Below are 111,081 nucleotides of genomic sequence, written 5' to 3'. Positions count from 1 at the left end.
CAGCGAGTGGTATGCCGACAGCCAGAAGCTGCTGCGGCGCATGACCGGGGTGCGCTGCCTTGCAGGGCGGACACAGCTCGCCAAGGTGCTGAAGCATGCCCGCAAGGAGGCGAAGCAGCACAAGGTGAATGCCCTCGTCTTCGTCGGAGACTGCATGGAAGAGGATGTCGACGCGCTGGGCCAGCTTGCCGGTGAATTGGGGCTGTTGGGCGTGCCGTGCTTCATGTTCCACGAGGGGCACGAGGCGCTGGCCCGCCGTGCGTTCGAGCAGATTGCCCAGCTTTCGGGCGGCGCATGCTGCCGCTTCGACGCGAACAGCCCGCAGCAGCTTCGCGACCTGCTCTCCGCCGTCGCCGTCTTCGCCGCCGGGGGACGCAAGGCCCTGGGGGACTACTCGAAGGCCCGGGGCGGCGTGGTGAAACAGCTCACCTATCAGATGAAGTGACCCCGTGATCGCGTATTTCGTTCTCGGCATCGCGCTCCTTGCCGGTCTCTACCTGCTGGCGAAGTGGTTTTCGCAGGCGGAGCCGGGCGATGTCCTGAAGGCGCTGGCCTGGACCTTGGGCATCCTGGGCGTCATGGCCGGCCTGGCGCTTCTGTGGGCGGGACGCTACCAGCTTGCATGGATTGCCCTGCCCGCCCTGTTCGCGCTGGCCAGCCGCTGGCGCGACATCCGCAACGCCATCAAGTCCGCGCGCGGCCCCGGCCAGGGGCAGACCAGCACGGTGGAAACCCGCTTCGTCCGGATGACGCTGGAACATGACACCGGCGTCATGTCCGGCGTCGTGCTGGAGGGCAGCTACGAAGGGGCGCAGCTCGAAGACCTGGAGCTTGAGGACCTGATCGCCTTGTGGCGCGAGGCGCGTGCCGAGGATGCACAATCCGCCGCCGTCCTGGAAGCCTACCTCGACAAGCTGCATGGCGACGCCTGGCGGGAGGCGCCGGGCGATCAGGGTGCTGGCGCACAGGCCGGCGCGGCGGCTGGCGGTGGCCCGATGGGCGAGGAGGAGGCGCTGGAGATCCTGGGCCTGTCGAAAGGCGCATCCAAGGACGAGATCCGCCGGGCCTACCGCGACCTCATGCAGAAACTCCACCCCGACCACGGCGGCTCCAACTGGTTCGCCGCCAAGTTGAACGAGGCGAAGCGGGTACTGACGGGGGAATAAACCCCTAGCCCAGCTTCTTTCGCAAAAGCTCGTTCACCATTTTCGGGTTTGCCTTGCCGCCGGTGGCCTTCATCGCCTGGCCGACGAACCAGCCCATGACCTTCTGGTTACCGTCCTTGACCTGCTGCACCTGCTCCGGGTTCTCGGCGATCACCTTGTCGAGGATGGCTTCCAGCTCGCCGGTGTCGGTGATTTGCTTCAGGCCCTTTTCCTCGACGATGGCGCCGGCCTTCTTGCCGGTTTCCCACATCTCCTCGAAGACGTCCTTTGCGATGCGGCCGGAAATCGTGTTGTCGGCCATCAAGTCCAGAAGCTCGCCCAGCATGGCGGCGTTCACCGGCGCCTCGTCCAGATCGACGCCCGCCTTGTTCATGGCGCCGAAGAACTCCCCCGTCACCCAGTTGGCCGCCGTCTTGGCGTCACGGCCGTTGGCGACATCCTCGTAGAAGTCCGCCGTCTCGCGCTCGGCCACCAGAACGCCGGCGTCGTAGGCGCCAAGGCCGTAATCCTGAATGAAGCGCTGCTTCTTCTCGTCCGGCAGTTCCGGCATGTCCGCCTTGATGCGCTCCACCCAATCGTTCTCGACGATAAGCGGCAGCAGGTCGGGGTCCGGGAAATAGCGGTAGTCGTGCGCCTCCTCCTTGCCGCGCATGGAGCGGGTCTCGCCCTTGCGCGGGTCGTAGAGGCGGGTTTCCTGGATGACCTCGCCGCCCTCCTCGATCAGCTCGATCTGGCGGGTGGCCTCGGCCTCGATGGCGTGCATCACGAAGCGCACGCTATTGACGTTCTTCACCTCGCAGCGTGTGCCCAACCCCGCGCCCGGCTTGCGCACCGAGACGTTGATGTCGCAGCGCAGCGAGCCCTCGGCCATGTTGCCGTCGCAGGTGCCGAGATAGCGCAGGATCGAGCGCAGCTTCTGGATGTAGGCGCCGGCCTGCTCGGGGCTACGGATATCCGGCTTGGAGACGATCTCCATCAGCGCGACGCCGGAGCGGTTCAGGTCGATATAGGTCTTGCCCGGCTCCTGGTCGTGCAGCGACTTGCCGGCGTCCTGCTCCATGTGCAGGCGCTCGATACCAACGGGGATCACCTCGCCGTCGGGCATGTCGAGGTAGACCGTCCCCTCGCCCACCAGCGGCTCCAGGTACTGGGAGATCTGATAGCCCTGCGGCAAGTCGGCATAGAAGTAGTTCTTGCGCTCGAACACCGAGTGCCGGTTGATCTGCGCGCGCAGGCCCAGGCCGGTCTTGATCGCCTGTTCGACGCAGAAGCGGTTGATGACCGGCAGCATGCCCGGCATGCCGGCATCGACCGGCGAAACCTGCGAATTCGGCTCGCCGCCGAACTCGGTAGCCGCGGCGGAGAACAGTTTCGACTTCGAGATGATCTGCGCGTGAATCTCCAGGCCGCAAACGACCTCCCACTCACCCGTGTTGCCCGCGATGCGATAGCTGGCCATCGTCCTTACCTCCCCGCCACGAACGCCGGCTCGTGGGTGAACTGCGCGGCGTCTTCCAGAACGCCGCCGACGCGCAGCACCGTTTCCTCGTCGAACGCCTTGCCGATGAGCTGCAGGCCCAGCGGCAGGCCGTCGCCGCTCAGTCCCGCCGGGACCGAGATCGCCGGCAGGCCCGCCAGGCTGGCCGGCACGGTGAAGACGTCGTTCAGGTACATCGCGATCGGGTCGTCCACGAGGTCGCCGATAGCGAACGCCGCCGAGGGCGCGGTCGGGGCCAGGATGACGTCGACCTCCTTGTAGGCGTCGTGGAAATCCTGCGCGATCAGCGTACGCACCTTCCGCGCCTTGTTGTAATAAGCATCGTAATAGCCGGCCGAGAGCACATAGGTTCCGATCAGCACGCGGCGCTTCACCTCGCGGCCGAAGCCGGCCTCGCGGGTCAGCTCGTACAGCTCCTCCAGCGACCCCGCGCCTTCCGCGCGCAGGCCGAAGCGCACGCCGTCATAGCGCGCCAGGTTCGACGACGCCTCCGCCGGGGCGATGATGTAGTAGGCCGGCAGCGCGTAGTGGGTGCGCGGCAGGGAGATATCCACCGGCTCGGCGCCCGCGTCCTTCAGCCACTGGATACCCTGCTGCCACAGCGCCTCGATCTCCTGTGGCATGCCCTCGACGCGGTATTCCCTGGGGATGCCGACCTTGAGGCCACGGATATCGCCGGTCAGCGCCTGCTCGTAATCCGGCACCGGCAGGTCGACGCTGGTGCTGTCCTTCTCGTCGTGGCCCGCCATCGCGCGCAGCATGATCGCCGCGTCCCGCACCGAGCGCGTCATCGGCCCGGCCTGGTCCAGCGACGAGGCAAAGGCCACGATGCCCCAGCGCGAGCAGCGGCCATAGGTCGGCTTCATGCCGACGATGCCCGCAAACGAAGCCGGCTGGCGGATCGAGCCGCCAGTATCCGTCCCCGTCGCCGCCAGCGCCGCCCGCGCGGCCACCGCCGCCGCCGAGCCGCCGGAGGAGCCGCCGGGCACCAGCGGCCGGTTGTCGCCCTGGCGGCGCCACGGGTTCTCGACCGGCCCGTGATAGCTGGTCTCGTTCGACGAGCCCATGGCGAACTCGTCCAGGTTCGCCTTGCCCAGCATCACCGCGCCGTTGCGCCAGAGGTTGCCGGTCACCGTCGATTCGTACGGCGGCTTGAAGCCGTCGAGGATGTGCGAGCCGGCGGTGGTCAGCACGCCCTCGGTACAGAACAGGTCCTTGACGGCGAGCGGGATACCCTCGACCACCCCGGCCTCGCCCTTGGCGCGGCGGGCGTCCGAGGCCTCGGCCATCTTCAGCGCCTTGTCCGGCGTCTCGGTGATATAGGCGTTCAGCGAGCGCGCCGCCTCCACCGCCTGCACGTGCGCCTGGGTCAGTTCCTTCGACGAGACCTCGCCCTTGGTGAGCAGGTCGCGCGCCCGGGACAGGGTGATGCCGGTCAGTTCGCTCATCGTCTACTCCACCACCCTGGGCACGACGAAGAAGCCGTGCTTGCTTTCCGGCGCGTTCGCGACGATGTCGTTCTGCCGGCGGCCGTCGGCGACCTCGTCCTCGCGCATCTTCAGGTTCATCTCGACGACACTGGTCATCGGCTCGACGCCGTCGGTGTCGAGTTCGCCCAGATGCTCCACCCAGCGCAGGATGTTCGAAAGCTCCTGCGTCAGGGCCTCCTGCTGCTCCGGCTCGACGCGGATGCGCGCCAGTTTCGCGATCTTGGCGACGGTGTCCTTATCGACCGCCATACGCTCGTCCCCTTCTTGTACGGAAGGCCGCGGCAGCAAACGAAATACGGCGCCACGGCGCGGGCGCGCGGACCCTAGCACCAGGGCATGAGGCTCGCAAGATCGTGGGGCGCCTCCACGACGGTGGTGCGGAAGCGTTGCGGCCAGGCCCGCGGCAGGCTAGCGTCGCGCCGCCATGCCCATCGTCGATATCCGCGACCTGCCCAAGCTGCTGCCCGCCCGCGCCCGTGTCCTGGGCCTGGACCTGGGCAGCAAGACCATCGGCCTTGCCATTTCCGACCGCGACCGCCGCGTGGCCTCGCCGCTGGAGACGATTCGCCGGCGCAAGTTCACGCTCGACGCGCAGGAACTGGCCCGGATCTGCGGTGAGCGCGAGGTCAAGGGGCTGGTGCTGGGCCTGCCCGTCAACATGGACGGGACCGAGGGGCCGCGCTGCCAGTCCACCCGGCAGTTCGCCCGCAACCTTGTCGAGCAGGCGGGCGTCGCCATGCCCATCGCCTACTGGGACGAGCGGCTCTCCACCCAGGCGGTCGAGCGCTTCCTGACCGACGAGGCCGACATGACCCGCAAGCGCCGGGGCGAGGTCGTGGACAAGATGGCCGCCGCCTACATCCTACAGGGTGCGCTGGATGCGTTGGCGCGGGATGCGAATATAAATAGGCCGTAATCTATAGAAGTCATTGAGAGCAATCGGAGAGATAAGGAAGATCAATTAATCTCAATTATTTCTAATTTATCAAGCTAAAGCTCAGTAATTTTCACAATAAACGCCCCAACATATAAACTCCGGGCCAGATCCATTCACCCCCTCCAGTATCTGGAAACTTTAAATATCTCGTCTCAATTGGAAAATATGATGCATAAAAATCTATATTTTCGATATCTTTACCTATTGCAACTCTCTCTTTTATAATTGTATTGATATTTTTATTTTTTAATTCGTATGGTTTTATTTTTACTGTAACAAAAATAAGCGCCATACACTGGTCCGATTCGCCTTCAATTTTTTGTGCATCACATATTGCTTTTTGCCATGCACCTTCGAGACCTTTGTTCACACCTCCTGTTTGCCACACTTGCTTTGCTTCAACGCTGAGCGTCTTTTCACCAAAAGCAATCCATATATCGGCTCGCCCCCATGATGTCTTCCCAGAGTATTTCTTTTCAACCGTATATTCCTCTAAGGCAACTCCATCCTTTTGCTGCCAAGCTGCACCCGCCAATAATGAAATATTTGCTCTCTCAGTACTGGAATATGGGGGATCAATATATCCATATAGATTCTTATGTGCATCTATATAAGAACGTATATTTTCTCTCCAGGTATCTATAATTGGCGTCATCCAAATTAAATCTGAGTGAATGCTAGTTTCAAAAAGATCAGATGTCATTATCCGAGTGCTCCCGCCAAAGGTGATATGGATAAGTCGATATATTACCTACCACTTTCGGTATAAATTCTAAGCAAACAATAGAAGATTGCAAGGGGGCTGCTGCCTGCAATCCAGTCACTAAACCACATCCCCCCGCTTCGCGCCCATCGCCTTGACGAGCGCTTTCAGCCGCTTCTCCATCGCATCGCCCGGCGCCACGGAGCCGTCGGCCGGCAGGCGGACGTTCAGCCGGTCGCCGTCCCAGACCAGGGACGCGCGCCCGAGTAGTTCGCGGGTTCCGCCGCTCACCGTGATGCCGAGGCGCATCGCCAGGCCGAGGATCTCCGCGCGTCGTGCCTGTCGTGCGGACATCAGTTGCAGCGGCGTCTCGGCGTTTGGCCAGTCGGCCTTGCCGCCGTATCGAATGAACGCGGCATAGCCCAGGCACGCCCGCTCGCCATGATCGATGGCCAGAAGCGGCAGGCGCAGGATGCGGTAGAGCGCCTGCACGGCCCGATAGTCCGGATGCTCGCGCCAGGCGATGTCGGCCAAGTGCCCCGCCGCCTTGCGCAGGCGCCGCTCCTCCGCCGTCTCATCGTCGAACAGTGGCGCGGTCCAGGCGAACATCTCCTCGCCAAGGTCGCCGAATCGCCCCTCGCTTTCGGCCAGTTCGGCAGCAGCGACGAGCAGCGGGTCCTTCTCCTGTTCGTCGCGGGGCAGCAGGTCGTAGACATGGCCCTCGCGCAGTCCGAAGGCCGAGAATGTCACCCGTTCCGGCTGCATGCGCCGCAGCACCTGCGCCAGCAGCAGACCGGCATAAGGGAGCGTATCCAGACGGCGCTTCGAGACGCCGCGGATCCTGGCCAGCGAATGCGGGCTGAGCCGGGAGACGATGCGCGCCATGTCGCGGGCTGTCCGGCGGGTCAGACTGTAACCGTGGATCACGTGCAGCGGATAGTCCGTCTGCTCCATGTGGATACGAGCCAGCGCCCGCCACGCGCCGCCAACCGGGTAGAAGTGCTCGCCCGCGCAATCGCCCAGCCAGCTTACCTGATCCAAGTGCCGCTCGATCTCCGTCAGCGCCGCCTCGCGCACACCGTCGGCCACTTCCATCAGCCGCAAGGGGCCCAGGGGAAGCGTTACCGCATCCGACATCGCCCCATCGCGAAGACGCACGAGTTCCAGGCTGCCCCCGCCCAGGTCGCCCATGACCCCTTCCGCCGCCGGATTGCCGGCGATGACGCCAAGCGCGGCCAGGCGCGCCTCCTCCATCCCGGGCAGGACCGTGACGGGTGCGCCGCAAAGCTGCTCTACCTCGGCGACGAAGGCGGGCCCGTTCTCCGCGTCGCGCACGGCGGCCGTCGCCAGCAGGTCGAAGCGCTTCACCCGCATCGCCCGCGCCAGGCGGGCGAAGCGGTCGAGGTTGCGCAGGGCGAGATCAAGGCCTTCCTCGTTCAGTCGCCCGGTGCGGTCCAGCCCCCGGCCAAGGCCGCAGAGCACGCGTTCGTTGAAGACCGGCAGCGGCGCGCGGCATAGCCGGTCGAAGACGACAAGCCGGATGGAGTTCGAGCCGATATCGACAATGGCAATACGGCCGCTCCCGTGCGCTTCGGCATCAGGTGCGTGCGGAACCGTGCGAAGCGCCTCGCCTGGCGGCATGCAGTCGTGCCCTCAGGATTTCTCCAGGACCAGCCGCGGGGCCTTCTTGGCCTTGCGCAATGCGCTGCCACGGCCGGACAGACTGGGATTGGTCATGAAATAGGTGTGCGCGCTGAATGCATCCGGGCCGAGCGAAACGCGGGTCCAGGAGCCGTCGGGCTCCATCACCCAGGATTGCGCCTCGTCCTTCAGGTTGGCGATCATGATCTGGTCAAGCACCTGCTGATGCACCGTCGCATTCTCGATGGGTACCAGGGTTTCCACCCGCCGGTCCAGATTGCGCGGCATCCAGTCGGCGCTCGACATCATGACGCGCGCCTCGGGCGAAGGCAGGCCGTAACCGGCGCCGAAACAGACGATACGGCTGTGCTCCAGGAAGCGACCGACGATGCTCTTGACCTGGATGTTCTCGGACAGCCCCGGCACCCCGGCCCGAAGGCAGCAGATACCGCGCACGACAAGATCTATCTGCACGCCCGCCTGCGAGGCGCGGTAGAGGGCGTCGATCACCTCGGTATCCACCAGCGAGTTCATCTTCGCCCAGATCGCCGCCGGACGGTCGGCCTTGGCGTGGCCGATCTCCTCGTCGATGTATTTCAGCAGCGTCTGCCGCAGGTCCAGTGGCGATATGGCGATCTTGTCGAGCGGCGCCGGCTTGGCATAGCCGGTCATGTAGTTGAACAGCCGTGCGGCATCCAGGCACAACGCCGGGCTGCAGGTGAAGTACGACAGGTCTGTGTAGATCTTGGCGGTGATCGGGTGGTAGTTGCCGGTGCCGTAGTGGCAGTAGCTGCGCAGCCCCTTCCCTTCACGGCGCACCACCAATGACACCTTGGCGTGCGTCTTCAGGGTGATGAAGCCGTAGACGACCTGCACCCCGGCGCGCTCAAGATTACGCGCCCACTGAATGTTGCGCTCCTCGTCGAAGCGGGCCTTCAGCTCCACCAGTGCCGTCACCGACTTGCCGGCTTCGGCCGCTTCGATCAGTGCGGCGACGATGGGGGAGTCCTCGCTGGTGCGATAGAGCGTCTGCTTGATCGCCACCACCGCCGGGTCGTGCGCCGCCTGTCGGACGAATTGCACCACAACGTCGAAGGACTCGTAGGGGTGGTGGACTAGGATGTCCTTCTGCCGGATCGCCGCGAAGCAGTCGCCGCCGAAATCGCGGATACGCTCGGGGAAGCGCGGGTTGAACGGCTTGAACACAAGGTCGGGCCGATCGTTGACGATAAGCTGCCCGGTGTCCGACAGCCCGATGAGGCCGTCAAGTTCGAAGACGTCCTCGGCGTTCACGTTCAGCTCGCGAACGATGAAGGCGCGCAGGTCCTGCGGCATGTCATCGTCGACGCTGAGGCGGATGACCGAGCCGCGGCGCCGGCGCTTGAGGGCGCTTTCAAACACGCGGACCAGATCCTCGGCCTCCTCCTCGATCTCGATATCGCTGTCGCGCAGCACCCGAAAATAGCCCAGGCCAAGCACCTCCATGCCGGGGAACAGCTCGTCCAGATGGCGCTCGATCACCTGCTCGATGCGGATAAAGCGAATCTCGTCGGTGTCGTCGCGCGCGGGCAGGCGGATGAAGCGTTCAAGCTGCGGTGGCATCAGGACGAGGGCGTCGATTTGCTCGTCGTTCTCCTTCCGGCGAAGTTGCAGCACCATCGAGAAGCCGGCGTTCGGGATGAACGGGAAAGGGTGCGCCGGATCGACCGCGATGGGGGTGAGAACCGGAAAGACCTCCTCCCGGAAATAGGTTTCCAGCCAATCTCCCTCGGCCTCGCTCAATTCAGAGCGTTGCAGGACGGCAAGACGGGACTCGCGCAGCAGGTTGCGCAGCGAGTTCCAGCACGTCTGCTGGCCCCGTATCAACTCGATGGCACGGCGGTTGATGGCCTGTAGCTGCTGGGCCGGGGTCAAGCCATCGGGGCTTGGCGTCGTGACGCCGGCGCGCACCTGCCCCTTCAGGCCGGCGACGCGAACCATGTAGAACTCGTCCAGGTTGGAGGCCGAGATCGACAGGAAGCGCAGCCGCTCCAAGAGCGGATGGTTCTGGTTCGTCGCTTCCTCCAGGACACGGGCGTTGAACTCCAGCCACGACAGCTCGCGATTGATGAAGCGGGTGGGCGAGCTGACGTCGATATGCGGGATGGCTTCCTGCCGCTGTTGCCGCCCGTCGGTCGCGCTATCGGCCACGGCTGCCTCACTGCGCTCCCGGGCTGGTTGTTGCGTTTCGTCCACGGTTTCTCGCTCTCTTGGCCAACGCCCGACCATATTCATGTAGGTTAGCATGGGCAGGTCTCAAAACGATGACCTTCGCCTTGCCCATTCACCGTCAAGTGCCAGGTTGTCGCGACCCAGCCGGCCAGGGAGCCTGATTGTGCGAACCGTCTATCTGCTCAGGCACGCCAAGTCGAGCTGGGAAGACCCGACGCTGGCCGACCACGACCGGCCGCTGGCCCCGCGCGGCCGAAAGGCGGCACCGCGAATGGGGGCGTATCTGCGGCGTGAGGGCCTGGTGCCGAACCTCGTCCTCTCCTCCACGGCGCTCCGAGCCCGGCAGACTTGGGAACTTGTCGCGCCGTCGCTGCCGCCGGACATCCGGGTCGAATTCCGCAAGGAGATCTATGGCACGGACCCGGTCGAACTCCTCGGAATTCTGCGCACATCCCCCGACGATGCGGGAACCGTCATGCTGATCGGCCACAATCCCGCCCTGGAGGATTGCGCCGCTCGGCTCGCAGGCGCCGGCGACCCGGCGGCGCTCAAGCGAATGGCCTCGAAGTACCCCACGGCGGCGCTGGCGGAGATCGCTTTCGACGCCGATCGATGGAGCGTCATAGAACCAGGGACTGGGCGTCTCACGCGCTTCGTGCGGCCGAAGGACCTTGACTGAGGCAGGCCGCCTTGCCGGATCGCCTCCGCTTACTTCCAAGGTTTCTTCGCCTTGGAGAAAACGTCCCACGTCGTTTCGAAGGCGGAAAGCTCGCGCTGCACCTGCGCCTCGTGCCAGCCGTGGACGAGTCCCTTGCCATAGGCGATGGTCGCGGCATCCGCATCGCCGGCATCCAGGAGCCGGCGCTCCAGTTCATCCAGAAGACGTTGGCCGGTCGCCGCGTCGTTGACGATTCCAAGGCGCTCCTGAATGCCTTCGACGCTCTTCAAGTAGGTCTTCATCGTCTTCTTCGGGAACAGGCTCGCGAAAAACTCCCCGGCATAGCGAAGCTTCTTTCCGGCGATGCGAAGCTCGTGCAGCTCCGCCTCGTTCAGCTTGCGGTATCGCTTGCCCAGCTTGCCGACCTTGCGGGCGCGCTTTTCGAGGATCGCGCAGGCGAACTCCTCGACCGGCCTATCCGCCGGGTCCGCCTCTCCGCTGACGGGCGGCAGGCGCCAGCTTCCGCTGTCCAGGCAAAGCTCCAGATACAGTAGGAGCCCAGTATAGCGGTCGGAACCAATGGCCGTGCGCGCCACCTCATAGGCTTTGCCACGCGCGTCCTCCGCCGCCGCCTGCAGGTGCTCCAGGCTGTCCTCCGCCGGCAAGCGCTCGCGCAGTGGTGCCAGCGTGTCGGCCAGGAAGACGTCCCAGTCGCGCGCCGGTCCCAGGTTGCCCTGCATCCAGCGCAACTCGTCGCGCAGCATGGTGTAGGCCTGTGCTGCGAAGACCGGCCTGAACGCGGTGACGAGCGCCCGCAGCCTGCGGATGGCGACGCGCATCTGATGCACGCCCTCCGGGTCGCCGCCGTCCAGCACCGCGTCCTCGTTGGCGCGCATATGCAAAAGGCAGGCGCGAGCCTGTGCCTGGAACGCCTGCGCCACTGTCATGCCGGACTTCAGCAGCGGCTTCTCTGCCTTCCGCGGCTTGGGCCGCGCGGCCGTGTAAAGGCCATAGCCGCGCGCCGCCTTGCTGTGCCGCTCCAGACGGAACGGCACTTGGCGGTGCAGTAGCATCGCCAACTCGTAGAGCCGCGAAGGATGTCCATTGCGAAGCTCCAACTCCGCTTCGCAGAGGTCGACACCCTCCCCGCCGGAGACGATCCGCCCCTGATCGAGCGCCAGCTCGATCTCGCTGTCGGCCATGGCAAGCGGGATCACCTGCCGCTCGAATTCGGTGGTGAACACGGACTCCAGCTCGTGCGCCAGGTTTTCGCGCCTGAAAAACGCCTGCAGCCCCTCGTCCTCGATCAGGGCGAGGTCCGGCGCGGTGCCGTTCAATGGCGCCTCGAACTCGCGCAGGTGCTGCAAGCCATTCGCGTTGACGAGGCCGTTGGGCCGGCCCTCGCCGTTCGGCGGCGCCTTCAGCGTCTGCACCCGCTCGCCGCCGTCCTGGCGAACACGCAGCGCCATGCCGTGACGCATCAGCGTCAGGTCGGGCGTATCGTAATAGGTGCTGTCAAGCTGCTTCCGGCGGGCGTGGGCGGTCTTCAAGCTGCGCACGAGCCCATTGCGCGCCAAGCGCTTCAGGTCCCGCGGCGCCATCGCCAGCTTCAGCTCGATCTCGTCTGACATGATGGCGTGAAGATCGGCGCCGCCCCGCCGAAAGTCAACGAAGCCGCAGTCGGGGTTGGAACGCGCCTACAGCGTTCCCGGAAACGACCCGCCATCGAGCAGCAGGTTCTGGCCGGTGATATATCCCGCCTGGGCGCTGCAAAGGTAGGCGCAGGCGTCGCCGAACTCGGCCGGGTCGCCGAAGCGCCGCGCCGGGTTCGTGCTCCGCCGCGCGTCCGCCACCTGTTCCAGCGACTTGCCTTCCTTGCGGGCCTCGGCCTCGATGGTGGAGCGCAGGCGGTCGGTCTCGAACGGGCCCGGCAGCAGGTTGTTGATCGTGACGTTGTGCTTCACCGTCTGCCGCGCCAAGCCGGCGACGAAGCCCGTCAGGCCCGCACGCGCGCCGTTCGAGAGACCCAGGATCGGGATCGGCGCCTTCACGGCCCCCGAGGTAATGTTCACGACCCGGCCGAAGCCGCGTGCGATCATCCCATCCACGGTCGCCTTGATAAGCTCGATCGGGGTCAGCATGTTGGCATCCAGTGCGGCGATCCAGTCGTCGCGCTCCCAGTCGCGGAAATCGCCCGGCGGCGGACCGCCGGCGTTGTTCACCAGAATGTCGGGCTCCGGGCAGGCGGCAAGCGCGGCCTCGCGACCTTCGGCCGTCGTGATATCCGCCGCCACCGGCGTCACGGACGCGCCCGTGTCAGCCGCTATCTCGCGCGCCGCCGCCTCGATGTCCGCCTTGGTCCGCGAGACAATGGTAACGCCCGCACCCTCACGTGCGAGCGCGTGGGCGCAGGCCCGGCCCAGCCCACGGCTGGCCGCGCAAACCAGCGCCGTTCTACCCGCTACCCCCAGATCCATGCTTGTCTTCTCCCATTTCCCTGGCACCGTCATCCGGCGCTTCATCGACATTCGGCGCGAGGCTATCCAGCACACCACGAGCCAGCGGCACGGTGATCTCCCGCCTCGCCTCCAACGAGATGTCGTCAAGCGCCGCAACCAACCGCCGCGCGTGAGCGAAAGACCTTTCGATCCGTGGCATCAGGTAACTCAGAACCTGCGGCCCGACGCGTAGCTGGCGGTCGCTGAACAGCTTCACCAGTACCGCTGCGAAAAGCTGGTCGTCCGGCAGGCCCAACCCGACGGCGGGGGCAGCGGCCAAGCGCGAGCGCAAGTCCGGCAAACGCAACGGCCACTCGGCGGGCCGTCGACGGCCGGTCAGCAGCAAGTGCCCCTGACGCTCACGAAGCATATTATAAGTGTGAAGAAGCTTTCGCTCCATTTCGCATTGCGTCGCCTCGTCACCCAGCACATCTTCGATACCGTCCACGATGGCCGCCGCCGTATCGCCCAGCAGTGCCGGCGGCTCGTGCGCCAACAGCGCATCGTGATCAAGCCGGACAGCGCCCGAACCACGCTGCCAGACACTGGCCAGGTGCGTCTTGCCGCTTCCGGCCGGGCCGTACAGCAACAGGGCAGGCTGCGGCCACTCGGGCCAGCGGTCGATCCAGGCGACAGCCACCTCGTTCGCTTCCGCGACGAGGAAGTCCTCGCGTCCCAGGGCCGGCCGGTGCGGCAAGTCCAGGGCCAGTTGGCGCGCGATATCGCTCACCCCGCCTGCCCTCCCTCGCCGCCAGCCGGCGGCACGCTAGTGACCTTGGCGCGATACTCGTTAACGACGAAACGTACGCCGACACCGACAACCGCCGCAGTCGGCACCGCGATCAGCACGCCGACGAAGCCGAACAGCAACCCACCGGCCAGCAGCGCGAATATGACCCAGACCGGGTGCAGACCGACCCGCTCCCCGACGAGGGTAGGCTGCAGGACATTGCCCTCGATGAACTGGCCCACGAAGAAGATGCCGCCGATGACGCCGATCATGATGTACGAATCGAACTGCAGCAGCGCCATCCCGACCGCGGTAATGAAGCCGAGCACCGCGCCGACGAACGGCACGAAGGACACCAGCCCCGCCGCAAGTCCGATCACCAGTCCGAAGTTCAGCCCGGCGAGCGTCAGCGAAATGGCGTAGAACGCACCCAGCAGCAGGCAGACCGTGCCGACCCCGCGCACGAAACCGGAGAGCGTCCGGTCGACCTCGCGAAGCTGCTCCCGGATCGTCTCGGCATAAGCCGGCGGCAACAGCGAATCCGCCTCTTTCAGCAACCGCTCCCAGTCGCGCAGCAGGTAGAATGTCACGATGGGTGTGATCAGCAGCAGCGACATCAGGTTGAACAGCGCGAAGCCACCAGAAAGCATGTCGCTGGCGATGCTGGCGGCCCAGGAAGACAGCCGCTCTTGCGATCCGGCCAGGCCCTCGCGCACCTTGTCAAGCACGGTTGGATCGACATTCGCCTGAAGGATCTGCCCAAGCACGACGACGCGTTCGCGCAAGATCCTTAAGTATTCAGGAAGGTCTCCAAGGAACTGCGCGATCTCGCTGACCACCAGCGGCACCAGGAGCGCCAGCAACAGGGCAACGGCGAGGATGAATGTCAAAGTGACGATCGCTGTCGCCCAGACGCGGGAAACGCCCAGCCGCTGCAAGCGGTCGCACACGGGATCGAGGAAATAGGCGACTGCCATGCCGATCACGAAAGGCGCCAGGATCGCATTGAAGATCCAGATCAGCGCAAGGAACGCGGCCAGCCCTATTCCCGACCAGAGAAGCTGCCGGCCCGCCGTCATTCGCTGTCCTCAAGCGCGAAAATGCGCCTGCCCCAGGTCCAGACGTAGGCCGCGCCCGAAGCGAAGGTGGTCGCGGCCACGATGTAGGTAGCAACCACCGTCACGTCGGCAATCGCCAATCCGAGCCCGAGCTTGGCCAGCACCAGCCCCACCAGCACGATCTGGGCGGCCGTGTTCGCCTTGCTAATCTTCAACGGCTCCACCCGAAGTGCCTGCGTCAGCGTGTGATAGAGCATCGCCCCCGCGACGATCAGCGCATCGCGGAACACGACCAGGATGACGAGCCAGACTGGTACCTGTCCCATATGGCCGAGACTCAGGAAAACAGCGACGATAAGCGCCTTGTCCGCCATCGGATCCAGATACGAGCCGACGCGCGAAACCGCATTCAACCTCTTCGCCAGGAAGCCGTCCAGCGCATCCGAGATCCCGGCGCCGACGAGCAGCCAAAAAGCCGGCGTATAGCGGGATTCCAGGATCAGGTAGACCATCACGGGCACCGCCAGGATACGGATCAGCGTGACGCCCGTGGGCAGCCAGTAACGCGCCCCGAGACCCGTCACTGCATCCTGTCCTCTTCGGAGTCCGCACCTTCCGATTCCCCTGCCGCTTCCGGGCCCCGCTCGATGGCCGTTTCCGGGTCTCCGCCGTCCACTTCGCCACCATTGCCGGAAACCGGTGCACTGCTGGCAGCCGAGCCGGCGGCGGTCAAGGTCCAGCCGCTGGCACCACCCTCCTTCAGCGTCAGGTCACTCTGCGCGAGGGCAAGACGAAGCTGTTCCGTGTCGCCATAGTATGTCAAGTCCACCTCGGCCAGGTCGCGGGTCATCAGGCGCAGGCTGGCCGCGCCGATCAGCGGGATTGATTCCAGCCGCCGGCGCACGCTCACCCACTCGTCCAGTCCGGCGATGGGAACCTCCACGCTCATGCCCTGCTCGGCCTCGAAGCGCAGCAGGTTGGCGCGCTTCCACGCCTCTTCCACCTCGCGCGCGACCTTTGCGACCGCGCGGCCCAGCATGTCCTCCAAGCTCTCTCCCTCGCGCTGGCGGACGTTGTCGACGAAGGTCCGTTCCTGCGCCGCCGTGCCGATTCGGCTGGTGATGATCTGCGCGCTAGCTTGGCCGGCCTGGGCGTCACCGGCAGGGATCGCCTGGGTCACGAGGACATCCCCGGCGCCGTGACGCTCCTCGATCCGGTCAAGCGCGGCACCGTCGTTGTCCAGCGCCTCGGCGGCCGAGATCGCACGGATGTCCGCCAGATCCCCGAACGGAATCACGAACGGGACCAGCCCCGTCGACGGAGCAGCCGCCGCCCACGCCGCCCGCCAGGGATTCGGTTCTTCCCAGAGAACCGCATCGCCAGCCGCACCATAAAGTGCGAGTACCACGACGGGCTTGCTCTGCGTTTCCGCGAACGTGACCCCACGACCGCGAAGAAATCGGCGTACCGCCTGCGGCTGGAAGCGGATCCTCAACTCCGCCAGATAGCGTACCGACGAGGTCCGCTCGTCGAACACCTCGAAATCCCGGACCATATTGGCAATGCTGTCGTATGACGGCACCGACACGCTCGACGCCCGCTCTTCCGGCACCAGCCGGTCGATCAGCCGCCGGAAGGCTGCCTCGTGCCCGCGCGCAAGCGCCCGTTCGCGCGCGGCGGCCGCGGAATCGGCCGTCACGTCAACGGCGACCCGCTCGATCGTGTAGACATCCGTCTCGGCCCTGACGACGTCCGCATGGAAAACGGCGAATATCAGGGCGAAGAGTGCGAAGAAGCCAATGCGAAAGCGGGGCAGCGGCATTGCAAAGCGTCCCGGAAAAAGTATTGTCGCGCCACCTGGGCGGCTGCCATCGTCGCCATTAAGGCGGCTCTGTTCAAGGCCGCGCAGCGTTAGCCATACGCCAAGCAAGGGAGCGAGGCCATAACCAGCCGCACCTACAAGGCCGCGGGCGTTGATATCGACGCAGGCAACGCCCTCGTGGACGCCATCAAGCCGCTGGCCAAGGCCACCGCGCGGCCCGGCGCCGCCGCCGGCTTGGGCGGTTTCGGCGCGCTGTTCGACCTGAAGGCCGCCGGATTCCGCGACCCCATTCTGGTTGCCGCAACCGATGGCGTCGGCACGAAGCTCAAGCTGGCCATCGAATCGGGCAAGCACGACACCGTTGGCATCGATCTCGTGGCGATGTGCGTCAACGATTTGGTGGTGCAGGGCGCGGAGCCGCTGTTCTTCCTGGACTACTACGCGACGGGCCAGCTCGACGTCCCGGCCGGCAAGGCCATTGTCGGCGGCATCGCAACCGGCTGCCGGCGCGCCGGCTGCGCCCTCGTCGGCGGCGAGACGGCGGAAATGCCGGGCATGTACACCAGGGGGGACTATGACCTCGCGGGCTTTGCCGTCGGAGCGATCGAGCGTGGAAAGGGCCTGGACGGCAGCGGAGTCCAGGAGGGCGACGTCATTCTGGGCCTCGCATCCAACGGCCTGCATTCGAACGGCTTCTCCCTGGTCCGAAAGGTCGTGGCCGACCTTGGCCTTCCCCTTGACGGCCCCGCACCGTTCGAGGCGGGCAGCAGTCTGGGAAGTGCGCTTCTTGCGCCGACGCGGATCTATGTCGGACCGTGCCTTGCCGCGGTCCGCGCCGGCACGGTGAACGCGCTGGCCCACATCACCGGCGGCGGGTTACCGGAGAACCTCCCGCGCGTGCTGCCCGAAGGGCTGGGCGCCGATCTCGATGCATCCGCGTGGCCGCTGCCGCCGGTCTTCGGATGGCTGCTGCGCCAAGGCGGCGTTCCGGCGGACGACCTGCTGCGCACCTTCAACTGCGGCATCGGCATGGCCGTGGTCGTACCACCCGAGGCCGAAACCCGTGCGACGGCATTGTTCGGCGCCAACGGCGAAACGATCTATCGAATCGGCCGCGTCGTCCGGCGGCCCGCGGATGCGCCGCGCGTATCCGTGGCAAACTTGGAGGCGGCATGGCGCGCGTGAAGGTCGGCGCCCTGATTTCCGGGCGCGGCAGCAATCTGCAGGCGCTGATCGATGCGGCGCAGGCACCCGACTATCCGGTGGAGATCGCCTGCGTCATCTCCAACCGCCCGGATGCCGCTGGCCTCGACCGTGCCGAAGCCGCCGGCATTCCCGCCGAGGTGGTGGATCACACGCTGTTTCCCACGCGGGCCGGTTTCGAAGGGGCACTCAGCGAGTCGCTCGTTTCCGCGGGCTGTGAGCTGGTCTGCCTTGCCGGCTTCATGCGCGTGCTGACGGCAAGCTTCGTCGAGCTGTGGCGGGACAGGCTGATCAACATCCATCCCTCGCTGTTGCCGGCGTTCCCCGGCCTGGATACCCACGCGGCCGCGTTGGCGGCGGGGGTGAAGATCGCCGGCTGCACCGTCCACTTCGTGCGTGAAACAGTGGACGCCGGGCCGATCATCGGCCAGGCGGCTGTCCCCGTCCTGCCGGGCGACGACGCGGACAGCCTTGCTGCCCGCGTACTGGGTGCCGAGCACCGGCTTTATCCGCATTGCCTGGGATTGGTTGCCAGCGGCCGCACGCGGATCGTCGGTCAGCGCGTCGAGATTACCGACGCGGCAACGAGAGACGAGATGCTTGTCAATCCGCCGTTGTGACGACCGTCCGCCCAGGCTTGCGAGCGCGGTGCGCTCCGGGTAAGACAGCAACGACGAGAGGGATCACGCCATGTCCGCCGAGACGCCGGAGAACAAGGGAGAGGACGAGAAGATGGCCACCACCAAGCAGGACCCGATGCTGCGCGAGCACGAGAGGAGCTATCAGGGTTTCGTCAAGCTGTTGAGCTACTCGGGAGCCGCAACCGTCGTCGTGCTGATCCTGATGGCGCTGTTCCTGCTCTGACGCAAAGGTCGGGCTGCTATGACAAAAGGCGGGGCCGGCATCGATCCGGCCCCGCTTTTTGGTTCCAATGTCAGCTAGTTAGCCGACGATATCGATGTTCGAGAAGAAGAATTTGATCTCCTCCCGCGCGGTCTCGGGGCTGTCGGATCCGTGCACGGAGTTGGCCTCGATGTTCTTCGCGAAATCGGCGCGGATCGTGCCCTGATCGGCCTTCGACGGATCGGTGGCGCCCATCACCTCGCGGTTCTTCTCAATGGCGTTCTCGCCTTCCAGCACCTGGGCGACGACCGGGCCGGACGTCATGAAGGCGACCAGGTCGTTATAGAACGGCCGCTCCTTGTGCACGGCATAGAACGCCTGGGCCTGCTCGGTGGTCAATTGCAGGCGGCGCTGCGCTACGATGCGCAGGCCGGCATCCTCGAAGCGCTGGTTGATCTTGCCGGTAATGTTGCGCTCGGTCGCATCGGGTTTGATGATCGACAGCGTCCGTTCGACGGCCATTGGCTCGCTCTCCTCAATTCGGTTTCTGATTCCGGTGGCAAACGCTTGGAAAATTTGCGGCCTTATAGACGCACACGCGCGTCCGGGCAACCGCGCGAAGGTGATGCTGGGACGCTTCCCCGTCGGACGCAGGTCATGGTACACGGCGCGGCATCATGTTGAGCATTCAGGATCTGACATACCGCGTCGAGGGACGCCCACTGCTGCAAGGTGCCAGCCTTACCGTCAATGCCGGTGAGCATGTCGGCCTTATCGGCCGGAACGGCAGCGGCAAGTCGACCCTGCTGAAGCTGATCGCGGGCGAATTGCAGCCGGACGGCGGCAACATCCAGCTTGCAGGCGCCAACCGCGTCGGCCGCCTGCGCCAGGAGGCTCCCGCCGGTCCGGACAGCCTGCTCGACACCGTGCTGGCCGCGGATACCGAGCGTACGAGCCTGCTGGCCGAGGCGGAGACAGCGACCGACCCGCACCGGATCGCCGAGATCCACGCGCGCCTGAACGACATCGATGCGCATGCCGCGCCGGCGCGCGCCGCGCGCATCCTGGCCGGCCTGGGCTTCGACGAGGCGGCGCAGCGGCGGGCCTGCGCCGAGTTTTCCGGCGGCTGGCGCATGCGCGTGGCGCTGGCCGCCCTGCTGTTCTCCCAACCCGACGTGCTGCTGCTGGACGAGCCGACCAACCACCTCGACCTGGAAGCGGGCATCTGGCTGGAGGGCTATCTGAAGACCTGGCCGGGCACGATCCTGCTGGTCAGTCACGACCGCACCCTGCTCAACAGCGCGGTTGGCAAGATCTGCCATCTGGAACAGCGCAAGCTGACGCTTTACCAGGGCGGCTACGACACTTTCGAGCGCACGCGGCGGGAACGGCTGGAGCGCCAGCGCGCGCTGGCCGAGCAACAGGAGGCGGAGCGCAAGCGCATTCAGGCCTTCGTCGACCGCTTCCGCGCGAAGGCCAACAAGGCCCGCCAGGCGCAGTCGCGCCTGAAAATGCTGGCGCGCATGCAGCCCATCGCGCCCGTGATCGAAGACAAGTCCATCCACTTCAACTTCCCGCAACCCGAACAGCTTCCCCCGCCACTGGTGGCGATGGACGGGGCAAGCGTCGGCTACGCGGCGGATACGCCGGTGCTGCGAAATCTTAACCAGCGCATCGACCAGGACGACCGGATCGCGCTGCTGGGCCGCAACGGCAACGGCAAGACCACCTTCGCCCGCCTGCTGGCTGACCGGCTGGCGCCAATGGGGGGCAAGATCACCAAGCCGCCGAAGCTGCGGATCGGTTACTTTTCGCAGGATCAGGCGGAGGAACTGGACCTCCAGGCGACGCCACTCGACCACATGGCCAAGGCGCTGCCGAACGCACAACCGACAACATTGCGCAGCCACCTGGGGCGCTTTGGGTTCGGTGAGGACAAGGCGGAGGTCGAGGTCGGCAAGCTGTCGGGCGGCGAGAAGGCGCGGCTGCTGTTCGCGCTGATGACCCGGGACGCCCCGCAGATGCTGATCCTCGACGAGCCGACGAACCATCTGGACATCGAGGCGCGCCAGGCCCTGGTCGAGGCGCTGAACGCCTATGAAGGCGCTGTGATCCTGGTGACCCACGATCCGCACTTGCTGGAATTGGTGGCCGACCGGCTGTGGCTGGTGGCCGACGGCATGGTACGCACCTGGGACGGTGATCTGACGGACTACCGGCGTTATCTCCTCGATCAGCGGCGCGAGGCAAAGGCGGACGCGCGCGACAAGGGTAAGGCCGACGGGGACCAGACGCTCAGCAAGAAGGACCGCCGCCGTCAGGCTGCCGAGAACCGTGCGGCGACCGCGCATCTGCGCAAGCGGGCAAAGGACGCAGAGCGTGATGTCGAACGCCTGAACGCCCGGAAAGCCGAGTTGGAGGCGAAGCTGGCCGATCCGTCGCTCTACGACGGTCCGGCGGAGAAGGCACAGTCACTGCAGATGGACCTCGCCAGGGTTGGCGACGAACTGGCCAAGGCCGAGGATGCGTGGCTGGAGGCGCAGGAAGCGCTGGAAGGCGCGGACTGACACCGGCCCAAGCTCAGGAGCCGGTCAGGCTCATCAGATCGTAGATGGTGCCGCTGGAATTCCCCTCCGCCTCTTCCCAGCGGTCCACGTAGATGCCGACCAGCACCAGATCGATGTCTTTCCCGTTGGACGTCGTGGGTAGCAGCAGGCGGTGCATCCGGTAACCCTCAAGCTCGGGATTGTCGGGCGTGAACACGCTGTACTGCGGCGCCTGCTTGCGCACGCAGGTCAGATAGGGTCTCAGAATCTCGCCCCGTGCATACTCCGGCACGACGTCATCAAGATACTTGCCGGAAAAGTCCGCGCCGTCATACTCGACAAGCCTGCGGCCTGCCAGGCGGACCTTCATGTGCGGTTCCGCTGTCTGCCCACCCTGTATCTCGACAAGGCCTATATGGCCGATCCAGGGCTGAAGGTCGGTGAACCGGAAGTCGCCGTGTGTCGGAAGCCTCCGGGTGCCCCGTCGAAACCGCCAGCGGTCCAGCAGGGACGCAAGCTGCTCGTGATAAAGCATCAGGGATTTAGGGGTTGCCTCATCCTTTTACCGGCCGGCCAAGATCCCCAACAGGCCTTGCAGCCGCCAATGCACCTGCGCATCGCTCAATCCGAGGCGGGCGGACAATTCTTCGATGGAGACACCTTTAACCAACCCTTCGACCAGCGCCCGATCGGTATTCGAGATCTCCACGGATATCACCCGTCGCCGCCAGCGAATCCTACCGGTATAATGGTACAACCAAATAGCCGGCATTTCATTCCCTAAACGCGATACAAATTACCTTTTTCGGGTATTAAAGGCAGATTTCGGGGCAGTGGAGACATATTGTCGCCCGTGAATCGCCCGGAAACAGCGATTACGCGTTGTGCGCCGCGACGAATTTCTCGAAGACGGGGCGCATGCCGGAAAGGTCGTAACCTTCCTTCGCCGCCTGCTTCAGGACCTCGTCGATGTCGCGCCTGTTGTGCGCAGTCTCGACCAGCGCCCAAAGCGCCGCCGAGCGCGCGCCGCTCTTGCAGTGCGCCAGCACGGGACCCGGCCCTTCCTCGACCGCCTTGCGGAACGCTTCCAAAAGCTCCGAATCGAGGTTTTGCGGCGTCATCGGCAGATAATGGTAATCCATGCCGGCGGCTTCCGCGGCCTTGCGGTTCTCGTCCGAAGTGGGCTGTTCCGGCCCGCCCTCGCCGTCCGGGCGATTGTTGATGATGGCCTTGAAGCCGCGCCGCGCCGCTTCCGCGATGTCCTCAGGGGTGAGCTGGCCGGCGGCCGAAAACTTCTTGTCGAGCATCCGAACGTTCAACATCTGAAACCTTCCCGAGATGATAGGGCCTGAAACGACGATTCGCACCAGAGGGTGCCGCCAGTGTCGCTGGCGCGCAATGCGCCGATTACACCAGGGACGAGATGCCCGGCGGCCCGGCGTCAGGCGCCCTTCTGCCAGCGGCCGCTCTCATCCTGCTTCCAATAGGTAAGCTGGTGTCCGGCCTGCTTGTAGTCCTTCCAGCGCCGCCGGGCGGCGGCAACGGCTTCGCCGTCGTTACCGTCGAACATCTCGGCAACCAGATCGAAGTCGCCGACATGGGCGCTCGCGGCCCCATCGGTCAGGAACAGCACATTGGCGTTGTTGGCGTTCGCGTCCTCGGCGGAAAGCCAGATCGGCTGATACTCGGGCCGCCCGTCGCGGGGCGAGCCGTGCGGCAGGAAGGAGCGGTCGTCATAGGTCCAGAGGTGCGCGGTCAAGGCCTCGACCCGGTCATCCGACGAAGCCAGCACCAGGGCCCGCCAGCCGCGCTCCAGCGTCTTCTCCAGAAGCTGCGGCAGGGCGGACTCCAGGCTGGTCCTGGTCAGGTGGTAGAAGCGAATCTCGGTCATGACGGGCCGTTACCATCGCCTGCCGCTGTTGCCGGTCGCCCGGTTATAGCAGACGCTGGCCAGCCGTGCAGATCCAGCGTTCGCGGCTGTTACGCCTTCGCCGCGTGAACTCGCCAATGCCGGCGGTAATAAGGGGCGCGCGACCGCCCTACTCCGCGGCCTCCCGCACGCCCTTGCGCGCGGTGATAAGGCCATAGGCGGCTGGCTGGCGGTGACGGTCGAAGTTGAAGACGCTTTCCTTGTAGGATGTACAGAGGTCGAGGTCGCAGCGCGCGACGGCCAGCTCGTCGTTCGTCGTCGCGCACATCGCCACCGTTTCGCCGGATGGCGCGATGATCTGGGTGCCGCCGATCATCGGCACGCCCGCCTCGTTCCCCGCCTTCGCCACACCCACGACCCAGGTCGCGTTCTGATACGCCCCGGCCTGCATCACCAGCGTATTGTGGTGAAGCGACAGCGCGTCGTGTTCCGGCGCGGGCGGATTGTGGACCGGCGTGTTGTAGCCCAGCATGATCATCTCGACACCCTGCAGGCCCATGACGCGGTAGGTTTCGGGCCAGCGGCGGTCGTTGCAAATGCACATCCCCATCACGCCGCCGAAGGCATCCCACACCGGGAAGCCGAGGTCACCGGTCTCGAAGTACCGCTTCTCCAGATGCTGGAAGGCGCGCCAGGGCTCGTGCTCGGCGTGGCCGGGCAGGTGGATCTTGCGGTACTTGCCGACGATTCGCCCCTGCTTGTCGACCAGAATCGACGTGTTGAACCGACGGGTTCGGCCGCCCTCCTCCGCCAGCTCGGCATAGCCCAGGTAGAAGCCGATCCCCAGGCGCGCGGCCTCGTCGAACAGGGGCTGCGTTTCTGGTCCCGGCATCTCGCGCTCGAAGAAACGGTCGATCTCCGCTTGCTCGGCCATGAACCAGCGCGGGAAGAAGGTGGTGAGCGCGAGTTCAGGGAACACGACGATGTCGCAGGACATGCCCGCCGCCTGGCGCATCAAGGCGAGCAAACGGTCGACCACCTCGGCGCGCGAATGCGCAAGTTCGATGGGTCCAAGCTGCGCCGCGGCGACCGTGACGATGCGTGACATAAGGTTCCTCCGTCCTTGGCGGCGCCTACTCGGCCAGTTCGAGCAGGGTGTGAAGCATCACGTTGGCCCCGGCTTCGCAGTCCTCGGGCTTCGTGTATTCCTGGATGTTGTGGCTGATGCCGTCGACACTGGGCACGAAGATCATGGCGGTGGGGCAGATCCGCGCCATGATCTGCGCATCGTGGCCAGCGCCGCTGGCGATGCGCCGCGTCGAATAGCCAAGCCGCTCCGCGATGCCGTGGATGCGGTCCACCATGCCCGTGTCAAACGGCGTCGGGTCGAAGCGGGCCAGCGTGCGGCGCGCGACCGCCGCGCCTTCGCGCCCGGCGATGTCGTCGACGAAGGCCTCCAGCTTCTGTTCGGCCTGTTTCAAAAGTTCGTTGTCAAAGTTGCGCAGGTCGGCGGTGATCTTCGCCTTCTGCGGGACGACATTGACGAGGTCGGGCTCCACCTCGAACACGCCGACGGTGGAGACATGGCCGTTGCCTGTCTCGGCGGCCAGCCGGCGCACATAGGCCGCTACCTCCGCCGCCACGTACCCGGCATCGCAGCGCCGGCTCATCGGTGTCGTCCCCGCGTGCGCGGAGCGGCCGGTGAAGGTGTACTCGGTCCACGAGATGCCTTGGACGCCCTCGACCGCGCCGATAGTGCGGCCCTCGTCCTCCAGGATCGGGCCCTGCTCGATATGCAGCTCGACGAAGGCGTGAACCTCGTTCCCGCCGACCGGCGCGTCGCCGATGTAGCCGATCCGCTCCAGGTTCTCGCCGACCGTCGAACCGTCGATGCCCTCGATGCCGTAGGCTTCCTCAAGCGGCAAGCCACCCTGATAGACCAGACTGCCCATCATGTCGGGCGAGAAGCGCGCGCCCTCCTCGTTGGAGAATAGCGTGACGGCCACCGGACGGCGCGTCTCTATGCCGGCATCGTTCAGTGTCTCGATCGCCTCAAGCCCGGCCAGAACGCCGAGATTGCCATCGTACTTGCCGCCGGTGGCGACGGTGTCCGTGTGCGAGCCGGCCATCACCGGCGGGCCATCCTCGCGGCCGGGCCGCGTCGCGGTGACGTTGCCGAACCTGTCGATGCGGATGTCCAGACCCGCCGCGCGCATCCAGCCCAATACGATGTCGCGTCCTGCCTTGTCTTCGTCGCTGAACGCCAGCCGGCAATTGCCGCCGCCTTCCAGCGCACCGATCTGGCCCAGTTCGTCCAGCCGCCGCAGAAGCCGCTCTGCGTTGATACGCAGGTTCTCGCGCGTCATGCCGCCGTCCTCGTGTTGTGTCCGGGTTGCCCGACGATTTCGCGATAAAGTTCGGGATCCGTGTCACCCTCGCTGCCGATCAGCAGGACATCGCTCTCCGGTCCCAGACCGAGCTGCCCGGCGACGTCCGGGTCGCGCATCGCCGCGATCAGCCCCAGCAGGCCGGCGACAGCGGACTCCCCGGCCACCAGCGGCGGATCGCCGTCCGCCCCACGGGCCAGCAGGCGCATGCAGGCGGGAACACCGGCGTCCGATACCTCCATGACATCGTCCGCGCCCTGATCCAGGATCTCCCAGGCCAGCAGCGAAACCTCGCCGCACGCCAGACCCGCCATCACGGTATCCAGGTCGCCGGCAACCGCCGTGGGGTGGCCCTGGCGCATGCTTTCGAAGATGCAGGCGGCCTTGTCGGGTTCGACCACGACCGCGCGCGGGCGATCCGTCCCCCAGGTCTCCCAGAACTGGGAAATCACCGCGGCCGGAAAGCCGCCAACGCCGCCTTGTACGAACAGGTGGCTGGGGCCGTCGCCTTCAAGCTGATCGACGATCTCGTCGGCCATGACGGTGTAGCCCTGCATCACGTCGCGGGGCACGTCCATATAGCCTTCGTAGGAGGTGTCGGAGACCACGAACCAGCCGTTCTCCGCCGCTGCGCGGGCCGCGTGCTTGATCGAATCGTCGTAGTTCCCGGCGACCCGCTCGACGCGCGCGCCATAGCGCTCGATCGCCTGCTTGCGGCCCTCGCTAACGGTGGCGTGGATGAAGATCGTGCAGTTGCAGCCGAAGTTCCGCGCGCCCCATGCGACCGAGCGGCCGTGGTTGCCGTCGGTGGCGCAGGTCACCGTGATATCGCCGGTGACGTCGGCGTGCGTACGCGCCAGCAGATCCTTGGAGGTGACGCCGCTGATGCCCTTGCGCCGCTCGATCTCCCCGATCAGCAGGCGCATGACGGCATAGGCCCCGCCCAGCGCCTTGAAACTGTTCAGTTCGAAGCGCCGCGACTCGTCCTTGTAGCGGACCCGTCCCAGCCCCAGCGCCTTCGCAAGACCGGGAAGATCGACCAGCGGCGTGGGCGCGTAGCCGGGCCAGGTCGAAATTTCGGCCCGCGCCGCGCGGCAGCCCTCGGCGCTCAGCACCGCGCGCTGACGCTCGCCATAGGCCACGGCGCCTGCCGCGCGAGGGTTGTGGAAATACCTGTAGTGGAAATCGGGAATGTCGATTGGCATGCGTCTATCCGGTTCCTCCTGCGCCGGCCGGTGGGGCAGGACGCATCCTTCGCCCTGCCCCGCCCGTTCCGGCCGGTTCTAGTTGTTGCTCGCTGTCTCTATGGCGCCGAGGAAGGCTTCCATCATCTCGGTCCCCTCGGCACCGAACTTCTCGGAGATCAGTTCCTTCACGGCGGGCAGCGCCGCGTCCCGGAAGCGCGCCTTCTCCTCCGGGCTCATCGCGTAGACCTCCATGTTCGCTTCCAGCGCCGGCAAGCCGCGCTCCTTCGAGGATTCGATGATCCGGTTCAGCCCGCGCCCGGCGACGATAGCGGAATGTGCGGCATAGTCGATGACGCCGCGCTCATGCTCCGTCAGCGAATCGTAGAAGTCCTTGTTGATCGCCCAGACGTATGGCGTGAAGAGATGGCCGCTGAGCGTCAGGTAGGACTGCACCTCATTGAAGTTGGCGAACGCGATGATCGGTACCGGATTCATCTGACCGTCGGCCACGCCGGTCTGCAACGCGGTGTAGACCTCGGACCAGGCGATTGCCGTGGGCTGGGCACCAAGGGCGTCAACCATGGTCTTGTGGGTGTCGAGACCCATGGTGCGGATCTTCAACCCATCCATGTCCTCCAGCGACTTGATCTGCCGCTTGGAGTTGGTGAAGTGGAAGAAGCCGCCGGAATCGCCGAAGCCCAACACCTTGATGCCGGTCTTCTCCATGATGTCCTTGGACAGCCGTTCGCCGAACGGTCCGTCGAACACCTCGTAGGTGGTCGAGATGTTGGGGAAGGCGAACGGCACGTCGAGGACGCTGATCATCGGGTAGGTGGAGGCGAAGCCGCCGACCGAGTGAATGCCCGACTGGATGACGCCCGACTTCACCTGCTGCACCACCTCGGCGTCCTTGCCAAGCTGGCCGGCGGGAAAGGTCTGCACGTCGATGGAGCCGTTGGTGCCGGATTCCACCAGACTCTCGAACACCGTCGCCATGGCGCCGGTGGCGTTATCGAAGGGATCGTCCTTGTTCAGGTGATGCAGCTTCAGCGTCTTCTCCGCCGCCCCGGCATTGCCAGGAGCGCCGAGTGAAAGCGTCACCGCGGCGGCCGCGGCAAGCAGGGTCCCGGCAAATCGTGTCCGTTTCATTTCCACCTCTCCTTCTTCTGCTTGGAAGCCTCCTCGCCTAGAACCCCAGGAGCCTTGGCACCCAGAGCGTCAGATCCGGCCAGTAGGCGACCAGGACGAGGACGGCCACCTCGGCCAGCAGGAAGGGCCAGAGCGCGGCGCTGATGCGCTCCACGCGCTCGCCCGTGACCGACGAGAGAACGAAAAGGCAGGCCCCGACGGGCGGCGTCATCAACGAGATGTTGAGCGTCAGGATGATCATGATCCCGGCGTGCACCGGGTCCATGCCGATAGCCTGCGTCAGCGGAACCAGCACCGGCGCCAGGATGATCAGCGCCGCGTTGATGTCCATGAACATCCCGATCATCAGCAGGAGGCCGAGGATCAGGCCGATGACGACCGACGGCTCCTGCGAGATCGCCATCATGCCCTGCGCGATCGCCTGCGGGATCTGCATGAAGGTCATCCACCAACTCAGGATCGAGGCTGAGGCGATAATCAGGAACACGACGCCGGTCATCCGGGCCGTGCGCATCAGCATCTGCACCATGTCGTCGAAGCTGAGCGTGCGGCTGACGAGGCCGACGACCAAGGCGTAGAACACCGCGATGGCGGCGGCTTCCGTCGGGGTCACGATGCCGCCAAGAATGCCGCCCAGGATGATCAGGGGCATGAGAAGCGCGACGATGCTTTGGCGGAAGCTTGTCAGGATCAGCCGCAGGCTGGGCCCTTCGGCATTCTTCGGCAGGTTCAGGCGGCGGCCCAGCGCAACGATTACGGCCATGCAGAGCAGCGCGATCAGCAGCCCGGGCAGAATGCCGGCGGCGAAAAGCCCGGCGATGGACACGCCCATCAGCGAGCCGTAAATCACCATCAGGTTCGACGGCGGAATCGTGGGGCCGATGATCGAGCCCGCCGCCGTCACCGCGCAGGCGAATGGCCGCTTGTAGCCCTGCTTCTCCATCGCCGGGACCAGCGTATTGCCGAAGGCCGCCGCATCCGACACCGCCGCCCCCGTCATGCCCGCGAACATCACCGAGGCGATCATGTTCGAGTGCGCCAGCCCGCCGCGCAGATAGCCGACAAGCGCTTCCGCGAATTCGACAAGGCGGCGCGTGATGCCGGTGCGGTTCATGATCTCGCCGGCGAGGATGAAGAACGGCATCGCCATGAAGGTAAAAAGGTTCAGGCCCTCGAAGAACTTCGTGGGCGCCATCGCCAGGAAGTTGGCGCCGCCGATCTGCAGCAGGCCGATCACCCCGGCAATCCCGAGTACGTAGCCGATAGGCAGGCCAAGTAGCAGAAGCCCGAAGAATGCGACGGCGACCGTGACGACCATCAACTCACCCCGATCTCGGCCGGCGCCCGCACGCGGCCGCTCGCGGTGTCCCGGATTGTCGCCAGCAGAATCTGCAGTGCTGCTAGCCCGGCGGACACGGGAACGGCGGCGAACGGCACTACCATGGTCATGCCGAAGATGGTTGCGTACTGCTCCATCCCGTCGACCGTCATGCCGACGCCGTAGTAGACGAGGAAACCGAAGAACCCGAATCCGATGGCGTCCAGGCCCAAACGCAGCGCCACGGCCGCTCTCGCCGGAAGCATGTGATAGAAAAGCTCAAGCCCGATATGTTCGCGTCGGTACACGCCCGCCGAAACGGCCAGCAGCGCCGCCCAGATCATCACATAGCGCGCCAGTTCTTCGTTCCAGGTGATGCCAAGCTCAACCAGATAGCGCGATACGACGCCCAGCCAGACGATCACCACCATTGCGGCGATGAGCGCGGCACAGGTCCGCTCGACAAGTCGATTCACCATCCCGCCGACCCGGTGGGCCGTCTCGGCGGTGTTTTCATGAAACGTATGTTTCATATCCGAAACCACAGAGCGTTCCCAGGAGATGCCTTTTCCGCAATGGCAAGATCATCTATGATTCTGCACATGTGTGCATGCTGCGGTCAAGCATTATGAAACGCGTTTTTCATTGCAATGAACGGGATTCCGATGCCCGCTGAGACAGTCGATCAACGCATTCTCGAAAAATACGACGAGCTCTCGCCCCAGCAGCGTCGCCTGGCCGACGTCGTGCTTGAGACCGGCGGGGACCTCGCGCGCTGGACGGCCAGCGAGTTGGCCGAGCGGGCGGGTGTCTCCAAGGCGACCGCCGCCCGTCTGTTTCAGGCGCTCGGCTATTCGGATTTCGAGGAGGCGCGCCGCGTGGCGCGGCAGTCCCTGCCATGGGGCTCGCCGCTGCGCGGGCTTGGCGAGGCCGGCCCGCCCGGCGAGCGGGACCGCGCGCAGACGCATTTCGCCCGCGACATGGAGAACCTGCGCCGAACCGAGGCTGCCCTGGACCGCGAGGCGATGCAGCGCGCGGCGGAATGGCTGGCATCGTCGAATACGATCTGGGTCGTGGGCTTCCGCAACAGCTTCGCACTTGCCCAGTACGCGCGCAGCGTGCTGCATTCGCTGAAGGCCGATGTGCGCTTCGTCCCGACTCCCGCCTTCGAACTGGCGGAGGACCTCTCGGCAATGCGCGGCGGCGACGCGATGCTCGTCATCGGGTTCCGGCGCCGGCCGAATGCTCTTGTCGAAATCCTCAACGTCGCGGCGGAATGTGGTGTGGGCTCCGTCCTGCTGACGGACCTCAGCGCCGCGCTGACGCCAAGGCTTGCCGGCATCACGTTACGCTGCCACACGCGCGGGCCAGGCCCGTTCGACTCCTATGCCGCAGCAATGAGCGTACTAAACCTACTGATGTCACAAGTGTCGGAAGAACTGAAAACCGCTGCCTCTCAGCGCCTGTCCAGGATCGAGGACCTGCACAGTCGGCTCGGTGACCTGCGGGCACCCGGACAGAACGAGGACAAGGATTAGGCGGGACAGGCTACCGGCCCGGCACCAGGCATATAACCGGGCCGGCAACCCGTTTATGGCCCCTACTCAGTCCGACATGCTGGCCCGAACGCCGTTCTCCGCCGCATGCGTGGGAACGAGCGCGCGTACGAGGCTTTGCATGTCCAGCACGCCGACCTGGTTGCCGTCTTTCATGACCCGGTAGCTGGCCGAGGTGTCGCCGCGCGACTTCGCGATCACGTGCTCCAGGGTATCGTCGTGGTCGACCTCACCGGCGATGCAGTCCACCTCACCCTCATTGGCCTCCATGACAGAACGAACGCGGAGCACGCGGGCCCGGTTGATGTCGCTGACGAAGTCCTCGATGTACGGATCGGCGGGGTTCAGGAGGATGCCCTGGGGCTCGCCCTGCTGGATGACTTGGCCATCGTTCAATATGACGAGATGATCCGCCAGCTTCAGCGCCTCGTCGAGGTCGTGGGTGATGAACACGATCGTCTTGTGCAACTCGTTCTGAAGTTCCAGCAGAAGGTTCTGCATGTCCGTCCGGATCAGGGGGTCGAGCGCCGAAAACGCCTCGTCCATCAGCATGATTTCCGAGTTCGACGTCAGCGCCCGGGCGATGCCGACGCGCTGCTGCATGCCGCCGGAAAGCTGGAAGGGATGATGGTCGCCGTAGCCGCCAAGGCCGACCCTGTCGAGCCAGCGGTTCGCTTCCGACTCGTACTCCTCCCGGCTGTAGCCCCGGATCGCCATCGACATGCCCGCGTTTTCGAGCACGGTACGGTGAGGCAGAAGGGCGAACTTCTGGAACACCATCGACATGCGTTCCTGGCGAAGCTGTCGCAGCGCCTCCTCGCCATAGGCCAGGATGTCGGCGCCATCGATCCGGATCTCGCCCGCGGTGGGATCGATCAGGCGGTTCAGGTGGCGGATCAGCGTGGATTTGCCGGATCCGGACAGGCCCATGATAACCGTGATCTCACCGGCGCGGATGTCGATATTGATGTCGCTCAGACCCAGAACGTGCTGACGCTGCTCAAGCAACTGCGGCTTGGTCATGCCCCCGCGCACATCTTCCAGCGCCGCCTGCGGATCGCTCCCGAAGATCTTGTAAAGGTTACGGATGGAAACCTTGACGTCGTTCGTCATCGCTGGCCGTCCTTACTGATTCTGCGTGGCGTTGATCCGGGCGAGCGAGGCCTTGGTCACGCGATCGAGGATCACGGCCAGAAGGACGATACCAAGCCCGGCCACCAGTCCGACGCCGAGTTCGAGATTGCGGATACCGCGCAGCACCAGCACGCCCAGTCCGGGCGCCGACACCAGCGAGGCGATCACCACCATCGCCAGCGACATCATGATGGTCTGGTTCACACCCGCCATGATGTTCGGCAACGCCAGCGGAATCTGCACGCCGAAGAGCTTCTGCCGCTCTGACATGCCAAAGGCGTCCGCGGCCTCGATCACATCCTTGTCGACAAGGCGGATACCCAGGTCCGTAAGGCGGATCACCGGCACGATGGCATAGAGGATAATCGCGATGCCGTAGAGCTTCGATTCGGTCACACTGAACAGGAAGATCAGCGGGATCAGGTAAACGAACGGCGGCAATGTTTGCAGCATGTCGAGTATGGGGATCGTACTGCGCTGCATGGTGTCGCTGCGCGACATCGCGATCCCGATCGGCACGCCGAGTATCACGCACAAAAAGGCGCAAACGAATATGATCGACAGCGTCTTCATCGCATAGTCGTAATGGTCGATGAAGGCGAGTGCGAAAACGCAGATCGCAACAAAGCCGACCAGCTTCGAGGACTTCGTCACGGCAAAGACGACGCCAAGCAAAATCGGAATAACGATCCACCAGGGCGCCGAGAGCGAGACGTAGAGCGCTCCGTCAAGCAACCAGCTCAGCGGCTGGGTCAGTGGATCCAGAATGAACTTCAAGCTGTCCTTGACGGCCAGGAAACCCTCTTCGAGGCCCTTCGTCATATTGCGGGTCTGCGGCATTGCCGAACAGGCCTCGTTAAGCGCGTCGAGGGACGGGAACGGCAATTCCCAGATCGACGCGCCCTGGTCCGCATCCTGGCCAGCCGCCTGGCCGAGGAGCTGATCCATGGTCATCGGGCCTGACTTGGACTCTCCGTCGCACCATTCGCGCAGACCGAGAGAATCGAAAATAAAATCGTAGCTCGCCATGTCTTGGATTTCCCCTGCAGGCCTTCGAGCCCCCGCACCTGCAATTGTCGCATAGAGATGGGGCGGGACCGCTTATCGGCCCCGCCCCGGAAAGGCGCCTTAGTTGAGGACCTTGGACAGTCGCTCGCGCGCGTCGTCGCTAAGCCAGCCCGACCAGACGTCCTTGTTGTGGGTCAGAAAATAGACCGCGGCCTCCTCGGCAGAGGCGTTGTTCTCGTCCTTCCAGGCGAGCAGCGAGCTCATGGTCGAGGTCTTGAACGTGACATTGCTCATCAGCTCGGCGATCTCCGGCTCGCGCTCCTTGAAGTCCGTGGTGATGCTGGTGAGCACCGGGGCCGCCGGGAAGTCCGAGACGCCGGGGTTCTCGTTATCCTGGCTCCCATTGGCCTTGTGGATGTCCTCTTTGTACTCGCCAAGGTCGACGCGCGTCATGTCGAACTTGCCGAGCGGCACCGTCGGCGCCCAGTAGTAACCGAACCACGGATTGCCGTCCTGATAGGCCGATGCCATGGACGTCGCCAGCGTTTCGCCCGAACCGTGGTTGAACACCTCGATCCCGCTCTCTTCAAGGTCGAGGGCCTCGATCAGGTTGTCGCTGACGACGCGGCAGCCCCAGCCGCTCGGGCAGTTGTTGAAACGCGCGCCGACCAGTTCGGGGTTGGCCATGACACCCTCGATGGTCTTCAGCTCGGGGTGCTCCTCGGCGAGGTAGGTCGGGATCCACCAGCCTTCGACGCCCCCCGGATCCAGGACCTGCGCCACGCGCTCGACCTTGCCCTGCTCCTCAAGCTGCAGATATGCCTCGCCGGTGGAGTTCAGCCACAGCTCGGTCACGATGTCCGGCTCGCCATTCTCCGCGAGCGACGTCACGGCCGGCACCGTATCCGAAGGAACCACGGTAACATCGCAGCCGTAGCCCTGTTCCATGATGAAGGAAGCCACAGTAGTCACGACCTGGGCCGATGCCCAGTTCATCTCGGTGATCGAAACCTCGCCGCACTCCGCCTGCGCCGCGGCCGGCGCGGCCAGCAGGCCCAGTGTCAGCCCGATGACGGATTTCCTCATACCTATCCCTCTCTCTCTTCTCTTTTGATTTGTCCGGCAATGCCGAACAACGACGCGCAAGCCCCGCTCGCGCACGGCTGAAAGCCGGCGTGGTTCAAGAACCGCAAGCGTCCGGAATTCGCACCCCGGCCTGGCGACAAGCCCGCATCGCCACGCATTCGCCCCCTACTAGGCCTGCGGCAGCAAAATCATCACCTCGATTGTGCAGCGACGCTTCGGGTGCGGAACTCCAAACACACCGATACTCGCGCTGCCATTCGATTAGACACCCCGCCTCCCCCCGAAGGAGACAAACCTACCGCGCCCGATTAGACCAGAAGATGTTCGAATTGCAAGAACGTCAAATGCCGGGCATGCGAACCGCAGGCCGACGCCTATACGTATCGCCAGATCCAGGCGCCCTCAAGGACGCGAGAACGCGGCCTCGCCCTGTCTTTCGTATGCATCGCCCATGAACCTCCCGGACACGTGTTTTGATCTTGAAGCGATCATTATAATTTGCGTTTTCATTCCTGCGGGCGCCCGCCCTGTAAATTTAACAACGGCGGATTCCGACGTCCGCCGACTTCCCGCCAAGCTCCACCACCGCCCGGACGATACGCTCCGCCGGCCGCATACCGGCAAGCGCCCTGCTGTCGACGCAGCGCCGCGCTCACGGCCCGGTCAATGTCCTCGCCCTCCGCGCGGGCGATCTCGGCGATCTGCTCAGCGGATGCCGGATCCAGGATGCCGTCACGCGGCGCGAGGAACGTTATTTGGCCGAGCACTTCGGCGGCGCATACAGAACCTATACGGCCGCCACGCCGCGCTGGCTGGCCCTGCAGCCTGCCTGGCGGGACACGTAGCAGTTGGAGGTCAAGCCAAAACTCGTGCTCACGACGTTCCGTGACACCTGCGTGATGCTGCTGGCGATCCCAGCACTGGAGGTGATCGAGATGCTTCACGACCTGGGCTATCTTCCCGTGGTGATGCACCTGCCTTGATCAAGAGGCCTTTCGCGCGCCTGGATCTTGCCGCCAAGCCGGTGAGATAGAGTCTCGGCAGCTCATCGGGCCGAAGTTTCCGCGACGCTGAGCGGCGAGTTCCAGCGCAAAAAGACATTATTAGGCTGCTGTCGCGTTCGGCTGGCCGGTTCAGGGTCAGCCCGCAGCCGGCAGGCTCAGCACGGCGCGCACGCCGCCGAGCGGCGAGTCCTCCAAATGCACGGTGCCGCCGTATAGCTCAGCCAGCTCCGCGACGACTGCAAGACCGAGACCGGAGCCGGCGACGCCTTCGTCCAACCGCCGTCCTCGGCTGAACACTTCCGCACGCCGGACCTCCGGTAAGCCAGGGCCGTCGTCGTCGATCCACACCGCCAAGTGACCGTCACTGGTTGCATCCGCGTGAACCCGGACTTCACCAGTCGCCCATTTGCAGGCGTTGTCCAGCAGATTGCCCGCCATTTCGTCGAAATCCTGGCGCTCGCCGCGAAATGCCGGGGCGTACTCCAGCTCGGAATCGATATTGATGCCGCGCGCCTCGTAGATCTTACGCATGGTGCGCACCAAACCTTCCAGGGCTTCCCGTACATCGGTGCGCACGCCTGGCACCCTGACGGACGCGGCTGCCCGGGCCCGCACGAGATGGTAATCGACCCGTCGCTGCATGAGCTGCACCTGCTCGCCGATCCGTCGGGCCAGTTCGTCCTTATCGCCGTCATGAAGCGCCACGGCCTCGTTCGACAGCACGGCAAGCGGGGTTTTGAGGCTGTGCGCGAGGTTGCCTGCCTGGGTACGGGCGCGAGCGACCACCTCCTCGTTCTGATCGAGCACCGCGTTCAGGTTATCCACAAGCGGCTGGATCTCGTCGGGATAGCGTCCCTCCAGCCGCCTCGCGCGGCCACTACGCACTCTGCCGAGCGCGTTCCGCAGACGGCGGAGGGGACGCAGGCCGCCAGCGACCTGCACCCCGGCCGCGCCGGCCAGACCCAGGCCGAGAACGCCGAGCGACAGCGCCAGCGTGCGCCGGAACCCGGCAAGAGCACCTTCAAGGACGGTGGCATTTTCGCCAACCGCAAGACGAAGTCGGCCCTGCCGGCGGGGTAGTGTCACCGACCGCTCGTAGACCCTCAGCGGCATGTTATCGGGTCCCGTCAGTCGATGTCGGTGTATTTCGCCGTCCAGCAGCGTGTCCCGCGGCAGCGCGAGAACGCGGTCCCAGAGCGAGCGGGAGCGCAACAGAATCTCCCCGCGAGCCGTTTCGACTTGCCAGTAGAGTCCGGAATAAGGCCTCTGGAATTGCGGCTCGCTGAGCCGTGCGGTCAGTTCGATGCCGCCTTTGTCGCCGACCGCGAGGTTGGCGGCAAGCTGGTTCAGTGTCACCTCGAACCGCCGGGCCTCTTGATCTTCCAGGTGGTTCTCAAAGAGCCGCGACAACGCCACGCCGGCAACGACAAGTGCAATAGTGACCCAGACCACGGCACCGGCAAGCAGCCGGAAGCTCAGGGAACGCGGGAAGATCACGGCGCCTCCAGTCGATAGCCAAGGCCGCGCTCCGTCTTGATAATCTCGCGGCCCAGCTTCTTCCGCAGCCGCCCAACAAATACCTCGATGGTGTTTGAATCCCGGTCCATGTCGTAGGCGTAAACATGCTCGCTCAATTCACTGCGCGAAACTGTCTCACCGACGTGGTGCATCAGGTAAGCGAGCACGCGATACTCATGCGCCGTCAGCGTGACCGGCGCACCGTCGACCGTGACCCGGTTTGCGCGCGTGTCCAGGACGAGAGGGCCGCAGCGCAACTCGGCGGCACCGTGTCCGCTCGCGCGCCGAATCAGCGCGCGGACGCGGGCCAGCAGCTCCTCCATCCGGAACGGTTTTGGCAGATAGTCATCGGCGCCGGCGTCGATCCCTTCGACCCGCTCGGTCCACGCGCCGCGCGCGGTGAGGATCAGGACCGGCACATCGTTTTCGGCCTCGCGCCAGCTTCGAAGCACACTGAGACCCCCGACACCGGGGAGGCCAAGATCCAGGACGACCGTGTCATACGTTTCTGTGGCGCCGAGGAATTCGGCCTCCTTGCCGTCGACCGTGGCGTCAACGGCATAGCCCGCCTGCTCGAATGCCCGGACAAGCTGCTGGCGGAGCTGGTCATCGTCCTCCACCACCAGGACCCGCATCAGTCGTCGCCCTCCTCCTCGCGCTCATGGCGTCCCGCGTGTTCGAGGTCGTGGCCCCGCGCCAACAGGAGTTCGCCCGTTCGGGCGTCGTAGTACAGCTCGGTTACGTCGCCGCCAGGCGCCAGCATCGTCACTTCGTAGATCAGTTGCCCATCGAATGGTGCGTCGTCCGCCCGTTCCAGTTCCACCTCCAGGATCTGGCCGCTGAAGTCGCGCTGCACTCTCGTCAGGATACTTCCAAGTGGAAGGATCTCACCGCGCTCCACTGCCCTGCGCGCGAAGTCGTGGTCATCGGCAACAAGCGGGGCCGCGCCAAGAAGCGCGACCGTCAATATGAAGGGAACGAGCGTCCGAGCAAGCCATGCCATGCAGCGATTTATAGCCTACGACGACCTGAACGTGAACTGAACATGCCGTTCAGAGCCGGTTCAGGTCGTCTATCGCAGGATCCAAGCCGTGCGATCGGACGATCCGACGCCCAGCACGGGAAAAGGAGTAAACCATGATGAATTTCGGCAAGGTCATCGCCTTTGCGCTGATAGCCGGCGCGGTCGCCGTGGGTGGAACAGCCTTGGCCCAGCAGACGGGGAAGGTGAACGTCACCGGCATACGATTGGCCGCGTCCGGTGAGAGTGACGGCAACGGGCCCGAAGCCGGCAAAGGCGAACGCTTCTCCGTGCCGCAAGTCGCCCAGCGGGTGAGCGAGCAGGGCTATACCGATATCACCGAGGTCGAACTCGAGGACGGTAACTATGAGATCAAGGCTCGCGACAAGGAAGGCCGCTGGGTGGAAATCTACGTCGACGGCAGGACCGGCAAGGTCATGCATTCGGAGGTCGACTGATGGCGACGGCGGACGTCGGTCCCCGCGCGGACACGGCGGCGGCCGGCTCGGTGAAGGTGTGGGACCCGCTCGTGCGGGTCCTTCATTGGAGCCTGGCCGGGTGCTTCGCCCTCGCCTACGTCACTGGCGAGGAGATCCTGAGCCTGCACCAGGTGGCTGGCTACGGGATCGTCGCCATCGTCGGCGCGCGCGCTCTCTGGGGCCTCGTCGGACCGCGCTATGCCCGTTTCGACGATTTCGTGCCGGGGCCGGGCCGTCTGATCGGCTACCTCCGCGACCTGCTGGCCGGGCGCCCCAGGCGCTATCTGGGACACAACCCAGCCGGCGGCGCCATGATCGTCGCGCTGCTGGCCGGCCTGCTGGGGACCGGCGCGAGCGGTATACTGACGCTGTATGGCGGCGATGCCTTTGAGGAGTTGCACGAGGTCGCAGCAAATATAACCCTCACGCTGGTGTTACTGCATATCGCCGGCGTGATCCTGTCGAGCCTGCTGCACCACGAGAACCTGGTCCGCGCCATGATCACGGGTTTCAAGCGTGTCTAAGTCGCAATCCTCCGCCAGCGGCGGCCTGACCACCCGCCGCTGGCGCTCGCCACAAGTTGTACGTTCCTTCGTCCATCCAAGAAGCATCACACCGCCAGATGGCCTGCCAATCTCTCGGCCTCTTCCAGGTCTTCGGGGCGGTTGGTGTTGAAGAAGGGATCGATGGTCCCCTGCCCGGTTTCCGCAGGCGGAAACGGCACCGTGGCCAGGCGGTATCGCGCGGTCCAGACGTCCACCTTGCGGATGTCCTCTTCCACCATCGCGTGGTGCAGGTCGTCGCGAAGGTCGACGGGCCAGAGGCCGAACACCGGATGGCTGCGCCCCTCGCTGGCGGCACAGGCCATGTCGGCCTCTTCCGTCTTTACCGCGTCCAGGAAGCGGGCGACGAGATCGGCCGGCAGGAACGGCGCATCACAGGCGAAGGTCGCGATCCAGCGGCACGCGGGCGCATTCTCCGCCGCCCAGGTCATGCCGGTCAGCACCCCCGCAAGCGGCCCGGCAAAGCCCTCCACCACATCGGGCGCCACCGGCAGGTCGAAACCGGCTTCGCGGAAGCGGGCCGGATCGCCGTTGGCGTTCAACACCAGGGCATCCACCTGGGGACGCGCGCGCTCGACGATATGCGCCAGCAAGGGCCTGCCGCCCAGCGGGCGAAGCGCCTTGTCGCCACCGCCCATGCGCCGCGACTGACCGCCGGCCAGCAGGACGCCACAGACCCGGTCGTCCGCGGAGGTCCGCTCAGTCATTGCCGCGGCTGCTCTTGCGCTGATGCTTGGGGTCCTCTTCGCCGGCCTCTGCGGGATCGACGTCGTGCACGATGCGCTGTTCGCCGGCCAGCACGATGAAGCGCCGGCCCTTGGCCCGGCCGATCAGCGTCAGGCCCGCCTGCCGTGCCAGATCGACACCCCAGGCCGTAAAGCCGGAGCGCGACGCCAGGATCGGAATGCCCATCTGCACCGTCTTGATCACCATCTCAGAGGTCAGACGCCCGGTGGTGTAGAAGATCTTGTCGGCGGGCGAGATGTCGTGCAGGTACATGTAGCCGGCGATCTTGTCGACTGCGTTATGGCGGCCGACGTCCTCCATGTAGAGCAGCGGCCTGTCCTCCTGGCACAGCACACAGCCGTGGATCGCGCCGGCCTCCAGGTACAGGCTGGGGGTGGCGTTGATCTTCCTCGTCAGCGCATAGAGCCAGGACGTCTTGATAACGGCGTCCTTCGGCAGATCGATCTCGTCGAACTTCTCCATCAGGTCGCCGAAGACGGTTCCTTGCGCACAGCCGCTTGTGCGCGTCTTCTTCTTCAGCTTCTCCTCGTAGTTCGTCTCGCGCGCGGTGCGCACGACGACGACTTCGAGTTCATCGTCGTAATCGACACCCTCGATCCGGTCGTCGGGCCGAAGCATGTTCTGGTTCAGGAGGAAACCGACGGCCAGATACTCCGGGTAGTCGTTCACGGTCATCGCGGTGACGATCTCCTGGCCGTTCAGGTAGATCGTCAGCGGCCGCTCCATCACCACCCGCGTTTCGATGGCGTTGCCGTCCTGGTCCTGGCCCTGCACCCGCTCGGTCAAGCGCGGGTCGGAAGGGTCGGGGCGAATCAGGAACTCCGCCAGGGTGCGCGCGTCCGCCGCCTTGGGCCGGGCGCGCTTGACGGTCCTGACCTCCGTGTCCGGCGGCGCTCCGGCATCGCTGGCCATGTGAACCTCCCTGGCAGTTGCCGCTAAAAAAGCGCATCTCTTCGGAATATGCTGGCATCGGCGGTTCCGCACAAGCCACCGGTGGCGCGGCGTGCTTGACCGGGGCAACGGCCCTGACGCAATCTCCGCCGCACTTCAACCTGCAGGGCCTTGGGATCATGCAGCTTCGACGTTTTGCCGGCACCATCGCCGTTACCGCTTTCGCCACCGCGGGCGCATTCCTATTCGATGGCACCGCCATTGCGGAAGAGCGGGAGGCGTCCGTTGCCGTGACGGCGATCGTGGAGCACCCCGCCCTCGACGCGGTGCGCGACGGCGTGCGCGACGAGTTGGCGGCGCAAGGCTACAAACAGGGCGAGAACCTGCGCTTCGTGTACGAGACGGCGCAGGGGAACCCGACAACGGCGGCACAGATCGCCCGCCGCTTCGCCGGCGAGGATCATGACGTGATCGTGCCGATCTCCACGCCCTCGGCGCAGACGGTCATCGCCGCGACCGAGAGCGTTCCCGTCATTTTCGGCGCCGTGACCGATCCCGTCAGCGCGCGCCTCGTGGCCTCGCTCAGTGAGCCCGGCGGCCGCGTGACCGGCGTCAGCGACCTCTCGCCCGTCGCCAAGCAGCTCGACCTGATCCGCGAGGTCTTGCCAGAGGCAAAGGCGGTGGGTGTGCTGTACAACCCGGGCGAGGCGAACTCGGTGAAGATCCTGGAACTCCTGCGCGAGCACGGTCCGCAGCGCGGTCTCCAAATCGTCGAGTCCGCCGCGCCGAAGTCGGCGGAAGTGCTGGCCGCCGCGCGCAACCTCGTCGGCAAGGTCGATGCCATCTATGTGCCCACCGACAACACCATCGTCTCGGCCATCGAGTCCGTCGTGAAGGTCGGCATGGATAACGACCTGCCGGTGTTCGCGGCCGATACCGCGTCGGTGCCTCGCGGGGCCGCCGTGGCGCTGGGCTTCGATTACTACGATCTGGGCCGGCAGGTCGGGACCATTGTCGTGCGTGTGCTGGAGGGTGCCAACGCCGGCGACATTCCGGTGCAGGGCGTGGCTACCACACAGCTTTCCCTGAATCCGAAGATGGCTGCCGAGATGGGCCTGGATTTCCCGCAGGCCGTTCTGGACCGCGCGGACGAGATCGTCGAGTGATGAGCGGGGGTCCCGCGCGGCGATGAGTACGGTCGCCTTCCTGGGCGCGATTGAAATCGGGCTGGTCTACGGGCTGGTCGCCATCGGCGTGTTCCTGTCGTTCCGCGTGCTGAACTTCCCCGACCTGACGGTGGACGGCAGCTTCCCGCTCGGCGCGGCCACGGCGGCGACGCTGATCGTGACGGGATACGACCCGCATCTTGCGACGGCCATCGCCCTCGTCGCTGGTGGCCTTGCGGGCTTGGTGACGGCGTTCCTGAACCTGCGCTTCGGCATCCTGCACCTGCTGGCCAGCATCCTCACCATGACGGCGCTCTACTCGATCAACCTGCGCATCATGGGTAAGCCCAATCTCGCGATCATCATGGAGCCCACGGTGCTGTCGCCGTTCGAAGGCGTGGCGCTCTCGGCCAGCATCCTGAAGCCGATCTATGGCGCCGCCGTAGTGGCGGCCGTCGTCATACTGATCGCGTGGTATCTGCTCACCGACAGCGGCCTTGCCATGCGCGCTGCGGGCGCCAATCCGCGCATGGCGCGCGCGCACGGAATCGCCACCGCCCGCATGACCTATGCCGGAATGGCGCTGTCGAATGCCCTGGTCGCGCTGGGCGGCGCGCTGTTCGCGCAGATGAACGGCTTCGCCGACATCACCATGGGCACCGGCACCATCGTCGTCGGCCTGGCGGCCGTGATCGCGGGCGAGGCCATCCTGCGGCCGAAGGGGGTCGTCATGGCCATTGTCGCCTGCATCGTCGGCTCGGTGATCTACCGCCTTGCCGTCGCGCTGGCGCTCAATGCCGAGGTGCTGGGGCTGGCACCCTCGGACCTGAACCTGCTGACGGCCGTACTGGTGACCGTGGCCCTGGTGCTTCCGGGCGCCCGCAACCCGGTGAAAAGCCTGCTGCAACGCACTGGCCGGCGGGGTGCGGCGCCATGATCAGCCTGAGCGGCATAGAGGTCGTCTTCGGTGCCGGCACGCCGTTGGAGAACCGGGCGATACGCGGTATCGACCTGGACATTCCGGAGGGCACATTCGTCTCGGTCATCGGATCGAACGGCGCCGGCAAGTCCACGCTCCTCAATACCCTCTCCGGCGAGGTGCGTCCCAGCGCCGGCCGCGTGCGCATCGACGAGCTGGACGTCACCGGCTGGCCGGCGGCCCGTCGCGCGGGGCTGGTGGCGCGCGTGTTCCAGGATCCGATGGCGGGAAGCTGCGCCGACCTGACAATCGAGGAGAATCTCGCGCTGGCCGCCAGCCGTGGTGAGCGGCGCGGGTTCGGCCTCGCCCTGGGCAGGCAGCGGCGCGAGACGTTCCGCGCGCAGTTGAGCCGCCTTGGCCTTGGCCTGGAAGACCGGCTCAGCGACCGCATGGGCCTGCTGTCCGGCGGGCAAAGGCAGGCGGTCAGTCTGTTGATGGCCACGCTGCAACCCGCAAAGATCCTGCTCCTCGACGAGCACACGGCGGCGCTGGACCCACGCATGTCGGACTTCGTCCTGCGCCTGACGCACGAGCTGGTGGAGCAGCAGGCGCTCACCACCCTGATGGTCACGCACTCCATGCGCCAGGCCCTGGATTTCGGCACCCGCACCGTGATGCTGCACGAAGGCCGCATCGCCCTGGACGTCGCCGGGGACGAGCGGCACCGCCTCGGCGTCGACGACCTCGTCGCCCGCTTCGCCCAGGTGCGCGGCGAGGAACTGGACAGCGACGCCCTGCTTCTGGGGTGAAGGCTTTACCGACAGCGGGCCCGGGATGCGGATAACCGCCCCTTTTGCCGATCCTACTCAGGCGGATTGCGCGGTGGCGCCGGGGCGAAGACGCCTCCCGGTCGGCCCCGTAAGCGCGTAGCGTTCATCGCGCTGGATCAGGCCGCGGGTGGTTTCGCTGGCACCAGGGACCAGATCCAGCACCTGAAAGCGACGGGGTTCGACCGGGCCGGGCAGGACGAGCCCGGCCGGGGTCGCCGGCATGAAGCCGAATGGACCATAGTACTCCGGCTCGCCAACCACGACGCACATCCGGTCGCCACGGCGTAGCGCGGTATCCAGGCCATGGCGCACCAGCGCGCGGCCGATACCGCACCCCCGCATCTTCGGGTCGACGGCAAGCGGCCCCAGCAGGATCGCCGGATCGTCCTCGATCAGGATCGGCCAGAAACGCAGGGAGGCCAGCATGCGGCCATCGTCGTCGGTAGCGACGAAACAAAGGTCCGGCAGCGGGGCGATTCCCTCGCGCAGCCGATAGACGGTCTTCTGCTGCCGGTCATCGCCAAAGCTGGCGTCAAGCAGGGGTTCGATGGAAACGGCATCCTCGGGCCGTTCCTGCAGAATATGGAAATGGATCATCCGGGGCAGTCCATGGTCGGCGCCGGCATTCCGGCGCTGGCTCGTCGGCGGCGCGGCGGTTCCGCACCCTGTGACGTCCCCCGTGCCGTCGCTGCCCCCGGGCATGATCAGGTCGCCTATGCGCCTGCCAAGGTGGCCGCCAACACACGACGGGGCCGCGCCGCACCCGCGAAGGTGTGCGCATCGCCTCTTCGTCGTCGCTGTCTCAAGCGGTTCACCGTCATTCCAGTAACCTCAATGTTCAGCCGCGATACACTAACCGTTCGATTGAGAGCGTACCACAACCATAACGCGAATCAACCTTATAGGTATCTCGCGCGGACCTCTGATCCTATTCCAGCCCTTCGTCCCAGTACGGCTCGGCGCCAAAGCGTTCGGCCAGGAAATCGACAAAAACCCTGACTTTCGGTGACAGGTTCCGGCTGGCCGGAAACACGGCATAGATAGCACCTCGCCGGGCCCGGCACCAGTCGGGAAGCACTTGCTCCAGCCTTCCCGCGCGCAGATCGTCGGCGATCAGGAATGTCGGCTGCATCACCACGCCGGCCCCGCCGCGTGCCGCAGCCAGCAAGGCATCGCCGTTATTGATCTCCAATCGGCCGGTAACGGGCACCCGGACCTCCCCGTCCGGGCCGTCGAAGCGCCACTCCCGACCCCAGGCAAGGTAGCTGTAAATCAGACACTGGTGGTTCGCCAGATCGTGCGGGTACTGCGGCCGGCCATGCTTTTCCAGATAGCTCGGCGCGGCGGCCGGCGCGCGACGCATCGGCGCCAGACGCTTGGCGATCAGGCTGGAGTCCGGCAGTTCACCGATACGAACCGCCATATCGAAGCCTTCCTCGACCAGATCGACGGTGCGGTCGTTCAATTGCAGATCGACCGAGAGTTCCGGATAGCGTAGCAGGAATTCGGGCAACGCCGGTGCCACGTGAAGCTGCCCGAACGACATCGGCGCGTTGATTCGCAGGGTCCCGCGCGGCGCCGAGGCCAGATGGCTCACCGCCGCCTGCGCTGCTTCCGCATCGGACACGAGCTGCCGGCAGCCCTCGTAGAAAGCGGCCCCCGCCTCGGTCAGCGACAGGCGGCGCGTGGTCCTGTTCAACAGCCGCACGCCCAGGCGATCCTCAAGCCGGCTGACCTGCTTCGACACCGCCGACTTCGACAGCCCCAGCGCCTGCGCCGCACGGGAAAAGCCGCCCTCTTCGACGACATGGGCGAAAATGGCCATTCCGGTCAGGTGTTCCAGCATTGAGGCACTCTCCGTCGTTTCTCTACGGAAACAATTATGTGCATTTATCCCATATTATCCGTACAGAAAAAACCGATTATCTTCGCGGCATGGGTACGAACACGGATAAGCAAGGAGCCGGACGACGATGGCCAACATCCTGATTCTCTACTATTCCAGCTACGGTCACATCGAGACGATGGCGAACGCCGTGGCCGAGGGCGCGCGCGGCGTCGCCGGCAGCGAGGTGACGATCAAGCGCGTGCCGGAGCTTGTCCCTGAAGAGGTGCAGCGGAAGTCGGGCTTCAAGACCGACCAGGCCGCCCCGGTACTGAACGACGTGAACGAACTGGCCGACTACGACGCAATCGTCGTCGGCACGCCGACGCGCTTCGGCAACATGGCCAGCCAGATGCGCAACATCTGGGACCAGACCGGCGGCCTGTGGGCCAGCGGCAAGCTGATCGGCAAGATCGGCAGCGCCTTCACCTCCACCGCCTCGCAGCACGGCGGGCAGGAAACCACGCTGACCTCGATCCACACGACGCTGCTGCACCACGGCATGGTGATTGCCGGCGTCCCCTATTCCTGCCCGGAATTGACGAACATGGAGGAGATCACTGGCGGCAGCCCCTATGGCGCTACCACACTGGCCGGAGCCGACGGCAGCCGCCAACCCAGCGACAACGAACTGACGATTGCCCGATTCCAGGGCCGTCACGTCGCCGAGTTGGCGGCAAAGTTGCACGGCTAAACGCAAAAGGCGCGGACAACGCGGGAGACACGGCAATGATCGAGCTTCGTCCCTTCGCCGAACTGGGCCGCTTCGACACCGACTGGCTGGAAGCGCATCATCACTTCAGTTTCGGCCACTACGTTGATCCAGAGCGCATGGGCCTGGGGACGCTGCGGGTCTGGAACGACGACACGATCCAGCCCGGCACCGGCTTCGATCGGCACGGTCACCGGGACATGGAAATCATCACCTATGTCCGCGAGGGCGCGATCACCCACGAGGACCACCTGGGCAACCAGGGGCGGACCGAAGCCGGGGACGTGCAGGTTATGAGCGCGGGCAAGGGCATCATCCACGCCGAGTACAACCGCGAGCAAAGCGTCACCCGGATCTTCCAGATCTGGATCGAGCCGGCTGAGCGGCGCCTGCGGCCACGCTGGGAGCAGCGCCGCTTTCCCCAGTATGACCGGGCCGGCGAGCTCGTCCCCCTGGCCTCGGGCAGGCCGGGCGACGACGAGGCTCTCCCGATCCACCAGGATGCGGCCATCCTCGGCGCCACGCTGATGTCCGGCCAGCGCATCACCCATCGCCTGGGCCGGGATCGCAAGGGCTATCTGGTGCCGGCAACCGGGCGCATCCTCGTCAACGGCAAGCCGGTCGACGCGCGCGACGGCGTGGCCGTGTGGGATGAAGATGCCTTGGAGGTCACGGCGGAAGCCGATAGTGAGATCCTTTTGGCGGACGTTCCCTGAGATCGGAAGCGGCGCTGACGCCTGCTGTCACCGGGAATGTGGCCACGCGGTCCCTGAAAAGATCAACCCCTCTGCCCGCGCATGGGCAGAGGGGTTTCATCATGTCCATCGGCTTGTCAGCCGCCCGGAAAGATCTAGGCCGCCTGTTCGTCCCGTTCGCGGGAGCGGGTGATGTACGCGCGCGCCGCGTGCTCGGCACAATACGGCTTGCCCGGGACGGAATCGGCGCCGCAGAAGTGGAAATCCGCATCACCAGGATCGCCGATCGGCCACAGGCAGCCGGAGCCGCGCCCGACCGGCTGCTTGGGTTCGACCGGCGCGGCGCGGCGCTTGCCGTTGGATGCGACGGCACGCACCTTGGCCCGCTGGGGCTGAGAGGGCTTCGCCTCGGCAGCGGGCTGCGGCTTCGCCGCCTTCGGGCTCGACGGCGCCGGCTGCGTCTTGGCCTCGCTATTCTGCTTGATCGGCGAAGGCCGGGAAGGCAATTTGAGGCGGTGCGCCTTGCCTACCACGGCATTCTTCGAGATCCCCAGCCTCTTGCCGATATCCGAGGCGCTATGACCCGCTTGCCATAGGCGGGTAAGCTCTCCAATCCGTTCTTCGGTCCAACTCATGCCTTGCGCAGCCCTCTTACGTTTTGCAACGCGCCACCCGTATTTAGACGCTAGATATAGGGTACCACCAAGTGCGACATACGATATAGGGGATGCATTCGCGTGTCGAGTCGAGAATCGGCCTGGATGGCGAATTCTCGCCGCCAAAACCGTTGCCATCGCCGCACCGGACGAAGCGCGCCTTCTATCGGAGGATTATGACATGATCCTGACCGTCACCGATTTTGGCCTGGAAGGGCCTTACCTCACTCAGATGAAAGCGGTTCTAGCGCGCGAAGCGCCTGGCGTCACGGTCTACGATCTATTCGCCGAGGCCCCGGCGTTCAATGCCCGGGCCACGGCCTATCTGCTTGCGGCCTATGCAAGGGAGTTCCCGCCTGGAACCGTGTTTCTCTGCGTCGTCGATCCGGGCGTGGGCGGCGCACGCGAGGCCGTGGCCATCCAGGCTGGTGGGCAGTGGTTCGTCGGCCCGGACAACGGGCTGATGGCGATTGCGGCGCGGCAGGCTGGCGGTGGCGAGGCCTGGCGGATCGACTGGCGGCCATCCGGCCTTTCGGCCTCGTTCCATGGCCGGGATCTCTTCGCGCCGGTCGCCGGCCGACTGGCGCGCGGCGACACGCCGCCCGGCGAAGCAGTCGATCCGGCCAAGCTCGTTGGAAGCGACTGGCCGGACGATCTAGCCGAGGTGGTCTATATCGATCACTACGGAAATGCCATGACCGGGCTGCGGACGTCGTCGCTGTCCGCCGAAGCCGCCACGGTCGAGGTGGTGGGGCGGCGGCTCGGGCGCGCACGGACGTTCTCCGATGTTCCCGTCGGGACAGCGTTCTGGTACGAAAACGCCAATGGCCTGCTGGAGATCTCGGTCAATCAGGGCCGGGCCGAACAGGCACTGGGCCTGGGTCCCGGCACGCCCGTGACCATTCACCAATCGACTTGAGAGCGCGGGACAGACAATGCCGATCCGAAGCGCCATGACACGCATTCCGCACGGGTTGGCGATCTCGTTCGCGGCGATGGTAGCCGTCATCACCGTTTCCAACATCGCCGTGCGCTTTCCGATCAACGACTGGTTGACGTACGGCGCCCTCACCTATCCGATCGCCTTCCTTGTCAGCGACCTGACGAACAGGGCCGTCGGTCCTGCGCGCACCCGCCGTGTCATCTATGCCGGCTTCGCGGTCGCCGTCATCCTCTCCGCCCTGCTATCGACGCCCCGCATCGCCGCCGCCTCGGGAACGGCCTTCCTGCTGGCGCAACTTGCGGACATCGCCATCTTCGACCGGTTGCGCCGTCGGGCATGGTGGGTGGCGCCGCTGGCCTCCTCGCTTCTCGCCTCGGCCTTCGACACCGCCCTGTTCTTCACGCTGGCGTTCGCCGGGACCGGCCTGCCCTGGGTGACCTGGGGCATTGGGGATTACGGGGTGAAGGCAGGGATGGCCCTTGTCATGCTGATCCCCTTCCGCGTGCTGATGCGGGCGGTGGGGGCTGGCCGTGGATTACCTGCCCGCAATTAAACACCCAGCGGGTCAACGACAGCCTTGAGCGAACTGTTGATCCCGTCGCAAAATCAAGAGAGTTCGTCGCGGTCCGGAGAGTGACCGGCGCACCAACGCGCTTGTGTCCGAACTAATGGTTCACTCGTATGCCGGAGCCGGGATTTGCTCCGAACTGGGGAGGATGCTTAGATGCGCCTGGTAATCGAGAAATCGGACTTTCAGCGTCTTTCCACGACGACACAGGACGAGCTGCTGCGCACTCTTTCCGGCCGGGCCGGCACGGCCGGCGCCGCTGCGAACGGGGCCGGCGCCGCGGTCGCTGGCGCCGCAAAGAAACCCCGCTTCCGCTGGCGCAAGCCGGTCGACCTTACGCCGGATCTCACGGCGCGGCTGATGCACGGCCTTTCCGACAGCCATAAGGAGCGGCTGAAGCTGTTCGCGGAAAACGGCGGGCGTGTCAGCATGAAAGAGTTGCTGGAGTTGACGGGCGATAGCGATGTGCGCGCCCTGTCCCATTTCGAGGGCGCGCTGACGCGCCGCCTTCGGCGCCTCGTAAACGACACCGAAAAAGCCGCCTACCTGATCGGCTGGGACTACGATTCCACAAAGTGGAGCGAGGACCGCACGCAGATCGTTGACGGCATTTACTACGTTTCGGATGCTACGGTTCGCTGCCTGCGGGAGTACTTCGAACTGGATTGAGAGGACAGCGCCCGGCCAACACGGTCGGGTGTCCGCGCTTGCGGCTAGTTGGCCAGCAGCCGTCCGATCCAGGTCGGCAGGGCAAAGGCCGCGCCGTGGATGCGGGGATTGTAATAATCCGCGCGCACCCCGCTTTTCGCAAAGCGCGCCGCAATGGCATTCGTATCGGCGGAGCCAAGTTCCAGCCCATTCGAGCCCCATGTCAGCGCCATGAATCCGCCGGAATACGTGGGCACCACCGTCAGATAGGCGCCGGCATTCGCGAACGCGGCTGCGATCCGCTCATAGCTGTCGCGCAACTCCTCGGCCTGCAGGAACGGGCAGCCTGTCTGGCAGACCAGCACACCCCTCTCGGCCAGCGCGCGCTGGACAAGCTGGTAAAAATCCTGGGCAAACAGGCTTTGCGCCGGCCCGACCGGGTCCGGCCTGTCGGCGATTACAAGGTCATAGCTGCCGGGTTCCGCGCGCTTCAGGAACTCGAACGCATCCTCGGCATGGAAATCCAGTCGTGGATCGTCGAAGGCGCCGTTGTTCACGTGCGCGAAATGGACCCTGCAATGCTCCACCACGCGGGCGTCGATATCGACCAGGTCGATGTGCTCGATGCCCTTGTGCTTCAATATCTCTTCCGCAACGGCGCCGTCTCCGCCCCCGACAATCAAGGCACGCGACATACTATCGTGTTCAAGAATCGGCAGATGCGTCAGCATCTCCGAATAAGCGGATTCGTCCTTGTCGGTGATCTGCACGATGCCGTCCAGCGCCATGACACGACCATTGGCAACAGTATCGAAAATCTGGATATGCTGGAATTCGGACCGTTCATCCACGAGCGGCTCTCCGGACAGGTGCATTACCTGTTCGAATCCCTCGTGGAGGGTCTCGCGAAAAGTTGCCATGACACACTCCCGGCTGCTGGGGCCGCGTTATTTAGCGGCGCCCTCATTGCCGGTCAAGTACGCCACGCGGCGGCGCGGTCGTGTGGTACAATTTCATATTTCTAGAATTAACTTGCGCGATAAGTCGGCACGCGCCATATTGCCATTTATGAACGTCGATGATCTTTCAACATGCCTTGAAAAGCTGGGCAATCCCACGCGCCTGCGCATCTACCGCCTGCTTGTGCGCGCGGGCCCCGATGGGCTTCCAGTCGGTCGCATTCAGCAGCACCTCGGCATCCCGGCATCGACGCTGTCGCACCACATCTTCCACCTCGTCACCGCCGGGCTGATCCGCCAGGATCGCGAAGGCCGCGTACTGCGCTGCCGCGCCAACTTCGAGCGGATGGACGAGGTCGTGCGCAGCCTGACCGAGGAATGCTGCGCGGACGTGACCGACCAGACGGGCTGATCCCGACCCGCACGGCCTTACGCTTCCAACCATAGAATCCGCCGACGTCACAGTTGGAATATGCCATACTGAAAGCTACAGGGCTTGCCCGAACGGCACGCTCCGCCTGGAACCGATGCGCTGTCTACAGCGTTCGTTCGTGGGAGCAAAGGCCAAATGGGATGCCGCGGGACAGATTGAGTTCCAGCGCCGCAGGCGCGCTGCTCGGCTGTGCGCTGGGCGATGCGATCGGCGAACTCGCCTTCAGCCATGCCGCGGAGGAAGAACTGGCAAACGCCATCTCCGCGCAGCCCAAGCTCATCTACACCGACGACACGGCGATGACCATCGCGCTCGCTGAATCGCTGATCGAGGAGGGCGGTATCGATCAGCAACGTCTGGGCCAGCGCCTCGCGGACCATTTCGCCGAGGAACCCTGGCGCGGTTACGGGCCCGGCCCACCGAAGATCTTTCGCAAGGCACGCAATTCCAATCTGACCTTCACGCAGGTCGCTCGCGATCTCTATAACGGCGAAGGTTCGCTCGGCAACGGCGCCGCGATGCGGGTAGGGCCGGTCGGCGTCGCCTACCGCGATAGGCCGGAACTGTGGGACGCGGCCCATGCCAGCGCCGAGGTCACCCATGCCCACCCGATTGGCCGTGACGGTGCCGCCGTCCAGGCGTTAGCCGTTGGTGTCGCCACCGCGCACGCCCTGCACGGCAGGCGGCTGGACCCGCTGGTAACCGCGGAAAGCCTGGCGAGTGCGGCCGAAACCAACCTCATCCGCGAAAAGATGGAGGCAGTCGCGCGCCTGCTTGCCGAGGGCGCACCGCCGCCCAAGGTCGCCGATACGGTCGGCCGCAGCATCGCGGTGCACGAGTCCATGCCGTTCGCAATCTATGCATTCTTGAAGACGCCGCAGAGCTTCCAGGAAAGCCTTCATTGCGCCATCCTCAACGGTGGCGACGTCGATACGCTGGGCGCCATGACCGGCGCCATATCGGGCGCTTATCTCGGAATTGACGCGCTGCCTATCGGCTGCCGGATCAAGGTGGAGAACGGCGCATACCTGGAAACGCTGGGAAAACGCCTCGCCGAAGCATTTCCAGCATAACGCCCGGCTTCAGCGGGCCCTGAAAGCAACCACCCGCCGCGCCTCCCGCTCGGCTACGACGAGCGGCAGGCCGCCCGCATAGCCGCGCTTGGCCGTGCAGATGAGATAGCAATGCTTGCCGGGCTGGCGCAGGATACAGGCCACCGTTTCGCCCGCACGCGGGTCGGGCTCACCGACATTGCTGCGATAGTGCGTGCCATCGTGCTCGTACTCCAGTGCGGCGTAGGCTTGCGGCTCGATCTCGCCCTTGAGCGCGGAGGCGAGCCGCTGGCGCACCTCGTCCATCCGCCGTGCCGCCGCTTCCGGCGATTCGACGCCGGGCAGGAAGAACGGCGGTCCGGTCTCCACGGCAGGTGACGCCTCGGTCTCGGACTTCGTGCCATCCCTGTCGCGGCGCTTGCGGAAGAAGCTGAACATGGCCTCAAGTTGCCACGAACACGCCAGGGCGGAAAGTCCACGCGCGTAACGCGTCAGCCTTCCTGATCCAGCATCCGCTCGGCGCGGACGCTATCGCCCTCGTCCATGCGCTCGCGCACGGCCTCGGCAAGCTCTTCCGCCGCCGAAACGCCGTGCCGGGCGGCAAGCGACAGCCAGGCCAGCGCCAGCGCATCGTCACGATCAATACCGCGCCCCTCGAAGAACAGCGCGCCGACATGGAACTGGGCACGGGGATAACCTGCCTGCGCCAGGGGCAACCACCGCCGGAAGGCGCCGCGATAATCGGTGCACTCGTAGGCCAGCACGCCTTCGGCCAGGGTCTTCGTCTGCTCGGAAACCGGATCCGTCTCGGTGAAGGCGGACGCTTGCGGGGACAATGCAGGTAAGTCCTCCGTTGCCGGCAGCGCCTCGGCCAGCGCGCGGCAGGCGCTTTCGCTCACGCTGCGCTGGGCGACGCGCGTTGCCTCCACCTGTTCGGCGGAGGCCTTGGCGCGCGCCTCGGCCGCATCGAGTTTCGCTTCCAGTTCGCGAACCTCGCCGGCAAGCTCGGCTCGCTCGCGTTCCGCGGTTTCCGCCCGGCCAACCGCCTGCTTCAGGCGCTCCCGCAAGGCCTGCAGCTCCGGCCGCGCCACCTCCCCGTCCTGGCCATTCTCGGATTCGGCTTCGAGCGCGGCCAAGTCGGCCTTCAGAGCGGCCGCGCGCTTGCGCGCGGCATCACGCTCCTTCAAATGCAGGTCGCGGGCGTCGCGCAATCGCTCAAGCTCGCCCGCGAGGCCGTCGTCCGATTCCGTGAAGACGATCCTGGCTTCGGGTCGTGCGCCACCGCCTCCGATCACGAAGCCCGTGGCAAAAGCCGCGGCCACGAAGAGCAGCGCCGTCAGGGTCCAGGGCAGCCAGCCACGCAGCATAACTTCGATCCAACCCTATCCATCAGCACAAAAACCCCCGACCGATCGTGGTCCCTGCCCCACCATCGCCATTGTAGGGAGCTATTGGCCGCCTGGCGACCACCCAGTGGTTAAAAAGCACCACGCCAAACCGCCGTTTTGGCGAATACGCACACGCCCCGCCGGCGCGACGTTACGGCGTCTTCGCGAACAGTTTCTTTTTCGGAGAGATTGGTGGGCCAGGAAGGACTCAAACCTTCAACCTGCCGATTAAGGGTCGGGAGGAGCGCTCTATGATCGGAACGTGCGGCGCCGCATCTTTCGGGAAGGTGCCGACGAGCCTGGGATCGTCAACCACCTCCACCTGGCGGCGGAAAGGGAGGAAACCCGACCTGATGTAGAAGCCGAGAGCGCCGGGATGGTCCATCGTACATGTGTGCAGCCAAAGCTGACTGATCGGCCGCGACCATGCCCGCTCGATCGCGTGGTTCATCAGCCAGCGCCCCGCGCCCCGTCCAAGCATCTGCGGCGTGACGCCGAAGAAGCTCAATTCGCAACAGTCCCCATCGCGAAAATCCAACTCCAGCAAGCCCTCGTCCGCGCCATCACAGTCCAGCGCATAAACCTCAACGCGGGGATCCTTGATCGTTTCCGCCAGCTCGGCATCGGAAAGGTCCAGCCGCGAGAACCAAAGCCACGCTTCGCCGATCCGCCGATAGAGATCGCGGTACCAGTCGATGTCCGGCTCGGCGACGTAACGCAGGCTCCACGACGGTTCCGAAATGGCGGGCCTGAGTTCCGCGCGCTCGCGCATCTCCAGCGATGTCACCACCGCTGCGATCTTGCCGGCGGGAATGTCCGTCAAGCTGTCGCACAACGCCATCGAAGCTCCCTTTCCAGCGCCTGTTGAACACTGCCCGAGGTATAAGGTTGCGCATACGAAGCGGCAAGCGCTTGGCGCCAATATCCCCTAGCGCTGCTGTGTTTGCCACTCCGGATGGATCCAGACCGGCGCGTCGTCGGGGGGTAGCGGTTCATTGCCGTGGATGGCATCGGCGATCTTCTCAGCCAGCATGATCGTCGGCGCGTTCAGGTTGCCGGAAACGATGGTCGGCATGATCGAGGCATCCACAACGCGCAGCTTGTCGACTCCGTGCACGCGGCCGGTATCGTCGACAACCGCCATGCCGTCGAAGCCCATGGCGCAGGTGCAGGACGGGTGGTAGGCGCTTTCGCTTTTCCGGCGGACGAAAGCCTCGATATCGGCGTCTGTCTTGCAGTCGGGCCCGGGAGCAATCTCCTCCCCGCGCAGGTCGTCGAAGGCGTGCTGCGCCATCACCTCGCGGGTCAGCTTGACGGCATCCCGCATCTCGCGGCGATCACGCTCGCTCATGTTGTAGTTGAACAGGATTTCCGGCGGCACGCGCGGGTCAGTCGAGCGTGCACGCACATGGCCGCGAGCATCCGGGCGCATCGGCCCGACGTGCGCCTGATAGCCGTGGTAAGGCGCGGCCTCCGAACCGTCGTAACTGACCGCCACGGGCAGGAAGTGGTACTGCAGGTTCGGATGCTCCACCCCGGCCTCGGAGCGGATGAAGCCGCCAGCCTCGAACTGGCTGCTGGCGCCTGGGCCACTGCGGAACAGCAGCCATTGCAGCCCGACGAAAGCCTTTCGCGGGTAGCGGGTCGCGGAATAGAGGCTAACGGGCCGCTTGGCCTTGTGCTGGACATAGACCTCGATGTGGTCCTGCAGGTTCTCGCCCACACCCGGCAGGTCGGCCACGACGGGCACGCCCAGCTTCTGCACCAGGTCGGCGGGGCCGACGCCCGACATCTGCAAGAGCTGCGGCGACTGGATGGCACCGGCGCACAGGATGACCTCCCGCTCTGCCAGCACCCGCGTTTCGCGGCCCTTGCGGACATAATCCACGCCCGTCGCCTTCGTGCCCTCGAACGCCACGCGGGTGGTCAGCGCGCGGGTGCGGATCGTCAGGTTCGGGCGCTTACTGGCCGGCCGGAGATAGGCATTCGCCGTGGACCAGCGCAAGCCGTCGCGCGTCGTACGGTCCATCGGGCCGAAGCCTTCGTTCTTGTAGCCGTTCATGTCCGGCGTGTAGGGATAGCCCGCTTCCTGGCCTGCCTGGATGAATGCCTTGAAAAGCGGGTTCTCGCACTTCCCGCGCGTCACGTGGAGCGGTCCGTCGCCGCCGTGGTAGTCGTCGGGACCAAGCTCGTGGGTCTCGGCCTTCTTGAAGTACGGCAGGCAGTGGCGATAGGCCCAGCGCTCCATCCCGTTGGTGCGCGCCCAGCGGTCATAGTCCCGCCCATGACCGCGGATATAGGCCATGCCGTTGATGGAGCTGGAACCGCCGAGCGTACGCCCGCGCGGGCAGTACATGCGGCGGTTGTCCATGTAGGGTTCCGGCTCGGTCTCGAACGCCCAGTTGAAGCGCGTGCCCTTCAGCGGCTCGGCGAACGCCGCCGGCATGTGGATGAACAAGGACCAGTCCGGCGGTCCCGCCTCCAGCAGCAGCACCGAGACATCCGGATCCTCGCTGAGCCGATGGGCCAGCACCCCGCCGGCCGAGCCGGCCCCGACAATGACGTAGTCGAAGACTTCGCGCTCGCTCATCAGAATGGCGCCTCGCAATCGCCGGTGGCCACGTAAACGCTCTTGAGCTGGCTGTAGTATTCGATGGCCTGCCGGCCGTTCTCGCGGCCCAGGCCGGAACGCTTGACGCCGCCGAAGGTCATCTCGATGGGCGTGACATTGTAGTGGTTCACCCAGCACACGCCGGCCTGCAGCCGGGCCGCGACCCGGTGGCCGCGATCCAGATCGCTGGTGAACACCCCGCCGGCCAGGCCGTACTCGGTGTCGTTCGCGCGCTGAATCGCCTCGTCCTCGTCATTAAAGGTCAGCACCGACATAACGGGGCCGAAGATCTCCTCGCGCACGATCTTCATCTGGTCGTTGCAGCGGTCGAAGATTGTCGGCTGCACGTAGTAGCCGCGTGCCAGCGCCGGGTCGTGCGGGATGCCGCCGCCGGCGACCAGTTCCGCCTTGTCGGTGTCGCGCCCGTGCTTGATGTAACCCAGGACAAGATCGCGGTGCGCCGCCGAGATCAGCGGGCCCATCTGCGTTTCCGGGTCCGCCGGATCGCCCAGGCGGATCTTCTTCGTCCGTTCGACCAGCTTCTCCATGAATGCGTCGTGCACCCGCTCGTGCAGGAAGACACGCGTGCAGTTCGTGCAGACCTCGCCCTGGGTGTAGAAGTTGCCCAGCATGGCGCCGGACACCGCGTTGTCGAGATCGGCGTCGTCGAACACCAGCAGCGGGGACTTACCGCCCAACTCCATGGTGACGTGCTTGAGGCTGGAGCCCGTGGCCTCGGAGGCGACGGTCCGGCCGGTGCCCGCCTCCCCCGTCAGCGAGACCTTCGCGATGCGCGGATGGCGTACAAGAAGCTGGCCGGTCTCGGCAAAACCGTGAACGACGTTGAAGACGCCCGCGGGCAGGCCCGCCTCGGTGAATATCTCGGCAAGGCGCAGCGCCGACAGCGGCGTAAGTTCCGCCGGCTTGAAGATCATGGCGTTGCCGCAGGCCAGCGCCGGGGCCGACTTCCAGCACGCGATCTGCAGGGGGTAGTTCCAGGCGCCGATGCCCGCGCAGACGCCCAGCGGCTCCCGCCGGGTGTAGACGAAGGCGTCGTCCACCTCCAGGTACTCGCCGTGCAGCGTCGCCGCCAGCCCGCCGAAATACTCCAGGCAGTCGGCGCCGGAATCGACGTCGGCTTCCGGCGTCTCCGACAGCGGCTTCCCGGCGTCGAGCGTTTCCAGCGCCGCAAGCTCGTCACGGTTCCGGCGCAGCAACTCGGCGGCACGCTTCAGCACCCGGCCACGCGCCGTTCCGCTCATCGCGGACCATTCGCGAAAGCCCTGCTCGGCAGATGCGACAGCGCGTTCGACATCCTCCGCGCCGGCCTGCTGGACCGTGGCGATGACCTCGCCGTTGGCCGGGTTGATCGTCTCGAAACGATCCGCCGACACCGCATTGGTGAACTTGCCGGCGATGTAGAGTGTCTGTTCAGGCAAGCTCGGCATGCTTCGCATCCCTCTTGATTCGCGCACAATTGGCGAGTTGCGTTTCCAGAAAATCACGGGCGAAGCCGTGGGCCCGGTGCCGGTCGAGTTGCGATTCGCCCAATGCGTGGCGCAGCGACAGGCCATCGACGAAGATCGACAGGCCCGTGGCGATCCGGTCCGCATCATCGTCCGGCACGATGTCGCGCAGCGCGTACATCAAATTGCTTTTCAGGCGGGTGCGCAGCACCGTCTGCATCCGGCCAAGCTGCGGCTCCCCGTGTGCCTGCCCCCAGAAGGCGACCCAGGCCGACACCTTCGCCGGGGAGAAACACCGCTCGGAGAAGTTCGCCGCCAGAATAGCCTGGAGCCGCTCTTCCGGCGTACTGACACCGTCGAGACGTCCAGCCAACTCCAGCCGCAGTTCCTCGGCGATGAAGCGCATGGTCGCTTCCAGCAGGCCCGCCTTGTCGCGGAAGTAGTGTGCGACCAATCCCGGCGAGATCCCGGCGCGCCGCGCGACGCGGCCAAGCGTCGTCTTCGGAAAGCCGACCTCGTGGATGGTCGCGATCGTCGCCTTGATGAGCTGGCGCTGGCGGATCGGCTCCATCCCGACCTTCGGCATATCGAATTCTCCACCCTATTGCAGGCCGGCACCGCGCCCCGCTGCATCCGTCTGGGGATATAGCCGTTTTTGATTGAACGTTCAATCAAGAATCGTATACTGGCTTCCGCATTCCTCAAGCACATTTTTGCGGATGAGCGTGCTGTAATACTGGACGAGAAGGGCCAAAACCCTGACCGTGGCCGCGTGACCAAACAGAACAGGGGCATGGCAGCCGCTCATCATGACGACGCGGCCCGCCGTGCAAACATGGAAAATATAGGGAGGAGGTTGCTGATCATGTCGCTGAAACGCTGCCTTGCCACCTGTGCGGTGGCGCTGATGGCTGCGCCCGCCGCGTCCCAGGCCGCGGGCGACCCGGAGGCGTGCAAGACCGTCCGGCTGGAGCAGGTGAACTGGACCGGCGTCACCGCCAAAACCGAGACGCTTGCCTGGATGCTGGAGCAGCTTGGCTACGAGACGGAGAACGTCACCGCCTCGGTGCCGATCATGTTCCAGTCGCTGGCCAACAACGACCGCGATGCCTTCCTGGGCCTGTGGCTGCCCACGCAGCACTCCATGGTCGAGGCGTTCATGAAGAAGGGCCAGATCGACATCGTTGCCAAGAACCTGGAGAACGCGAAGTATACCCTCGCGGTGCAGGACTATGTCTACGAGGCCGGCGTGCGGCACTTCTCCGATCTGGACAAGTACAAGGAAAAATTCGAGGGCAAGATCCACGGCATCGAGGCCGGCAATGACGGCAACCAGTTGATCCTCGACATGATCGCCGACGATGCCTACGGCTTGGCTGACTGGGAACTGGTGCCCTCGTCCGAGGCCGGGATGCTGACACACGTGCGCCGCTCGCTACCGAAGAAGGGCTGGGACGTCTGGCTCGGCTGGGAGCCGCATCCGATGAACCTGAACATCGACATGAAATTCCTCGATGGCGGCGAGGACTACTTCGGCCCCAACAAGGGCGGCGCGACAGTCTATACTCTGACGCGCACCGGCTATGCCTGGGAGTGCCCGAACGTCGGCCAGCTTCTGGAGAACTATCAGTTCACGCTGGACGAGCAGAACATGATGGGCGACTTCGTGATCAACCAGGACATGACCTATCTTGAGGCCGGCCAGAAGCTGATCCGCGAGAAGCCCGAGCTTCTCGACCGCTGGTTCTCGCGTGGTGGCACCTACGCTTCCACCGGCGTGAGCACCTTCGACGGCGGCTCCAAGGCAAAAGCCGTGGTCGCCGAAGCGCTGGGCATCGAGTAGCGGCCGGTAAAAGCGTAAACCGATCGGGCCCTTCCCAGCCATGAGGAAGGGCCCGATTTCCGCGCGTCACTGGCCATTCCACACCGGCCCTGCTACGACAGCGAAATGGTGAGAATTTCGAAGGCCAGGCCCTCCTCGGCCTATCCGGTAACTATCGTTCAGCCATGCTGCAGATCATCGCCGCCATCCTGCCTGTCTTCCTGCTGATCTTCCTGGGCGTCTGGTTGCGTGCACGCGGCTTTCCAGGCGACGGCTTCTGGGGCCCGGCGGAGCGCCTGACGTACTTCGTGCTGTTCCCCGTGCTGATCGTCACCACGCTGGCAAAGGCGGACCTGGCGGGTCTCTCCGTCCTGCCGATGGCGGCGGGGATCGTCACGACCCTTGTTACCATGACGGTCCTGCTGGTCGCGCTGCGCCATTACCTGGGCGTGGACGGGCCGGGGTTTACCAGCCTCGTCCAGGGCGCGATCCGCATGAACACCTACATCTGCCTCGCCATCGCGGCGGCGCTTTGGGGCCACGCCGGGGTGAGCGTCGCGGCCATTGTCGTGGCCGTGATGGTGCCCACCGTGAACGTGCTGTCGGTCACGGTCCTGGCGCGGTTCGGCACGCAAGGCCAACCAAGCCCGGGCCGTGTGCTGAAGCAGCTTGTAACGAACCCGCTGATCGTGGCGGCGGTGGGGGGCGTCCTGCTGAACGTCAGCGGCCTGCGCCTGCCGCCGGTCATCGGCCCCATGCTCGAAATCCTGGGCCGTGCCGCCCTCCCGTTGGGCCTGCTGGCGGTTGGCGCGGCGCTGGATTTCAGGGCAGCACGGGCGAATGCGCGGCTGATCGCGCAGAACACGCTGACCAAGCTTGCCCTGACGCCGGCCATCGCGGCGGTCATCCTGTGGGCCTTCGGGGTCGAGGGGCTGACGGCCTCGGTCGCGCTGTTGTTCCTGGCCTCGCCCACCGCCACCTCCTCCTACATTCTGGCGCGGCAGCTCGGCGGCGACGCCGTGCTGATGGCGGGGATCCTGACCGCGCAGACGGGTGCGGCGATGATTACGCTGCCGGTGGTCTTGACCCTGGCCGGCTAGGCAGCGACAAGAGCGCGGCTTCCTGCGGACGATCAAGGACTTGGGCAATGACTGCACCGCTTGCCGGGCTACGCGTATTCGACCTGACTCGCATTCTCGCCGGGCCGACGTGCACACAGCTTCTGGGCGATCTCGGCGCCGAGGTCATCAAGATCGAACGGCCTGGCGAAGGCGACGACACCCGCAAATGGGGACCGCCCTACCTGAAGAACGCCGACGGCAGCGACAGTTCCACCAGCGCCTATTACCTCTCCAGCAACCGCAACAAGCGCTCGCTGACGCTCGACATCTCCAAGCAGGAGGGGCAGGAACTGGCGCGCCGCATGATCCGCGAGAGCGACATCCTGGTGGAGAACTTCAAAGCTGGCGGGTTGAAGAAGTATGGCCTCGCCTACGACGACGTGAAGGACATCGCCCCACGGCTGATCTACTGCTCCATCACCGGGTTCGGGCAGACCGGGCCATACAGCGATCGCGCCGGCTACGACTATCTGGCGCAAGGCATGGGCGGCATCATGAGCCTGACCGGCGAGCCCGACGACGAGCCGATCAAGGTGGGCGTGGGCATCGCCGACATCATGTGCGGGATGTACGCATCTTCCGCCATCCTGGCCGCGCTGCACAGCCGCGCGCAAAGCGGGGAAGGCCAACACATCGACTTGGCGCTCCTGGACACCCAGGTGGCGTGGCTGACCTACGAGGGGCTAAATTACCTGACCAGCGGCGAGGTGCCGAAGCGTCGCGGCAACGAGCACCCGAACATCGTGCCCTACAAGACGATGCCGTGCACCGACGGCTACGTCATCCTGGCCGTGGGCAATGATGGGCAGTTCCGCCGGTTCTGCGAGTTCGCCGGCCGCCCGGAACTGGCGGACGATCCACGCTTTGCCACGAACGCCAGCCGGGTGCGCAACCGGGAAGAGCTGTATCCCATTCTGGACGAGTTGACCCGCCGCAAGAGCCAGAAGGAGTGGGTGGATGGCCTTTCCGCACTTGGCGTGCCGTCGGGGCCGGTAAATACATTGGATCAGGTGTTCGCCGACCCGCAGGTGCGCCACCGCGAGATGCAGGTCCAGATGCCCTACGACGGCAGCCAGGGCGGCAAGGTCGATCTGATCGGCAACCCCATCAAGTATTCGGGCACGCCCGTCACCTACCGCCGGCCGCCGCCGAAGATGGGTGAGCACACGGAGCCGGTGCTGGAAGAATTGCTCGGCCTCGACGCGGCCGAGATCCGCCGGCTGCGCGAACAGGGCGTGATCTAGACCGTATGCACGCCAGATCGCGTGCGTAGGCGCTTGCGACTCGCCCCGGCCGGTGACATAGTGCCGCTTTAATGAACGCGCCCAGCCGATCCCTCGACAACGCCAGCGGACATCGCCGCCACCTTCTCGGAATCGCCGGGATGGCGCGCGCGGAAATCGTGGCGCTGCTGGACCTCGCCGACGGCTATGTCGAGGTCAACCGCGCCGCCACCAAGAAGTCCAATCTTCTCTCTGGCCGCACGGTCATCAACGTCTTCTTCGAAACTTCGACGCGCACCCGCACGTCGTTCGAACTGGCGGGAAAGCGCCTTGGCGCCGACGTCATCAACATGGAAATCGCCTGGTCGTCGATCAAAAAGGGCGAAACCCTGATCGACACCGCGATGACGCTGAATGCCATGCATCCCGACGTGTTGGTGGTCCGCGCGCCCGATTCGGGCGCCGTCAAGCTGCTGTCGGAGAAGGTGAACTGCGCCGTCGTCAACGCCGGCGACGGCAGCCACGAGCATCCCACGCAGGCCCTTTTGGACGCGCTGACGATCCGCCGCCGCAAGCGCCGGCTGGAGGGGCTGCGCGTGGCGATCTGCGGCGACGTCGCGCATTCAAGGGTGGCGCGCTCCAACATTCATCTGCTGAACACCTTGGGAGCGGAGGTCCGGGTGATCGCACCGCCGACGCTACTGCCCGGGGGAATCGAAAAAATGGGCGTGCGGGCGTTCACCGACATGCCGAAGGGACTGGAGGGCTGCGACATCGTCATGATGCTGCGCCTGCAGACAGAGCGGATGCAGGGCTCCTATGTACCCTCGATCCGGGAGTATTTCCGCTTCTACGGGCTTGATTACGAAAAGCTGGCGAACGCCAAACCGGATGCGCTCATCATGCATCCGGGCCCGATGAACCGGGGCGTGGAGATCGACACCGTCGTCGCGGACGACATTGACCGCTCCGTCATCCGAGAGCAGGTGGAGATGGGCGTGGCCGTGCGTATGGCGGTGCTGGACAGCCTGACGCGGGCTTTCGACTCCTCCCTGAAGGCGGGTGGATCCGCATGAAGGTCAACGGTTCCACCCCGCCGCGCATCGCCTATATCAACGCCCGTCTGCTCGATCCCGACAGCGGGCTGGACGCCCCTGGCGCCCTGCTGACCGAGAATGGCCGCATTGCCGACGTCGGCGCCGGTCTGTTCGACGCGGGTGTACCGGAGAACGCCGAGGTCGTGGACTGCGGAGGCGCCTGCCTTGCTCCCGGCCTGGTCGATATGCGCGCCCAGCTTGGCGAGCCAGGCCAGGAGCACAAAGAGACGATCCACTCCGCCGGGCGTGCGGCCGCGTCCGGCGGCATCACCTCGATTGCCGCGCTGCCGAACACCAACCCGGTCATCGACGATGAGGCCGGGCTGGAGTTCGTGGCCCGCAGGGCCCGGGAATCCAAGCTGGTCAAGGTGTACGCGTACGGCGCCCTCACTCGCGGCTGCAACAGCGAGGAGATTACAGAGATCGGCCTGTTGAGCGAGGCCGGTGCCGTTGGCTTTACCGATGGCGTGCGCGCCATCGCGAATGCCCAGGTGATGCGCCGCGCGCTCAGCTATGCCAGCGTCTTCGACACCGTCCTGCTGCAGCATCCGATCGAACCGTCGCTCGCGACGGGCGTCATGAACGGCGGGGAACTCGCCACCTACCTTGGTCTGGCGGGCAGCCCCGCAATGGCCGAGGTTATCATGGTGGAGCGCGACCTGCGCCTCGTGGAGATGACGGGCGGCCGTTATCACGCCAGCCACGTGACGACAGCGGCGGCGCTGGACGTCATCCGCAAGGCGAAACAGCGCGGCCTTCCCGTGACCTGCGATACGGCCCCGCACTACTTCACTCTCAACGAGTCGGCGGTCGGCGACTACCGCACCTTCGCCAAGGTTTCGCCGCCGCTGCGCAGCGAGTCCGACCGTCAGGCCGTGGTCGAGGCCATCGCCGACGGCACCATCGACGCCATCGCTTCCGACCACAACCCGCAGGACCAGGACTCCAAGCGCCTACCCTTCGCAGCCGCCGCCGACGGCATCGCCGGCCTGGAGACGCTGTTCGCGCTGTCGCTTGTACTGGTGCACGAAAGCCGTTTGGACATGCTCGGCCTGCTCCGGCGGCTCACCAGCGGGCCGGCGGCCATCCTTGGTCTGGAGGCCGGTCGCCTGCGGCCCGGCGCGCCGGCCGATTTCATCGTCTTCGACCCCGATACCCCCTGGACGATCGATCCCGACAGCTTTCTCGGCAAGTGCAAGAACTCGCCATTCGAGGATCATCCGGTGAAGGGCAAGGTCTTCCGGACCGTGGTCGACGGGCGGCCAATCCATGTGGCGGATACGGGCAACGAAGCCTACACCTGAACGTCCCGGCCTCCTCGCCCGCTTGACACCGATCCGCCAGCGCGCGAAGCAGGGCGCATGCCCGATCCGATTTCCTGGGGCCTTGCCGGCCCGTACCTCTTTGCCGCTTTCGTGCTCGGCTATCTGCTGGGCTCGGTGCCATTCGGCCTTGTGCTGACCCGGCTTGCCGGCTTGGGCGACCTGCGTCAGAGCGGCTCGGGCAATATCGGCGCCACGAACGTGTTGCGCACCGGACGCAAGGACTTGGCGCTCGCCACCCTTATCCTGGACGCCGGCAAGGGCGCGGCGGCGGTGCTGATTGCCTACACCTTCGGGCCGGATGTGGCGCTGATGGCCGCTTACGGCGCGGTACTGGGCCACCTGTTCCCGGTGTGGCTGAAGTTCGCCGGCGGCAAGGGCGTGGCCACGACACTGGGCGTGCATCTTGCGATGGCCTGGCCGATGGGTGCCGCCTGCTGCGGGGTCTGGCTGCTGGTTGCCGTCGTGACGCGCTATTCGTCGCTGGCCGCGCTGGTTTCGGTGGCCAGCGCCCCGGCCTTCGCATGGTGGCTGATGGGCGATCTGCAGCTTGTTCAGTATGCCGCCGTCATCGCCGTCGTGGTCTGGCTGCGCCACCATGCCAACATTCGCCGCCTGCTGTCCGGCACCGAGTCGAAGATCGGCCAGAAGTCGAAACGTTAGCTGCACTTCTCGATTGACGCCCGTCAATTGCCCCATACAATCGCGTGTATGTCGAATCGGATCCGCCCTTCGCTTTCCCGCGCCGAAACCATCGACTGGCTGCGGCTTCTGCGCACTCAGAACGTTGGTCCGGTAACATTCCGCCAGCTTATCGGCCGCTTCGGGACCGCCGATGCCGCGCTGGACGCCCTGCCTGAGCTTGCCCGCCGGGGCGGGCGCCGGGGCAACATCCGCATATGCTCGCGCGCGGCCGCGGAGCGGGAGCTGCGGCGCCTGCAGGATCTGGGCGCCGACATCCTGGCCATCGGGACAGAGGGATATCCACCCCGTCTTGCGGCCATCGACGACGCGCCGCCGCTGCTCTTCATCCGCGGCCATGCCCAGCTTCTGGAGCGTCCGGCGGTCGCCATCGTGGGCGCGCGGAATGCCTCGGCGAACGGCCGGCGAATGGCGCGGGAGCTTGCCCACAAGCTCTCGGAACAAGGCCTCACCGTAACATCGGGGCTGGCACGGGGAATCGACGCGGCCGCGCATGCGGGCAGCTTGAACCATGGCACCTGCGCGGTGATGGCCGGCGGCATCGACGTCGTCTACCCGCCGGAACACCAACCTCTCTACGACTCGATCATCGAACAGGGTATCGCCGTCTCCGAAACCGCCGCGGGGACAGAGCCGCAGGCTCGTCATTTCCCGCGCCGCAACCGGCTGATTTCGGGCCTCGTCGTCGGCGTCGTGGTGGTGGAGGCGGCGCTACGCTCCGGCTCGCTGATCACCGCCCGCCTCGCTTCCGAGCAGGGGCGCGAGGTTCTGGCCGTGCCCGGCAGTCCGCAGGACCCGCGTTCGGCGGGCTGCAATCACCTTCTCAAGCAGGGCGCGGCTATCGTGGAAAGCGCTGTCGATGTGTTGGATGCGCTTGGCCCTCAGCTTCGCGCCGACCCGGCGGAACCCGCCGGACTGGAGTTCGGGATGAGCGGAGTGGCACTCGAGGATCTGGACGAGAACGAGCTTGCCAGGGCACGCGCCGAAGTGCAGGAGTTGCTGGCTTTCACGCCTGTGCCGGTTGACGAAGTGATCCGGGAGTGCCAATTGTCGCCGTCAGTCGTGACGACGGTGCTGCTGGAGCTGGAACTCGCCGGACGCTGCGAGCGCCACCCAGGCAACCGCGTTGCACTCTTGCAGGAAGACAGGCTCGAAGCTTCCTGAGTCCTCCCGCCGTTGAATGGCAACGGGCGGGTCACCACCCTGGTGTGCGAATGAACGTCGTCGTTGTCGAATCTCCGGCGAAAGCCCGGACCATCAACAAGTACCTCGGTCGGGACTTCCAGGTCCTGGCTTCCTACGGCCATGTCCGTGATCTGCCCTCCAAGGACGGTTCCGTCCGTCCCGACGCCGACTTCGAAATGGACTGGGAAGTCGACAGCCAGTCGGACAAGCGGCTGAAGGATATCGTCAACGCGGTGAAGCAGGCCGACGCGCTCTACCTCGCGACCGACCCGGACCGCGAGGGCGAGGCGATCTCCTGGCACATCCTGGAAGAGCTGCGCCGCCGTCGCGCGCTTTCGGGTGTGACCGTCAGGCGGGTGGCGTTCAACGCCATCACCAAGGATGCAATCAAGGATGCGTTCGAGCATCCGCGCGAGCTGAACCAGGAGCTTATCGAGGCTTATCTGGCGCGGCGCGCGCTGGATTATCTGGTCGGTTTCAACCTGTCGCCCGTGCTGTGGCGGAAGCTGCCGGGCAGCAAGTCGGCGGGCCGGGTTCAGTCGGTCGCGCTCCGCCTCGTCTGCGAGCGCGAGGCCGAGATTGAAGCCTTCCGCCCGCAGGAATACTGGACCATCCAGGCACAGCTACGCACACCTGAAAAGGCGCCCTTCACGGCCCGGCTGACACACCTGGACGGCAAGCGGCTGGACAAGTTCGACCTGCCGAACCAGCAGGCCGCGGACACCGCGAAGGAGAAGCTGGAGCAGGCGGGCCAATTCCGCGTCGCCTCGGTCGAGCGCAAGCAGACCCGGCGCAACCCGCAACCGCCGTTCACCACCTCCACCCTACAGCAGGAGGCGTCGCGCAAGCTGGGTTTCGGCGCCAGCCGCACCATGCGCGTCGCCCAGCGGCTGTACGAGGGCGTGGAGACCAGCGGCGAGAGTGTCGGTCTCATCACCTATATGCGAACGGACGGGGTGCAGATCTCCAACGAGGCGCTGGAGGCCACGCGCGACCTGATCGGACGGCGCTACGGCAGCGATTACCTGCCGGGCAAGCCGCGCGCCTACTCCACACGCGCCAAGAACGCCCAGGAGGCTCACGAGGCCATTCGGCCGACAGACCTTTTCCGCACCCCGGACGAGGTCGGCCAATACCTGGATGACGATGGCCGGCGGCTTTATGACCTGGTCTGGAAGCGCACGGTCGCCAGCCAGATGGAAAGCGCGCGCCTGGACCAGGTGACCGCCGAGATTGCGGTGGACTACGACCTGGCGAAGCTGCGCGCGACCGGCTCCACCGTCGTCTTCGACGGCTTCTACAAGCTCTATCGGGAAGGCCGCGACGACGCCGGGGAAGGCGAGGACGACGAGCGCCGCCTGCCACCGCTGACGGAAAATCAGGACGTATCGCGCGAAAAGGTGGAAGCGGAGCAGCACTTCACCCAGCCGCCGCCGCGCTATTCCGAGGCGAGCCTGGTGAAGCGCCTGGAAGAGCTGGGCATTGGCCGGCCGTCCACCTACGCGACCATCTTGCAAGTGCTGCAGGACCGGGACTATGTGCGGCTGGAGAAGCGGCGCTTCGTGCCGGAGGACCGTGGGCGTCTGGTGACCGCGTTCCTGACCAGCTTCTTCGACCGCTATGTCGAGTACGACTTCACCGCCAAGCTGGAGGAGCAGCTCGACGACATCTCCGGCGGCCGCGCCAACTGGAAGCAGGTGCTGCGCGACTTTTGGGAACAGTTCCACAAGGGCGTGGAGAGTACGCGCGGCCTCAAGATGGCCGACGTGATCTCCGCGCTGGACCAGGAACTTGGCCCGCACTTCTTCCCGGTCGATCCGGACAACCCGGAGAAGGACCCGCGCGCGTGTCCGCAGTGCGGCGGGCGCCTTGGCCTCAAGATCGGCCGTACCGGCGGCTTCATCGGCTGCGGCAACTATCCGGAGTGTACTTACACGCGCCCGCTGGTTGCTCCCGCGCCCGGCGAGGCGCCGCCGGAAGGCGACACCGGCCCGCGCGAACTTGGGACGGAGCCGGAAACCGGCGATTCGGTGGTGCTGAAGAAAGGCCCGTTCGGCCCTTACATCCAGCTTGGCGAGGGCGACAAGAAGAACAAGCCGAAGCGGGTATCGCTGCCCAAGGGGCTCGACCCCACCGCCGTCGACCTGCAAACCGCGCTGGCCCTGCTCAGCTTGCCGCGCGAAATCTGCAAGCACCCGGAGGATGGGGAGCCGGTGCAGGCCGGTATCGGGCGCTACGGCCCCTATATCAAGCATGGCAGCGCGTATGTGTCCCTTCCGGACGATGACGACGTACTCACGGTCGGGCAGAACCGCGCCCTCACCATCCTGGCCGAATCGCCGAAGAAACGCCGCGCCCGCCAGCAGACAGAGATCGGCGAGCACCCGCGCGAGGGCGGTCCGATTACTGCAAGCGTCGGTCGCTATGGCCCCTACGTAAAGCACGGCCGGACGTTTGCCTCGCTGCCCAAGGGCACGGAGCCGGAGTCGGTGACCTTGCAGCAGGCCGTGGACCTGCTGGACGAGCAAGCGAAGAAGAAGGGCAACGGCAAGACCAAAAGCGCCGCCGCCGGCAAGACCACGAAGGCGAAGAGCACGAAGGGCAAGACCGCCGCCTCAGCCTCGTCGAGCAAGACCAAGACGAGTGCAAAGACCAAGGCGGCGGGCAAGTCGGGCGCGGCGCCGAAGGGCGGCAAGAAGACAGCGGCGAACGCATCGTCGGACAGCAGTTCCTGAATGCGCCCGCGCGAAGCGACCCGGCGGAGATAGGCCTTGGCCAGGGCGACACGGAAAGCCGGCCCCCTGCCCTCGCGTGACGAGTTGCTGCGCTATATTGAGGAGAGCGCGCAGCCGGTGGACAAGCGCGATATCGCCCGTGCCTTCCACCTGAAGGGGGCGCAGCGCGTGCAGCTCAAGGAAATGCTGCGCGAGCTGCTTGCAGCGGGCGATATCGAACAGGGCGAGAAGAAGCGCCTTCGGCCTGTCAACGCGCTGCCAGAGATCTCCGTTCTCGACATCGCCGACCGCGACCCGGATGGGGAGTTGCTGGCCCGTCCGGCACAGTGGAAGGGCGAAACCTCGCCGCCGCGCATCTATGTCGTGCCCGAGCGGGGCTGGGCGGCGACCTTGCATACTGGCGCCCGCATCCTGGCCAAGCTGAGCAGGATCGAACCCGGCGTTTACGAGGCAAGACCGATCCGTGTCCTGGCGGGCTCTCCGAAGCGGGTGCTCGGCATCTACGAGCGCGGTGAAAGGGCCGGCCGGCTGCGTCCCACCGACAAGCGGGTGAAGCAGGAATACATCCTGCGCAAGGAAGATGCCGCCGGAGCCGAGCCCGGCGAGTTCGTCCTTTGCGAGGTCAAGCCCCACCATCCGCGACTGGGTCAGCGTGAGGTGCGCGTGGTGGAGCGCCTGGGCGACACCGCCTCCCCCAAGGCCATCAGCCTGATCGCGATCCACGAGAACGATATCCCCGTCGAGTTCCCCGAGAAGGCGCTGGAGGCCGCGAACGAGGCGCTGCCTGTCCGCCTGGGCGACCGCGAGGATCTGCGGGAGCTTCCGCTCGTCACCATTGACGGGACCGATGCCAGGGACTTCGACGATGCCGTCATGGCGGCACCCGACGACGGGGACGATAATCCGGGCGGTTTCCGGATCATGGTCGCAATCGCCGACGTCGCCCACTACGTACGCCCGGACGGCGCCCTCGACCGCGCCGCGAGGGACCGCGGCAACTCGGTCTATTTCCCGGACCGCGTCGTGCCGATGCTGCCGGAGGGACTGTCGAACGGCTGGTGCTCCCTGCGTCCCGACGAGGATCGGGGTTGCATGGCGGTCGAAATCCGCATCGGCCGCGACGGCAAGGCGCTGGAGCACCGCTTCATGCGCGGGCTGATGCGCTCCAGCGCGCGGCTGACCTACGAGCAGGTGCAGGCCGCCAGGGACGGCAATCCCGACGCATTGACAGCGCCATTGCTGGAGCCGGTGATCGAGCCGCTGTACGGCGCCTTCGAGGCCTTGCTGCGGGCGCGCGAGGCACGCGGAACCCTGGATATCGACATCGCCGAGAAGCAGGTGATCGTCGACGAGACCGGCAACGTGAAGGCCATCGAACCGCGCGAGCGGCTGGATTCGCACCGGCTGATCGAGGAGTTCATGATCGCCGCCAACGTCGCGGCGGCCGAGACGCTGGAGAGCCGCGGTCAGCCCTGCATGTACCGCGTGCACGAGCCGCCGGATCCCGACAAGGTGGACGCCTTGCGGGAAACGCTGCGCAGCTTCGACCTGACGCTGGCGTCCGATCAGGCGGCGCGGCCCGAGGCCTTCAAGCGGATCCTGGCAAAAGTCGCGGGCCACCCGGAAGCGGCGATGGTGAACCAGCTTGTGCTGCGCTGCCAGAGCCAGGCCTACTACAGCCCGGACAACCAGGGGCACTTCGGCCTGGCGCTGCAGCGCTACGCCCACTTCACCTCGCCGATCCGCCGCTATGCCGACCTGCTCGTCCACCGTGCCCTGATCGACGGCCTGAAACTGGGCGAAGGCGGGCTGGGCCCCGGCGAGGCGGAGGCCTTCGCGGAAATCGGGGAGCACATCTCGTTCACCGAGCGCCGCGCGCAGGGGGCGGAGTACGATGCGATCGATCGTTTCACGGCCGCCTACCTGAAGGACCGCGTTGGGACGGAGCTACTGGGGCGCGTCGGTGGAGTCACCCGTTTCGGTCTGTTCGTGACGCTTCAGGAAACTGGCGCCGATGGCCTAATTCCCATCGGCACCCTGCCGAACGACTTCTACCGCCACGACGAGAAGGCCCATTGCCTGGTGGGCAATCGCTGGGGACGTGTGTATCGCCTGGGCGACAAGGTGAAGGTGCGCCTTGCGGAAGCCGATCCGGTCACCGGCGGCATCGTCCTGGAGATGATCGAGGTCATCGAATCCGCTGGCGGCGAATCGATCGAGACCGAGCCGGTGAGTCCGGGCGGTCCCGGCAAGGGCCGCCGCCGGCAGGCCGCGCGGACATCGAAGACGGCCCGCAAATCCGCGCGGAAGGCCAAGCAGGCGAAAAAGGCGGCAAAGGCCGGGAAGTCCACGAAACCCGCCGGAAAAGCCAGTTCGCGCAATGGTCACGCATCGAAACAGAAGCAAGGCGAATAGCGGCGACACCGCTGCCTTCATGCCGCGTTAACGGGTCTTTGACCGGCGGTCCGTCATGCTCGCGCCATATTTGCCTCCCTAATACAAAAATGCGTTGGAAGAATGGCCAAAGAGATTTAATTATTAAGAGACGGGTGAGCGGCCGAAAGTAGTGCGGATGGCGACACCAAAGGGGAAGCCGAACCGGTTGGGGCGGACCGGTATGGCGCCGCGGAAATTGCCGGCGCGCGCAGTCCGGATTGCGGCGTTCTCCATGCTGGTTCTGGCGGTTGCCTGTGCCGGCAAGGAACAGAATACCGTATCTGGCGAGTACAATTCGTTCGAGGCGACACGTCTGTTTTCCGTCGGCTATCACGACATCGCCGACATCTATATCGAGGAAGTGGCGATGGCGGACCTCGCCGTCGCCGGACTACGCGAAGTCGCCGAGATGGACCCCACCGTGGCGGTCGAGCGGCACGGCGACGATCTTTCCATGCGCGTCAAGGGCCGCGAGACGCATGTCTTCCCGCTGCCCAAGAGCGAGGATCCGGACCGCTGGGGCAGCATGACGGCATCGGCGCTCGAAGCCGGCCAAAGCTATTCGCCCACCCTGCGGAACAAATCCGCGGAAGAGCTATACGAGTCGATGTTCGAGGGGATGTTGGTACACCTCGACCCCTATTCCCGCTATGCTGGCGCGGACCGGGCGCGGGAGAACCGCGCGAACCGCGATGGCTTCGGCGGCATCGGTGTCCGGATCGGGATGGTTGACGCAGGTATCGAGATCCTCTCGGTAATGCAAGACAGCCCCGCAAAGTCAGCGGGCCTCGCAGAGGGCGATGTGATCGTCGCCATCGACGGCGAGCCGGCAGCCATGCTGGGGCGTGCGGAGGCTGTCGAGAAGCTGCGCGGGCGCATCGACAGCCGCGTGGCGCTCACGGTGCGCCGCGAGGACTTGGAGTATCCTGTTCAGATCGCCGTTCGCCGCGGCCACATCGTACCGCAGACGGTAGAGTACCGGCGCGAGGGCGATACCGCCTACATCCGCGTCAGCGGCTTCAACCAGAATACGGCCGAGTCGATGCGCCGGGTCATCGGGAAAGCGCGCCGAGATATCGGCCCGGACCTTGCCGGCTTCGTCCTCGATCTGCGGGACAACCCCGGCGGGCTACTGGATCAGGCGGTCGATGTCTCGGACCTCTTCGTGCGCGAAGGCCGGATCGTCTCCACCCATGGCCGGCATCCGGACAGTCATCAGTACTTCGACGCGGATCCAGATGACCTTGGCGAAGGGCGGCCAGTGGTGGTTCTCGTGAACGCCGCGTCCGCATCCGCCTCCGAGATCGTGGCGGCTGCCCTGCAAGACTCCGGCCGCGCCGTGGTGATCGGCAGCACGTCCTTCGGCAAGGGAACAGTGCAGACCGTCCTGCGCCTGCCGAACCGCGGGGAACTCACCCTGACCTGGGCCCGCTTCCATGCGCCATCAGGATACGCTCTCAGCCGGCGCGGCGTGCTGCCCGATGTCTGCACAAGCGGCAAGGCGGAAGACTTCGATGACGTTCTTGCCGACCTGCGGCACAGCCGGATGACGCGGCAAACCCGGACACACTCGGCGGCTTACGGCGACGGTCAGGCGGGCGAAGAAGCGCTTGAAGCACTGCGGGCAAGCTGCCCGGGCCGGCGTGCGTCACCATCTCTCGATCTGGATGTCGCGCTGCGGCTGATCCATGATCGCGAGCTTTACCGCACCGCTGCCGGTACGGTTCCCGCTAAACTGGCGCAGGTCCACCACTGAGTTCCCTACCCGCGCAAGCCGACCTCAAGCCCCGGCCCACCGTTCGCCCGAAGGATGCGGCCGGGCTCATCCTGCTGCGCGGAGACCTCACAGAACCGGAGGTTCTGCTGGGACGCCGGCAGCGGAACGCGAAGTTCATGCCCGGCGTGTTCGTCCCGCCCGGCGGCCGCCTGGACCATGCGGATCTTCGGCCGAGCGGCTACACGGAAACCATGCCTGCCCAGCCACCCGGCATCGACCGGGCCACCAGCCTGAAACTGAAGGCCTTCGCCCGGTGCGCGCTTCGCGAGACGTTCGAGGAAACGGGCCTGCTGATCGGCGAAGGCATGACCGAGGACGTGCGCTTTCGCATGCCGAGGTCAGCTACAACCACTCCCTGGAGAAGCTACCTCCGAGCCGGCCGACATCCGGCATTCGACCGGATGTATCTCCTGGCTAGGGCGATCACCCCGACCGCTTCGCCGATCCGCTTCCATACCCGCTTTTTCCTCTGCAACGGCGACGCAGCCACCCAAGTCGGTACGGGCGACGGCGAAATCGAAGCGGTCGACTGGATCGCGTGGCGAGAGTGGGAGGCGTTGCCGATGGCGGAGGTGACACAGCTTGTCCTCACGCTGGCACGCGATCTGCGCATCGCCTTGGCGCAAGGAGGCACACGGCCCGTGGAACGCCTTCTCTGGCGCGGCGACCGGCGGGTCTCCTGCAAACCGCTTGGCCGTGCTTGACAGCGTGCAGCCACTCAGTATGTTCGCGCAGCAGAACAGCCTCGATTCAAGGACGCAGAGTTATGGCCAAGCCAACGACGCAGCAGATCAAACTGGTGAGCACCGCCGACACCGGCTATTTCTACGTGACGAAGAAGAACACGCGTGCCACCACCGAGAAGCTGCAGCTCCGCAAGTACGACCCGAAGGCGCGCAAGCACGTCATCTTCAAGGAATCGAAGATGAAGTAAGCCGGTGCGGCACACGGACTGCGTGATGGGGCCGCCGTTTTCGGCGGCCTTTTCGTGTTCACGTCGCCGGCTTGCGGGCTATCAGATCGATCAGGGCGGACAGCCCGTCGTGCCCGCTACCCTCGTGGATGACGTCGTCGTGACTTTCGAGACGCTCTATCTCGAAGTCGCCGAAGGCATCGCGTAGCAGTTCCTCGGTGTACATGTTCTCGGCGAACGGCGGTCCGCCGGTGCCGTACTCTATCTGCTCCGGCCGGTAGCCCTGGAGGATCAGGAGGCCGCCCGGCCTCAGCGCACGCTTTATTCCCGCGAAAAGGCGCGCGCGAAGGTCCGGCCCGGCGAACTGGATGAAGATGGCGACGACAACGTCGAAGGCCGCCTCTCCCATTTCCCAAGTGGACAGGTCGCCGTGGCGGATATCCAGATCGACGCCGTGGGCCGCTCCCAGTGCCTTCGCCTTCGCGATCCCGCGCCGGGAAATATCGACCGAAACCACCTCCAGCCCCTGCCGCGCCAGCCAGACGCCATTCCGGCCCTCCCCATCGGCAAGCGCAAGTGCCCGAAGACCGGGCTTCAAGCGTGCGGCTTGAGCAGCCAGGAAGGCATTGGGAGACACGCCGAAGCGATATTGCTCGCCGGCATACTTCTCGTCCCAGAATTCGCCAGCATCGGGAAAACTCATCGGGATGCGACCTCGCCGTACGATGGGTAACGAGTGTGCCGGGTGGGAAGGCCCCTCGCAAGCGGCCGCGTCATGCCGCCGCACCGGGGCTCGCGACAGGCGTTTCGGAAGGGCGCGGCCAGGGCCAATCAGAGCCCGGTCTTCACCGCCTCGGGCGAGAGCACCTCAGTTCCATCGGCCGAGACGACACGATTGCGTCCCTCCGACTTCGCGCGATAGAGCGCTTGATCCGCGCGGTCCAGCACGTCCTCGGCCATTTCCTCGGCATTGGTGGTCGCCGCGACGCCGATGGAAACGGTCACGGGCAGGCTGGTCTCGCCGCCCGCGACCCTGAATTCGTTCTCGACGACGCGGCCGCGCACGCGCTCAGCCACGCACTGGGCCGCGTCGCTTCCGGTATCCGGCATGACAATGACGAATTCTTCACCGCCATAACGCGCCACCAGATCGACGCTGCGCAGGTTGTCCTGCAGCGCGGTCGCAAGCTGTTGCAGCACCTCGTCACCCGCGTTATGGCCGTAGGTGTCGTTGATCTGCTTGAAGTGATCGACGTCCAGGATCGCCACCGCTACCGGCTTTCCCGTCGCGCCGATCCCCATCAGCTTGCGGTCCAGGTGCGTCGTTAGGTAACGCCGGTTGTAAAGCCCGGTCAGCGCGTCCGTGAACGCCATCGAGACGCTTTTCTGGATTCGCGCGCGCAAGCGGTCGTGATAGCGGCGGCGGCGCACCTGCGTGCGGGCCCGCGCCAACAGCTCGCCGCGATCCAGAGGCTTCACCAGATAGTCCGTGACGCCAAGGTCGAGACCCTTGGCAAGGCGTGGAAGATCCATGTCGTCCAACAACAGCAGCAGCGGGACGTGCCGCGTCTCTTCCTGCGAGCGGAACTGCGAGCAAAGCCGCAGGCCGTCCTCACCCTTCAGGTCGATACCGACGATGATGAGGTCGTAGCCGCCCTCGCGCCCTTGCTCCAGCCCGGCACGCCCGGTGTCCACATGATCCACCGTATGCCCGGCTTCGCGCAGGTACTTGCACGTCCGCTCAGCAGTATATTCGCTGCTTTCGACGGTCAGAATTCGGGCAGGGGCGTCGTCCAGGTCGTCGCCGGCGTCGGCAACGCCAAGCTGGCCGGACGTCTCCTGGCGCACCCGCAACTCGTCCATCATCATCTTCAGGCGGACGAGCGAGCGGACGCGCGCGAACAGCGCAGTGTCGTTGACCGGCTTGGAGAGGAAATCGTCGGCCCCCGCCTCCAGCCCGCGCACGCGGTCGGAGATCTCCGACAATGCCGTCACCATGACGACGGGGATGTGGGCGGTGCCGGCATCCGCCTTCAGCCGCTCGCAAACCTCGAAGCCGTCCATCCCCGGCATCATCACGTCCAGCAGAATGATGTCGGGCGCTTGCTCGCGCGCCACTTCCAGCGCCTGCGGCCCGTCCGCAGCCGGGATTACGTCGTAATACTCGGCCGAGAGCTTGGCTTCGAGCAGCTTGACGTTTGCGGGGATATCGTCGACGACAAGGATGCGTGCTGTCATGCGGGTTGCGGCGATCCGGTCCGATCCGAGTTACTGAGAAAACGCTCGACGGTCGCGAGGAAGTCTGCCACCGAGATCGGCTTGGCGATATAGGCCTCGCACCCACCTTCACGGATCTTATCCTCGTCGCCCTTCATGGCGAACGCCGTGACGGCGATGACGGGGATCGACTTCAGGTTGTCGTCCTCCTTGATCCACTTGGTGACCTCCAGGCCGGAGACTTCCGGAAGCTGGATGTCCATCAGGATCAGGTCGGGGTGGTGTTCGCGGGCGATCTTCAGCGCCTCCATGCCGTCCTTCGTCTGCAGGATGGCATAGCCGTGCGCTTCGAGCAGGTCGTGGAAGAGTTTCATGTTCAACTCGTTGTCCTCGACCACGAGCACCGTTTTGGTATTCCCGTTGTTCATGCAGGCATTCCGATCTCTGGTCCCGATGCACCGCCTGTGTAGCAAGCCGCGCGCGCGTTTGTCATGATCACAATCATGCCGGTGCCGCGCGCCTATGCCCCTGGCACAGCCTATTTGATACAACCTGCAGGGTTAATGCTTGGTATATCCAATAATGTTAATCGGTATCGACCTTGGTGGAACGAAGATAGAGGGCGTCGCCCTGGACCACGACGGCGCGTGCCGCGCTCGCCGCAGAGTGCCGACTCGGCGAGGTGATTACAATGCCACCATCGCCGACGTCCGCGGCCTTGTCGATGCCATCGAAAGCGACCTGGACGCACGGGCAAGCGTCGGGGTCGGTATTCCGGGCGCGATTTCCCCAGCCACGGGCCTCGTCAAGAACGCCAATTCGACCTGGTTGATCGGTAAGCCCCTCGAGCGCGATCTGGCCCGCGCACTGGACCGGCCCGTACGCCTTGCTAACGACGCTGACTGTTTCGCCCTGTCGGAAGCCACCGACGGTGCGGCCGCAAACGAATCGCCAGTTTTCGGCGCCATCCTAGGCACGGGTGTCGGGGGTGGCATCGTGGTTCGCGGACAACTCATTTCCGGCCCTAACGCGATCGCGGGCGAGTGGGGGCACAATCCCCTGCCCGCGCCACGGGACGACGAGCGCCCCGGCCCACCCTGCTACTGCGGGCGCAGCGGGTGCATCGAGACCTTCCTCTCCGGTCCGGGGCTGGTCGCCGACTACCTTGCGAACAGCGGCCGCGAGGGGGATGCAAGGATGGTCGCCATGCGCGCCGGGGCGGGTGAAGCGGCAGCCAAGGCAGCCCTGGATCGCTACTGCGACCGTCTCGCCCGCGCGCTGGCGGGCGTCATCAATATCCTGGACCCGGCCGTCATCGTCCTGGGCGGCGGCCTCTCGAACCTGGCACACCTCTATGAGGAGTTGCCGGAACGCCTGCAGCCCCATGTCTTCTCCGACCGCGTCGACACGCGTATCGTGCCGCCGGTGCACGGCGATTCCAGCGGCGTGCGCGGCGCTGCCCGACTATGGCGGGCGGATGAACGGGCAGAGGCTGTGCGCACGCTCTCGGAGGTGGATCAATGACCGAGGCGACGCCGGCCCTGTGCCGGGATTGCCTGACATTGTTCGAGGACACGCCGGCCGAGCGCTGTCCCGAATGCGCCTCGCCCCGCCTGTTCGCCCACGGTGAATTGCCGACGTTGTCGCTGGCGCATCTCGACTGCGATGCGTTCTTTGCCAGCATCGAGAAGCGCGACAACCCCGAATTGGCAGACAAACCGGTCATTGTCGGCGGCGGCCGACGCGGCGTCGTGGCCGCCTGCTGCTATGTGGCGCGCATCTACGGCGTCCGCTCCGCGATGCCGATGTTCAAGGCGCTGGAGCGCTGTCCCGACGCCGTCGTTATCCGCCCGGACATGGACCGCTACCGCGCCGCCGGGCGGCGCGTGCGCGAACTGATGCAGGACATCACACCGCTGGTCGAGCCGCTGTCCATCGACGAGGCCTTCCTGGATCTCTCGGGGATCGAGACGCTGCACGGCGGCCGGCCCGCGCGGAGCCTGGCCCGGCTGGTGCTGGACATCGAGCGCGAGCTTGGCGTCACCGCCTCCATCGGCCTCAGCTACAACAAATTCCTCGCCAAGATCGCCTCGGACCTGGACAAGCCGCGCGGCTTCGCCGCCATTGGCCGGGCCGAGGCGCTGGATTTCCTGGCAGAGAAGCCCGTGGGCATCATCTCCGGCGTCGGAAAGGCGATGCAGGCCTCCCTCTCCCGCGACGGGATCACCCGTATCAGCCACCTCCGCCGCTACGAGGAAATCGACCTGATTGCCCGCTATGGGGCGATGGGGCGGCGCCTGTACAGCTTCGCGCGCGGCGTGGACAAGCGGCAGGTAGAGCCGAACGCACCGACCAAGAGCATCTCGGCGGAAACGACGTTCGACACCGATGTCGCCGACGCGGACGAATTGCTTTCGCGCCTGTGGCCGTTGTGCGAAACCGTGGCCGCGCGGCTGAAGAAATCGGGACTGGCCGGGCATGGCGTCACACTGAAGCTGAAGACACGCGATTTCCAGACGCTGACCCGCTCGCAGCGCCTGCAGGACCCGACCAGGCTTGCCGACCGGCTGTACCGGGCGGCGGAACCTTTGCTCCGCAAGGCGGCGGACGGGCGCAGGTTCCGGCTCATTGGCATCGGCGCCCACGATTTGGTGGACGCGGCGCTGGCCGATCCGCCGAGTCTCCTGGACCCCGACATCGGCCGGCATGCCAAGGTGGAAGCCGCGATGGACCGGGTTCGCGGGAAGCTGGGCGCCGATGCAATCGTGAAGGGTCGCGGTTTCAAGACGTGAAGAAAAATGCCGGGCCGCCCTTGTGGCGACCCGGCGACGCAGGAGATGTTGCGACGTTTTCGCCGCTCTTACAGGGAGAGGCGAGCAGGATGACGCCACGGGCCACGTGGCTTGGGGGATCAGCCCGAGGCGATCCTGCCCTAAGCGGCCCGCAGCGTCGCAGCCACGGTCGAGCCGATTTCCGAGGGGTTCGGCGCGATACTGACTCCGGCGTCTTCCAGCAGGGCGGACTTTTCGGCCGCACCCTCGCCTGCGGCGCTGATGATGGCGCCCGCATGGCCCATACGCCGCCCCTTCGGCGCGCTGAGCCCCGCAATATAGGCGACGACCGGCTTGGTAACGTGCTCGCGAATGTAATCCGCCGCCTCCGCTTCCTGCGGACCGCCGATCTCGCCGATCATGACGATGGCTTCCGTCTCGGGATCGTTCTGGAACATTTCCAGCACGTCCTTGAACGAGCTGCCGTTGATCGGATCGCCACCGATACCGACACTGGAGGACACGCCGATGCCAAGCTCCTTCATCTGCGCCGCCGCCTCGTAGCCCAGCGTACCGGAACGGCCGACGATACCGACATTGCCCGGCAGGTAGATGTGATCTGGCATCAAACCCAGAAGAGCCTTGCCGGGACTGATGATACCGGCACAGTTCGGGCCGATAAGGCGCAGCCTGCGCTCCCACTTGTAGCGGCGCAGGTAGCGCTTCACCCGCATCATGTCCTGGGCCGGAATGCCGTCGGTGATGGCAACGCACATCCGCAGGCCGGCCTCCGCCGCCTCCATCATCGCATCGGCCGCGAACGGCGGCGGCACGAAGATGATCGAGGCTTCCGCGCCGGTCTCAGCCACGGCCTCGGCCACGGTGTCGAAGACTGGGCGATCCAGATGCCGGTCGCCACCTCGACCGGGCGTGACACCGCCCACCAGGTTGGTGCCGTAGTCGATCATCTCCTTGGCGTGGAAGGTGCCAATGCGGCCCGTAAAGCCCTGGATGAGGACCGGGGTCGTTTCGTCGAGCAGCACGCTCATCTCACACCGCCTCCGCGTATGCGGCCGTCTTGGCCGTGGTAGCGACGGCGGCGACGGCCTTCTCCGCCGCGTCCGCCAAGGTCGTCGCCGTGATGATCGGCAGGCCGCTATCGGCGAGAATCCGCCGGCCCTCCTCGACGTTGGTGCCGGCGAGGCGAACCACCAGGGGCAGGTCCAGGCCAGTCTTCTCCAACGCCTGCACGAGGCCCTGGGCAACCCAGTCGCAGTGATTGATGCCGGCGAAGATATTGACCAGGATCGCGCGCACATTCTCGTCGGCGCGAACGATCTGAAACGCCTCGGCCACGCGGTCCGGCGTGGCCCCGCCGCCGATGTCGAGGAAGTTGGCCGGCTCGCCGCCCGCCAGCTTGATCATGTCCATCGTGGCCATGGCCAAGCCCGCGCCGTTGATCATGCAGCCAATGTTGCCGTCCAGGCCGACATAGCTGAGACCCCGGTCGGCTGCCGCCGATTCGCGCGGGTCCTCCTGCGAGCGGTCCCGCATGTCGGCGATCTCCGGCCGGCGGAACAGCGCGTTGTCGTCGAAGGACATCTTGCAGTCGAGGGCAAGCAACTCGTCGTCGCGGGTGACGGCCAGCGGGTTCACCTCCACCATCGTCGCGTCAAGGTCACGGAACGCGCGGTAGCAGCCCATGACGGTCTTCACCACCTGCTGCACCTCGACGCCCTTGAAGCCCAGCCGGAAAGCCAGATCGCGCGCCTGGAACGGCTGCAGGCCGACGGCAGGCTCGACGACGATGCGGTGGACGCTGCCCGGACGGCGCTCGGCGATCTCCTCGATCTCCATGCCGCCGGCGGCGGAAGCGACGATCATGACCCTCTCCGAGGCACGGTCGAGAACGAGGCCCAGATAGTATTCGCGGGCAATGGCCTGCGCCGCCTCGACGTAGAGACGATAGACCACCTTGCCCTGCGGGCCCGTTTGCTCCGTCACCAGGGTCTTGCCAAGAAGCGAATCGGCCGCCTCCCAGAGGTCATGACGGTCGTTGCACAGCTTGATGCCACCGGCCTTGCCACGGGCGCCGGAGTGGATCTGCGCCTTCACGACCCAGCTCTCGCCGCCGATCTCCCGGGCGCGGTAGGCGGCCTGCTCGGGGCTGTAGGCAAGCCCGCCGCGCGGGACCGGAACGCCGAAGCGGACCAGGAGCTCCTTGGCCTGATACTCGTGGATATCCATCGTGCTGCCCTCGTTTTCCGGCGCTTACTGGGCCGCCGCGGCGATGCTCTGCTCGCCCGTCGCGGTGGCGCGGAAATGCTCCTGGGCGGCGGCCACGCCCGAGCCCGCCTCCACCGGGATGCCGACGTCGCGCAGTACCATCTCGGTGCCGGCGAGTGCACTCAGCACCATGACCTCGTTGATGGCGCCAAGGTGGCCGATGCGGAACACCTTGCCGGCGACCTTGGTGAGGCCGGCGCCGAGCGACAGGTTGTAGCGGTAGTAGGCGTGGCGCACGACGGCGGCACTGTCGATGCCCTCCGGCACGTAGATTGCGCTGACAGTGTCGGAGTACCAATGCGGGGTCGCGGCGCAAAGCTTGAGGCCCCAGGCGTTCACCGCCTGGCGTACGCCCTCGGCCATGCGGTGGTGCCGGGCAAAGACATTATCCAGGCCCTCGCCCAGCAGGTAGTCCACCGATGCCCGCAGTCCGCGCAGCAGCGTGGTCGCAGGCGTGTACGGGAAGTAGCCGCTGGCGTTCGTGCGGATCATGTCCTCGAAGTCGAAGTAGCAGCGGTTCAGCTTCGCCGACTTGCGCGCTTCCAGCGCCTTCTGGCTGACGCACACGATGGCCAGGCCGGTGGGCAGCATGAAGCCCTTCTGCGAGCCGCTGACGGCGACGTCGACGCCCCACTCGTCCATGCGGAAGTCAATGCTGGCGATCGAACTGACGCCGTCGACATAAAGCATGGCCGGGTGGCCGACGCTGTCGAGGGCGGCGCGCACCGCCGCGACATCGCTGGTGACGCCGGTCGCGGTCTCGTTATGGCAGACCAGCACCGCCTTGATGCGATGCTCCGTATCGGCGGCCAGCGCCTCGGCGTAGCGAGTCACCGGCACGCCTTCGCCCCAGGGTACGTCGATGGCCTCGACCTCCAGGCCGTGACGCTGGCACAGGTCCACCCACAGGTTGGAGAACTGGCCGAAGCGAGAGGCAAGCACCTTGTCGCCAGGTGACAGCGTGTTGGTGATCGCCGCTTCCCAGCCGCCGGTGCCCGAGCCGGGAAACAGGAAAACCTGGCCCGTTTCAGTCTGGAAGACCTTCTTCAGGTCCTCGAACAGCGGCAGCGTGAACTCCGGGAAGTCCGGCGCGCGCATGTCCTCCATCGGAAGATCGACGGCACGGCGCAGACTGTCCGGCACGTTCGTGGGACCGGGAATGAAAAGGTGGTTATAGCCGGGCATGGCGTTGCGACCCCTGCTTTTGCTTGTGGCGTTCGTTTCGAATGTTTTCCGTGAGGTTCCGGCGCGCACGGCGCGTCAGACTGCGTCGTAGACGCTGGCCTCGACCTCGCGCATCGCGCTGGCATAGCTTGCGGCGCTTGCGGGGAGAGCAGCGCGGCCACGGCCGGGCTCGCCGCCGATCACGACGGTCACCCGCGTTCCGGGGTGAAGCCCGGACAGCAGTTCCGCAAAGCGCAGGCGCCCGTGCTGCTCGCCCAGATCGAGGCGGATCGCGGTGGCGGCCTTATCGGTCAGCGTCGTCATGGCATCTCCTCCCAACCCCGCCTTCGGGACATCCGGCGGTAGTGGAGGAGATTGCGCAGGGCACGGGAAAATGACCACACACCACGCGTCAGGGTCCGAAAATCCTTCGGGTGGCAGACAACCTACCCGCATGGGTGGCCGGCTTACCATGCTCTTCGGTAACGGCCTCCCACCAGCCCGAAACCCGCGGTTTGCCGGGCGTAGCGAAGGGATTTCCACGTTGTCGGAATCTGATGGAAACCCGCCGTGGCCAGTCAACCATGCCTGATGAAATAGGGGAGAATTATTACCTTCACCGGAATTCGGGGATGGGAAGGCCCGTACCGCGCGGGCCGGGGCAACGCTCATGAATCGACCGATCGACATCGTCATCGCCGACAAGAGCAACCTCGTGCTCGCGGGGTTGCGCCAGCTGTTCAGCGAGGACGGCCGGTTCCGCGTGGTCGCCACGGTCAGCGACGGCGAGCAGTTCCTGCAGGTGAGCGAGGACGAATCGTTCGATGTGGGTGTGGTCGGCTGGGTAATGCCGCATCTCGACGGCCGCGACGTGCTCGCCCGCCTGCGCGACCGGCAGTCCACGGCTGCGATCGTGGTCTATACAGGGATTCTCGATGCCGACGTTCCGCGCCAGGTGATGGCCCTTGGCGGCGCGGCCTTCTGCTCCAAGCGGGAGTCACCGGAGCGGCTGATCGAGATCGTTGCGGCCGTGGCACAGGGCCAGATGGTGTTCCCGCGCCTGGACGTGCGCGCGCTTTACAATGACCCCTTCGATCAGCTCACCGAACGCGAGATGCAGCTTCTATCGGCGCTGGCCCAGGGTTCGACCAACGGCCAGATCGCCAAGCATCTGGGGATTTCGCTGAACACGGTGAAGTTCCACCTCAAGAACCTTTACGAGAAGCTGCGCGTGCAAAACCGCACCGGCGCCGTCGCACTCTACGTCGGCAATCAGGTGCGGATGCGCTGAACTGTCTCTGCCATTGCGCGCCACCTTCAGGAAAGCCGAGCGTATCTTGGCCGTAGCGCGCTTCTCCGCTAGGCTGCTTAAGCCATGAAATTCCCGCGAGTAATCCGCCTTGACGCCTCCGACCCGCGCGTGTTCGAGCATGCGGCACAGCCGGGCGAGCCGGCCGTGCCCGGTGGCTTTGCGTTCGCCGACGTCGATCCAGACACGCTGGAACGGAAGCAGGCCCTGGCCTTCGCCAGTGGCTGGCTGGGCACGGAAAGCTTCGGCCGTGCGACCTTCGTCGAGGTTGCCGAGATCGACGAGGCGACGTTTTTCCAGGTCATCGAACGGCTGGCCCGGCATTTCGTCGAACACTACGGCGCGCCCGATCTCGCTGCCGCCCTGCCTGTTGCGCGGGAAGAGGCGGATTATGCCGCCGAACTCTGCGAGCACAAGCTGCACACGCTGCTGGCCGTGGAACGCGAGCCCGGTCCCGACGGCGTGCGCGAAAGCTTCAAGGTGATCCAGCCACACCGTGCCCAGGATCACGCCAGGATTTGGGGCATCGCCGAGGACGGCGAGCCGTCCGACTGAGGCGCTCCCGCGCCGCGCGCCACTGCGCTAACCGGTCTCCACGACGCCGCTTGGCTGCTGCTGCGTAATGCAGTGCAAGCCGCCGCCACCGTGGATGATGTCCAGGGCCGGCATCTGCAGCAGCTTCCGGTTCGGGAACGCCTTGCCGATTGCCTGTGCGGCCGGGTCGTCCTTCGGATCCTCGAACGACGGGACGATGACGGCGCCGTTGGCAAGGTAGAAGTTGATATAGGACAGCGCGAGCCTCTGACCGTCGTCGCCTTTGCGGGCCGCCGGCTGCTCGATCTGGATCACCTCAAGCTTGCGGCCCCGTGCGTCCGTCGCCGCGCGAAGGCGGTCGAGATTGTCCTGCAGGACCGCATAGTTACCATCATCCGGGTCCTTGCTGGTCAGCGCCAGCACCACGCCAGGCCGGGCAAAGCAGGCCAGGTTGTCCACATGCCCGCCGGTATCGTCGTCCTGCAGGCCCTCGCCAAGCCATATAACGGTCTCGATTCCCAGCAACTCGCGCAGTTCCGCCTCGACCTCGTCGCGCTGGCGGCCGCCGTTTCGATTGGGGTCGAAGATCACCGATTCCGTGGTCAGCAGCGTCCCGTCGCCGTCCGTGTGGATCGCGCCGCCCTCCAGCACCAGCGTGCTTTCGTAGGCGGGTATATCCAGGCGCTCCAGCAGGGCGGAGGCCATCGCCGCGTCGCGGTCGTAGGGCGTATAGCGCTCACCCCAGCCGTTGAAGACCCAGTTCACGCCGGCGACGTTGCCCGCCCCGTCGGCGACGAACGTCGGGCCGGTATCGCGCAGCCACGAGTCGTCGTGGTCCATTGGCAGGCAGCCGATACCGTCGCCGCACAGCAAGCTGACATCGGCAACGTGTTCCGGATCGGCGATGACGGTGACAGGCTCAAACTGGGAGATGGCTCGCGCCGCTTCCGCATAAGCCTCGCGCGCGGCGTCGATCCGCTCGCCCCAGAGGTCTTCGCGCACCGGCCACGCAATCCAGCAGCGGCTGTGCGACTCCCACTCCGCCGGCATGAAGAAGCCGTCCTGACGCGGCGTTCGCGGCTTTGCCACGTCTCCTCCCCTTGGCTGCATGCAGACGGCACTGTAGGGGCGCGGCAACGCCTTGGCAACGCGCACGATTTTTTCCGACAAGCATGCCGGATACCCGGCCGTCGCATGCGGGGGGACAACCCTGGATCGCTTGAAACTCTAACCCTCGATCGGTTCCGGGAGGCCAGAGCCGAGGTAGGGCGTCCGCATCAGGTCGTCGCCGCCGGCCACGCTCCCAGGACGTCCGGTGAAGCCGCGCGCGGCCCGCATCGGCGCGAAAGCGGCAACGTCAGCCGGCTCCGGCTTAGTGTCACGCGGCGCGGCGGTTGCCAAGCCCCGCCCCTCCAGCGCGGACGCCAAGTATTCAAGTCGCCCGGGGAGAACCATCGGATCGCTGCTTGCCGACGGGTGGGCGGCAACGCGCGTTCCGGTTTCCGGCAGCGGCTTCAGCGTTGCGACCACCGCGGGTTCGTAGTCGGGCCGGTCCTTGCAGACCTCTCCTTCCTCCACGATGCCGATCAGCCGGCAGTCCTGTCCGGCCACCTCGGAAATCGCGTGATCGGTCATCGTCTTGCCGCTGGCCAGCCAGCTTACGCCGTCGATCGCGGTGGTCGCGATCGTGACCGCCGGCGGGATGCCCGCGCAGCCGGTCAGCAGCAGCCCGGTTGTCGCGGCCAAAAGAGCTTTCGCCAAGCCCTGCTCCTCGCGTTGTCCCCGGTTTCGAGAATAAACCGAGGGGTAAACGTCATTCAACAGGGCAAGAACTTAAAATCAATTAAGATCCGGCAGCCGTCTTCTTCTCACCCTCACCGGACTGCGATTGCCGCTTCGGCGGTAGTGCGACTTTGAGATGAAGTTCTTTCAACCTCTCTTCCGGTATTTCCGCCGGAGCACCCATCATCAGGTCTTCCGCCCGCTGGGTCATCGGGAAAGCGACGATTTCGCGGATATTCGGCTCGTCCGCCAGCAGCATGACGATCCGGTCGATGCCCGGCGCGCAGCCACCATGCGGCGGCGCACCGTACTTCAGAGCGCTCAGGAGGCCGGAGAAGCGCTCCTCCACCTGCTCGGGCGTGTAACCGACGATGCCGAAGGCGCGGTACATCACCTCCGGCAAGTGGTTCCGGATGGCACCGGACGACAGCTCAATCCCGTTGCAGACAATGTCGTACTGCGTGGCCTTGATGGCCAGCGGATCCTCGTGTTCCAGCGCGTCGAGGCCGCCCTGCGGCATGGAGAACGGGTTGTGCGAGAACTCGATCCGGCCGGTTTCCTCGTCCAGCTCGTACATCGGGAAGTCGACCACCCAGCAGAACTTGTAGGTATCCTTCTCGATGAGGTCGAGTTCCTGGCCCACCCGCGTGCGGACGACGCCGGCGAAATCCTCGGCATCCGCCTTCTTGTCGCAGACGAAGAACACCGCATCGCCGTCGCCGACGTCAGCGGCCTCCTTGATCATGTGCAGGCGGTGCTCGTCCAGGTTCTTCGCGATGGGCCCCTTGGCCTCGCCGCCCTCGGCGAAGACGATATAGCCGAGGCCCGGCTTGCCCTCGTTCTGCGCCCAGGCGTTCAGTTTGTCGAAGAAGCTGCGCGGACGCGCCGCCGCGCCGGGCGCGGGGATGGCCCGGATCTCGGCGCCCTTCTCGATGGCCTTGGCGAAGATGCCGAAGCCCGAGTTGCGGAACGGCTCCGTCGCTTCCGCGATTTCGATCGGGTTGCGCAGGTCCGGCTTGTCGGTGCCGTACTTCAGCATCGCCTCTTCATAGGGGATGCGCGGGTACGGCGGCTTCGTTACCGAGCGATTGCCGGCGAATTCCTCGAAGACGTCGGTCAGCACCGGCTCGATCGCATTGAAAACGTCGTCCTGGGTGACAAAGCTCATCTCGAAGTCGAGCTGGTAGAACTCGCCCGGTGAACGGTCGGCGCGGCTGGCCTCGTCGCGGAAGCAGGGCGCGATCTGGAAGTACTTGTCGAAGCCCGCCATCATCAGGAGCTGCTTGAACATTTGCGGCGCCTGGGGCAGCGCGTAGAACTTGCCCGCGTGCAGCCGGCTGGGCACCAGGAAATCGCGCGCGCCCTCGGGGCTGGAGGCCGTCAGGATCGGCGTCTGGAACTCGCGGAAGCCCTGCTCCGTCATGCGCCGACGGATGGACGAGATGACGTCCGAGCGCAGCTTGATGTTGCGGTGCATGCGCTCACGTCGCAGATCCAGGAAACGATAGCGCAGGCGCACCTCCTCGCCGGCGTCCTCGTCCGAGTTGACCTGCAGGGGCACCTGCGCGGCCGTCGAGAGAACCTCGAACGCTTCCATCCGCAGTTCCACCTCGCCGGTGGGCAGGCGCGGGTTGATGGTCTCGTCCGAGCGCTTGACGACCGTGCCGGTCACCTTGATCACGCTTTCCACGCGCACCCGCTCGATCTCGGGGAAAAGCTCGCTGGAGACGTCGGTGACCACCTGCGTGACGCCGAAGTCGTCGCGCAGGTCCACGAACAGAAGCTGGCCGTGGTCGCGCTTGCGATGAACCCAGCCGGAGAGGCGGACGGTCTCGCCGACGTTGCCGGCGCGCAGTTCGCCGCAGGTGTGCGTGCGGTAAGGATGCATGTCCTTCGCCTTGATTCTCGGTCGTTCCTGATGATCTTGAGCCGCTCGGGCGCGGGCAAGAGACAGCGCGGCCGCCGCGATGTCAAGGGCGCGGGACAACCCTCGCCATATAGCAACTTCGGGTTTCGCCGCGGCGATTATCGACATATATATACGATAATGACGCTAATCACCGACAACGACTCACTGGCCACGTTCTGCGCCCGACAGTCCGAGGCGCCCTATGTGGCCGTCGACACCGAGTTCCTGCGCGACAGCACCTACTGGCCGAAGCTGTGCCTGATCCAGCTTGGCGGTCCGGACGAGGTAGCCGCGGTGGACGCGCTGGCCGAGGGCATCGACCTGACGCCGGTGCTGCGCCTGCTGGCCGACACCGGCATCGTCAAGGTGTTCCATTCCGCCCGCCAGGACATGGAGATCTTCCACCAGCAGATGGACGGCGCGCTGCCGGCGCCGATCTTCGATACCCAGGTCGCCGCCATGGTCTGCGGCTTCGGGGAGCAGGTCGGCTACGACACGTTGGCGCGCAAGGTGACGGGCGCCAGGATCGACAAGTCCTCGCGCTTCGCCGACTGGTCCCAGCGCCCGCTGACCGAGCGGCAACTCGACTACGCGCTGGCCGATGTGACGCACCTGCGGGAGATCTACCGGACGCTGCGTAAGCAACTCGACGAATCTGGCCGCGCGGCCTGGCTCGACGAGGAGATGGCGCAGCTTACCAATCCGGCAACATATGACATGGATCCAGAGACAGCATGGCGCCGGCTGAAGCCGCGATCCTCCGACCGGAAATACCTGGCCGTGCTGCGCGAGATGGCGGCCTGGCGCGAGCGGGAGGCGCAGCGCCGCGACGTGCCTCGCAACCGCGTCCTGCGCGACGAGCAGATCCAGGATATTGCCGCGCACACCCCGCGCACGCCACAGCAACTGGCCCGCACCCGCGGTCTCAGCGGCGATTTCGCCCGCGGCAGGGTCGGCACGGGCGTCTTGGAAGCGGTCGAACGCGCGCTGGCTCTGCCACGGGACGAGCGTCCCTTGCCGCCGCGCAAACCGGACATGCCGAACGGCCTGGGGCCGACGGTGGAACTCCTGAAGGTGTTGCTGAAGGCGCGCTGCGAGGCGAACGGCGTGGCCCAGAAGCTGGTCGCGACCTCCGCCGACCTGGAACAGATCGCCGCCGATGACAGCGCCGACGTCCCGGCCCTGCACGGCTGGCGCTACGAGATATTCGGCGCCGACGCGCTGGCCTTGAAACGCGGCCAGATTGCCCTCGCCGCCGACAGCGGCGCGGTGCGCATCATTTCACTGATGACTCCAGAGGCAAAGCAGGCCGCATCGTCCTGATACGGCTGCACGGGCCCGTCCCAGAATCGCCTAGGGGTGGATAAGCACGCCGTAGTCGCTTGCGGCCGGTGGGACACGACGGGGCTGCTCGGTCTTCGCCCGATAAAGCGCCTTGTCGGCCATCGAGATCAGCAGGTCGCAATCGCTGTTCGGGCCGTACTTCGCATGGCCGACACTTGCACTGAGCGGCACATGCACGTCGCCGCAGTCCACCATCAGGCCGGATAGCTTGTCCTTGATGGAGTCGATCCTGGGCTTGACTGCCTCGGTGCAAGCGTCGGCCAGTAGCACCGCGAACTCATCCCCGCCAAGCCGGGCCACGGAATCGGTTCCACGCACGTTGTTCTGCAGCAATTGCGCCACGACGATCAGCGCCGCGTCACCGGCCGGGTGCCCGTAGGTGTCGTTGATCGCCTTGAAGCGATCCAGGTCGCACAACAGAACCATGCCGGTTTCGCCGCTACGCCTGGACCGCGCCAGCGCCCGTCGCAGCTCCGCCAGGAAGCCTCGGCGGTTCAACAGTCCCGTCAACTCGTCGGTGACGGACAGGTCCAAGAGCTGCTGGATACGGGCATCCTGTTCGGCCAGCCGCCGCTGCGCCTCTTCGGCGGCCGAGAGAAGCGCGTCCATGGCTTGACGGATAGGCTCATCGACGTCGCGATTGTCGGCCAGAGTGCGCAGGGATGCCGCCGCCTCGGCAAGATCCGGCGCCGCCTCGTCCTCCGTTCCGACCAGAGCCAAGGATGCATCCTGTGGCACTGTCGTCCTCCCCTCACAATCGTCCCCCGCCGGATCGACAAGCAAAGGTCGTGCCACAAAACTGTCACAGCTTGTGTCGGGCGTGCGGCATCGAGTCGATACAAGGGGTTGACGCGCCCTCGCCCATGCTCAGACAAACATGCCCGCTATGGAAAAAGTAGCTCGGCAAATTTTTCCTTACATTAGGTTGAATTTGCCTAGAAAACTTCGCCTAGTCAGATTCTCAGGCGACGCGATCGGGCGGTTCCTGTCCGGCGAAGAAGGCATCCAGGTTATCCAGCACCTTGAAGCCCATTGCGTTGCGTGTCTCGACCGTCGCGCTGCCGAGGTGCGGCAGCAGATAGGCGTTGTCCAGCTTGCGATAATCCGGGTGGATATTCGGCTCGCCGACGAAGACGTCCAGCCCGGCGGCGAACAGGCGTCCGCTGCGCAGCGCCGCGATGAGTGCGTCGTCATCGACGACATCGCCGCGCGAGGTGTTGATCACCACGGCGTCCGTCGGCAATCGCTCTATCCGTTCCGCGTTCAGGAAGCCTTGCGTCTCAGGGGTGGCCGGACAGTGCAGCGACAGGATATCGGACACCGCCAGCAGGCTTTCCGGCGTGTCGTGATAGGTCGCGCCGCGCGCTTCATCGGGCGAAAGGCGCCGACGGTTGTGGTAGTGGACCTTGAGGCCGAAGCCCTCGGCCCGACGGGCGACGGCCTGGCCGATCCGGCCCATGCCGAGGATGCCGAGGCGCTTACCCGACAGCTCCACCCCCATAAGCTGGGTGGGCGTCCATCCGTGCCAGTCGTCGCCGCGCAGCATTGCCTGGCCTTCCCAGGCGCGGCGGGTCGCGCCGAGGATGAGCAGCATGGCGATGTCGGCCGTCGCCTCCGTCAGGACGCCAGGGGTGTTGGTCACGACAAGGCCGCGGGCCTTCGCCGCATCCAGGTCGACGTGATTGGTGCCGACGGAGAAGCAGCCGATCGCCTTTACCGACCCGGGCAAGCGGTCGATAACCTCGGCCGTGACCTTGTCCGGCGGGGTCACCACCAGCGCATCCGCGCCTTCCGCACCCGCAACGATGTCGTCCGCCGACAGCGCGCGATCGGAATCGTTGATGCGCGGCGTATAGCCACGCCGCAGCCGCGCCTCCACGGCGTCGGGGACGTTGCGTGTAACAAAGACGACTGGCGTATCGGCCATGGCCCAGGCTCCCCCAAATCAATTCGTTGCGAATTCAACGCCATTTGCGCAGTTCATACGGACTGCTAGGCTTGATCGCGAATAACACGCCAGCACCGCCTATGAAGCGCATGCCCGCTTGCGGCGTTGGGCAGCACGGGAGCGACGATGAGCCGGATTCCACCACGATATAGCGGGCGGATTCGCCTGGTGGCCGTTGCGCTAACGACTGGCCTCACGGCGGTGGCCGGACAGGCGTCGGCAGGCACAGCCGAACTGCTGGCGCATCGTGCGGTCTACGACGTGGAGCTTGCCGCCGCCCGCGCGCAGAGCGTCTCAAGCGTGGACGGCACGATGGAGTTCATCTGGAAGGACGTCTGCAACGGCTGGGCGATGGAGTATCGTGCTCATTTGTCCGTGAGCTTCGCAGAGCGTGGAGGTAGCGACCTTTCATGGGCGTTCAGCGCATGGGAATCAGACGACGGCCAGCGTTTCCGCTACTTCCTCCGCCGCTTTCGCAACGGCGAGGAAACCGAGCTTGTGCGTGGCAAGGTAACCCTGAAGCCCGAGGGTGGCGGAACCGTGCACCAGCGCGAACCGGAGGAGCGCACCTTCGATCTGCCGAAGGACACAATGCTGCCGAAGGCGCACACGGAGGCGGTCCTGGCCGCCGCACGAAGCGGCGATCAGTTCATGTTCCGGCATGTTTTCGATGGAACCGGGGAGGACGGCGGCCTGTTCGCCGTCAACGCGGTGGTTCTCGAGGATATGAGCGAGCAGCCGAGCGAATTGGATACGTCGCTGTTGCGCGATGTCCCCTCATGGCGCGTACAGCTTGCTTTCTATCCGCCCGACGAACGGAACGGCACGCCAGAGAGCGAACAAACCATTCGCCTGTACGACAACGGTGTCGTCGGTAATCTCAAGATCGACTACGGCGATTTCACCGTGGATGGGACCTTGAGCGAACTGGAGCGGCTGGAAACCCCAGATTGCGGCTAACCGGCCGACGCCGGAAAATCCGCTGTAACGGTCCAACCGCCCCGGTAAGTTCGGTTCTCAGGTGTCCAGGAAGCTGCGCAGTTTGCGGCTGCGGCTGGGGTGCTTCAGCTTGCGCAGGGCCTTCGCCTCGATCTGGCGGATACGCTCGCGGGTGACCGAGAACTGCTGGCCGACCTCCTCAAGCGTATGGTCGGTGTTCATGCCGATGCCGAAGCGCATACGCAGAACACGCTCTTCGCGCGGCGTGAGCGAAGCCAAAACGCGCGTCGTCGTCTCGCGCAGGTTCGACTGGATCGCCGCATCCAGCGGAATCACCGCGTTCTTGTCCTCGATGAAGTCGCCGAGATGGCTGTCCTCCTCGTCGCCGATCGGGGTTTCCAGGCTGACCGGCTCCTTGGCGATCTTGAGAACCTTGCGAACCTTCTCCAGCGGCATCTGCAGGCGCTCGGCAAGCTCCTCCGGCGTCGGCTCGCGACCGATCTCGTGCAGCATCATCCGGCTGGTGCGCACCAGCTTGTTGATCGTTTCGATCATGTGCACAGGAATGCGGATGGTACGCGCCTGATCGGCGATGGAGCGGGTGATCGCCTGCCGGATCCACCAAGTTGCGTAGGTGGAGAACTTGTAGCCGCGGCGGTACTCGAACTTGTCGACGGCCTTCATCAGGCCGATGTTGCCCTCCTGAATCAGGTCCAGGAACTGAAGGCCCCGGTTCGTGTACTTCTTGGCGATGGAGATCACCAGGCGCAGGTTGGCCTCGACCATCTCGGTTTTGGCGCGGCTGGCCTCTTTCTCGCCGCTCTGCACCGTCTTGACAATGCGCCGGAACTCGCCGATGGGCACGCCGGTCTCGTCGGCAACCTCGACGATCTGGCCACGCAGGCGGGTAATATCGTTGCTGTGCCGCTCGTTGAAGCGCTGCCAGCCCTTCTTCGGAAGCTGCGAGACGTCCTCCAGCCACGTGGGGTCGAGTTCGCGGCCATAGTGCTGGTTCAGGAAGTCCTGACGCTGGACGCCGCTGCGCTCGGCCATGCGAAGCAGCTTGCCTTCCAGGGTGATCAGTGACTTGTTCAGCGTATAGAGCTGCTCGACAAGCTGCTCCAGACGGGCGTTGTTGAAGCGCACCGTCTTGACGTGCTCGACAAGTTCCGCCTTCAGCTTTTCATAGCGCTTCTCGGTCTGCTGCGGCACATCCTCGCCGGCCTGCAGATGGGCCAGACGCTTGTTCTGGACCTTGGCAAGCTTCTTGTAGGTCTCGGCGATCTGCTCGAAGGTTTCAAGCACCTGCGGCAGGAGGGCTTCCTCCATTGCCGCCAGCGACATCGAGCTTTCTTCGTCCTCGTCCTCGTCGTCGTCATCGAGGCCGGAAATCACCTGAGAGTTGCCCTCGCCTTCGGACTCCTCTTCTTCCTCGTCGTCGCTCTCGCCGGCGGCGCGCTGCTCGCCGTCCGCGGCGCCTTTCTCGTTGGACTGCTCGGCCGAGCCGTTGCCCACGGGGGCACGGCGGGCCCGTTCCGCCACGGGGTCGCGGGAAATGTCGCCGCTGCTCATGCGCTCCTCGGTCGTGCCGCGCGCCATGGCGCCCTCAGGCGCCGCGCCGCTGGCAACCGATCCGTCCGGACCGCCGCCGTACATCGCTTCCAGATCGACGATGTCGCGCAGTAGAATCTGGCCTTCCTTCAGCGCGTCGTACCACGACATCAGCGCCTTGATGGTCAGCGGGCTTTCGCAGATGCCGCCGATCATCTTCTCGCGGCCGGCCTCGATCCGCTTGGCGATGGCGATCTCGCCCTCGCGCGACAGCAATTCGACCGAGCCCATCTCGCGCAGGTACATCCGCACGGGGTCGTCGGTGCGGCCGATATCCTCTTCGTCGATGTTGCCGACCGCGCGGGAGCCGCTCTCTTCCTCTTCCTCGTCCTCGGCGTTCGCCGGCGCGGCGGCCGCTTCGCCGTCGTCCTGCTCCTCGCCCTCGATCACGGTGATGCCCATTTCCGAGAGCATCGACATCGTGTCCTCGATCTGTTCCGAGGAAACCTGTTCGGGCGGGAGAATTTGGTTCAACTCGTCATACGTGACGAAACCACGCTCCTTGGCACGCTGCAGCAGCTTCTTGACGGCCGCATTGGTTGTATCCATCAGCGGTCCGTCGCCGGACTCCTCGCGCGTTTCGGTCGCCTCTGTCTCGGTCGCCTTACTCGCCATCGAAATCCTCTGCCCCCAAGGAACCCACAATCGTCATATCATCAGCCTTCGCCCCGGGAATCGACACCGCCCATCGCCTGTCGGGTAACGTGCCGGCCCCGTAACAGGACCTCGTTCACGTGTCCTTCGCACCACCCAGTCGGTCGAAATCGACGCGACGGCTTGGGCCGTCATGAACCGCCTTTTGTTTTGCTTCCAGTCGCGCCAGACTTTCCCGGTCCATCGCCTCCGCCAACCGCCGGCCTTCCTCTCGCGTCTCATCAAGCGCGGAGCGCTCTCGATAGAGGTCGAGTATGTGCCGAATGCCCTCTCGTGCGTCCTGCACCGTGGCGCCCGGCTCGGCGAACGGCCAAAGCCGATAGAGATCGCGATTGAGCAGCGCGTCAACCGCCGCGTCCTCCGTTAATTGGCGCAAGTGGCGACGGATTTCAACGGTGTCAAGGTCTTGCCGCTCGGCGGCGAGGTCCAGTAACGCCCGCCTGTAACGGTCGAGGTCGCGACCGCTCAATTCGACTTCGGCAAGTTCCTCGGCGAAATCGGCGAGCAGACCCGGATGATTGATCAGCGTCGCCAGCAGGGCCTGTTCCTGCCTGCGCTGCAGCATCGACACCGGCTGCCGTGCCGCGGGCCCTGCCAACGCACCGCCCATGTCGCGATGCCCGCCGCCCGAGCCGCGGCCATCGCGGGGCCCCGCCCGTCCGCCCCGGCGGCCCTTTCGCACGAAGCCGAAGGCAGCCTCGAAGCGCTGCTCCATCTCATCGCGATAGGCCCGCTGCACGCCGGCGTCCGCGATTCCGCGCACACTCTGCAAAAGCGCGTGGCGCAGGCCGGCGCGGCGCTCCGGCGTGTCAACGCGGCGGCCTTCCGTCTCCTTCATCCACAGCAGGTCGGCCAGCGGGCGCGCCGTCTCCAGAACCTGCCGGAACGCCTTCGCCCCCTGCCCGTTCACCAGGCTGTCCGGATCCTCGCCCTGCGGCAGAAGCGCGAAGCGAAGCGAGAAGCCCGGTTTCAACTCGGGCAAGGCGCGCTCCACCAAGCGGTAACCCGCACGCCGGCCGGCGGTGTCGCCGTCCAGGCAGATATTGGGCTCCGCCGACAGGCGCCAGAGTTCACGAATCTGCTCGGGCGTGATCGCCGTGCCCAGCGGTGCAACCGCCGCCTGGAACCCGGCCTGCGCCAGGGCGATCACATCCATATAGCCCTCGCAGACGATCAGCTCGCCGCTGTCCCGCGCGGCTTGGCGAGCGCGGGCGAGATTGTAGAGCACCCGGCCCTTGTGGAACAACTCGCCGTCAGGCGAATTCAGATACTTCGCCGGCGAATCTCCTAGTGCCCGTCCACCGAAGGCGATCACCTTTCCCCGGCGGTCGGTAATCGGGAAGATCACGCGATTGAAGAAATAATCGCGCACCGCCCCGCCGTCCTCGGGCTGCTTCACCAGTCCGGCGGCGGCAAGCTGATCGTCGCCGATGCCGCGTGCATTCAGCGCCTGGCGCAGGGCACCGCGACGATCCGGCGCATAGCCCAAACGGAAGGCCTGGCGCATTTCCGAACTCACGCCTCGCCTTTCCAGGTAGGCGCGCGCCTCCGCGCCAGAGCGGCTTTCCGCAAGCTGCTCCTCGAACCAGGCGCAGGCGGCTTCGACCACATCGTAAAGGCTGCCCCGCCGCTGCTCGCGTTCGCGCTCCTCCGGGGACGAGCGCGGCATCTCCAGGCCAGCCTCGACCGAGAGCTTCTCCACCGCCTCGGGAAAGCTCAAGCCTTCGGTGCGCATGACGAAACCGACGACATCGCCGTGCTCGCCGCAGCCAAAGCAATGGAAAAAGCCTTTGTCGTCGTTCACCGTGAACGAGGGCGTACGCTCGTTATGGAAGGGACAGAGGCCGGTGTACTCGCGACCGCGCTTCGTGAGCCGCACCTTGCGCCCGACGACGTCGGACAGCACCACGAGCTGGCGCAGGCGCTCCAGGAATTCGGACGGTACGGCCATAAAGTGAACTGCCCATCGAAAGCACGCACTCTAACAGATGTGCCGGTTTTGCGTCAGTGACAACTCTTCCGTCAGTGACAACGTCGGAGCGGGCTCAGGCGAGGCGATCCTTGGCGACGGCGCTGGCCTTCGAGAAATCCATGCGCCCGGCGTACTGCTCGCGCAGGCGCGTCATCACCCGGCCCATGTCCTTGATCGATTCCGCGCCCAGTTCGTTGATTGTCGCCTCCACGGCCTTGCGGGTCTCGGCCTCGCCAAGCTGCTTTGGCAGGAACCGCTCGATGACGGCGATTTCCTGGCGTTCCTTCTGGGCAAGGTCGTCGCGGCCGGCCTTGTCGTAGGTCTCGGCCGCCTCGCGGGACTGGCGCACCATTTTCTGCAGCATCTGCTGGATCTGTTCCTCGCCGATCCCTTCGGCGTTGCCCTCGCCGCGCGCGGCGATGTCGCGGTCCTTGAGCGCCGCCAGCACCAGCCGGAGGGTGGCCGCCGCCCCATGGTCGCGGCTCTTCAGCGCCTGCTTCAGCGCGTCGTTCAATTCCGTGCGCAGCATTCCGACGTCCTTCCCGCGAGGTGACATGATGCAACGCTGGCATGCAGCGTTTGACCGTGCCTCGCGTTTGCCCTAAACGAAAGCTGCCCGGGCGCGGGGTGACTCCCGCCTCGCGGACAGCCTTGGAGTGCCCTATATATCTTTAAGGGCCGCGCGCACAAGCCCTGCCGGCCAGCCCCGCGCGCGGCGCGCCAGTATAGACGGGAGACTGTTTGTCCATGAGCGATGCCGCCAACCGGCCGGCCGATGCGACGGCCGCCCTTGTCCTCGCGGACGGTACGGTGTTCTGGGGCCACGGCGTCGGGGCGCGCGGGCGCTCCGTTGGGGAGGTCTGCTTCAACACCTCGATGACCGGGTATCAGGAAATCGTGACCGACCCGTCCTATGCGGGCGAGATCATCACCTTCACCTTCCCGCACATCGGTAACGTCGGTGCCAACCTGGAAGATCTGGAAGCCACGACGCCTGCCTGCCGGGGTGTGGTCCTGCGCGCCGACATCACCGAGCCGTCGAACTGGCGCGCGGCGCAACATCTCGACACCTGGCTCAGGAACCAGGACATCGTTGGGATCAGCGGCCTCGATACCCGGCGTCTGGCACGCCGCATCCGCGATCTTGGCGCGCCCCACGGCGTCGTCCTGCACGATCCCGAAGGCAAGCTCGATATCGACCGGGCCGCGCGGGAAGCGTTGGACTGGCCTGGGCTGGAAGGTATGGACCTCGCCAAGGAGGTGACCTGCCAGCAGCTCTACACCTGGACGCAGACGCCCTGGACGCTGGAGGGCGGCTACGGCCACGCCGACAGTCCGAAATATCGGGTCGTCGCTGTCGACTATGGGGCCAAACGAAATATCCTGCGCGACCTCGCCGGTCTCGGCTGCCATGTCACTGTGGTGCCGGCCAGCGCCAGCGCGGAGGACATCCTGCGCCACGAGCCCGACGGCATCTTCCTGTCCAACGGTCCCGGCGATCCGGCCGCCACCGGTGAGTACGCCGTCCCGACAGTGCGCAAGCTGCTGGAGACCGGGAAGCCGACCTTTGGTATCTGCCTGGGTCATCAGATCATGGCGCTGGCTCTCGGCGCGACGACGGAGAAGATGCACCTGGGTCACCGCGGCGCCAACCACCCGGTCAAGGACCTGGCGACGGGCCGCGTGGAGATCACCAGCCAGAACCACGGCTTCAAGGTGATCCCGGAGTCGCTGCCCGCGAACGTCGAAGTGAGCCACATCAGCCTGTTCGACGGCTCCAACGAGGGCATTCGGGTCAAGGATGCGCCGGCGTTCTCGGTGCAATACCACCCGGAAGCGAGCCCCGGACCGCATGACAGCCATTACCTGTTCGAACGCTTCATCGGCATGATCGAGGAGGCCCGCGCCTGAACCTCCCTCGAATGATTTTGGATCCGAAGGCCGCTCCCCGGCGTATCAAGGGTACCAAATCACAACGACGGGAGGTTCCTAATGCAGTTCAAGGCATTATTTGCGGCGTTGATGCTGGCCGTCGCAACGTCGGCTCTCGCCACACAGGCCAAGGCGGCCGATATCGTCGATACGGCCGTGGAGGCGGGCAATTTCACGACCCTCACCAAGGCGCTCGAAGCCGCCGGCCTTGTCGAGACGCTGCGCGGCGAGGGCCCGTTCACGGTGTTCGCACCGACGGACAGGGCTTTCGAGGGCGTTGGAAGCGATACCCTGAACTCACTGCTACAGCCCGAGAACCGGGACAAGCTGCGTCAGGTGCTTACCTATCACGTGGTTCCGGGCAGGGTCATGGCCGCCGACGTGATGGGCAACCAGCAGCACGTCGAGACGGTCGAAGGATCCAATGTCTACATTCAAGGCGTAGCGGGAACCGTTCTGATCGGCAACGCCGTCTTCGAGGATCGGACGAAGTATGCCGAGGTCACCCAGGCGGACATCGAAGCCGACAACGGTGTCATCCACGTGATCGACAAGGTCCTGATGCCGCCGCAAATGTGACAACTGTCGCCTGGATGTGGGATATCGGGCCGGGAGCACCCGCTTCCGGCCCCCTCCTTGTCCGACAGGCACCGGGAACTCTCGAATTACGTTTATATTTTTTATATAACGCAACTAATGATAGAGGGGTTTCCTTTGGCTCTTGACCGTGGCATATAGCGGCTCCAGCCCGCAGCCCCAGTGGAAACCCAGCGCCGTGCCGTCGGGCCGCTCGGCGCGTCCTGGTTACGAGTGTCCATGCCCAAACGCACCGACATCAAGTCCGTCCTGATCATCGGCGCCGGCCCGATCATTATCGGCCAGGCCTGTGAATTCGACTATTCCGGCGCTCAGGCGTGCAAGGCGCTGAAGGAGGAGGGTTACCGGGTCGTCCTGGTGAACTCCAATCCCGCGACCATCATGACCGATCCCGGTCTCGCGCACGCCACCTACATCGAGCCGATCGAACCGGCGGTCGTCGCCCGAATCCTGGAGCAGGAGCGTCCCGATGCCCTGCTGCCAACAATGGGTGGCCAGACCGGCCTCAACACGGCGATGGAGCTTTGGCACGACGGCACGCTCCAGCGCCTCGGCGTCGAAGTCATCGGTGCCCGTCCCGACGTCATCGAAAAGGCCGAGGATCGCTGGCGCTTTCGCGATGCCATGGACAAGGTCGGCCTGGAAAGCCCGCGGGCCCGGATCGTCCGCGCCTACGAGGACGCGATGGCGGCGCGCGAATACGTCGGCGTCCCGGCGATCATCCGCCCCTCGTATACGCTCGGCGGCACCGGCGGCGGCATCGCCTACAATGACGATGAGTACGAGGAGATCGTGCGCAGCGGCCTGCGCGCCTCGCCGGTACACGAGATCCTGATCGAGCAATCGGTCCTGGGCTGGAAGGAATACGAGATGGAGGTGGTCCGCGATAGCGCGGACAACTGCATCATCATTTGCTCGATCGAGAACGTCGATCCTATGGGCGTTCATACTGGCGACAGCGTAACCGTCGCGCCGGCGCTGACGCTCACGGACAAGGAATACCAGATCATGCGCGACGCCTCGATCGCCTGCTTGCGGGAGATCGGGGTGGATACCGGCGGATCGAACGTTCAGTTCGCGGTCGACCCAGAGACCGGTAAGCTCGTCGTGATCGAGATGAACCCGCGCGTATCGCGTTCCAGCGCCCTGGCCTCCAAGGCGACCGGCTTCCCGATTGCCAAGATCGCCGCGAAGCTGGCCATCGGTTACACGCTGGACGAACTGGACAACGATATAACGCGGGTGACACCGGCGTCTTTCGAGCCGACGATCGACTACGTCGTCACCAAGATGCCGCGCTTCACCTTCGAGAAGTTTCCCGGCACGCAACCGCTACTGACCACGGCAATGAAATCCGTCGGCGAGGCGATGTCGATTGGCCGCTCGTTCCAGGAGTCCCTCCAGAAAGCCTTCCGCTCGATGGAGACCGGGCTTTCCGGGCTGAACGAGATAGAGATTCCGGGCGCGGTCGATGCGAACGGCTCGGTGGATCGCGATGCCATCATGACGGCATTGGCGCGGCCCGTGCCGGATCGGCTGCTGGTGATCGCACAGGCTTTCCGGCATGGCCTCGGCGTCGAGGAAATCCGCCGGGCGTGCCATTTCGATCCCTGGTTCCTTCGCCAGGTCGAGGAGATCGTCGCGGCAGAAACGCGCGTGCGTACGGATGGCCTTCCCGCCGACCTCGTCGGCTTCCTTCGGCTGAAGCGGATGGGTTTCTCCGACGCACGGCTAGGCGAAATCTGCGGGCTTGCGGAGTCGGAGGTTTCCGACCGCCGGCGGGCACTGGAACTGCGGCCCGTGTACAAGCGCGTCGACACCTGCGCGGCCGAGTTCCCCTCACCCACGCCGTACATGTATTCGTGTTACGAGGGCGACGGCGTGAACGAGCCCGAGTGCGAGGCCGACCCGTCCGATAAGCAGAAGGTGATGATCCTTGGCGGCGGCCCGAACCGCATCGGTCAGGGCATCGAGTTCGACTACTGCTGCGTTCACGCCGCCTACGCGCTGGACGAGGCCGGATTCGAGACCATCATGGTCAACTGCAACCCGGAAACCGTCTCGACCGACTACGACACCTCGGACCGCCTCTATTTCGAGCCGCTGACGGCAGAGGACGTCATCGAAATCGCACAGGTCGAGCGTTCGCGCGGCACGCTGAAGGGCGCCATCGTGCAGTTCGGCGGCCAGACGCCGCTGAAGCTCGCCGCCGACCTGGAGGCCGCCGGCATTCCCATCCTGGGCACGCCGACCGATGCCATCGACCGGGCGGAGGACCGACGCCGCTTCCAGGAACTGCTGAATACCCTGAACCTCAAACAGCCCGACAACGGCCTTGCCACAAGCGAGGCGGAGGCCGCTCGCGAGGCGGAGCGGATCGGCTATCCGGTGCTGCTGCGCCCGTCCTACGTGCTGGGCGGCCGCGCCATGGAGATCGTGCACGAGCCGGAGGACCTGCATCGCTATATCCGCTCGGCCGTGCAGGTTTCGGGCAAGAACCCGGTGCTGATCGACAGCTATCTGGCCGATGCGATCGAGGTGGACGTCGATGCGTTGAGCGACGGCGAATCGGTCTTCGTCGCCGGCATCATGGAGCACATCGAGGAAGCGGGCATCCACTCCGGCGACTCGGCCTGCGCGCTGCCGCCGCACTCCCTGCCGCCCGACATTATCGAGGAGCTGGAGCGGCAGACCGAGAAGCTTGCCCTGGAACTGGGCGTGGTCGGCTTGATGAACGTGCAGTTCGCCGTTCACCGCAATGACATCTACATCCTGGAGGTCAATCCGCGGGCGAGCCGCACGGTACCCTTCGTCGCCAAGGCCATCGGCACGCCGATCGCCAAGGTGGCCGCGCGGCTGATGGCCGGCGCCAAGCTGTCCGAGTTCAAGCTGCAGCGCATCAAACGCAAGCATGTGGCTGTCAAGGAAGCCGTTTTCCCCTTCGCCCGCTTCCCCGGCGTCGACGTGATCCTGGGTCCGGAGATGAAGTCCACCGGCGAGGTCATGGGCTTGGGCGGCGACTTCCCGCGGGCCTTTGCGAAGTCGCAGATCGGTGCCGGCGTGAAGCTCCCGCAGGAAGGCACGGTCTTCATCTCCGTGCGGGACCAGGACAAGCCGGCGATGGTGGATCTGGCGCGTCAGCTCGTTTCGATGGGCTTCGACATCGTCGCCACCAGCAACACCGCGCACTACCTCGAAGCCGAGGGCCTGGCGGTCGAGAGGGTGAAAAAGGTCCGCGAGGGCCGGCCGCACATCGTCGACGCCATGAAGTCCGAGCGCGTGCAGCTTGTCTTCAATACGACCGAGGGACCAAAGGCGATTGCGGACTCCTTCGATCTTCGGCGCACAGCCTTGACGAACGCCATTCCCTATTACACCACCGTTGCGGGGTGCGTGGCAGCAACAAAGGCGATCCAGGCACTCAAAGCGGGCCAGCTTGAAGTCGCGCCGCTACAGTCCTATTTTGAGGGATCGTTCTGACGAAGTCGGCGCGGGTCTTTGGCTCGTCCGGCTTTCACCGAAAACTCGACCCGACAACGGACCTTGGCTTCGATTGTGTGCCAATGAGCAAAAAGATTCCGATGACTGCCCAGGGCTATGCCCAGATCGAGGAAGAGCTTCGTCATTTGCGCAGCAATGCGCGGCCTGAGGTTATCAAGGCCATCGCGGAGGCGCGCGAGCACGGCGACCTTTCGGAAAACGCCGAGTACCACGCCGCGCGCGACCGGCAGAGCTTCATCGAGGGCCGCGTGGCCGAGCTTGAGGACCAGATGGCCCGGGCGGAGGTGATCGACGTCAGCAAACTGTCGGGTAACACCGTGAAGTTCGGCGCGACCGTAACGCTTGCGGACGAGGACACGGACGAGGAGACCACCTATCAGATCGTCGGCGAGATCGAGGCGGACGTGAAGGGCGGTCGAATTGCCGTGACCTCGCCAATCGCGCGGGCCATTATCGGCAAGTCCGTTGGCGACTCGGTCGAGGTGGAAACGCCGAAGGGGCAGAAATTCTTCGAGATCGTCGACGTCGACTACAAATAGGTCGGTTTCGGATCGGCGGGTAATGCCGAACGGCGAGTGGGGCGCTATCGGACACCGGGTGTTGAAGAAGTGAGGATCGGATCGTGATACGCGTGCTTGCACTTCTCATGACAGCGCTTCTGGCGGCGGGATCGCTCGCCGCCTGCAATACGGCCGAAGGTATCGGCAAGGATCTCGAGTCGGCCGGCCAAGCCTTGCAGGAAGACGCCGAAGACGCCAAGGACTAAAACCGCGCCCTCCACCTTTTCGTGTCGCGCCTTTGGCGAGCGGACTGTTAGGATTGCCGTGATGCTGCCTCGCTGAGCACCGGAGGTGCCATGATGCGAAGAACGGCAATACTCGTTCCCGCCTTCGCCGCGACGATCGCGTTGGCTGCCTGTAACACAGTGGAGGGTTTCGGCGAGGACGTCGAGGCCACCGGGCGCACGCTCCAGAAGTGGGCCGGCGGCGGAAGCAGTGCGCCGGCCGCGCCGGCGCCGGAGACAGCCGAAGAGACGGACGGTCGGGAGTAACCGTCTTACGCCCCGTCCGCTTGGCAACCAAGCCTTGTCCGGACCCGTCGGCGGCAGCTAGCATTCGTTGATCATGCCAAGTCTCGAAACGCTCGATAGCGCGGCCGAACTGGTCCACCGCTATCTCCCCCCGACGCCGCAATACGTCTGGCCTCTGCTGGCCGAGCAGGCCGGCTGCGAGCTGTGGGTCAAGCACGAGAATCACACCCCCATCGGCGCCTTCAAGGTGCGCGGCGGCCTTGTCTACATGAGCGATCTGAAAGCCGCGCAACCGAACTGTCCGGGCGTCATTACCGCGACGCGCGGCAATCACGGCCAGTCCATCGGTTATGCCTGCCGCGCGCTGGGCCTGAAAGCGACGATCCTGGTGCCGCACGGCAACTCGGTCGAAAAGAACGCCGCCATGCGTGCCCTTGGCGTGGAACTGATCGAGCACGGGCACGACTTCCAGGCGGCGCGCGAGGAGGCCGACCGTCTGGCGGAGGAGCGCGGCCTACATTTCCTTGGCCCCTACAATGACCTGTTGGTGCGTGGAGTTGCCAGCTATCCGCTGGAACTCCTGCGGGCGGCACCCGACCTCGACCGGGTCTACGTGCCCATCGGCATGGGCAGCGGCATCTGCGCCACCATTGCCGCGCGCGACGCCCTGGGCAGCCGGACGGAGGTCGTCGGCGTGGTGGCGGAAAACGCACCCGCTTATGCCTTGTCGTTCCAGTCGGCCGCCCCGGTCAACACGAACACCGCCGACACCATCGCCGACGGCCTTGCCTGCCGCACGCCGGATCCAGAGGCCGTCGCGGTGATCCTGAACGGCGCCGCCGACGTCGTGACAGTCAGCGAGGCGGAAATCCGCGAGGCCATGCGCCTTTACTTCACCAGCACGCACAACGTCGCCGAAGGTGCGGGTGCCGCCGCCCTCGCCGCTGTCCTGAAAGACCGGGAGAGCGTGCGCGGCAAGAAGGTGGGTGTCATGCTCTCCGGCGGCAACGTTGATTCGAAGGTGTTCCGCGAGGTGCTGCTGGGGCTCTGAGGGCCGAGGCTACCACCCACCGGTTTCCAGCCACTTGTCGATATGGTCCAGACGGTCGTGCCCCCAGAACGGCTCGCCGTCGACCAGGATGTAGGGCGAGCCGAAGGCGCCCGCCTGGATCGCGTCGTCGACTTCCCGCCGCAGCCGCTCCTTGACGGCGGGATCCTTCAGGGCCGTGCGCACGTCGTCCTTGTCATGGCCCAGTTCGGCGGCAACGGTTGCCACGGCCTCGGGTCCGGCGATGTCCCGCCCCTCACCGAAGGCCGCCCGGTAGAGCTTCCTGGCAAGAGCCTTGGCCGCCCCTTCGTCGCGCTCGGCCAGCCAGTAGTACGCGCGGCTGGCGGAAACGCCGGAGAATGGGAAGGCCTGCGGCCAGACCAGCGGCACGCCGATCTGACGGGCAGAGCGTTCGATATCGTGGCGGGCGTAATCGCCCTTGACCGGAATCTCCAAAAGCGGCTGGCCCCCCGTTTCCTTGAAGGCGACACCCAGAAGGTAAGGCTTCCAGACCACGTTGCGCCCGTGCCGGGCGGCGATCTCGTCGATTCGCTGGGCCGCCAGATAACCGTAAGGACTGGAGAAATCGAAATAGAAGGTCAGCGGTTCCGCCATAGCCGAGGCCCCTCTCATTGCTTGCAGTGGGCGCGTCACCTGGCGCGCGCCAGAATCCAATCCACTGCCGCCGGTAGATCGTCAAGCACTGCCGTCGGTGGCGGCGCAATGCCGGCCTCGTCGCCCGCACGGTACTTACCCTGGCGCAGCAGGATGCCCTGCAGGCCGGCAGCCTGCGCGCCGGCGACGTCGGATTCGGCATCATCCCCGACCATTACCGCCGTTTCCGGCGCAACGCCAAGGCTGTCGACGGCCGCGCGGAAGAAATCCCCGGACGGTTTACCCAGCACCGTTGCCGTGCGGCCGCTGGCGTATTCCAGCGCGGCGACGAACGGCCCTGCATCAAGGCTAAGCTCGCCATCCGCATCCTGGAAGGTCCTGTTCCGGGCCAACGCCAGGAAGTCGTCCGCCCCGTTCAATGCCCGGAACGCGGCGTTCAGGCTGTCATAGTCGAAGTAGCGGCCGGCGTCGCCGATCACCACGGCCGTGCCACGCGTCCCCGTCAGTCCCTGGAACTCCCCCTGCAACGCCGGATGCACCAGAAGATGAGGGCGCAGTCGCTCGGCCTGCAGGCGTATGCGCGCGGCCACGGCCGGCATGAACATCTCCTCCGCCGCAATCTCCAAGCCCATCGCGGCCAGCTTGTCCCGCATGCCGGGCAGCGGTGTACGCGTGGTATTGGTGATGAAGCGCAACGGCAGACGGCGCTCGCGCAGCCGTGCGACGGCATCGACGGCACCCGGCAGGGCCTTGTCGCCGACGAAAATCACTCCTCCCAAATCCAGCAGCACTCCGTGAATCAAAACCGACTCCCTTCCACTTCGGCACGACAAAGTTGTGGTACTACTTTCACATCGCCTAAATGAAACACCAGTCTTTTCAATAAGATCATATCGCCTTTCAGCATTTGAAGTACAAAATCATCGGGTTTACACTCGATACAAATTTACCTTGTGCAATTTTGCGCTTCCGAGGTATGCCTAATCTATCTTATGTTCGTCCTGAAGCGCGGCCTTTATGGCTTTATCGTGCTAAAAGGAGTGTTTCCGTCGAGTGGCCTCGAACGGGAGGCCGAAGTCGTCAGCTCGGCGCGAGGCAGAGCCCGCAGCTGAGGCATTGTAGGGTGGAGATCGTCGCCATGATTCCCGCCGGCAAAACGGACCATGACGAAGCCGCGTTCGCGAGCGGCCGGGAGGGCCGATACGAAGACCTCCTGCGCGCGACCGCCGACTTCGTCTGGGACACTGACGACGAGCTTCGCCTGACCCATGTCTCCACGCCGATTGCCCGGCATCTCGGGCTGCCGCCTCAATACTTTATCGGACGGCCCTTAACCGAGCTTGGTCGGTTCGAGGATAGCCAGGGCGACGACAGTGGCGCCGGGCTTCGCGCCCGACGCGCTTTCCGAGGCGCCCGCTTCGTCATGCGGGACGCGATGGGACGCGATGTTGCCTTCCACCTCAACGGCGTCCCCTTCTACAACCCGGATACGGGCGCCTATGCCGGCTATCGCGGGACTGCCGTGCGCGATGCACAACGCGAGGTGGGGGGCGGAGAAGACAGCCCCAAGCCATCGGACGACGTCACCCGCGAACTGCTGCAGACGTTGGAAGAGGTCCTGCTTCGCCATAACGACCTGCGCTGGCGCTTGCAGCGTTCGCACGACGCCGACCAGACCAGTCAGGAGCGTCTGGCCCGTCTGTTGCACGAGCTGCGCACACCTCTCAACGCGGTCGCCGGCTATGCGCAGCTCGCGCGCCAGCATGTCGAAGCCACCGGCGGCGACGAGACGCTGCGCAGCTATCTCGGCAATGTGGCCGAGGCGGCACAGCACATGATCCGCCTGATCTCCGGGATCGAGGACGACAACGGCAGTAAGGCACCTCAGTCTCCAGCCGGATCCGCCACCAAGGCAACCGCCGCATCGCCGGTGCGGCACGTCGCCGATCTGGCCCAGGTGGTGCGCGATGCCAAGGCAATGACGGAACTCTCCGCCCGCCGCGCCGGCGTGCGGTTCGTCGCGATGGAGCCGCATGATTCCGTCACGGTTTATGGCGAGCGCAAGGCGCTGACGCAGATCCTGGTCAATCTGTTGGGCAATGCCGTGAAGTTCACACCCTCGGGCGGCGAAGTCGGCGTCTCGATGGACGGAAGCGGCGGCGACACCGTGCGCCTCGCCGTAACGGACACCGGCCCGGGGATTCCCGCCGAGGAGCAGGAGCGCATCTTCGAAAGCCAGTACCGGATGCCGTGCCACAACGGTAACGACGGACCCAAGGGTGACGGCCTTGGGCTGACGATCGCGCGCAAGCTGGCACGCGAGAGCGGCGGTGACCTGACGGTGTACAGCACCCCCGGCGAAGGAACCGTGTTCTACCTGGATCTGAAGGTCGCGGAAGCGTCGAACGTAGCCTGAGGCAGCAACCTGCCCTGGGACTGACACCGGCCCCTACACTGCCAGATAAGCCCGCTTCAGGGTTTCGTCCGCCTCCAGCTCTTGGATGGAACCGGCGAAACGCACCCGGCCCTTTTCGATGACCACCGCCTCGTCGGCCACGGCGTGAGCGAAGCGGAGGTTCTGTTCGGAGAGCAGGACGGTGAGGCCCTGCCGCTTCAAGCGCTGAATGGCGCGGGCCATCTGCTGCACGATGACCGGCGCCAGCCCTTCCGAGGGCTCGTCGAGAAGCAGCAGGCGCGGGTTCCCCATCAATGTGCGGGCCAGTGCCAGCATCTGCTGCTCGCCGCCGCTGGTCTGCCCGGCACCGCGCGCACGCAGCTCCCGAAGGTTGGGAAACAACGTATAGATCGCCTCGCGGTCCCAAGCTGGTGCGTCCAGGCCTGCGCCCTCCGGCAGTGGGCGGCGGCCGACCTCCAGGTTCTCGTCCACCGTCATGTCTGGAAACACCCGCCGGTCCTCCGGCACATAGCCGATGCCAAGACGCGCAATCCGGTACGGGTCGAGGCCGGTGATCTCCCGGCCCTCGAAGGCCACCCTTCCGGCCGCCACCGGCAACAGGCCCATGATAGCCTTCATCGTCGTGGATTTGCCGGCGCCGTTGCGGCCCATCAGTGCCACCACGCGGCCGCGCGGCACCTCGGCATTCAGGTCGAACAATACCTGCGCCCGGCCGTAGAACACGCACAGCCCGCTGACGCTCAGCATGCCGCCCATCCCGGCGCATCGGCCTCCGCCTCATCCGCCGCGAGGGTTTCCGGGCCCAGATAGACCTCCCGCACACGCGGATCGTTGCGAACAGTATCCGCCTCGCCCGCCGCGATCAGGTGGCCCCGGTCCAGAACGAGGACGCGGTCGGCATGGCCGAAAACCACGTCCATGTCGTGTTCGGTGAACAGCACGGCGATACGCCCTTCCCGCGCGATCGCCGCCGTCAGCGCCATCAACTCGGCCCGCTCGCCCGGCGCCATGCCGGCAGTCGGCTCGTCCATCAATAGCAGAGCGGGTTCGTTCGCCAGGGCAATCGCAAGCTCGATCCGCTTGACATCGCCATAGGCCAGTTGCCCGCACGGGCGGTCGGCCAGGTCCGCCGCGCCCACCCGCTCAAGCAGCTCAAGCGCCTCGCCGCGATAGAGCCGCGTCGCGCGCGGCCACAGCGAGAGCAGCCGCCGGCGGCGGGACAACAATGCCATCTGCACGTTTTCCATCACCGTCATCGAGGCGAAGGTCGCGGCCACCTGAAAGGTCCGGCCTACGCCAAGCCGCCAGATTTTCCGGGCCGGCAGTCCGGTAATCGCCCGGCCGTGCAATGCCACGTGCCCCTCGTCGGGCCGCAGTTGGCCGTTGACGACATTGAAGCAGGTGGACTTCCCCGCCCCGTTCGGCCCGATGAGCGCCACCATTTCGCCGGCGGCGACGGCGAACGATACCTCCTCCAGCGCCACAACCCCGCCGAACACCTTGCGAATGCGTGAGACTTCCAGCACCGGCGAGGTCATCCCTCGACCCCCCGCCGGCTTTGCCACAGGGCTTTCAGGTTACCCACCAGGCCGCGCGGAAAGGCCACGCAAAGGAGGACAATGACGCAGCCGACGATGATGCGCCAGAATTCGGTGCGGGTGACGAGCTCCGCCTTCAGCCCGTCGTAGACCGCCGCACCCACGAGCGGCCCGGCCAGGGTCTGCACGCCGCCCAGCAGCACCATCACCAGCCCATCCACCGACATCGGAATCGCCATCACGTCGGGAAATACGCTGCCTTTCAGGAAGGCGTAAAGTCCGCCCGCGAGGCCGGCAAAAACTCCCGCCAGCGTGAACCCCAGCCATTGCTGGCGGCGGACGGCGATCCCGACCGCCTGCGCCCGGCGCGGCGAGTCCCGGCCCGCGCGCAGCGCATAGCCGAAGGGCGCGAACACCGCGCGGCGAAGCAGCGCGACGGCGGCCGCCACCAGCGCCAGCGTCAGCCAGTAGAACCTCGCCGCGCTGTCGGCCCAGTGCGACGGCCAGACACCCAGGATGCCATTGTCGCCGCCCGTTACCTCTGTCCACTGGAAGGCGACGGACCAGGCGATCTGCGCGAACGCCAGCGTCAACATGGCCAGGTAGACACCGGACAGCCTGACGCAGAACCAGCCGAACGCCAGCGCGCCCAGCCCGCCCGCCAGCGGCGCCGCCAGCAACGCGCCCTCCATCGGCGCGCCCAGCTCCCGGGTCAGGATCGCCGCCGCATAGGCGCCAAGGCCAAGATAGGCCGCGTGGCCGAAGGAGATCATGCCGCCGACGCCCATGATAAACTGCAGCGACGCGGCGAACAGCGCCAGGATCAGGATCTCGCTCGCCACGCCAAGCAGATAGCCGCCGGCAAGGGTGGGCAGCGCCGCCAACGCCGCGACAAGCAGCAAGCCCGCCGCCGTCATTGCTCGGCCGCCGGGTGCCAGCGTCGGCTCCGCCTCGCCGTGAGTAGCGTGCTGCGCCTGCTCGGCCTTGCCAAGCAGCCCCTGCGGGCGCAGCACCAGCACAACCGCCATCACCAGGAACAGCAGGACGATGGAGATCTCGGGAAAGACCAGGATGCCGAAGGCGTTGAGTTCGGCTACCAACAGCGCCGCCAGGAACGCCCCGCCGATCGAGCCCATGCCGCCGACGACCGTGACCACGAAGGCCTCGGCGATGATGTTCAGGTCCATACCGAGGTTCGCGGCCTCGCGCGGCAACTGCATCGCGCCGCCCAGGCCGGCCAGGAAGGCGCCCAGGAACACGACCGCGGTGAACAGCTTCTTCTGATCGACGCCCAGGGCACCCGCCATCTCCCGATCCTGCGTCGCCGCGCGCACCAGGGTCCCCCAGCGGGTGCGGCGGAACAGCAGCCAGAGTAGGCCTAGGACCAGCGGCCCGAGGACAATCAGGACAAGGTCATACTCCGGTATCTTCGAGCCGAGTATGGCGATGGACCCATCGAATCCGGGGGCCCTCGGACCCAGCAGATCCGCCGGCCCCCAAATCGCCAGCGCGATGTCGTCGACGATCAGCACGACACCGAAGGTGGCGAGAAGCTGGAACAGCTCGTGCGAGCGATAGAGCCGGCGGAGTACCGTCACTTCCATCGCCGCGCCAATCAGCCCGACCAGGAGAGCGGCCGCCGGCAAGGCGAGCCAGAAACCGGCGCCGCCCAGCAGCGGCATCAGCCGCTCCGCCGTCGAGTAGGCCACGTAGATGCCAAGCATGTAGAGCGAACCGTGGGCGAAATTCACGATCCGCGTCACGCCGAAGATGATCGATAGCCCACATGCCACCAGAAACAGCGAGGAGGCGCTGGCGAGACCGGTCAGGAACTGGACAACGACGAGACTCATGGCCGCCCGAGACTACCTTTCCCAGCGGCTTTGCATAGTGGCCTGTCGACCTAAGCGCGCATCAATTGCAATTCTTACCAAAATTTAACCTTGAAGTACCAACATCGATGGATACGGTTGAAGGCTTGGGGTCGAGGAGCAAGAAGCAACAATATGCAGCTTGTAGCCGGGTATCACGAGACGGTCCTCGTGATCCTTTCGATCATTATCGCCATTTTCGCGTCATACACGGCCCTGGACCTGGCAAGCCGGATCGCGGCGGCGCGACGCAAGACCCGCTGCCTGTGGACGTCGGCCGGGGCGGTGGCGATGGGCGGCGGCATCTGGGCGATGCATTTCGTGGGAATCCTGGCGTTCCGCCTGCCGGTCGAGGTCGCCTACGACATTCCAATGACCGCCCTCTCCGCAGTCGTGGCGATGCTGGTGACCGGCGTGGGCCTGCATCTGATCCACGAGATGCGCTACCGACAGTGGCTGCCTTTCGCCGGCGGTCTTTTCATGGGCGGCGGCATCGCGTCCATGCACTACATCGGCATGGCGGCGATGCGGATACCCGGCTGCGATATCCACTACATCCCCAGTATCGTGACGCTGTCCGTTCTGATCGCCGTGGTGGCCGCGACGGCGGCCCTGTGGCTTGTGATGACGCTGAAGCATACCTGGGAGCGTCTGGCAAGCGCCGGCGTCATGGGCCTTGCCATCGCGGGCATGCACTATACCGGAATGGCGGCCGCCCAGTTCTATCGCTTCAGTGGTGTCGGCCAAATTCCCGGCGGCAATAGTCTGTCGCCCACCCTTCTGGCCGTCGCCGTGGCGTCGGTCACCATACTGCTGCTGTGTCTGGCGCTGATCTCGACGATGGTGGACCGCCGGCTCGCGATCAGTGCGCGGCGCGAGGCGGACGCCCTGCGCGCGGCGAAGGAAC

At 65.5% G+C, this 111,081-nt stretch carries 109 protein-coding genes (2 of these 109 cut by a window edge); 48 read left to right on the top strand and 61 right to left on the bottom strand.

The window, feature by feature from the left end; all coding sequences use genetic code 11:
- On the top strand, window positions 1-445 hold the 3' portion of the coding sequence (locus DRB17_RS06545) for a vWA domain-containing protein (protein ID WP_114581387.1). The gene continues 278 nt to the left of window position 1, outside the view; 445 of the gene's 723 nt are visible here — the last part of the coding sequence; its start codon lies beyond the left edge, outside the window; it ends in the stop codon at window positions 443-445.
- Window positions 446-449: 4 nt separating this feature from the next.
- Window positions 450-1,166: a DnaJ domain-containing protein gene (locus tag DRB17_RS21060; protein ID WP_114581386.1), complete on the top strand. Its 717-nt coding sequence runs from the start codon at window positions 450-452 to the stop codon at window positions 1,164-1,166.
- 4 nt (window positions 1,167-1,170) lie between these two features.
- Here the strand turns inward: DRB17_RS21060 and gatB are convergent, their stop codons facing one another.
- From gatB to gatC, 3 genes are read right to left on the bottom strand one after another with little or no spacing between them, the layout of a single operon-like run.
- The gene (gatB, locus tag DRB17_RS06535) at window positions 1,171-2,625 is read right to left on the bottom strand and encodes an Asp-tRNA(Asn)/Glu-tRNA(Gln) amidotransferase subunit GatB (RefSeq protein ID WP_114581385.1); all 1,455 of its coding nucleotides are present in this window, start codon (window positions 2,623-2,625) and stop codon (window positions 1,171-1,173) included.
- A gap of 5 nt (window positions 2,626-2,630) precedes the next feature.
- Window positions 2,631-4,112, bottom strand: a complete 1,482-nt coding sequence (gatA, locus tag DRB17_RS06530; RefSeq protein WP_114581384.1) for an Asp-tRNA(Asn)/Glu-tRNA(Gln) amidotransferase subunit GatA — start codon at window positions 4,110-4,112, stop codon at window positions 2,631-2,633.
- 3 nt (window positions 4,113-4,115) lie between these two features.
- Window positions 4,116-4,403 carry an Asp-tRNA(Asn)/Glu-tRNA(Gln) amidotransferase subunit GatC gene (gene gatC / locus DRB17_RS06525; RefSeq protein WP_114581383.1) on the bottom strand — a complete coding sequence of 96 codons (288 nt, stop codon included), beginning with the start codon at window positions 4,401-4,403 and terminating at the stop codon, window positions 4,116-4,118.
- A 175-nt stretch (window positions 4,404-4,578) separates the two neighbouring features.
- On the opposite strand from gatC, the gene ruvX reads away from it, so the two are divergent.
- Window positions 4,579-5,070, top strand: coding sequence for a Holliday junction resolvase RuvX (ruvX, locus tag DRB17_RS06520; protein ID WP_114581382.1), 492 nt, complete (start codon window positions 4,579-4,581; stop codon window positions 5,068-5,070).
- Window positions 5,071-5,161: 91 nt separating this feature from the next.
- On the opposite strand, the gene DRB17_RS19880 is transcribed toward ruvX, so the two are convergent.
- The 3 genes from DRB17_RS19880 to DRB17_RS06510 all read right to left on the bottom strand — a co-directional run bounded on the left by DRB17_RS19880 (window position 5,162) and on the right by DRB17_RS06510 (window position 9,721).
- Window positions 5,162-5,794, bottom strand: coding sequence for a hypothetical protein (locus DRB17_RS19880; RefSeq protein WP_147274828.1), 633 nt, complete (start codon window positions 5,792-5,794; stop codon window positions 5,162-5,164).
- Window positions 5,795-5,914: 120 nt separating this feature from the next.
- A complete protein-coding gene (locus tag DRB17_RS06515; protein ID WP_114581381.1) occupies window positions 5,915-7,435 on the bottom strand; it encodes a Ppx/GppA family phosphatase in 1,521 nt (506 codons plus the stop codon).
- A gap of 12 nt (window positions 7,436-7,447) precedes the next feature.
- Window positions 7,448-9,721, bottom strand: a complete 2,274-nt coding sequence (locus DRB17_RS06510; protein WP_421778531.1) for an RNA degradosome polyphosphate kinase — start codon at window positions 9,719-9,721, stop codon at window positions 7,448-7,450.
- Between the two features lie 88 nt (window positions 9,722-9,809).
- Between DRB17_RS06510 and DRB17_RS06505 the strand changes: the two genes are divergently transcribed.
- Window positions 9,810-10,325 carry a SixA phosphatase family protein gene (locus DRB17_RS06505; RefSeq protein ID WP_241503758.1) on the top strand — a complete coding sequence of 172 codons (516 nt, stop codon included), beginning with the start codon at window positions 9,810-9,812 and terminating at the stop codon, window positions 10,323-10,325.
- 29 nt (window positions 10,326-10,354) lie between these two features.
- On the opposite strand, the gene DRB17_RS06500 is transcribed toward DRB17_RS06505, so the two are convergent.
- From DRB17_RS06500 to DRB17_RS06475, 6 genes are all read right to left on the bottom strand, one after another.
- Window positions 10,355-11,935, bottom strand: a complete 1,581-nt coding sequence (locus tag DRB17_RS06500) for a CYTH and CHAD domain-containing protein (protein WP_114581379.1) — start codon at window positions 11,933-11,935, stop codon at window positions 10,355-10,357.
- Window positions 11,936-12,001: 66 nt separating this feature from the next.
- Entirely contained in the window at window positions 12,002-12,781 is a 780-nt protein-coding gene (locus DRB17_RS06495) for an SDR family oxidoreductase (RefSeq protein WP_114581378.1), read from the bottom strand.
- A complete protein-coding gene (locus DRB17_RS06490) occupies window positions 12,759-13,532 on the bottom strand; it encodes an HdaA/DnaA family protein (protein ID WP_114581377.1) in 774 nt (257 codons plus the stop codon). Before DRB17_RS06490 ends, DRB17_RS06495 begins: the two co-directional genes overlap by 23 nt.
- Window positions 13,529-14,611, bottom strand: coding sequence for an AI-2E family transporter (locus tag DRB17_RS06485; protein WP_114581376.1), 1,083 nt, complete (start codon window positions 14,609-14,611; stop codon window positions 13,529-13,531). The genes DRB17_RS06490 and DRB17_RS06485 overlap by 4 nt, the downstream gene beginning before the upstream one ends.
- Window positions 14,608-15,174: a CDP-alcohol phosphatidyltransferase family protein gene (locus DRB17_RS06480; RefSeq protein ID WP_114581375.1), complete on the bottom strand. Its 567-nt coding sequence runs from the start codon at window positions 15,172-15,174 to the stop codon at window positions 14,608-14,610. The genes DRB17_RS06485 and DRB17_RS06480 overlap by 4 nt, the downstream gene beginning before the upstream one ends.
- Window positions 15,171-16,412, bottom strand: a complete 1,242-nt coding sequence (locus tag DRB17_RS06475; protein WP_114581374.1) for a DUF2066 domain-containing protein — start codon at window positions 16,410-16,412, stop codon at window positions 15,171-15,173. Before DRB17_RS06475 ends, DRB17_RS06480 begins: the two co-directional genes overlap by 4 nt.
- Window positions 16,413-16,532: 120 nt before the next feature.
- Between DRB17_RS06475 and purM the strand changes: the two genes are divergently transcribed.
- The 3 genes from purM to DRB17_RS06460 all read left to right on the top strand — a co-directional run bounded on the left by purM (window position 16,533) and on the right by DRB17_RS06460 (window position 18,479).
- A complete protein-coding gene (gene purM / locus DRB17_RS06470; RefSeq protein ID WP_114581373.1) occupies window positions 16,533-17,597 on the top strand; it encodes a phosphoribosylformylglycinamidine cyclo-ligase in 1,065 nt (354 codons plus the stop codon).
- Complete coding sequence (gene purN, locus DRB17_RS06465) at window positions 17,585-18,235, top strand: phosphoribosylglycinamide formyltransferase (protein ID WP_114581372.1); 651 nt, start codon at window positions 17,585-17,587, stop codon at window positions 18,233-18,235. Before purM ends, purN begins: the two co-directional genes overlap by 13 nt.
- Before the next feature lie 70 nt (window positions 18,236-18,305).
- Window positions 18,306-18,479, top strand: coding sequence for an aa3-type cytochrome c oxidase subunit IV (locus tag DRB17_RS06460; RefSeq protein ID WP_206607803.1), 174 nt, complete (start codon window positions 18,306-18,308; stop codon window positions 18,477-18,479).
- 78 nt (window positions 18,480-18,557) lie between these two features.
- Here DRB17_RS06460 and ndk read toward each other — a convergent pair whose 3' ends face one another.
- On the bottom strand, window positions 18,558-18,980 hold the full coding sequence (gene ndk, locus DRB17_RS06455; RefSeq protein WP_114581371.1) for a nucleoside-diphosphate kinase: 423 nt from the start codon (window positions 18,978-18,980) through the stop codon (window positions 18,558-18,560).
- 155 nt (window positions 18,981-19,135) lie between these two features.
- Between ndk and DRB17_RS06450 the strand changes: the two genes are divergently transcribed.
- Window positions 19,136-21,025 carry an ABC-F family ATP-binding cassette domain-containing protein gene (locus tag DRB17_RS06450; RefSeq protein ID WP_114581370.1) on the top strand — a complete coding sequence of 630 codons (1,890 nt, stop codon included), beginning with the start codon at window positions 19,136-19,138 and terminating at the stop codon, window positions 21,023-21,025.
- Window positions 21,026-21,038: 13 nt separating this feature from the next.
- Here the strand turns inward: DRB17_RS06450 and DRB17_RS06445 are convergent, their stop codons facing one another.
- The 10 genes from DRB17_RS06445 to DRB17_RS06400 form a co-directional block, all read right to left on the bottom strand.
- Window positions 21,039-21,539, bottom strand: a complete 501-nt coding sequence (locus DRB17_RS06445; protein WP_114581369.1) for a PAS domain-containing protein — start codon at window positions 21,537-21,539, stop codon at window positions 21,039-21,041.
- Window positions 21,540-21,566: 27 nt separating this feature from the next.
- Window positions 21,567-21,713 carry a hypothetical protein gene (locus tag DRB17_RS20165; protein WP_153242361.1) on the bottom strand — a complete coding sequence of 49 codons (147 nt, stop codon included), beginning with the start codon at window positions 21,711-21,713 and terminating at the stop codon, window positions 21,567-21,569.
- Between the two features lie 166 nt (window positions 21,714-21,879).
- Window positions 21,880-22,326 (bottom strand): protein tyrosine phosphatase family protein, encoded by a 447-nt coding sequence (locus tag DRB17_RS06435; protein ID WP_114581367.1) that lies wholly within the window; start codon window positions 22,324-22,326, stop codon window positions 21,880-21,882.
- A 119-nt stretch (window positions 22,327-22,445) separates the two neighbouring features.
- Window positions 22,446-22,895 (bottom strand): DNA polymerase III subunit chi, encoded by a 450-nt coding sequence (locus tag DRB17_RS06430; protein WP_114581366.1) that lies wholly within the window; start codon window positions 22,893-22,895, stop codon window positions 22,446-22,448.
- Between the two features lie 148 nt (window positions 22,896-23,043).
- Window positions 23,044-23,982, bottom strand: a complete 939-nt coding sequence (locus DRB17_RS06425; protein WP_114581365.1) for an N-carbamoyl-D-amino-acid hydrolase — start codon at window positions 23,980-23,982, stop codon at window positions 23,044-23,046.
- A gap of 25 nt (window positions 23,983-24,007) precedes the next feature.
- Entirely contained in the window at window positions 24,008-25,240 is a 1,233-nt protein-coding gene (locus tag DRB17_RS06420) for a Zn-dependent hydrolase (RefSeq protein ID WP_114581364.1), read from the bottom strand.
- On the bottom strand, window positions 25,237-26,466 hold the full coding sequence (locus DRB17_RS06415) for a diaminopropionate ammonia-lyase (RefSeq protein WP_114581363.1): 1,230 nt from the start codon (window positions 26,464-26,466) through the stop codon (window positions 25,237-25,239). Before DRB17_RS06415 ends, DRB17_RS06420 begins: the two co-directional genes overlap by 4 nt.
- A gap of 78 nt (window positions 26,467-26,544) precedes the next feature.
- Window positions 26,545-27,597, bottom strand: coding sequence for a TRAP transporter substrate-binding protein (locus DRB17_RS06410; protein WP_114581362.1), 1,053 nt, complete (start codon window positions 27,595-27,597; stop codon window positions 26,545-26,547).
- 37 nt (window positions 27,598-27,634) lie between these two features.
- Complete coding sequence (locus DRB17_RS06405; RefSeq protein WP_114581361.1) at window positions 27,635-28,915, bottom strand: TRAP transporter large permease; 1,281 nt, start codon at window positions 28,913-28,915, stop codon at window positions 27,635-27,637.
- A complete protein-coding gene (locus DRB17_RS06400; RefSeq protein WP_114581360.1) occupies window positions 28,915-29,448 on the bottom strand; it encodes a TRAP transporter small permease in 534 nt (177 codons plus the stop codon). The genes DRB17_RS06405 and DRB17_RS06400 overlap by 1 nt, the downstream gene beginning before the upstream one ends.
- A 132-nt stretch (window positions 29,449-29,580) precedes the next feature.
- Here DRB17_RS06400 and DRB17_RS06395 point away from each other — a divergent pair, with 132 nt between their 5' ends.
- Window positions 29,581-30,453 carry a MurR/RpiR family transcriptional regulator gene (locus DRB17_RS06395; RefSeq protein WP_161958723.1) on the top strand — a complete coding sequence of 291 codons (873 nt, stop codon included), beginning with the start codon at window positions 29,581-29,583 and terminating at the stop codon, window positions 30,451-30,453.
- A gap of 66 nt (window positions 30,454-30,519) precedes the next feature.
- Here the strand turns inward: DRB17_RS06395 and DRB17_RS06390 are convergent, their stop codons facing one another.
- The 6 genes from DRB17_RS06390 to DRB17_RS06365 form a co-directional block, all read right to left on the bottom strand.
- Window positions 30,520-31,584, bottom strand: a complete 1,065-nt coding sequence (locus DRB17_RS06390; protein ID WP_114581358.1) for a quaternary amine ABC transporter ATP-binding protein — start codon at window positions 31,582-31,584, stop codon at window positions 30,520-30,522.
- Window positions 31,585-31,596: 12 nt separating this feature from the next.
- On the bottom strand, window positions 31,597-32,634 hold the full coding sequence (locus tag DRB17_RS06385) for an ABC transporter permease (RefSeq protein WP_114581357.1): 1,038 nt from the start codon (window positions 32,632-32,634) through the stop codon (window positions 31,597-31,599).
- A 99-nt stretch (window positions 32,635-32,733) separates the two neighbouring features.
- On the bottom strand, window positions 32,734-33,699 hold the full coding sequence (locus DRB17_RS06380; RefSeq protein ID WP_114581356.1) for an ABC transporter substrate-binding protein: 966 nt from the start codon (window positions 33,697-33,699) through the stop codon (window positions 32,734-32,736).
- Between the two features lie 1,139 nt (window positions 33,700-34,838).
- Complete coding sequence (locus tag DRB17_RS06375; protein ID WP_114581355.1) at window positions 34,839-36,200, bottom strand: ATP-binding protein; 1,362 nt, start codon at window positions 36,198-36,200, stop codon at window positions 34,839-34,841.
- Window positions 36,197-36,856, bottom strand: a complete 660-nt coding sequence (locus DRB17_RS06370; RefSeq protein WP_114581354.1) for a response regulator — start codon at window positions 36,854-36,856, stop codon at window positions 36,197-36,199. The genes DRB17_RS06375 and DRB17_RS06370 overlap by 4 nt, the downstream gene beginning before the upstream one ends.
- Complete coding sequence (locus DRB17_RS06365) at window positions 36,856-37,224, bottom strand: PepSY domain-containing protein (RefSeq protein WP_114581353.1); 369 nt, start codon at window positions 37,222-37,224, stop codon at window positions 36,856-36,858. The genes DRB17_RS06370 and DRB17_RS06365 overlap by 1 nt, the downstream gene beginning before the upstream one ends.
- Window positions 37,225-37,358: 134 nt before the next feature.
- Here DRB17_RS06365 and DRB17_RS06360 point away from each other — a divergent pair, with 134 nt between their 5' ends.
- Window positions 37,359-37,700, top strand: a complete 342-nt coding sequence (locus DRB17_RS06360; RefSeq protein ID WP_114581352.1) for a PepSY domain-containing protein — start codon at window positions 37,359-37,361, stop codon at window positions 37,698-37,700.
- A complete protein-coding gene (locus DRB17_RS06355; RefSeq protein ID WP_114581351.1) occupies window positions 37,700-38,245 on the top strand; it encodes a cytochrome b/b6 domain-containing protein in 546 nt (181 codons plus the stop codon). The genes DRB17_RS06360 and DRB17_RS06355 overlap by 1 nt, the downstream gene beginning before the upstream one ends.
- An 86-nt stretch (window positions 38,246-38,331) precedes the next feature.
- Here DRB17_RS06355 and mobA read toward each other — a convergent pair whose 3' ends face one another.
- Together mobA and fdhD are read right to left on the bottom strand one after the other, a co-directional pair.
- Complete coding sequence (mobA, locus tag DRB17_RS06350) at window positions 38,332-38,991, bottom strand: molybdenum cofactor guanylyltransferase MobA (RefSeq protein ID WP_114581350.1); 660 nt, start codon at window positions 38,989-38,991, stop codon at window positions 38,332-38,334.
- On the bottom strand, window positions 38,984-39,943 hold the full coding sequence (gene fdhD / locus DRB17_RS06345) for a formate dehydrogenase accessory sulfurtransferase FdhD (protein ID WP_114581349.1): 960 nt from the start codon (window positions 39,941-39,943) through the stop codon (window positions 38,984-38,986). The genes mobA and fdhD overlap by 8 nt, the downstream gene beginning before the upstream one ends.
- A 95-nt stretch (window positions 39,944-40,038) precedes the next feature.
- Here fdhD and DRB17_RS06340 point away from each other — a divergent pair, with 95 nt between their 5' ends.
- Genes DRB17_RS06340 through DRB17_RS06330 form a run of 3 tightly spaced genes read left to right on the top strand, consistent with a single transcriptional unit; the run spans window position 40,039 to window position 42,816 of the window.
- A complete protein-coding gene (locus DRB17_RS06340; RefSeq protein ID WP_241503757.1) occupies window positions 40,039-41,088 on the top strand; it encodes an ABC transporter substrate-binding protein in 1,050 nt (349 codons plus the stop codon).
- 22 nt (window positions 41,089-41,110) lie between these two features.
- A complete protein-coding gene (locus DRB17_RS06335; RefSeq protein WP_114581348.1) occupies window positions 41,111-42,025 on the top strand; it encodes an ABC transporter permease in 915 nt (304 codons plus the stop codon).
- Entirely contained in the window at window positions 42,022-42,816 is a 795-nt protein-coding gene (locus tag DRB17_RS06330) for an ABC transporter ATP-binding protein (protein ID WP_114581347.1), read from the top strand. The genes DRB17_RS06335 and DRB17_RS06330 overlap by 4 nt, the downstream gene beginning before the upstream one ends.
- A gap of 57 nt (window positions 42,817-42,873) precedes the next feature.
- Here the strand turns inward: DRB17_RS06330 and DRB17_RS06325 are convergent, their stop codons facing one another.
- Window positions 42,874-43,539 carry a GNAT family N-acetyltransferase gene (locus tag DRB17_RS06325; RefSeq protein ID WP_241503756.1) on the bottom strand — a complete coding sequence of 222 codons (666 nt, stop codon included), beginning with the start codon at window positions 43,537-43,539 and terminating at the stop codon, window positions 42,874-42,876.
- A 226-nt stretch (window positions 43,540-43,765) separates the two neighbouring features.
- Entirely contained in the window at window positions 43,766-44,683 is a 918-nt protein-coding gene (locus tag DRB17_RS06320; protein WP_206607802.1) for a LysR substrate-binding domain-containing protein, read from the bottom strand.
- A gap of 127 nt (window positions 44,684-44,810) precedes the next feature.
- On the opposite strand from DRB17_RS06320, the gene wrbA reads away from it, so the two are divergent.
- Together wrbA and DRB17_RS06310 are read left to right on the top strand one after the other, a co-directional pair.
- On the top strand, window positions 44,811-45,416 hold the full coding sequence (gene wrbA / locus DRB17_RS06315; RefSeq protein ID WP_114581345.1) for an NAD(P)H:quinone oxidoreductase: 606 nt from the start codon (window positions 44,811-44,813) through the stop codon (window positions 45,414-45,416).
- Window positions 45,417-45,451: 35 nt separating this feature from the next.
- The gene (locus DRB17_RS06310) at window positions 45,452-46,150 is read left to right on the top strand and encodes a pirin family protein (RefSeq protein WP_114581344.1); all 699 of its coding nucleotides are present in this window, start codon (window positions 45,452-45,454) and stop codon (window positions 46,148-46,150) included.
- Between the two features lie 134 nt (window positions 46,151-46,284).
- On the opposite strand, the gene DRB17_RS06305 is transcribed toward DRB17_RS06310, so the two are convergent.
- Window positions 46,285-46,764 (bottom strand): GcrA family cell cycle regulator, encoded by a 480-nt coding sequence (locus DRB17_RS06305; protein WP_114581343.1) that lies wholly within the window; start codon window positions 46,762-46,764, stop codon window positions 46,285-46,287.
- 202 nt (window positions 46,765-46,966) lie between these two features.
- Between DRB17_RS06305 and DRB17_RS06300 the strand changes: the two genes are divergently transcribed.
- The 3 genes from DRB17_RS06300 (at window position 46,967) to DRB17_RS06290 (ending at window position 48,965) form a co-directional block, all read left to right on the top strand.
- Entirely contained in the window at window positions 46,967-47,704 is a 738-nt protein-coding gene (locus DRB17_RS06300) for an SAM hydrolase/SAM-dependent halogenase family protein (RefSeq protein WP_114581342.1), read from the top strand.
- Window positions 47,705-47,720: 16 nt separating this feature from the next.
- On the top strand, window positions 47,721-48,281 hold the full coding sequence (locus DRB17_RS06295; protein WP_114581341.1) for a queuosine precursor transporter: 561 nt from the start codon (window positions 47,721-47,723) through the stop codon (window positions 48,279-48,281).
- 171 nt (window positions 48,282-48,452) lie between these two features.
- The gene (locus tag DRB17_RS06290; protein WP_114581340.1) at window positions 48,453-48,965 is read left to right on the top strand and encodes a hypothetical protein; all 513 of its coding nucleotides are present in this window, start codon (window positions 48,453-48,455) and stop codon (window positions 48,963-48,965) included.
- Window positions 48,966-49,009: 44 nt separating this feature from the next.
- Here DRB17_RS06290 and speE read toward each other — a convergent pair whose 3' ends face one another.
- Complete coding sequence (gene speE / locus DRB17_RS06285; protein WP_114581339.1) at window positions 49,010-49,864, bottom strand: polyamine aminopropyltransferase; 855 nt, start codon at window positions 49,862-49,864, stop codon at window positions 49,010-49,012.
- 148 nt (window positions 49,865-50,012) lie between these two features.
- Here speE and DRB17_RS06280 point away from each other — a divergent pair, with 148 nt between their 5' ends.
- Window positions 50,013-50,315, top strand: a complete 303-nt coding sequence (locus DRB17_RS06280; protein WP_114581338.1) for an ArsR/SmtB family transcription factor — start codon at window positions 50,013-50,015, stop codon at window positions 50,313-50,315.
- Between the two features lie 161 nt (window positions 50,316-50,476).
- Complete coding sequence (locus DRB17_RS06275; protein WP_114581337.1) at window positions 50,477-51,409, top strand: ADP-ribosylglycohydrolase family protein; 933 nt, start codon at window positions 50,477-50,479, stop codon at window positions 51,407-51,409.
- 9 nt (window positions 51,410-51,418) lie between these two features.
- Here DRB17_RS06275 and DRB17_RS06270 read toward each other — a convergent pair whose 3' ends face one another.
- The 6 genes from DRB17_RS06270 to betI form a co-directional block, all read right to left on the bottom strand.
- Window positions 51,419-51,826 (bottom strand): hypothetical protein, encoded by a 408-nt coding sequence (locus DRB17_RS06270; RefSeq protein WP_114581336.1) that lies wholly within the window; start codon window positions 51,824-51,826, stop codon window positions 51,419-51,421.
- A gap of 53 nt (window positions 51,827-51,879) precedes the next feature.
- Window positions 51,880-52,755 carry a hypothetical protein gene (locus DRB17_RS06265; RefSeq protein WP_114581335.1) on the bottom strand — a complete coding sequence of 292 codons (876 nt, stop codon included), beginning with the start codon at window positions 52,753-52,755 and terminating at the stop codon, window positions 51,880-51,882.
- A 229-nt stretch (window positions 52,756-52,984) separates the two neighbouring features.
- Window positions 52,985-53,617, bottom strand: coding sequence for a GNAT family N-acetyltransferase (locus DRB17_RS06260; protein WP_114581334.1), 633 nt, complete (start codon window positions 53,615-53,617; stop codon window positions 52,985-52,987).
- Between the two features lie 87 nt (window positions 53,618-53,704).
- Window positions 53,705-55,366: a choline dehydrogenase gene (betA, locus tag DRB17_RS06255; protein ID WP_114581333.1), complete on the bottom strand. Its 1,662-nt coding sequence runs from the start codon at window positions 55,364-55,366 to the stop codon at window positions 53,705-53,707.
- Window positions 55,366-56,835, bottom strand: coding sequence for a betaine-aldehyde dehydrogenase (betB, locus tag DRB17_RS06250; RefSeq protein WP_114581332.1), 1,470 nt, complete (start codon window positions 56,833-56,835; stop codon window positions 55,366-55,368). The genes betA and betB overlap by 1 nt, the downstream gene beginning before the upstream one ends.
- Window positions 56,819-57,439: a choline-binding transcriptional repressor BetI gene (gene betI / locus DRB17_RS06245; protein WP_114581331.1), complete on the bottom strand. Its 621-nt coding sequence runs from the start codon at window positions 57,437-57,439 to the stop codon at window positions 56,819-56,821. Before betI ends, betB begins: the two co-directional genes overlap by 17 nt.
- Before the next feature lie 279 nt (window positions 57,440-57,718).
- Between betI and DRB17_RS06240 the strand changes: the two genes are divergently transcribed.
- The 12 genes from DRB17_RS06240 to rpmG all read left to right on the top strand — a co-directional run bounded on the left by DRB17_RS06240 (window position 57,719) and on the right by rpmG (window position 73,207).
- Window positions 57,719-58,696, top strand: coding sequence for a glycine betaine ABC transporter substrate-binding protein (locus tag DRB17_RS06240; RefSeq protein ID WP_206607801.1), 978 nt, complete (start codon window positions 57,719-57,721; stop codon window positions 58,694-58,696).
- Window positions 58,697-58,860: 164 nt separating this feature from the next.
- A complete protein-coding gene (locus DRB17_RS06235; RefSeq protein WP_114581330.1) occupies window positions 58,861-59,775 on the top strand; it encodes an AEC family transporter in 915 nt (304 codons plus the stop codon).
- Window positions 59,776-59,822: 47 nt separating this feature from the next.
- A complete protein-coding gene (locus DRB17_RS06230) occupies window positions 59,823-61,040 on the top strand; it encodes a CaiB/BaiF CoA transferase family protein (RefSeq protein ID WP_114581329.1) in 1,218 nt (405 codons plus the stop codon).
- A gap of 71 nt (window positions 61,041-61,111) precedes the next feature.
- Window positions 61,112-62,095 carry an aspartate carbamoyltransferase catalytic subunit gene (locus tag DRB17_RS06225; protein WP_114581328.1) on the top strand — a complete coding sequence of 328 codons (984 nt, stop codon included), beginning with the start codon at window positions 61,112-61,114 and terminating at the stop codon, window positions 62,093-62,095.
- Entirely contained in the window at window positions 62,092-63,420 is a 1,329-nt protein-coding gene (gene pyrC / locus DRB17_RS06220) for a dihydroorotase (RefSeq protein WP_114581327.1), read from the top strand. The genes DRB17_RS06225 and pyrC overlap by 4 nt, the downstream gene beginning before the upstream one ends.
- 57 nt (window positions 63,421-63,477) lie before the next feature.
- Window positions 63,478-64,101 carry a glycerol-3-phosphate 1-O-acyltransferase PlsY gene (gene plsY / locus DRB17_RS06215; RefSeq protein WP_114581326.1) on the top strand — a complete coding sequence of 208 codons (624 nt, stop codon included), beginning with the start codon at window positions 63,478-63,480 and terminating at the stop codon, window positions 64,099-64,101.
- Between the two features lie 48 nt (window positions 64,102-64,149).
- Entirely contained in the window at window positions 64,150-65,304 is a 1,155-nt protein-coding gene (gene dprA / locus DRB17_RS06210) for a DNA-processing protein DprA (protein WP_114581325.1), read from the top strand.
- Between the two features lie 50 nt (window positions 65,305-65,354).
- Window positions 65,355-68,060 (top strand): type I DNA topoisomerase, encoded by a 2,706-nt coding sequence (gene topA, locus DRB17_RS06205; protein ID WP_114581324.1) that lies wholly within the window; start codon window positions 65,355-65,357, stop codon window positions 68,058-68,060.
- A gap of 36 nt (window positions 68,061-68,096) precedes the next feature.
- The gene (rnr, locus tag DRB17_RS06200) at window positions 68,097-70,475 is read left to right on the top strand and encodes a ribonuclease R (protein ID WP_206607800.1); all 2,379 of its coding nucleotides are present in this window, start codon (window positions 68,097-68,099) and stop codon (window positions 70,473-70,475) included.
- Between the two features lie 202 nt (window positions 70,476-70,677).
- The gene (locus tag DRB17_RS06195; protein WP_161958722.1) at window positions 70,678-72,252 is read left to right on the top strand and encodes a S41 family peptidase; all 1,575 of its coding nucleotides are present in this window, start codon (window positions 70,678-70,680) and stop codon (window positions 72,250-72,252) included.
- Between the two features lie 137 nt (window positions 72,253-72,389).
- Window positions 72,390-72,977: an NUDIX hydrolase gene (locus DRB17_RS06190; RefSeq protein WP_114581321.1), complete on the top strand. Its 588-nt coding sequence runs from the start codon at window positions 72,390-72,392 to the stop codon at window positions 72,975-72,977.
- Between the two features lie 62 nt (window positions 72,978-73,039).
- Entirely contained in the window at window positions 73,040-73,207 is a 168-nt protein-coding gene (rpmG, locus tag DRB17_RS06185) for a 50S ribosomal protein L33 (RefSeq protein ID WP_114581320.1), read from the top strand.
- A gap of 58 nt (window positions 73,208-73,265) precedes the next feature.
- On the opposite strand, the gene DRB17_RS06180 is transcribed toward rpmG, so the two are convergent.
- From DRB17_RS06180 to DRB17_RS06170, 3 genes are all read right to left on the bottom strand, one after another.
- Complete coding sequence (locus DRB17_RS06180; protein ID WP_114581319.1) at window positions 73,266-73,889, bottom strand: SAM-dependent methyltransferase; 624 nt, start codon at window positions 73,887-73,889, stop codon at window positions 73,266-73,268.
- A 128-nt stretch (window positions 73,890-74,017) separates the two neighbouring features.
- Window positions 74,018-75,424, bottom strand: coding sequence for a PleD family two-component system response regulator (locus tag DRB17_RS06175; RefSeq protein WP_114581318.1), 1,407 nt, complete (start codon window positions 75,422-75,424; stop codon window positions 74,018-74,020).
- On the bottom strand, window positions 75,421-75,831 hold the full coding sequence (locus DRB17_RS06170) for a response regulator (protein WP_114581317.1): 411 nt from the start codon (window positions 75,829-75,831) through the stop codon (window positions 75,421-75,423). Before DRB17_RS06170 ends, DRB17_RS06175 begins: the two co-directional genes overlap by 4 nt.
- Window positions 75,832-75,985: 154 nt before the next feature.
- Between DRB17_RS06170 and DRB17_RS06165 the strand changes: the two genes are divergently transcribed.
- Window positions 75,986-76,927 carry an ROK family protein gene (locus tag DRB17_RS06165; RefSeq protein WP_114581316.1) on the top strand — a complete coding sequence of 314 codons (942 nt, stop codon included), beginning with the start codon at window positions 75,986-75,988 and terminating at the stop codon, window positions 76,925-76,927.
- Window positions 76,924-78,195, top strand: a complete 1,272-nt coding sequence (locus DRB17_RS06160; protein ID WP_114581315.1) for a DNA polymerase IV — start codon at window positions 76,924-76,926, stop codon at window positions 78,193-78,195. Before DRB17_RS06165 ends, DRB17_RS06160 begins: the two co-directional genes overlap by 4 nt.
- Before the next feature lie 140 nt (window positions 78,196-78,335).
- On the opposite strand, the gene sucD is transcribed toward DRB17_RS06160, so the two are convergent.
- From sucD to DRB17_RS06140, 4 genes are all read right to left on the bottom strand, one after another.
- Window positions 78,336-79,223 carry a succinate--CoA ligase subunit alpha gene (gene sucD / locus DRB17_RS06155; RefSeq protein ID WP_114581314.1) on the bottom strand — a complete coding sequence of 296 codons (888 nt, stop codon included), beginning with the start codon at window positions 79,221-79,223 and terminating at the stop codon, window positions 78,336-78,338.
- Window position 79,224: 1 nt separating this feature from the next.
- Window positions 79,225-80,421, bottom strand: coding sequence for a malate--CoA ligase subunit beta (locus tag DRB17_RS06150; RefSeq protein WP_114581313.1), 1,197 nt, complete (start codon window positions 80,419-80,421; stop codon window positions 79,225-79,227).
- Between the two features lie 24 nt (window positions 80,422-80,445).
- Window positions 80,446-81,645 (bottom strand): L-aspartate--glyoxylate aminotransferase BhcA, encoded by a 1,200-nt coding sequence (gene bhcA, locus DRB17_RS06145; RefSeq protein ID WP_114581312.1) that lies wholly within the window; start codon window positions 81,643-81,645, stop codon window positions 80,446-80,448.
- Between the two features lie 75 nt (window positions 81,646-81,720).
- Window positions 81,721-81,948 (bottom strand): hypothetical protein, encoded by a 228-nt coding sequence (locus tag DRB17_RS06140; protein WP_114581311.1) that lies wholly within the window; start codon window positions 81,946-81,948, stop codon window positions 81,721-81,723.
- Between the two features lie 346 nt (window positions 81,949-82,294).
- On the opposite strand from DRB17_RS06140, the gene DRB17_RS06135 reads away from it, so the two are divergent.
- Together DRB17_RS06135 and DRB17_RS06130 are read left to right on the top strand one after the other, a co-directional pair.
- Window positions 82,295-82,915: a response regulator transcription factor gene (locus tag DRB17_RS06135; protein WP_114581310.1), complete on the top strand. Its 621-nt coding sequence runs from the start codon at window positions 82,295-82,297 to the stop codon at window positions 82,913-82,915.
- Window positions 82,916-82,999: 84 nt separating this feature from the next.
- On the top strand, window positions 83,000-83,488 hold the full coding sequence (locus DRB17_RS06130; RefSeq protein ID WP_114581309.1) for a DUF6505 family protein: 489 nt from the start codon (window positions 83,000-83,002) through the stop codon (window positions 83,486-83,488).
- Window positions 83,489-83,515: 27 nt separating this feature from the next.
- On the opposite strand, the gene DRB17_RS06125 is transcribed toward DRB17_RS06130, so the two are convergent.
- From DRB17_RS06125 to aspS, 3 genes are all read right to left on the bottom strand, one after another.
- Window positions 83,516-84,556, bottom strand: coding sequence for an agmatine deiminase family protein (locus DRB17_RS06125; protein ID WP_241503755.1), 1,041 nt, complete (start codon window positions 84,554-84,556; stop codon window positions 83,516-83,518).
- A gap of 138 nt (window positions 84,557-84,694) precedes the next feature.
- Window positions 84,695-85,228 (bottom strand): hypothetical protein, encoded by a 534-nt coding sequence (locus tag DRB17_RS06120; protein ID WP_147274827.1) that lies wholly within the window; start codon window positions 85,226-85,228, stop codon window positions 84,695-84,697.
- 82 nt (window positions 85,229-85,310) lie between these two features.
- Window positions 85,311-87,137: an aspartate--tRNA ligase gene (gene aspS, locus DRB17_RS06115; protein ID WP_114581307.1), complete on the bottom strand. Its 1,827-nt coding sequence runs from the start codon at window positions 87,135-87,137 to the stop codon at window positions 85,311-85,313.
- 159 nt (window positions 87,138-87,296) lie between these two features.
- Between aspS and rnd the strand changes: the two genes are divergently transcribed.
- A complete protein-coding gene (gene rnd / locus DRB17_RS06110; protein ID WP_114581476.1) occupies window positions 87,297-88,481 on the top strand; it encodes a ribonuclease D in 1,185 nt (394 codons plus the stop codon).
- 30 nt (window positions 88,482-88,511) lie between these two features.
- On the opposite strand, the gene DRB17_RS06105 is transcribed toward rnd, so the two are convergent.
- Window positions 88,512-89,222: a GGDEF domain-containing protein gene (locus DRB17_RS06105; RefSeq protein WP_114581306.1), complete on the bottom strand. Its 711-nt coding sequence runs from the start codon at window positions 89,220-89,222 to the stop codon at window positions 88,512-88,514.
- A 241-nt stretch (window positions 89,223-89,463) separates the two neighbouring features.
- On the bottom strand, window positions 89,464-90,429 hold the full coding sequence (locus tag DRB17_RS06100) for a 2-hydroxyacid dehydrogenase (RefSeq protein WP_114581305.1): 966 nt from the start codon (window positions 90,427-90,429) through the stop codon (window positions 89,464-89,466).
- 147 nt (window positions 90,430-90,576) lie between these two features.
- Here DRB17_RS06100 and DRB17_RS06095 point away from each other — a divergent pair, with 147 nt between their 5' ends.
- Window positions 90,577-91,410, top strand: coding sequence for an EipB family protein (locus DRB17_RS06095; protein ID WP_114581304.1), 834 nt, complete (start codon window positions 90,577-90,579; stop codon window positions 91,408-91,410).
- A 57-nt stretch (window positions 91,411-91,467) separates the two neighbouring features.
- Here DRB17_RS06095 and rpoD read toward each other — a convergent pair whose 3' ends face one another.
- From rpoD to DRB17_RS06080, 3 genes are all read right to left on the bottom strand, one after another.
- Window positions 91,468-93,615, bottom strand: a complete 2,148-nt coding sequence (gene rpoD / locus DRB17_RS06090) for an RNA polymerase sigma factor RpoD (RefSeq protein ID WP_114581303.1) — start codon at window positions 93,613-93,615, stop codon at window positions 91,468-91,470.
- A 115-nt stretch (window positions 93,616-93,730) separates the two neighbouring features.
- Entirely contained in the window at window positions 93,731-95,605 is a 1,875-nt protein-coding gene (gene dnaG / locus DRB17_RS06085; RefSeq protein WP_114581302.1) for a DNA primase, read from the bottom strand.
- A 94-nt stretch (window positions 95,606-95,699) separates the two neighbouring features.
- Window positions 95,700-96,155 (bottom strand): GatB/YqeY domain-containing protein, encoded by a 456-nt coding sequence (locus DRB17_RS06080; RefSeq protein ID WP_114581301.1) that lies wholly within the window; start codon window positions 96,153-96,155, stop codon window positions 95,700-95,702.
- 218 nt (window positions 96,156-96,373) lie between these two features.
- Here DRB17_RS06080 and carA point away from each other — a divergent pair, with 218 nt between their 5' ends.
- The 7 genes from carA to DRB17_RS06045 all read left to right on the top strand — a co-directional run bounded on the left by carA (window position 96,374) and on the right by DRB17_RS06045 (window position 103,737).
- Window positions 96,374-97,537 (top strand): glutamine-hydrolyzing carbamoyl-phosphate synthase small subunit, encoded by a 1,164-nt coding sequence (gene carA, locus DRB17_RS06075; RefSeq protein ID WP_114581300.1) that lies wholly within the window; start codon window positions 96,374-96,376, stop codon window positions 97,535-97,537.
- Between the two features lie 81 nt (window positions 97,538-97,618).
- Entirely contained in the window at window positions 97,619-98,137 is a 519-nt protein-coding gene (locus DRB17_RS06070; protein WP_114581299.1) for a fasciclin domain-containing protein, read from the top strand.
- A gap of 237 nt (window positions 98,138-98,374) precedes the next feature.
- A complete protein-coding gene (gene carB, locus DRB17_RS06065) occupies window positions 98,375-101,635 on the top strand; it encodes a carbamoyl-phosphate synthase large subunit (protein ID WP_114581298.1) in 3,261 nt (1,086 codons plus the stop codon).
- Window positions 101,636-101,718: 83 nt separating this feature from the next.
- Complete coding sequence (gene greA, locus DRB17_RS06060; protein WP_114581297.1) at window positions 101,719-102,195, top strand: transcription elongation factor GreA; 477 nt, start codon at window positions 101,719-101,721, stop codon at window positions 102,193-102,195.
- Window positions 102,196-102,278: 83 nt separating this feature from the next.
- Window positions 102,279-102,422 carry an entericidin A/B family lipoprotein gene (locus DRB17_RS06055; protein WP_241503754.1) on the top strand — a complete coding sequence of 48 codons (144 nt, stop codon included), beginning with the start codon at window positions 102,279-102,281 and terminating at the stop codon, window positions 102,420-102,422.
- A gap of 90 nt (window positions 102,423-102,512) precedes the next feature.
- A complete protein-coding gene (locus DRB17_RS06050) occupies window positions 102,513-102,707 on the top strand; it encodes an entericidin A/B family lipoprotein (RefSeq protein WP_241503753.1) in 195 nt (64 codons plus the stop codon).
- Window positions 102,708-102,780: 73 nt separating this feature from the next.
- Window positions 102,781-103,737: a threonine dehydratase gene (locus DRB17_RS06045; RefSeq protein ID WP_114581296.1), complete on the top strand. Its 957-nt coding sequence runs from the start codon at window positions 102,781-102,783 to the stop codon at window positions 103,735-103,737.
- Window positions 103,738-103,746: 9 nt separating this feature from the next.
- Here the strand turns inward: DRB17_RS06045 and DRB17_RS06040 are convergent, their stop codons facing one another.
- Together DRB17_RS06040 and DRB17_RS06035 are read right to left on the bottom strand one after the other, a co-directional pair.
- Entirely contained in the window at window positions 103,747-104,349 is a 603-nt protein-coding gene (locus tag DRB17_RS06040; RefSeq protein ID WP_114581295.1) for a 2-hydroxychromene-2-carboxylate isomerase, read from the bottom strand.
- Between the two features lie 35 nt (window positions 104,350-104,384).
- Window positions 104,385-105,152, bottom strand: a complete 768-nt coding sequence (locus DRB17_RS06035) for a TIGR01458 family HAD-type hydrolase (RefSeq protein WP_114581294.1) — start codon at window positions 105,150-105,152, stop codon at window positions 104,385-104,387.
- A gap of 320 nt (window positions 105,153-105,472) precedes the next feature.
- Between DRB17_RS06035 and DRB17_RS06030 the strand changes: the two genes are divergently transcribed.
- Window positions 105,473-106,765 carry a sensor histidine kinase gene (locus tag DRB17_RS06030; protein WP_161958721.1) on the top strand — a complete coding sequence of 431 codons (1,293 nt, stop codon included), beginning with the start codon at window positions 105,473-105,475 and terminating at the stop codon, window positions 106,763-106,765.
- 33 nt (window positions 106,766-106,798) lie between these two features.
- On the opposite strand, the gene DRB17_RS06025 is transcribed toward DRB17_RS06030, so the two are convergent.
- Genes DRB17_RS06025 through DRB17_RS06015 form a run of 3 tightly spaced genes read right to left on the bottom strand, consistent with a single transcriptional unit; the run spans window position 106,799 to window position 110,156 of the window.
- Window positions 106,799-107,512 (bottom strand): ABC transporter ATP-binding protein, encoded by a 714-nt coding sequence (locus DRB17_RS06025; RefSeq protein WP_206607799.1) that lies wholly within the window; start codon window positions 107,510-107,512, stop codon window positions 106,799-106,801.
- On the bottom strand, window positions 107,506-108,303 hold the full coding sequence (locus DRB17_RS06020; protein ID WP_114581291.1) for an ABC transporter ATP-binding protein: 798 nt from the start codon (window positions 108,301-108,303) through the stop codon (window positions 107,506-107,508). Before DRB17_RS06020 ends, DRB17_RS06025 begins: the two co-directional genes overlap by 7 nt.
- The gene (locus DRB17_RS06015; RefSeq protein ID WP_114581290.1) at window positions 108,300-110,156 is read right to left on the bottom strand and encodes an ABC transporter permease; all 1,857 of its coding nucleotides are present in this window, start codon (window positions 110,154-110,156) and stop codon (window positions 108,300-108,302) included. The genes DRB17_RS06020 and DRB17_RS06015 overlap by 4 nt, the downstream gene beginning before the upstream one ends.
- 153 nt (window positions 110,157-110,309) lie before the next feature.
- Here DRB17_RS06015 and DRB17_RS06010 point away from each other — a divergent pair, with 153 nt between their 5' ends.
- On the top strand, window positions 110,310-111,081 hold the start of the coding sequence (locus DRB17_RS06010) for an MHYT domain-containing protein (protein ID WP_114581289.1). It continues 797 nt past the right edge of the window; the window shows 772 of its 1,569 coding nt (coding positions 1-772); its start codon is at window positions 110,310-110,312; its stop codon lies beyond the right edge, outside the window.

The organism is Ferruginivarius sediminum (genome assembly GCF_003344765.1).
Lineage (GTDB): Bacteria > Pseudomonadota > Alphaproteobacteria > Kiloniellales > Rhodovibrionaceae > Ferruginivarius > Ferruginivarius sediminum.
Note: the sequence above shows the minus strand (reverse complement) of the source record. Positions and strands in the feature narration are given on the sequence as shown.

What these genes read in the sequence shown, in the direction of transcription:
- gatB (WP_114581385.1), bottom strand. Translation starts at nt 2,625, where the DNA reads ATGGCCAGCTATCGCATCGCGGGCAACACGGGTGAGTGGGAGGTCGTT.
- gatA (WP_114581384.1), bottom strand. Translation starts at nt 4,112, where the DNA reads ATGAGCGAACTGACCGGCATCACCCTGTCCCGGGCGCGCGACCTGCTC.
- gatC (WP_114581383.1), bottom strand. Translation starts at nt 4,403, where the DNA reads ATGGCGGTCGATAAGGACACCGTCGCCAAGATCGCGAAACTGGCGCGC.
- ruvX (WP_114581382.1), top strand. Translation starts at nt 4,579, where the DNA reads ATGCCCATCGTCGATATCCGCGACCTGCCCAAGCTGCTGCCCGCCCGC.
- DRB17_RS19880 (WP_147274828.1), bottom strand. Translation starts at nt 5,794, where the DNA reads ATGACATCTGATCTTTTTGAAACTAGCATTCACTCAGATTTAATTTGG.
- DRB17_RS06515 (WP_114581381.1), bottom strand. Translation starts at nt 7,435, where the DNA reads ATGCCGCCAGGCGAGGCGCTTCGCACGGTTCCGCACGCACCTGATGCC.
- DRB17_RS06510 (WP_421778531.1), bottom strand. Translation starts at nt 9,721, where the DNA reads ATGCTAACCTACATGAATATGGTCGGGCGTTGGCCAAGAGAGCGAGAA.
- DRB17_RS06500 (WP_114581379.1), bottom strand. Translation starts at nt 11,935, where the DNA reads ATGTCAGACGAGATCGAGCTGAAGCTGGCGATGGCGCCGCGGGACCTG.
- DRB17_RS06495 (WP_114581378.1), bottom strand. Translation starts at nt 12,781, where the DNA reads ATGGATCTGGGGGTAGCGGGTAGAACGGCGCTGGTTTGCGCGGCCAGC.
- DRB17_RS06485 (WP_114581376.1), bottom strand. Translation starts at nt 14,611, where the DNA reads ATGACGGCGGGCCGGCAGCTTCTCTGGTCGGGAATAGGGCTGGCCGCG.
- DRB17_RS06475 (WP_114581374.1), bottom strand. Translation starts at nt 16,412, where the DNA reads ATGCCGCTGCCCCGCTTTCGCATTGGCTTCTTCGCACTCTTCGCCCTG.
- purN (WP_114581372.1), top strand. Translation starts at nt 17,585, where the DNA reads ATGGCGCGCGTGAAGGTCGGCGCCCTGATTTCCGGGCGCGGCAGCAAT.
- DRB17_RS06460 (WP_206607803.1), top strand. Translation starts at nt 18,306, where the DNA reads ATGTCCGCCGAGACGCCGGAGAACAAGGGAGAGGACGAGAAGATGGCC.
- ndk (WP_114581371.1), bottom strand. Translation starts at nt 18,980, where the DNA reads ATGGCCGTCGAACGGACGCTGTCGATCATCAAACCCGATGCGACCGAG.
- DRB17_RS06450 (WP_114581370.1), top strand. Translation starts at nt 19,136, where the DNA reads ATGTTGAGCATTCAGGATCTGACATACCGCGTCGAGGGACGCCCACTG.
- DRB17_RS06445 (WP_114581369.1), bottom strand. Translation starts at nt 21,539, where the DNA reads ATGCTTTATCACGAGCAGCTTGCGTCCCTGCTGGACCGCTGGCGGTTT.
- DRB17_RS06435 (WP_114581367.1), bottom strand. Translation starts at nt 22,326, where the DNA reads ATGTTGAACGTTCGGATGCTCGACAAGAAGTTTTCGGCCGCCGGCCAG.
- DRB17_RS06430 (WP_114581366.1), bottom strand. Translation starts at nt 22,895, where the DNA reads ATGACCGAGATTCGCTTCTACCACCTGACCAGGACCAGCCTGGAGTCC.
- DRB17_RS06425 (WP_114581365.1), bottom strand. Translation starts at nt 23,982, where the DNA reads ATGTCACGCATCGTCACGGTCGCCGCGGCGCAGCTTGGACCCATCGAA.
- DRB17_RS06420 (WP_114581364.1), bottom strand. Translation starts at nt 25,240, where the DNA reads ATGACGCGCGAGAACCTGCGTATCAACGCAGAGCGGCTTCTGCGGCGG.
- DRB17_RS06415 (WP_114581363.1), bottom strand. Translation starts at nt 26,466, where the DNA reads ATGCCAATCGACATTCCCGATTTCCACTACAGGTATTTCCACAACCCT.
- DRB17_RS06410 (WP_114581362.1), bottom strand. Translation starts at nt 27,597, where the DNA reads ATGAAACGGACACGATTTGCCGGGACCCTGCTTGCCGCGGCCGCCGCG.
- DRB17_RS06405 (WP_114581361.1), bottom strand. Translation starts at nt 28,915, where the DNA reads ATGGTCGTCACGGTCGCCGTCGCATTCTTCGGGCTTCTGCTACTTGGC.
- DRB17_RS06400 (WP_114581360.1), bottom strand. Translation starts at nt 29,448, where the DNA reads ATGAAACATACGTTTCATGAAAACACCGCCGAGACGGCCCACCGGGTC.
- DRB17_RS06395 (WP_161958723.1), top strand. Translation starts at nt 29,581, where the DNA reads ATGCCCGCTGAGACAGTCGATCAACGCATTCTCGAAAAATACGACGAG.
- DRB17_RS06390 (WP_114581358.1), bottom strand. Translation starts at nt 31,584, where the DNA reads ATGACGAACGACGTCAAGGTTTCCATCCGTAACCTTTACAAGATCTTC.
- DRB17_RS06385 (WP_114581357.1), bottom strand. Translation starts at nt 32,634, where the DNA reads ATGGCGAGCTACGATTTTATTTTCGATTCTCTCGGTCTGCGCGAATGG.
- DRB17_RS06380 (WP_114581356.1), bottom strand. Translation starts at nt 33,699, where the DNA reads ATGAGGAAATCCGTCATCGGGCTGACACTGGGCCTGCTGGCCGCGCCG.
- DRB17_RS06370 (WP_114581354.1), bottom strand. Translation starts at nt 36,856, where the DNA reads ATGCGGGTCCTGGTGGTGGAGGACGATGACCAGCTCCGCCAGCAGCTT.
- DRB17_RS06365 (WP_114581353.1), bottom strand. Translation starts at nt 37,224, where the DNA reads ATGGCATGGCTTGCTCGGACGCTCGTTCCCTTCATATTGACGGTCGCG.
- DRB17_RS06360 (WP_114581352.1), top strand. Translation starts at nt 37,359, where the DNA reads ATGATGAATTTCGGCAAGGTCATCGCCTTTGCGCTGATAGCCGGCGCG.
- DRB17_RS06355 (WP_114581351.1), top strand. Translation starts at nt 37,700, where the DNA reads ATGGCGACGGCGGACGTCGGTCCCCGCGCGGACACGGCGGCGGCCGGC.
- mobA (WP_114581350.1), bottom strand. Translation starts at nt 38,991, where the DNA reads ATGACTGAGCGGACCTCCGCGGACGACCGGGTCTGTGGCGTCCTGCTG.
- fdhD (WP_114581349.1), bottom strand. Translation starts at nt 39,943, where the DNA reads ATGGCCAGCGATGCCGGAGCGCCGCCGGACACGGAGGTCAGGACCGTC.
- DRB17_RS06335 (WP_114581348.1), top strand. Translation starts at nt 41,111, where the DNA reads ATGAGTACGGTCGCCTTCCTGGGCGCGATTGAAATCGGGCTGGTCTAC.
- DRB17_RS06330 (WP_114581347.1), top strand. Translation starts at nt 42,022, where the DNA reads ATGATCAGCCTGAGCGGCATAGAGGTCGTCTTCGGTGCCGGCACGCCG.
- DRB17_RS06325 (WP_241503756.1), bottom strand. Translation starts at nt 43,539, where the DNA reads ATGCCCGGGGGCAGCGACGGCACGGGGGACGTCACAGGGTGCGGAACC.
- DRB17_RS06320 (WP_206607802.1), bottom strand. Translation starts at nt 44,683, where the DNA reads ATGCTGGAACACCTGACCGGAATGGCCATTTTCGCCCATGTCGTCGAA.
- wrbA (WP_114581345.1), top strand. Translation starts at nt 44,811, where the DNA reads ATGGCCAACATCCTGATTCTCTACTATTCCAGCTACGGTCACATCGAG.
- DRB17_RS06310 (WP_114581344.1), top strand. Translation starts at nt 45,452, where the DNA reads ATGATCGAGCTTCGTCCCTTCGCCGAACTGGGCCGCTTCGACACCGAC.
- DRB17_RS06305 (WP_114581343.1), bottom strand. Translation starts at nt 46,764, where the DNA reads ATGAGTTGGACCGAAGAACGGATTGGAGAGCTTACCCGCCTATGGCAA.
- DRB17_RS06300 (WP_114581342.1), top strand. Translation starts at nt 46,967, where the DNA reads ATGATCCTGACCGTCACCGATTTTGGCCTGGAAGGGCCTTACCTCACT.
- DRB17_RS06295 (WP_114581341.1), top strand. Translation starts at nt 47,721, where the DNA reads ATGCCGATCCGAAGCGCCATGACACGCATTCCGCACGGGTTGGCGATC.
- DRB17_RS06290 (WP_114581340.1), top strand. Translation starts at nt 48,453, where the DNA reads ATGCGCCTGGTAATCGAGAAATCGGACTTTCAGCGTCTTTCCACGACG.
- speE (WP_114581339.1), bottom strand. Translation starts at nt 49,864, where the DNA reads ATGGCAACTTTTCGCGAGACCCTCCACGAGGGATTCGAACAGGTAATG.
- DRB17_RS06280 (WP_114581338.1), top strand. Translation starts at nt 50,013, where the DNA reads ATGAACGTCGATGATCTTTCAACATGCCTTGAAAAGCTGGGCAATCCC.
- DRB17_RS06275 (WP_114581337.1), top strand. Translation starts at nt 50,477, where the DNA reads ATGCCGCGGGACAGATTGAGTTCCAGCGCCGCAGGCGCGCTGCTCGGC.
- DRB17_RS06270 (WP_114581336.1), bottom strand. Translation starts at nt 51,826, where the DNA reads ATGTTCAGCTTCTTCCGCAAGCGCCGCGACAGGGATGGCACGAAGTCC.
- DRB17_RS06265 (WP_114581335.1), bottom strand. Translation starts at nt 52,755, where the DNA reads ATGCTGCGTGGCTGGCTGCCCTGGACCCTGACGGCGCTGCTCTTCGTG.
- DRB17_RS06260 (WP_114581334.1), bottom strand. Translation starts at nt 53,617, where the DNA reads ATGGCGTTGTGCGACAGCTTGACGGACATTCCCGCCGGCAAGATCGCA.
- betA (WP_114581333.1), bottom strand. Translation starts at nt 55,366, where the DNA reads ATGAGCGAGCGCGAAGTCTTCGACTACGTCATTGTCGGGGCCGGCTCG.
- betB (WP_114581332.1), bottom strand. Translation starts at nt 56,835, where the DNA reads ATGCCGAGCTTGCCTGAACAGACACTCTACATCGCCGGCAAGTTCACC.
- betI (WP_114581331.1), bottom strand. Translation starts at nt 57,439, where the DNA reads ATGCCGAAGGTCGGGATGGAGCCGATCCGCCAGCGCCAGCTCATCAAG.
- DRB17_RS06240 (WP_206607801.1), top strand. Translation starts at nt 57,719, where the DNA reads ATGTCGCTGAAACGCTGCCTTGCCACCTGTGCGGTGGCGCTGATGGCT.
- DRB17_RS06235 (WP_114581330.1), top strand. Translation starts at nt 58,861, where the DNA reads ATGCTGCAGATCATCGCCGCCATCCTGCCTGTCTTCCTGCTGATCTTC.
- DRB17_RS06230 (WP_114581329.1), top strand. Translation starts at nt 59,823, where the DNA reads ATGACTGCACCGCTTGCCGGGCTACGCGTATTCGACCTGACTCGCATT.
- DRB17_RS06225 (WP_114581328.1), top strand. Translation starts at nt 61,112, where the DNA reads ATGAACGCGCCCAGCCGATCCCTCGACAACGCCAGCGGACATCGCCGC.
- pyrC (WP_114581327.1), top strand. Translation starts at nt 62,092, where the DNA reads ATGAAGGTCAACGGTTCCACCCCGCCGCGCATCGCCTATATCAACGCC.
- plsY (WP_114581326.1), top strand. Translation starts at nt 63,478, where the DNA reads ATGCCCGATCCGATTTCCTGGGGCCTTGCCGGCCCGTACCTCTTTGCC.
- dprA (WP_114581325.1), top strand. Translation starts at nt 64,150, where the DNA reads ATGTCGAATCGGATCCGCCCTTCGCTTTCCCGCGCCGAAACCATCGAC.
- topA (WP_114581324.1), top strand. Translation starts at nt 65,355, where the DNA reads ATGAACGTCGTCGTTGTCGAATCTCCGGCGAAAGCCCGGACCATCAAC.
- DRB17_RS06195 (WP_161958722.1), top strand. Translation starts at nt 70,678, where the DNA reads ATGGCGCCGCGGAAATTGCCGGCGCGCGCAGTCCGGATTGCGGCGTTC.
- DRB17_RS06190 (WP_114581321.1), top strand. Translation starts at nt 72,390, where the DNA reads ATGCCCGGCGTGTTCGTCCCGCCCGGCGGCCGCCTGGACCATGCGGAT.
- rpmG (WP_114581320.1), top strand. Translation starts at nt 73,040, where the DNA reads ATGGCCAAGCCAACGACGCAGCAGATCAAACTGGTGAGCACCGCCGAC.
- DRB17_RS06180 (WP_114581319.1), bottom strand. Translation starts at nt 73,889, where the DNA reads ATGAGTTTTCCCGATGCTGGCGAATTCTGGGACGAGAAGTATGCCGGC.
- DRB17_RS06175 (WP_114581318.1), bottom strand. Translation starts at nt 75,424, where the DNA reads ATGACAGCACGCATCCTTGTCGTCGACGATATCCCCGCAAACGTCAAG.
- DRB17_RS06170 (WP_114581317.1), bottom strand. Translation starts at nt 75,831, where the DNA reads ATGAACAACGGGAATACCAAAACGGTGCTCGTGGTCGAGGACAACGAG.
- DRB17_RS06165 (WP_114581316.1), top strand. Translation starts at nt 75,986, where the DNA reads ATGTTAATCGGTATCGACCTTGGTGGAACGAAGATAGAGGGCGTCGCC.
- DRB17_RS06160 (WP_114581315.1), top strand. Translation starts at nt 76,924, where the DNA reads ATGACCGAGGCGACGCCGGCCCTGTGCCGGGATTGCCTGACATTGTTC.
- sucD (WP_114581314.1), bottom strand. Translation starts at nt 79,223, where the DNA reads ATGAGCGTGCTGCTCGACGAAACGACCCCGGTCCTCATCCAGGGCTTT.
- DRB17_RS06150 (WP_114581313.1), bottom strand. Translation starts at nt 80,421, where the DNA reads ATGGATATCCACGAGTATCAGGCCAAGGAGCTCCTGGTCCGCTTCGGC.
- bhcA (WP_114581312.1), bottom strand. Translation starts at nt 81,645, where the DNA reads ATGCCCGGCTATAACCACCTTTTCATTCCCGGTCCCACGAACGTGCCG.
- DRB17_RS06140 (WP_114581311.1), bottom strand. Translation starts at nt 81,948, where the DNA reads ATGACGACGCTGACCGATAAGGCCGCCACCGCGATCCGCCTCGATCTG.
- DRB17_RS06135 (WP_114581310.1), top strand. Translation starts at nt 82,295, where the DNA reads ATGAATCGACCGATCGACATCGTCATCGCCGACAAGAGCAACCTCGTG.
- DRB17_RS06130 (WP_114581309.1), top strand. Translation starts at nt 83,000, where the DNA reads ATGAAATTCCCGCGAGTAATCCGCCTTGACGCCTCCGACCCGCGCGTG.
- aspS (WP_114581307.1), bottom strand. Translation starts at nt 87,137, where the DNA reads ATGCATCCTTACCGCACGCACACCTGCGGCGAACTGCGCGCCGGCAAC.
- rnd (WP_114581476.1), top strand. Translation starts at nt 87,297, where the DNA reads ATGACGCTAATCACCGACAACGACTCACTGGCCACGTTCTGCGCCCGA.
- DRB17_RS06100 (WP_114581305.1), bottom strand. Translation starts at nt 90,429, where the DNA reads ATGGCCGATACGCCAGTCGTCTTTGTTACACGCAACGTCCCCGACGCC.
- DRB17_RS06095 (WP_114581304.1), top strand. Translation starts at nt 90,577, where the DNA reads ATGAGCCGGATTCCACCACGATATAGCGGGCGGATTCGCCTGGTGGCC.
- rpoD (WP_114581303.1), bottom strand. Translation starts at nt 93,615, where the DNA reads ATGGCGAGTAAGGCGACCGAGACAGAGGCGACCGAAACGCGCGAGGAG.
- dnaG (WP_114581302.1), bottom strand. Translation starts at nt 95,605, where the DNA reads ATGGCCGTACCGTCCGAATTCCTGGAGCGCCTGCGCCAGCTCGTGGTG.
- DRB17_RS06080 (WP_114581301.1), bottom strand. Translation starts at nt 96,155, where the DNA reads ATGCTGCGCACGGAATTGAACGACGCGCTGAAGCAGGCGCTGAAGAGC.
- carA (WP_114581300.1), top strand. Translation starts at nt 96,374, where the DNA reads ATGAGCGATGCCGCCAACCGGCCGGCCGATGCGACGGCCGCCCTTGTC.
- DRB17_RS06070 (WP_114581299.1), top strand. Translation starts at nt 97,619, where the DNA reads ATGCAGTTCAAGGCATTATTTGCGGCGTTGATGCTGGCCGTCGCAACG.
- carB (WP_114581298.1), top strand. Translation starts at nt 98,375, where the DNA reads ATGCCCAAACGCACCGACATCAAGTCCGTCCTGATCATCGGCGCCGGC.
- greA (WP_114581297.1), top strand. Translation starts at nt 101,719, where the DNA reads ATGAGCAAAAAGATTCCGATGACTGCCCAGGGCTATGCCCAGATCGAG.
- DRB17_RS06050 (WP_241503753.1), top strand. Translation starts at nt 102,513, where the DNA reads ATGATGCGAAGAACGGCAATACTCGTTCCCGCCTTCGCCGCGACGATC.
- DRB17_RS06045 (WP_114581296.1), top strand. Translation starts at nt 102,781, where the DNA reads ATGCCAAGTCTCGAAACGCTCGATAGCGCGGCCGAACTGGTCCACCGC.
- DRB17_RS06040 (WP_114581295.1), bottom strand. Translation starts at nt 104,349, where the DNA reads ATGGCGGAACCGCTGACCTTCTATTTCGATTTCTCCAGTCCTTACGGT.
- DRB17_RS06025 (WP_206607799.1), bottom strand. Translation starts at nt 107,512, where the DNA reads ATGCTGAGCGTCAGCGGGCTGTGCGTGTTCTACGGCCGGGCGCAGGTA.
- DRB17_RS06020 (WP_114581291.1), bottom strand. Translation starts at nt 108,303, where the DNA reads ATGACCTCGCCGGTGCTGGAAGTCTCACGCATTCGCAAGGTGTTCGGC.
- DRB17_RS06015 (WP_114581290.1), bottom strand. Translation starts at nt 110,156, where the DNA reads ATGAGTCTCGTCGTTGTCCAGTTCCTGACCGGTCTCGCCAGCGCCTCC.